General features: G+C 68.0%; 100 protein-coding genes, 3 tRNA genes and 1 CRISPR repeat array (1 of these 104 running past the window's edge). Of the genes, 53 read left to right on the forward strand and 50 right to left on the reverse strand.

The genetic code is table 11. The features are described 5' to 3' along the window. Positions 1-20, forward strand: partial view of a type I-F CRISPR-associated protein Csy3 gene (csy3, locus tag V7Z98_RS07035; RefSeq protein WP_334157471.1) — the 3' end only. The gene continues 1,024 nt to the left of window position 1, outside the view; 20 of the gene's 1,044 nt are visible here — the last part of the coding sequence; the start codon falls outside the window, past its left edge; its stop codon occupies positions 18-20. A gap of 10 nt (positions 21-30) precedes the next feature. After that, the gene (gene cas6f / locus V7Z98_RS07040; protein WP_334157472.1) at positions 31-594 is read left to right on the forward strand and encodes a type I-F CRISPR-associated endoribonuclease Cas6/Csy4; all 564 of its coding nucleotides are present in this window, start codon (positions 31-33) and stop codon (positions 592-594) included. Between the two features lie 131 nt (positions 595-725). After that, positions 726-7,476: direct repeats of the CRISPR family, unit length 28 nt; unit sequence CTTCACTGCCGTATAGGCAGCTCAGAAA. Positions 7,477-7,494: 18 nt separating this feature from the next. Here cas6f and V7Z98_RS07045 read toward each other — a convergent pair. Both V7Z98_RS07045 and V7Z98_RS07050 read right to left on the reverse strand, forming a co-directional pair. Beyond that, positions 7,495-9,447 carry a sensor histidine kinase gene (locus V7Z98_RS07045; protein ID WP_334157473.1) on the reverse strand — a complete coding sequence of 651 codons (1,953 nt, stop codon included), beginning with the start codon at positions 9,445-9,447 and terminating at the stop codon, positions 7,495-7,497. Next, positions 9,447-10,175, reverse strand: coding sequence for a response regulator transcription factor (locus V7Z98_RS07050; RefSeq protein ID WP_334157474.1), 729 nt, complete (start codon positions 10,173-10,175; stop codon positions 9,447-9,449). Before V7Z98_RS07050 ends, V7Z98_RS07045 begins: the two co-directional genes overlap by 1 nt. Before the next feature lie 245 nt (positions 10,176-10,420). Between V7Z98_RS07050 and V7Z98_RS07055 the strand changes: the two genes are divergently transcribed. The 20 genes from V7Z98_RS07055 to V7Z98_RS07150 all read left to right on the forward strand — a co-directional run bounded on the left by V7Z98_RS07055 (position 10,421) and on the right by V7Z98_RS07150 (position 32,955). Then, positions 10,421-12,106, forward strand: a complete 1,686-nt coding sequence (locus tag V7Z98_RS07055; RefSeq protein WP_334157475.1) for an inverse autotransporter beta domain-containing protein — start codon at positions 10,421-10,423, stop codon at positions 12,104-12,106. A 492-nt stretch (positions 12,107-12,598) separates the two neighbouring features. Continuing rightward, the gene (locus tag V7Z98_RS07060) at positions 12,599-13,225 is read left to right on the forward strand and encodes a response regulator transcription factor (protein WP_334157476.1); all 627 of its coding nucleotides are present in this window, start codon (positions 12,599-12,601) and stop codon (positions 13,223-13,225) included. Between the two features lie 162 nt (positions 13,226-13,387). Next, entirely contained in the window at positions 13,388-13,756 is a 369-nt protein-coding gene (locus V7Z98_RS07065; protein WP_334157477.1) for a hypothetical protein, read from the forward strand. A gap of 71 nt (positions 13,757-13,827) precedes the next feature. After that, positions 13,828-14,115 (forward strand): hypothetical protein, encoded by a 288-nt coding sequence (locus V7Z98_RS07070; protein ID WP_334157478.1) that lies wholly within the window; start codon positions 13,828-13,830, stop codon positions 14,113-14,115. 210 nt (positions 14,116-14,325) lie between these two features. Next, positions 14,326-16,584 carry a molybdopterin guanine dinucleotide-containing S/N-oxide reductase gene (locus V7Z98_RS07075; protein WP_334157479.1) on the forward strand — a complete coding sequence of 753 codons (2,259 nt, stop codon included), beginning with the start codon at positions 14,326-14,328 and terminating at the stop codon, positions 16,582-16,584. Positions 16,585-16,839: 255 nt separating this feature from the next. Beyond that, positions 16,840-17,337 (forward strand): tripartite tricarboxylate transporter TctB family protein, encoded by a 498-nt coding sequence (locus tag V7Z98_RS07080; RefSeq protein ID WP_334157480.1) that lies wholly within the window; start codon positions 16,840-16,842, stop codon positions 17,335-17,337. Between the two features lie 9 nt (positions 17,338-17,346). Continuing rightward, positions 17,347-18,849 carry a tripartite tricarboxylate transporter permease gene (locus V7Z98_RS07085; RefSeq protein ID WP_334157481.1) on the forward strand — a complete coding sequence of 501 codons (1,503 nt, stop codon included), beginning with the start codon at positions 17,347-17,349 and terminating at the stop codon, positions 18,847-18,849. Between the two features lie 73 nt (positions 18,850-18,922). Further along, positions 18,923-20,314 carry a phenylacetate--CoA ligase family protein gene (locus tag V7Z98_RS07090; protein ID WP_334157482.1) on the forward strand — a complete coding sequence of 464 codons (1,392 nt, stop codon included), beginning with the start codon at positions 18,923-18,925 and terminating at the stop codon, positions 20,312-20,314. Between the two features lie 123 nt (positions 20,315-20,437). Beyond that, positions 20,438-21,442, forward strand: coding sequence for a Bug family tripartite tricarboxylate transporter substrate binding protein (locus V7Z98_RS07095; RefSeq protein ID WP_334157483.1), 1,005 nt, complete (start codon positions 20,438-20,440; stop codon positions 21,440-21,442). Positions 21,443-21,444: 2 nt separating this feature from the next. Next, positions 21,445-22,422, forward strand: coding sequence for a glycine/sarcosine/betaine reductase selenoprotein B family protein (locus V7Z98_RS07100; protein ID WP_334157484.1), 978 nt, complete (start codon positions 21,445-21,447; stop codon positions 22,420-22,422). A 59-nt stretch (positions 22,423-22,481) separates the two neighbouring features. Next, a complete protein-coding gene (locus V7Z98_RS07105; protein WP_334157485.1) occupies positions 22,482-23,231 on the forward strand; it encodes an enoyl-CoA hydratase/isomerase family protein in 750 nt (249 codons plus the stop codon). A 59-nt stretch (positions 23,232-23,290) separates the two neighbouring features. Then, on the forward strand, positions 23,291-24,307 hold the full coding sequence (locus tag V7Z98_RS07110) for a Bug family tripartite tricarboxylate transporter substrate binding protein (RefSeq protein ID WP_334157486.1): 1,017 nt from the start codon (positions 23,291-23,293) through the stop codon (positions 24,305-24,307). A gap of 14 nt (positions 24,308-24,321) precedes the next feature. Then, a complete protein-coding gene (locus tag V7Z98_RS07115; RefSeq protein WP_293263757.1) occupies positions 24,322-24,792 on the forward strand; it encodes an HAD family hydrolase in 471 nt (156 codons plus the stop codon). A 23-nt stretch (positions 24,793-24,815) separates the two neighbouring features. Beyond that, positions 24,816-25,583 (forward strand): class II aldolase/adducin family protein, encoded by a 768-nt coding sequence (locus V7Z98_RS07120; protein WP_334157487.1) that lies wholly within the window; start codon positions 24,816-24,818, stop codon positions 25,581-25,583. Continuing rightward, positions 25,573-26,667, forward strand: a complete 1,095-nt coding sequence (locus V7Z98_RS07125; protein ID WP_334157488.1) for a 2-dehydropantoate 2-reductase — start codon at positions 25,573-25,575, stop codon at positions 26,665-26,667. The genes V7Z98_RS07120 and V7Z98_RS07125 overlap by 11 nt, the downstream gene beginning before the upstream one ends. Before the next feature lie 61 nt (positions 26,668-26,728). After that, on the forward strand, positions 26,729-27,334 hold the full coding sequence (locus V7Z98_RS07130) for a cysteine dioxygenase (RefSeq protein ID WP_334157489.1): 606 nt from the start codon (positions 26,729-26,731) through the stop codon (positions 27,332-27,334). Between the two features lie 7 nt (positions 27,335-27,341). Beyond that, positions 27,342-28,955 carry a rhodanese-like domain-containing protein gene (locus V7Z98_RS07135; protein ID WP_334157490.1) on the forward strand — a complete coding sequence of 538 codons (1,614 nt, stop codon included), beginning with the start codon at positions 27,342-27,344 and terminating at the stop codon, positions 28,953-28,955. 558 nt (positions 28,956-29,513) lie between these two features. Then, the gene (locus V7Z98_RS07140) at positions 29,514-31,211 is read left to right on the forward strand and encodes a cytochrome D1 domain-containing protein (protein ID WP_293263762.1); all 1,698 of its coding nucleotides are present in this window, start codon (positions 29,514-29,516) and stop codon (positions 31,209-31,211) included. A 147-nt stretch (positions 31,212-31,358) separates the two neighbouring features. Beyond that, the gene (locus V7Z98_RS07145) at positions 31,359-31,982 is read left to right on the forward strand and encodes a NapC/NirT family cytochrome c (RefSeq protein ID WP_293263763.1); all 624 of its coding nucleotides are present in this window, start codon (positions 31,359-31,361) and stop codon (positions 31,980-31,982) included. A gap of 88 nt (positions 31,983-32,070) precedes the next feature. After that, positions 32,071-32,955, forward strand: a complete 885-nt coding sequence (locus V7Z98_RS07150; RefSeq protein WP_334157491.1) for an ethylbenzene dehydrogenase-related protein — start codon at positions 32,071-32,073, stop codon at positions 32,953-32,955. Positions 32,956-33,059: 104 nt separating this feature from the next. Here V7Z98_RS07150 and V7Z98_RS07155 read toward each other — a convergent pair whose 3' ends face one another. Together V7Z98_RS07155 and cobA are read right to left on the reverse strand one after the other, a co-directional pair. Beyond that, positions 33,060-34,463: an esterase-like activity of phytase family protein gene (locus tag V7Z98_RS07155; protein ID WP_334157492.1), complete on the reverse strand. Its 1,404-nt coding sequence runs from the start codon at positions 34,461-34,463 to the stop codon at positions 33,060-33,062. Positions 34,464-34,719: 256 nt separating this feature from the next. Beyond that, a complete protein-coding gene (gene cobA / locus V7Z98_RS07160) occupies positions 34,720-35,595 on the reverse strand; it encodes a uroporphyrinogen-III C-methyltransferase (RefSeq protein ID WP_334157493.1) in 876 nt (291 codons plus the stop codon). 257 nt (positions 35,596-35,852) lie between these two features. Here cobA and V7Z98_RS07165 point away from each other — a divergent pair, with 257 nt between their 5' ends. Then, complete coding sequence (locus tag V7Z98_RS07165; protein WP_334157494.1) at positions 35,853-36,215, forward strand: c-type cytochrome; 363 nt, start codon at positions 35,853-35,855, stop codon at positions 36,213-36,215. Positions 36,216-36,331: 116 nt separating this feature from the next. Further along, positions 36,332-36,727 (forward strand): hypothetical protein, encoded by a 396-nt coding sequence (locus tag V7Z98_RS07170; RefSeq protein ID WP_293263768.1) that lies wholly within the window; start codon positions 36,332-36,334, stop codon positions 36,725-36,727. A gap of 141 nt (positions 36,728-36,868) precedes the next feature. Here V7Z98_RS07170 and V7Z98_RS07175 read toward each other — a convergent pair whose 3' ends face one another. Genes V7Z98_RS07175 through V7Z98_RS07185 form a run of 3 tightly spaced genes read right to left on the reverse strand, consistent with a single transcriptional unit; the run spans position 36,869 to position 38,524 of the window. Then, positions 36,869-37,330, reverse strand: a complete 462-nt coding sequence (locus V7Z98_RS07175; RefSeq protein ID WP_334157495.1) for a copper chaperone PCu(A)C — start codon at positions 37,328-37,330, stop codon at positions 36,869-36,871. A 40-nt stretch (positions 37,331-37,370) separates the two neighbouring features. Further along, positions 37,371-38,003, reverse strand: coding sequence for an SCO family protein (locus tag V7Z98_RS07180; protein WP_334157496.1), 633 nt, complete (start codon positions 38,001-38,003; stop codon positions 37,371-37,373). Between the two features lie 5 nt (positions 38,004-38,008). After that, positions 38,009-38,524, reverse strand: coding sequence for a hypothetical protein (locus tag V7Z98_RS07185; RefSeq protein WP_334157497.1), 516 nt, complete (start codon positions 38,522-38,524; stop codon positions 38,009-38,011). 262 nt (positions 38,525-38,786) lie between these two features. Between V7Z98_RS07185 and V7Z98_RS07190 the strand changes: the two genes are divergently transcribed. From V7Z98_RS07190 to V7Z98_RS07230, 9 genes are all read left to right on the forward strand, one after another. Further along, entirely contained in the window at positions 38,787-39,389 is a 603-nt protein-coding gene (locus V7Z98_RS07190) for a TlpA family protein disulfide reductase (protein WP_334157498.1), read from the forward strand. A 227-nt stretch (positions 39,390-39,616) separates the two neighbouring features. Continuing rightward, positions 39,617-40,855 carry a cytochrome D1 domain-containing protein gene (locus V7Z98_RS07195; protein ID WP_334157499.1) on the forward strand — a complete coding sequence of 413 codons (1,239 nt, stop codon included), beginning with the start codon at positions 39,617-39,619 and terminating at the stop codon, positions 40,853-40,855. Positions 40,856-40,921: 66 nt separating this feature from the next. Then, on the forward strand, positions 40,922-41,944 hold the full coding sequence (gene ahbB / locus V7Z98_RS07200) for a siroheme decarboxylase subunit beta (RefSeq protein ID WP_442951823.1): 1,023 nt from the start codon (positions 40,922-40,924) through the stop codon (positions 41,942-41,944). After that, positions 41,937-42,479, forward strand: coding sequence for an Lrp/AsnC family transcriptional regulator (locus tag V7Z98_RS07205; protein WP_334157501.1), 543 nt, complete (start codon positions 41,937-41,939; stop codon positions 42,477-42,479). The genes ahbB (V7Z98_RS07200) and V7Z98_RS07205 overlap by 8 nt, the downstream gene beginning before the upstream one ends. After that, entirely contained in the window at positions 42,476-43,012 is a 537-nt protein-coding gene (gene ahbB, locus V7Z98_RS07210) for a siroheme decarboxylase subunit beta (protein WP_442951820.1), read from the forward strand. Before V7Z98_RS07205 ends, ahbB (V7Z98_RS07210) begins: the two co-directional genes overlap by 4 nt. Before the next feature lie 100 nt (positions 43,013-43,112). Further along, a complete protein-coding gene (locus V7Z98_RS07215) occupies positions 43,113-43,844 on the forward strand; it encodes an HD domain-containing protein (RefSeq protein WP_334157503.1) in 732 nt (243 codons plus the stop codon). A gap of 176 nt (positions 43,845-44,020) precedes the next feature. Next, on the forward strand, positions 44,021-45,253 hold the full coding sequence (gene nirJ, locus V7Z98_RS07220; RefSeq protein WP_334157504.1) for a heme d1 biosynthesis radical SAM protein NirJ: 1,233 nt from the start codon (positions 44,021-44,023) through the stop codon (positions 45,251-45,253). 116 nt (positions 45,254-45,369) lie between these two features. Continuing rightward, positions 45,370-46,878 carry a cytochrome D1 domain-containing protein gene (locus V7Z98_RS07225; protein WP_334157505.1) on the forward strand — a complete coding sequence of 503 codons (1,509 nt, stop codon included), beginning with the start codon at positions 45,370-45,372 and terminating at the stop codon, positions 46,876-46,878. A 66-nt stretch (positions 46,879-46,944) separates the two neighbouring features. Beyond that, complete coding sequence (locus V7Z98_RS07230; protein ID WP_334157506.1) at positions 46,945-48,033, forward strand: linear amide C-N hydrolase; 1,089 nt, start codon at positions 46,945-46,947, stop codon at positions 48,031-48,033. A 98-nt stretch (positions 48,034-48,131) separates the two neighbouring features. On the opposite strand, the gene V7Z98_RS07235 is transcribed toward V7Z98_RS07230, so the two are convergent. From V7Z98_RS07235 to V7Z98_RS07245, 3 genes are all read right to left on the reverse strand, one after another. Continuing rightward, on the reverse strand, positions 48,132-48,401 hold the full coding sequence (locus V7Z98_RS07235) for a pentapeptide MXKDX repeat protein (RefSeq protein ID WP_293263779.1): 270 nt from the start codon (positions 48,399-48,401) through the stop codon (positions 48,132-48,134). A gap of 67 nt (positions 48,402-48,468) precedes the next feature. After that, positions 48,469-49,248: a molybdopterin-dependent oxidoreductase gene (locus V7Z98_RS07240; protein WP_293263780.1), complete on the reverse strand. Its 780-nt coding sequence runs from the start codon at positions 49,246-49,248 to the stop codon at positions 48,469-48,471. Between the two features lie 14 nt (positions 49,249-49,262). Continuing rightward, entirely contained in the window at positions 49,263-49,877 is a 615-nt protein-coding gene (locus V7Z98_RS07245) for a cytochrome b/b6 domain-containing protein (protein WP_334157507.1), read from the reverse strand. Positions 49,878-50,105: 228 nt separating this feature from the next. Here V7Z98_RS07245 and V7Z98_RS07250 point away from each other — a divergent pair, with 228 nt between their 5' ends. Beyond that, positions 50,106-51,407 (forward strand): Glu/Leu/Phe/Val family dehydrogenase, encoded by a 1,302-nt coding sequence (locus tag V7Z98_RS07250; protein WP_293263782.1) that lies wholly within the window; start codon positions 50,106-50,108, stop codon positions 51,405-51,407. A gap of 68 nt (positions 51,408-51,475) precedes the next feature. Here V7Z98_RS07250 and V7Z98_RS07255 read toward each other — a convergent pair whose 3' ends face one another. Next, on the reverse strand, positions 51,476-52,234 hold the full coding sequence (locus V7Z98_RS07255) for a type 1 glutamine amidotransferase (protein ID WP_334157508.1): 759 nt from the start codon (positions 52,232-52,234) through the stop codon (positions 51,476-51,478). On the opposite strand from V7Z98_RS07255, the gene V7Z98_RS07260 reads away from it, so the two are divergent. The 8 genes from V7Z98_RS07260 to V7Z98_RS07295 all read left to right on the forward strand — a co-directional run bounded on the left by V7Z98_RS07260 (position 52,233) and on the right by V7Z98_RS07295 (position 60,586). Continuing rightward, positions 52,233-52,949, forward strand: coding sequence for a retropepsin-like aspartic protease family protein (locus V7Z98_RS07260; protein ID WP_334157509.1), 717 nt, complete (start codon positions 52,233-52,235; stop codon positions 52,947-52,949). The genes V7Z98_RS07255 and V7Z98_RS07260 overlap by 2 nt on opposite strands. A gap of 108 nt (positions 52,950-53,057) precedes the next feature. After that, a complete protein-coding gene (locus V7Z98_RS07265) occupies positions 53,058-53,315 on the forward strand; it encodes a hypothetical protein (RefSeq protein WP_293263785.1) in 258 nt (85 codons plus the stop codon). Further along, positions 53,312-53,965, forward strand: a complete 654-nt coding sequence (locus V7Z98_RS07270) for a CoA pyrophosphatase (protein WP_334157510.1) — start codon at positions 53,312-53,314, stop codon at positions 53,963-53,965. The genes V7Z98_RS07265 and V7Z98_RS07270 overlap by 4 nt, the downstream gene beginning before the upstream one ends. A 163-nt stretch (positions 53,966-54,128) precedes the next feature. Continuing rightward, the gene (locus V7Z98_RS07275; RefSeq protein WP_334157511.1) at positions 54,129-55,118 is read left to right on the forward strand and encodes a CobD/CbiB family protein; all 990 of its coding nucleotides are present in this window, start codon (positions 54,129-54,131) and stop codon (positions 55,116-55,118) included. Positions 55,119-55,177: 59 nt separating this feature from the next. Continuing rightward, positions 55,178-56,356, forward strand: a complete 1,179-nt coding sequence (locus tag V7Z98_RS07280) for an acetyl-CoA C-acyltransferase family protein (protein ID WP_293263787.1) — start codon at positions 55,178-55,180, stop codon at positions 56,354-56,356. A gap of 201 nt (positions 56,357-56,557) precedes the next feature. Next, positions 56,558-56,821 carry a DUF2249 domain-containing protein gene (locus tag V7Z98_RS07285; protein ID WP_293263788.1) on the forward strand — a complete coding sequence of 88 codons (264 nt, stop codon included), beginning with the start codon at positions 56,558-56,560 and terminating at the stop codon, positions 56,819-56,821. Between the two features lie 204 nt (positions 56,822-57,025). Further along, positions 57,026-58,648, forward strand: coding sequence for a methyl-accepting chemotaxis protein (locus V7Z98_RS07290; protein ID WP_293263789.1), 1,623 nt, complete (start codon positions 57,026-57,028; stop codon positions 58,646-58,648). Positions 58,649-59,143: 495 nt separating this feature from the next. Beyond that, complete coding sequence (locus V7Z98_RS07295) at positions 59,144-60,586, forward strand: DegQ family serine endoprotease (RefSeq protein WP_293263790.1); 1,443 nt, start codon at positions 59,144-59,146, stop codon at positions 60,584-60,586. A gap of 271 nt (positions 60,587-60,857) precedes the next feature. On the opposite strand, the gene V7Z98_RS07300 is transcribed toward V7Z98_RS07295, so the two are convergent. Then, positions 60,858-61,028 (reverse strand): hypothetical protein, encoded by a 171-nt coding sequence (locus V7Z98_RS07300; RefSeq protein WP_293263791.1) that lies wholly within the window; start codon positions 61,026-61,028, stop codon positions 60,858-60,860. Positions 61,029-61,270: 242 nt separating this feature from the next. Here V7Z98_RS07300 and V7Z98_RS07305 point away from each other — a divergent pair, with 242 nt between their 5' ends. The 3 genes from V7Z98_RS07305 (at position 61,271) to rlmF (ending at position 65,463) form a co-directional block, all read left to right on the forward strand. Next, positions 61,271-61,663 (forward strand): hypothetical protein, encoded by a 393-nt coding sequence (locus V7Z98_RS07305; RefSeq protein WP_334157512.1) that lies wholly within the window; start codon positions 61,271-61,273, stop codon positions 61,661-61,663. 767 nt (positions 61,664-62,430) lie between these two features. Next, positions 62,431-63,498, forward strand: a complete 1,068-nt coding sequence (locus tag V7Z98_RS07310; protein ID WP_334157513.1) for an FUSC family protein — start codon at positions 62,431-62,433, stop codon at positions 63,496-63,498. Between the two features lie 705 nt (positions 63,499-64,203). Next, a complete protein-coding gene (gene rlmF, locus V7Z98_RS07315) occupies positions 64,204-65,463 on the forward strand; it encodes a 23S rRNA (adenine(1618)-N(6))-methyltransferase RlmF (protein WP_334157514.1) in 1,260 nt (419 codons plus the stop codon). 208 nt (positions 65,464-65,671) lie between these two features. On the opposite strand, the gene V7Z98_RS07320 is transcribed toward rlmF, so the two are convergent. Beyond that, positions 65,672-66,208 (reverse strand): hypothetical protein, encoded by a 537-nt coding sequence (locus V7Z98_RS07320; protein ID WP_334157515.1) that lies wholly within the window; start codon positions 66,206-66,208, stop codon positions 65,672-65,674. Positions 66,209-66,805: 597 nt separating this feature from the next. After that, positions 66,806-67,720, reverse strand: coding sequence for a LysR family transcriptional regulator (locus tag V7Z98_RS07325; RefSeq protein WP_334157516.1), 915 nt, complete (start codon positions 67,718-67,720; stop codon positions 66,806-66,808). A gap of 245 nt (positions 67,721-67,965) precedes the next feature. Between V7Z98_RS07325 and V7Z98_RS07330 the strand changes: the two genes are divergently transcribed. Continuing rightward, a complete protein-coding gene (locus tag V7Z98_RS07330) occupies positions 67,966-69,135 on the forward strand; it encodes a mandelate racemase/muconate lactonizing enzyme family protein (protein ID WP_334157517.1) in 1,170 nt (389 codons plus the stop codon). 170 nt (positions 69,136-69,305) lie between these two features. Here V7Z98_RS07330 and V7Z98_RS07335 read toward each other — a convergent pair whose 3' ends face one another. Next, positions 69,306-70,535, reverse strand: a complete 1,230-nt coding sequence (locus V7Z98_RS07335; RefSeq protein WP_334157518.1) for an alpha/beta hydrolase family protein — start codon at positions 70,533-70,535, stop codon at positions 69,306-69,308. Between the two features lie 15 nt (positions 70,536-70,550). After that, positions 70,551-71,081: a hypothetical protein gene (locus V7Z98_RS07340; protein WP_334157519.1), complete on the reverse strand. Its 531-nt coding sequence runs from the start codon at positions 71,079-71,081 to the stop codon at positions 70,551-70,553. 175 nt (positions 71,082-71,256) lie between these two features. Between V7Z98_RS07340 and V7Z98_RS07345 the strand changes: the two genes are divergently transcribed. Together V7Z98_RS07345 and V7Z98_RS07350 are read left to right on the forward strand one after the other, a co-directional pair. Then, on the forward strand, positions 71,257-71,832 hold the full coding sequence (locus V7Z98_RS07345) for a DUF4337 domain-containing protein (protein ID WP_293263805.1): 576 nt from the start codon (positions 71,257-71,259) through the stop codon (positions 71,830-71,832). Next, the gene (locus V7Z98_RS07350; RefSeq protein WP_334157520.1) at positions 71,807-73,009 is read left to right on the forward strand and encodes a Ppx/GppA phosphatase family protein; all 1,203 of its coding nucleotides are present in this window, start codon (positions 71,807-71,809) and stop codon (positions 73,007-73,009) included. Before V7Z98_RS07345 ends, V7Z98_RS07350 begins: the two co-directional genes overlap by 26 nt. Before the next feature lie 166 nt (positions 73,010-73,175). Here V7Z98_RS07350 and V7Z98_RS07355 read toward each other — a convergent pair whose 3' ends face one another. From V7Z98_RS07355 to V7Z98_RS07380, 6 genes are all read right to left on the reverse strand, one after another. Next, positions 73,176-74,501 carry a methyl-accepting chemotaxis protein gene (locus V7Z98_RS07355; RefSeq protein WP_334157521.1) on the reverse strand — a complete coding sequence of 442 codons (1,326 nt, stop codon included), beginning with the start codon at positions 74,499-74,501 and terminating at the stop codon, positions 73,176-73,178. 389 nt (positions 74,502-74,890) lie between these two features. Further along, positions 74,891-77,371, reverse strand: a complete 2,481-nt coding sequence (locus tag V7Z98_RS07360; protein ID WP_334157522.1) for a mechanosensitive ion channel domain-containing protein — start codon at positions 77,369-77,371, stop codon at positions 74,891-74,893. A gap of 88 nt (positions 77,372-77,459) precedes the next feature. Beyond that, positions 77,460-78,416: a ribosome small subunit-dependent GTPase A gene (gene rsgA / locus V7Z98_RS07365; RefSeq protein ID WP_334157523.1), complete on the reverse strand. Its 957-nt coding sequence runs from the start codon at positions 78,414-78,416 to the stop codon at positions 77,460-77,462. Between the two features lie 93 nt (positions 78,417-78,509). Then, the gene (locus V7Z98_RS07370; RefSeq protein WP_334157524.1) at positions 78,510-78,893 is read right to left on the reverse strand and encodes a 4a-hydroxytetrahydrobiopterin dehydratase; all 384 of its coding nucleotides are present in this window, start codon (positions 78,891-78,893) and stop codon (positions 78,510-78,512) included. A gap of 34 nt (positions 78,894-78,927) precedes the next feature. Then, positions 78,928-79,272: a cytochrome c gene (locus V7Z98_RS07375; protein WP_334157525.1), complete on the reverse strand. Its 345-nt coding sequence runs from the start codon at positions 79,270-79,272 to the stop codon at positions 78,928-78,930. A gap of 44 nt (positions 79,273-79,316) precedes the next feature. Continuing rightward, entirely contained in the window at positions 79,317-80,570 is a 1,254-nt protein-coding gene (locus tag V7Z98_RS07380; protein WP_334157526.1) for a M48 family metallopeptidase, read from the reverse strand. 89 nt (positions 80,571-80,659) lie between these two features. On the opposite strand from V7Z98_RS07380, the gene orn reads away from it, so the two are divergent. Continuing rightward, the gene (gene orn / locus V7Z98_RS07385) at positions 80,660-81,202 is read left to right on the forward strand and encodes an oligoribonuclease (RefSeq protein ID WP_334157527.1); all 543 of its coding nucleotides are present in this window, start codon (positions 80,660-80,662) and stop codon (positions 81,200-81,202) included. Between the two features lie 164 nt (positions 81,203-81,366). Here the strand turns inward: orn and V7Z98_RS07390 are convergent, their stop codons facing one another. The 24 genes from V7Z98_RS07390 to V7Z98_RS07505 form a co-directional block, all read right to left on the reverse strand. Beyond that, positions 81,367-83,037 carry an ArnT family glycosyltransferase gene (locus tag V7Z98_RS07390; RefSeq protein ID WP_334157528.1) on the reverse strand — a complete coding sequence of 557 codons (1,671 nt, stop codon included), beginning with the start codon at positions 83,035-83,037 and terminating at the stop codon, positions 81,367-81,369. A gap of 256 nt (positions 83,038-83,293) precedes the next feature. Further along, a complete protein-coding gene (gene rpmE, locus V7Z98_RS07395; protein WP_293263815.1) occupies positions 83,294-83,509 on the reverse strand; it encodes a 50S ribosomal protein L31 in 216 nt (71 codons plus the stop codon). A 110-nt stretch (positions 83,510-83,619) separates the two neighbouring features. Next, complete coding sequence (gene rho / locus V7Z98_RS07400) at positions 83,620-84,876, reverse strand: transcription termination factor Rho (RefSeq protein ID WP_293263816.1); 1,257 nt, start codon at positions 84,874-84,876, stop codon at positions 83,620-83,622. A gap of 442 nt (positions 84,877-85,318) precedes the next feature. Further along, complete coding sequence (gene trxA / locus V7Z98_RS07405; protein ID WP_293263817.1) at positions 85,319-85,645, reverse strand: thioredoxin TrxA; 327 nt, start codon at positions 85,643-85,645, stop codon at positions 85,319-85,321. Positions 85,646-85,849: 204 nt separating this feature from the next. Continuing rightward, positions 85,850-87,166, reverse strand: coding sequence for a cation:proton antiporter (locus tag V7Z98_RS07410; protein WP_334157529.1), 1,317 nt, complete (start codon positions 87,164-87,166; stop codon positions 85,850-85,852). A gap of 13 nt (positions 87,167-87,179) precedes the next feature. Further along, entirely contained in the window at positions 87,180-87,899 is a 720-nt protein-coding gene (gene fabG / locus V7Z98_RS07415; RefSeq protein WP_334157530.1) for a 3-oxoacyl-ACP reductase FabG, read from the reverse strand. A gap of 13 nt (positions 87,900-87,912) precedes the next feature. After that, the gene (locus tag V7Z98_RS07420) at positions 87,913-88,362 is read right to left on the reverse strand and encodes a 3-hydroxylacyl-ACP dehydratase (protein WP_293263820.1); all 450 of its coding nucleotides are present in this window, start codon (positions 88,360-88,362) and stop codon (positions 87,913-87,915) included. After that, the gene (locus tag V7Z98_RS07425; protein WP_293263821.1) at positions 88,356-89,195 is read right to left on the reverse strand and encodes a beta-ketoacyl synthase chain length factor; all 840 of its coding nucleotides are present in this window, start codon (positions 89,193-89,195) and stop codon (positions 88,356-88,358) included. The genes V7Z98_RS07420 and V7Z98_RS07425 overlap by 7 nt, the downstream gene beginning before the upstream one ends. Next, positions 89,192-90,391 carry a beta-ketoacyl-[acyl-carrier-protein] synthase family protein gene (locus tag V7Z98_RS07430; protein WP_334157531.1) on the reverse strand — a complete coding sequence of 400 codons (1,200 nt, stop codon included), beginning with the start codon at positions 90,389-90,391 and terminating at the stop codon, positions 89,192-89,194. Before V7Z98_RS07430 ends, V7Z98_RS07425 begins: the two co-directional genes overlap by 4 nt. 117 nt (positions 90,392-90,508) lie before the next feature. Beyond that, positions 90,509-91,237, reverse strand: coding sequence for a class I SAM-dependent methyltransferase (locus V7Z98_RS07435; RefSeq protein WP_293263823.1), 729 nt, complete (start codon positions 91,235-91,237; stop codon positions 90,509-90,511). A gap of 8 nt (positions 91,238-91,245) precedes the next feature. Then, positions 91,246-92,133 (reverse strand): polysaccharide deacetylase family protein, encoded by an 888-nt coding sequence (locus tag V7Z98_RS07440; RefSeq protein ID WP_334157532.1) that lies wholly within the window; start codon positions 92,131-92,133, stop codon positions 91,246-91,248. A 12-nt stretch (positions 92,134-92,145) separates the two neighbouring features. Beyond that, entirely contained in the window at positions 92,146-92,874 is a 729-nt protein-coding gene (locus V7Z98_RS07445; protein WP_334157533.1) for a hypothetical protein, read from the reverse strand. Positions 92,875-92,877: 3 nt separating this feature from the next. Continuing rightward, positions 92,878-95,286, reverse strand: coding sequence for an MMPL family transporter (locus V7Z98_RS07450; RefSeq protein ID WP_334157534.1), 2,409 nt, complete (start codon positions 95,284-95,286; stop codon positions 92,878-92,880). Beyond that, complete coding sequence (locus V7Z98_RS07455) at positions 95,283-95,891, reverse strand: LolA-related protein (RefSeq protein WP_293263827.1); 609 nt, start codon at positions 95,889-95,891, stop codon at positions 95,283-95,285. Before V7Z98_RS07455 ends, V7Z98_RS07450 begins: the two co-directional genes overlap by 4 nt. A gap of 51 nt (positions 95,892-95,942) precedes the next feature. Then, on the reverse strand, positions 95,943-96,878 hold the full coding sequence (locus tag V7Z98_RS07460) for an LpxL/LpxP family acyltransferase (RefSeq protein WP_334157535.1): 936 nt from the start codon (positions 96,876-96,878) through the stop codon (positions 95,943-95,945). An 8-nt stretch (positions 96,879-96,886) separates the two neighbouring features. Beyond that, positions 96,887-97,222, reverse strand: coding sequence for a hypothetical protein (locus tag V7Z98_RS07465; RefSeq protein WP_334157536.1), 336 nt, complete (start codon positions 97,220-97,222; stop codon positions 96,887-96,889). Then, the gene (locus tag V7Z98_RS07470; protein WP_334157537.1) at positions 97,219-98,628 is read right to left on the reverse strand and encodes an AMP-binding protein; all 1,410 of its coding nucleotides are present in this window, start codon (positions 98,626-98,628) and stop codon (positions 97,219-97,221) included. The genes V7Z98_RS07465 and V7Z98_RS07470 overlap by 4 nt, the downstream gene beginning before the upstream one ends. Before the next feature lie 22 nt (positions 98,629-98,650). After that, positions 98,651-99,370: a hypothetical protein gene (locus V7Z98_RS07475; RefSeq protein ID WP_334157538.1), complete on the reverse strand. Its 720-nt coding sequence runs from the start codon at positions 99,368-99,370 to the stop codon at positions 98,651-98,653. Beyond that, the gene (locus V7Z98_RS07480; RefSeq protein ID WP_334157539.1) at positions 99,370-99,651 is read right to left on the reverse strand and encodes a phosphopantetheine-binding protein; all 282 of its coding nucleotides are present in this window, start codon (positions 99,649-99,651) and stop codon (positions 99,370-99,372) included. Before V7Z98_RS07480 ends, V7Z98_RS07475 begins: the two co-directional genes overlap by 1 nt. 121 nt (positions 99,652-99,772) lie before the next feature. Beyond that, positions 99,773-101,023 (reverse strand): beta-ketoacyl-[acyl-carrier-protein] synthase family protein, encoded by a 1,251-nt coding sequence (locus tag V7Z98_RS07485; RefSeq protein WP_293263833.1) that lies wholly within the window; start codon positions 101,021-101,023, stop codon positions 99,773-99,775. Between the two features lie 3 nt (positions 101,024-101,026). Continuing rightward, positions 101,027-101,275, reverse strand: coding sequence for an acyl carrier protein (locus V7Z98_RS07490; RefSeq protein WP_293263834.1), 249 nt, complete (start codon positions 101,273-101,275; stop codon positions 101,027-101,029). Positions 101,276-101,492: 217 nt separating this feature from the next. Beyond that, positions 101,493-101,569, reverse strand: a tRNA-Arg gene (locus V7Z98_RS07495). A gap of 77 nt (positions 101,570-101,646) precedes the next feature. Then, positions 101,647-101,740 (reverse strand) — tRNA-Ser (locus V7Z98_RS07500). A gap of 94 nt (positions 101,741-101,834) precedes the next feature. Further along, on the reverse strand, positions 101,835-103,067 hold the full coding sequence (locus tag V7Z98_RS07505; RefSeq protein ID WP_334157540.1) for an aspartate kinase: 1,233 nt from the start codon (positions 103,065-103,067) through the stop codon (positions 101,835-101,837). 288 nt (positions 103,068-103,355) lie between these two features. Here V7Z98_RS07505 and V7Z98_RS07510 point away from each other — a divergent pair, with 288 nt between their 5' ends. Continuing rightward, positions 103,356-103,661, forward strand: a complete 306-nt coding sequence (locus V7Z98_RS07510; RefSeq protein WP_293263836.1) for a helix-turn-helix domain-containing protein — start codon at positions 103,356-103,358, stop codon at positions 103,659-103,661. 48 nt (positions 103,662-103,709) lie between these two features. Here the strand turns inward: V7Z98_RS07510 and V7Z98_RS07515 are convergent, their stop codons facing one another. Next, complete coding sequence (locus V7Z98_RS07515; RefSeq protein WP_334157541.1) at positions 103,710-104,555, reverse strand: radical SAM protein; 846 nt, start codon at positions 104,553-104,555, stop codon at positions 103,710-103,712. 122 nt (positions 104,556-104,677) lie between these two features. On the opposite strand from V7Z98_RS07515, the gene queD reads away from it, so the two are divergent. After that, positions 104,678-105,124 (forward strand): 6-carboxytetrahydropterin synthase QueD, encoded by a 447-nt coding sequence (gene queD / locus V7Z98_RS07520; RefSeq protein ID WP_293263838.1) that lies wholly within the window; start codon positions 104,678-104,680, stop codon positions 105,122-105,124. A gap of 131 nt (positions 105,125-105,255) precedes the next feature. Here queD and V7Z98_RS07525 read toward each other — a convergent pair. After that, positions 105,256-105,343, reverse strand: a tRNA-Ser gene (locus V7Z98_RS07525). A 233-nt stretch (positions 105,344-105,576) separates the two neighbouring features. Here V7Z98_RS07525 and V7Z98_RS07530 point away from each other — a divergent pair. Next, positions 105,577-106,206 (forward strand): Bax inhibitor-1 family protein, encoded by a 630-nt coding sequence (locus V7Z98_RS07530; RefSeq protein WP_293263839.1) that lies wholly within the window; start codon positions 105,577-105,579, stop codon positions 106,204-106,206. 93 nt (positions 106,207-106,299) lie between these two features. Here V7Z98_RS07530 and rlmD read toward each other — a convergent pair whose 3' ends face one another. After that, entirely contained in the window at positions 106,300-107,700 is a 1,401-nt protein-coding gene (rlmD, locus tag V7Z98_RS07535; RefSeq protein WP_334157542.1) for a 23S rRNA (uracil(1939)-C(5))-methyltransferase RlmD, read from the reverse strand. A 471-nt stretch (positions 107,701-108,171) separates the two neighbouring features. On the opposite strand from rlmD, the gene V7Z98_RS07540 reads away from it, so the two are divergent. Further along, entirely contained in the window at positions 108,172-108,426 is a 255-nt protein-coding gene (locus V7Z98_RS07540; RefSeq protein ID WP_293263841.1) for a hypothetical protein, read from the forward strand. A 190-nt stretch (positions 108,427-108,616) separates the two neighbouring features. Here the strand turns inward: V7Z98_RS07540 and V7Z98_RS07545 are convergent, their stop codons facing one another. After that, positions 108,617-111,508, reverse strand: coding sequence for a bifunctional diguanylate cyclase/phosphodiesterase (locus V7Z98_RS07545; protein ID WP_334157543.1), 2,892 nt, complete (start codon positions 111,506-111,508; stop codon positions 108,617-108,619). Between the last annotated feature and the right edge of the window lie 106 nt (positions 111,509-111,614).

The following is a 111,614-nucleotide window of genomic DNA, read 5'->3' on the forward strand; positions in this document are numbered from 1 at the left end:
GCGACAGCGACAAGGAATGAGGCCCGCGCCATGGACGCCTATGTCGACCTCCGTCTTTTGCCCGACCCGGAATTCCCCCAGCCGTTGCTGATGAACGCCCTGTTCGCCAAGTTCCACCGCGGTTTGGTGGCCCATGGCGAAGGGCGCATCGGCATCAGTTTCCCCGAGGTGGATGCCCGGCGCCCCAGCCTGGGGGCCTGCCTGCGGCTGCATGGCGGCGCCGGCGAGCTGTCGGCCTTCCTGGGCAGCGGCTGGCTGGCCGGCATGGCCGACCACCTGGCGGTGGGGCAGGTTGCCCCGGTTCCTCCGGGGGCCGGGCACTGCCTCGTCCGCCGGGTCCAGGCCAAAAGCAGCCCGGAGCGCCTGCGGCGGCGGCTGATGCGGCGCAAGGGCATCGGCGAGGCCGAAGCCGCCGAGGCGATCCCCGATGCCAGCGCCAGGCGGCTCGACCTGCCTTACCTGACGCTACGCAGCGCCAGCACCGGCCAGCAGTTCCGCCTGTTTATCGAGCACCTGCCCGCCCAGGCCGGCGCCAGCCCGGGCGCCTTCAGCGCCTACGGCCTCAGCCCGACCGCCACACTGCCCTGGTTCTAACCCTTTTTCTCGCCCCTTTTCCATCTCCTTGTTTTTAAAGGAAGTGGAGAAGGGGCGTTATTTTTGGGTCAAGCCAGGGGAAAATGTTGGAGTTCCTTGCCAGGCAAGGGGCTGGGGTAATGTTGTGGCTACTTCACTGCCGTATAGGCAGCTCAGAAATGATGGACGCCAACACCCAATTCATCGTTGATCTTCACTGCCGTATAGGCAGCTCAGAAAGGGTGTTGAGCCAGGCCCCCAGTTCGTCAAGGCTTCACTGCCGTATAGGCAGCTCAGAAAATCGGCGTCAACAGCCATGCCGGCAGCCATGCCTTCACTGCCGTATAGGCAGCTCAGAAATGCGTATTCCCTTCATTGGTCCTATGATCGCCCTTCACTGCCGTATAGGCAGCTCAGAAATTGCCGAGCACTATGGCCTGCCGGGTTTCACGCTTCACTGCCGTATAGGCAGCTCAGAAAAGCCAGCGGTGGCTTCAATACGGCTACCAGCTCTTCACTGCCGTATAGGCAGCTCAGAAACTGGCGGCGCTTGGTCAGGCCGGGAGTGCGCACTTCACTGCCGTATAGGCAGCTCAGAAAACAAACGAGGATCAGCACAACGTTGTAGACGGCTTCACTGCCGTATAGGCAGCTCAGAAATGGGCACGCCCAGGCAGACACGGGCAGAAAAACTTCACTGCCGTATAGGCAGCTCAGAAATGAGAATGCGGTTTATCTAGCTCCCAAGGAAACTTCACTGCCGTATAGGCAGCTCAGAAATGGACAAGCTGCTGAACTTCGGCATGCAGACGCTTCACTGCCGTATAGGCAGCTCAGAAAGGCGTCAAAAAGTACGTCGGCAACATCGACGGCTTCACTGCCGTATAGGCAGCTCAGAAAAACAAAACGCCCTCATCAACCCATGACGGCAGCTTCACTGCCGTATAGGCAGCTCAGAAAAGGTGATCCTTAACGTGATGGAGTTCCTGCAACTTCACTGCCGTATAGGCAGCTCAGAAAACGAAGAAATCCTTCCTCGCTGAAATGGCCGACTTCACTGCCGTATAGGCAGCTCAGAAAGGCTACGGCCAGCATGCCGGCACGGTGATCTCCTTCACTGCCGTATAGGCAGCTCAGAAAACGGCCATGTCCTCGATGCGATCCTCGATCGTCTTCACTGCCGTATAGGCAGCTCAGAAAACTGGCCCGCGGCGGCTCCGGTGAGCTGCTGGCTTCACTGCCGTATAGGCAGCTCAGAAATACCGCGGCAACATCACCGACCCGGCCTTCCTCTTCACTGCCGTATAGGCAGCTCAGAAATCAAAGCGTTACCGCCCTTGTCCGCCGGGTTACTTCACTGCCGTATAGGCAGCTCAGAAATCAGCGAGCATCGACTCGGCCTCGGCGCGTTCCTTCACTGCCGTATAGGCAGCTCAGAAAGTGAAGAAGGCCACGACAAGGTGGAGCAGCCACTTCACTGCCGTATAGGCAGCTCAGAAAAGAGCCAGTGTAGTCGCGGGAGCTGCCGAAGCCTTCACTGCCGTATAGGCAGCTCAGAAAAGGGATTGCAGGGCGGCCAGCTCCAGGGTGGTCTTCACTGCCGTATAGGCAGCTCAGAAAAACTTCTTCAGCTAATCCGGCTGGGGCAACGGCTTCACTGCCGTATAGGCAGCTCAGAAATTTTGCGGGCTGGCGTGATTTAGTCGGGGCCGCTTCACTGCCGTATAGGCAGCTCAGAAAGCTGATTTCTATGTTGGAGGAGAGCTCCCGGCCTTCACTGCCGTATAGGCAGCTCAGAAAGTCAGGGGTGCTGGTGATCGTGGTTTGAGCCGCTTCACTGCCGTATAGGCAGCTCAGAAAGACTACAACCGCGAGGCCACTCAGGCCAAGATCTTCACTGCCGTATAGGCAGCTCAGAAAACCATCATCGCCGGCATCATCGCCATGGGGCTCTTCACTGCCGTATAGGCAGCTCAGAAAAGCGTACCCGGCTGGTGGAAGTCACTCCCCTCCTTCACTGCCGTATAGGCAGCTCAGAAAGCCCGCCAGCCGGCGATCATGCCCAGTTCGTGCTTCACTGCCGTATAGGCAGCTCAGAAAATAAAAAAACCGCCCATCCGGGCGGTTCTTCGCCTTCACTGCCGTATAGGCAGCTCAGAAAAGGTGGCCCCGTCGATCTTCGCGGATGCCCCGCTTCACTGCCGTATAGGCAGCTCAGAAAAACCGGATCTTCGCTGGCCGCGTTTCGGCAGACTTCACTGCCGTATAGGCAGCTCAGAAAAGCGGGAAAAGCGCTGCTGCCCAAGAGAGCGTCTTCACTGCCGTATAGGCAGCTCAGAAATGTACCGGCGCCCCGGAGTGCATTCCGCCATACTTCACTGCCGTATAGGCAGCTCAGAAATCTGCATCTGTAGGGGAAATAACAACCACGGACTTCACTGCCGTATAGGCAGCTCAGAAACGCTACAACCTGGGCAGCCTGCTCAACGGCATCTTCACTGCCGTATAGGCAGCTCAGAAAGACGATGTTGCCGGCGGCGTCCGCCGTTACGGCTTCACTGCCGTATAGGCAGCTCAGAAAAAAGCCGCCTGGGCCTGGACAGCGGCATCCCGCTTCACTGCCGTATAGGCAGCTCAGAAATATGTGAGTTCCGCCCTGGAGTACGGCGACAACTTCACTGCCGTATAGGCAGCTCAGAAAATCACGTCGCCGCCGACGCTGTTGATCTCGACCTTCACTGCCGTATAGGCAGCTCAGAAACCGAATAGGAGAAACCGAAAATGGCTCAAGCTCTTCACTGCCGTATAGGCAGCTCAGAAAATCGTGCTGAACATGGACCCGGCACAGCTCATCTTCACTGCCGTATAGGCAGCTCAGAAAGAAGAGCCCGATTGATAGCAGGATGGCAGCTACTTCACTGCCGTATAGGCAGCTCAGAAAGCCGGGATCGGTTGGTATTGTGCTGGCCGTGCCTTCACTGCCGTATAGGCAGCTCAGAAAAATCCCCGCCATCATGGCCGTGGCATGGGGGCCTTCACTGCCGTATAGGCAGCTCAGAAAATGATCCACCAGGTGAGCACCCTGGCCTTCGGCTTCACTGCCGTATAGGCAGCTCAGAAAATCAACAACATCCGCGACACCATTGGTTGGCTCTTCACTGCCGTATAGGCAGCTCAGAAAATGGACCGCGTGATTTCCCTTTTCAAAGCCGCTTCACTGCCGTATAGGCAGCTCAGAAAACATGGTGAGCACCGGGGCGGAAAATACTCACCTTCACTGCCGTATAGGCAGCTCAGAAAAGTGCTGGAGGCGGGGAGGGAGGTCGCTCCAGCTTCACTGCCGTATAGGCAGCTCAGAAACTCGGAGAACCCACCATGGACCGCGTGATTTCCTTCACTGCCGTATAGGCAGCTCAGAAATTCTTGCGCGAGAAAAACGCCCTCTACCTGGGCTTCACTGCCGTATAGGCAGCTCAGAAAACCGTGAAACCACAGAGGAGTCGTAACCATGACTTCACTGCCGTATAGGCAGCTCAGAAACTGATCCTGGTAGCGAACCAGCGGACTGGATACCTTCACTGCCGTATAGGCAGCTCAGAAATCTGTGTGTTGCGTTGTTGATGTACAAATAGTCTTCACTGCCGTATAGGCAGCTCAGAAAGCGGCGGTACGTGGTGATCGTCGGTTCCGGAACTTCACTGCCGTATAGGCAGCTCAGAAATTCCAGTTCCTGACCTGATCCAGTCCTTCACGCTTCACTGCCGTATAGGCAGCTCAGAAAGACAGGACGGCCGTGCGCTGGGCCACGTCCCGCTTCACTGCCGTATAGGCAGCTCAGAAAAGCCGCAGCGCATCGCCGTCGTCGTCCAAAGGCTTCACTGCCGTATAGGCAGCTCAGAAACTGAATAGGGTAAAGCGGGATAATGCGTAACCCTTCACTGCCGTATAGGCAGCTCAGAAAACGCCGTCGCGCCAGAGCGTGGCCCAGTGCTGCTTCACTGCCGTATAGGCAGCTCAGAAAATGACCAAGATCAAGACCGCCAAGCTGATCGGCTTCACTGCCGTATAGGCAGCTCAGAAAAAGACCTACGACGCGAGCGGCGCCATTGCGCCCTTCACTGCCGTATAGGCAGCTCAGAAACGGGACTGCGGGCTGGTGCGGATCGAGTGCAACTTCACTGCCGTATAGGCAGCTCAGAAAAGGGGGATCAGCACGGCGCCCGCCGCGATTTCCTTCACTGCCGTATAGGCAGCTCAGAAATGTGGGAATCCGTTCCCTCCGGGGAAGGTGACCTTCACTGCCGTATAGGCAGCTCAGAAATTAGGGGATGCAGCACTCAGAATCTTGTGCGTCTTCACTGCCGTATAGGCAGCTCAGAAAAACAACAACACGGCCACGTACTCCGGCACGCTCTTCACTGCCGTATAGGCAGCTCAGAAAGCGCAAACTGTCGTGTCAATGCCCGCTCTCACCTTCACTGCCGTATAGGCAGCTCAGAAAGAAAAGAACCGCCGCCGGGCCATCCTGGCCCTCTTCACTGCCGTATAGGCAGCTCAGAAATTGGTTGAGGCGTTTTTGCCGTTGGTGACCTCCTTCACTGCCGTATAGGCAGCTCAGAAATTGAAGCGGGCGGCGCGGCAGGTGAAGTCCGACTTCACTGCCGTATAGGCAGCTCAGAAAGGCAGCATCATCTGCATGAGAAGTTCCAACGCCTTCACTGCCGTATAGGCAGCTCAGAAAACGGTCAATCAGCTGGTGGGGGAAAACCGGGGCTTCACTGCCGTATAGGCAGCTCAGAAAAGCTGCTCGTGAATCCAGGTAATTGTTCCGCCCTTCACTGCCGTATAGGCAGCTCAGAAAAGCACCCCGTCCCTGGGCGTGGCCCAAGCCATCTTCACTGCCGTATAGGCAGCTCAGAAAATGCGCCCGGGGCTGGCGAAGAAGCTAGTGGCCTTCACTGCCGTATAGGCAGCTCAGAAAAGGAACACCCCGCGGGCCGCGTAGGCGATCTTCTTCACTGCCGTATAGGCAGCTCAGAAAAGTCGGAGGCTTACTGGACTGGCGAAACTTTCCTTCACTGCCGTATAGGCAGCTCAGAAATCCCTGGGCATCGCCAACATCACCGCCGAGGTCTTCACTGTCGTATAGGCAGCTCAGAAATGGAGCACCTGACCATGACCAAGATCAAGACCCTTCACTGCCGTATAGGCAGCTCAGAAATATCCCGGCATGATCTGGCCGGATACGACGGCCTTCACTGCCGTATAGGCAGCTCAGAAAGCTTCAAGGGTCGATCCATCGAAGTCGTAACCCTTCACTGCCGTATAGGCAGCTCAGAAATGGCACGGGGCCCTGGCCACCAGGCGCGACTTCTTCACTGCCGTATAGGCAGCTCAGAAATGGTGAACGGCACCATGGCGAGCGCGGCCTACCTTCACTGCCGTATAGGCAGCTCAGAAAAACATGGCGAAGTGGGGCGCCAAGAAGCTGGCCTTCACTGCCGTATAGGCAGCTCAGAAAAGGAGCGCATCCAGATGCATTCGTTCGACGACCTTCACTGCCGTATAGGCAGCTCAGAAAGGTCCCCCTCGATGGCATCGAGCGCCGAACGGCTTCACTGCCGTATAGGCAGCTCAGAAACCGAGTCAACGCCGAACATCGTCACCGTCATGTCTTCACTGCCGTATAGGCAGCTCAGAAATGGCGCAGCACGGCCAGGACGAACGGGTCGAACTTCACTGCCGTATAGGCAGCTCAGAAAAGGCGCGGCGGCCTTTGTAGAAGCGCCAGGCCCTTCACTGCCGTATAGGCAGCTCAGAAAAAGGTCCGCGCCGCTATCGCCAAGGCCACCGGCTTCACTGCCGTATAGGCAGCTCAGAAAATTGGTCGATATAAAGGGTATTTTTGCCTTTCCTTCACTGCCGTATAGGCAGCTCAGAAAGGCACCAGGTCGAGCATGGCCAGAGCGCCCTGCTTCACTGCCGTATAGGCAGCTCAGAAAAAGAGAGCGCAAGCGACATCGGTCCGATTCCGCTTCACTGCCGTATAGGCAGCTCAGAAACGATGCGCATCCGGCTGACCCTGGACGACAATCTTCACTGCCGTATAGGCAGCTCAGAAAACATGGTGAGCACCGGGACGGAAAATACTCACCTTCACTGCCGTATAGGCAGCTCAGAAAACTCGCGTCACCGGTATCGCGGCGAGCATCGCCTTCACTGCCGTATAGGCAGCTCAGAAAACGCCCTCCTGCTGCCGGGGCCGCACGTAGTCGCTTCACTGCCGTATAGGCAGCTCAGAAAAGGCTGCAGGGGGTGCCGAGTGCCTTGGTAGTCTTCACTGCCGTATAGGCAGCTCAGAAAGCCTCTTCCTTCATGCGCTCGGCCCCTGTAGTCTTCACTGCCGTATAGGCAGCTCAGAAAGCACGTAACGGCCGTCACCTTTGCTTCCAAATCTTCACTGCCGTATAGGCAGCTCAGAAATCATACGGGAAGCTTCGCGCTGACACGCAGGCCTTCACTGCCGTATAGGCAGCTCAGAAATGGGTGGAATCGCCGGCAGTCGGGAAGGTCAGCTTCACTGCCGTATAGGCAGCTCAGAAAGCCTTGCCGTAGCCGCATGGGGAAATCAGGCGCTTCACTGCCGTATAGGCAGCTCAGAAATTTTCGTCCTTCTCCGTGACCAGCGCCGAGGCCTTCACTGCCGTATAGGCAGCTCAGAAAACACAAACCAGTGTGCAGGCAGAACCTACACCCTTCACTGCCGTATAGGCAGCTCAGAAATGCCGATCATCAATGACGGCAACGCCATCCGCCTTCACTGCCGTATAGGCAGCTCAGAAATGTGAGCCACCAGACCATCTATGCCGTCCACGCTTCACTGCCGTACAGGCAGCTAATAAACCGAAAAAAATAAACAGCTCAATGCACTACATCGCATAGCCGCTCTTGCGGAGCTGTCGCAGTGTGTAGTTTTGCCGTACCACGAAGCCCGATCTCCACCACCATCCCCCCGCCATCCCCGGCGCTGGCCTGCAAGTTGCCGCCATGGGCTTCGACGATGCGTCTGGCGAAGTAGTAGCCCAAGCCGCTGCCTTTCTTGCCCAGCGACGAGTCGGCGCGGTAGTAGGGGGTTCCCAGCATCGCCAGATCCTCGTTGTTCAGGGATGGGCCCCGGTCGGCGATCCTGATGCGCAGTTCTCCGGCGCTTACTGTTGCCGCGATTTCCACGGCGGTGTCGGGTGGCGAATAGCGCAGGGCGTTGTCCATCAGATTGCCCACGGCCATGCCCAGCAGGGTGGGGTCGAGGCTGAACGCTGCGTCGGAGGGTTCGACCGTCAGCACGACCCGCTTGCCGGCATCCTCGCCCAGCATGCGCACCGCCTCTTCGAGCAGGGGGCGGATGGGGCAATGCGTGCGGGAGAGGGCCAAGCCGCCGTGGTCGAGGGCTTCCGTCAGCAGAAAGTTGTCCACCAGCCCGGAAAGGGTGGCGACGTTGCCGCGTATCTGCGCCAGGCGCCGGCTTTCTTCGGCCGCCAGTTCCGGCGTCTTGATCCCGATCATCTGGGCAGAGCGGTCGATGGCGGCGAGGGGGTTGCGGAATTCGTGGGAGAGCATGGCGACGAAGCGCCGCTGTTCCTCGGTCCGTTGCGTGGCGAGGGTGGCCTCCTGCTCGGCCATGGCCTTGTCGCGCTGCACCTGGCGCAGGCGCAGCGCCAGGCCGCAACTCATCACCAGCACATGAACCAGGGGGGCCATCTGGTAGAGGGCCACCACGTTCTGGGGCAGCATCCCCAGGTTGGCGGCGGTGTTCACCCCGGTGCCCAGCGCCGGAATGATGAAGGCGACGAAATACACCATCAGTTCGACCCGGCGGGTGCGCCACCAGGCGATCAGCACCAGGGCCATGCCGATGAAGAAATTGAGGCTGTTCAGGTAATTCGCCAGCTTCACGACCACCAGCAGCGCCGAGGTCACCAGAAAGGGCATCAGCGCGAAGGGCAGCAGGGCGAGGTTGAGGAAGATGGTGAACCGATACAGGCGGTGGATGCGCGGATAGGCCTGTTTCAGCTCCAGCAGCCGGCTCCACATGAGCACGATGGCGATCGCCCCGCCCAGCCAGCCGATGCGCGGGAACACATCGACGAGCCATGGCGCATCGATGGCGAACAGCACCGGCAGGTAGCCGGTGACGCCCAGGTTGAACAGCACCTGGGAGGCGATATAGCCGGCATAGGCGGCCATGACGACGTCGCGCAGCCACGCGCCGAGTATCGAATAGAGCAGCACTGCGATCAGCAGGATGCCGAAGTACAACCCGCCGTGAAAATTGCTGCGGGTTTCGTTGGCGACGAAAACGCCGGGCTGCCAGAGTTCGGCGGTGACGTTGATGGCGTTGTGCGTGCGCACGCGGAAATAGACGTCGGTGTGCCCGGAGGCGTCGACGGGCACGGCGAACAGGCGGGTCTGGTACGGGCGATCCCCGTAAGGCCGGTGATAGCCGAGGGCGTACTGTGCAAAGCCTCCCTCCGGTTTTTCCACCCAGATGTCCACTTCCTCCAGCTCGGGAATGCCGATGGTCAGCACCCAGCGTGTGGGCGCGGCCGAGGCCTGGTTGCTGAGTTCGAAACGGAACCAGTGGGCGGCCGTGTCGTAGCCCAGACTGCGGAATTCGGGGAGGAGGGTGAAGCGCTGTTGGCGAACCGCCTCGAAGGACAGGGCGTTGGCGGCATCGGCAAAATGCTCCAGCCGGCCTTCCAGGGAGGCATACCGCGTATCCGCCGTTAGCACCAGGGGGGCGGCCTGGCTTGCCCCGGCCATCACGATCAGCACGATCAGCACGATCAGCACGATGGCCGCAAGCAGGCGCCGCATCACGCGCTGACCTCGCAGTCGCCGATGAAGGTGTAGCCCTGGCCGTAACTCGGACGCACGGGAAATTCGATGCCGCAGGCCTGCTGGACCTTGCGCCGCAGCCGGCTCGCGGCATTGTCTAGGTTGCGCAGGTTCGAGAGGGTGTCCTGCTTGCCCAGGGCGGCCAGCAGCCTCTCCCGTTCCACCACCTCGCCGGGCCGGTCGAACAGGGTGGTAAGAAAGATGCGCTCGGTGTGGGTCAAGGGAACGATGAGGCCGTTGGGGGTTTCCAGGGACCACTGCCGTTCGCGCAGATGCCAGCGGTTCGCCTCGTCAGCCTGCCCGGCGGCTGGCTGCGCTGTACCTGCCATGTTCAGCCGGCGCAGCACGCTGAGGCAGGTGGCCTCTATCACCTCCAGGGGGCTGCGCTTCGAGAGATAGGCGTCCGCCCCCGCCCACAACCCGGTCACCTGGTCGGCGGCGGCGTCCAGGGCCGTCAGTATCACGATGCCGGCGGCGTCCTGGGCGCGCACGCGGCGCACCACTTCCAGGCCGCTGGCGCCGGGCAGGGCGATATCCAGCAACAGCAGGTCGAAATGCACCAAGGGCCAAACCTGAAAGAAGTCCTCGGCGCTCCCGAAGCCGCGGGCAGTCATGCCGCGCAATTGCAGAAACTCCACCAGATCGGCGCACAACCCGGGGTCGTCCTCGACCACGGCGACGAGGGAAGGGGGAGGGGACGGCTTCATCTGAACCGGCATAAAAGAATGGAGAACCGGCCAAGTTTAGCGGCCTGCCGCGATATGGCCAGATTTTGACAGCATCTGACAGAAATCAATTGGAATGTTGGCCCGGACAGCCCGTAACATCTCGTGGTTTTGGTCAAACGCCTCCAATACATGGAAACGCCGTGCAACGCATACAACCGTCATCAATTGGATAGGGTGGCCGCCGGGGCCTGCTGACCCCTCCGGACGATAAGGAAGATAACGCTATGTCATTGCTCTGCCGCGCCATTTTCGATTCCACCGCCCGTCCTGCCGTGAGCCTGTGCCTGGCGGCCTTTGCCATGGCCGCCACCGCCCAGGACGGCGCCGCCCAGTGGCTGCCTCACCTGGACTTCGAGGGCAAGCTCGGCAACAAGCGCAATATCGGCGAGGCGGACTTCTTCCTGCCCATCGCACAGGACGCCCGCACCCTCTACTTCGCCAACGTGCGCACCCGTTTCGACAGCGAGAGCGGCCGTGAAGGCAACCTCGGCCTGGGCGTGCGGCACATGCTGGAGAACGGCTGGAACCTGGGGACTTACGGCTACTTCGACCGGCGCCGTTCCTCGGACACCGGCTACTACTACAACCAGACGACCCTGGGCGTCGAAGCCCTGGGCCGGGACGTCGACCTGCGTGCCAATGCCTACGTGCCGGTCGGCACCCGGACCCACGATCTGGGCAGCACCAGCACGGCAGCGCTGTCCGGCAGCACGGTCCAGGTGACGACCACCAACCGGGAAGAGCGCTCCTTGCAGGGCTTCGACGCCGAAGCCGGCTGGCGCTTGCCGATCTTCGATTCGGAAGCGCGCCGCCAATTGCGCGTTTATGCCGGCGGCTACCATTTCAGCATGGCCGGCATTACCGTCGAAGGCCCCCGGGCCCGGGCCGAGCTGGCCTTCGAGGACCTGGGCTGGTTCGGGCGCGGCACGGCACTCTTTGTCGGTGCCGAGGCCCAGCACGACCATGCCCGGGGCAGCCAGCAGTTCTTCTCCGTCCGCCTGCGCATTCCCCTGGGCAAGGCCGACGAGGCGCGCAGCCCGCTCTCGGCCCAGGCGCGGCGCATGGTGGCGCCGGTGGTGCGCGACGTCGATGTGGTGACCCAGCGTCGCGTCTCGACCCAAATGGAGTCGGTGGATGCCGCAACGGCCAGCAACGCCGTCACCCTGGATGGCAAGGCGGTGACGCTGGTGAACAGCGCCACCACCACCGGCGCCAACCTGCAGAACGCCCTCGATGCAGCGGGCAACAATTCCACCGTGGTGCTGGCCGGCAGGTTCGACACCACCGCCCCCCTCACGCTCAAGCCCGGCCAGAGCCTCATCGGCCTCGGCAACCTGACGGTGACGACGCCTTCGGGCCATAGCGTCACCCTGGCCGCACCAGGGGCCACCCTGGCCTCGACCCTCTCGCCGCCCAACCTCGGTTCCCAGGCATCGGTGACCATGGCCAGCGGCAGCACCTTGCGCGGCATGACCATCAACGCCGCCAATACCGCCGCCAACGGTGCCAACACATGGGTCTACGGGATCGATGCGAACGGCGTCAGCGGTGTGGTGATTGCCGGCAACACGGTGACGGCCACCAGCCCCGTCGCCTCGGCCATCGCCCTGCGGCTGAACAACACCACCAACGCCACCGTCACGGGCAATAGCCTGACCGCTATCAACACCAATGTCGGGGGCGGCTCTGGCATTGCGTTGCAACTGCTGACCAACTCGACGGCACTGGTGAGCGGCAATACCTTGTCCGGCCAGGGGGTCGGTGCCTCGATTGCCCTCCACATCAGCAGCTCGACGCCCCTGCCGGGTTCCACGGGCAACACCGTTCTGGCGGGCTCGTGCAGCAGCAGCGGTAGCGGCGGGACGATCGGCTATGTGGATGCCGGCGGGGTGGCCCACAGCTGCCCCTGATGGGGGTGGCAGGGCACGACGGGGACAGCTGGTTCAGCGCGGTCGCCGTTCATACCCATCCTGCCTGGAAAGCCAATAGGGACGCCATTGCCGGCCCATTGCGGGCTCGTTGCCAGCCCATTTCGGGCCGGCATTCTCATCGTCATTGGTGTTGCCAGTCAGGTGACTTAGAGCCTTCCCTCCGGCCGCTACAGTCCGGGCCAAGTCATCAACGTTGATGCTATCGGGGTCGGCCGCACTCAAGCGGCCGGAGCGTCCCCCTGGCGCGCCCCCAGTCCCCACCGCTCTCATTTCCCCAGGCGCCCTGCCTGCCCGGGCGCGCGGTCGACACCGCCACAGGTACGGCGCAGCTCAATGCAGTAGGAAACGTTCCGGTCCAGCCTCCGCTGCCGGGATAGGGGCTGGCCCTCCCGCCCCGCCACGCCAGCCGTTTCGCCCCCCGCGCCGACCCGCCCTGCCTCTACGGTTTTTCATCACCAAGAGAGAGCAGGCATGGCTACGTTGATCCTCACGAATTCCCATCTTCTCGCCCGCCACCCCCTGGCGCTCTGGCTGGAGGTCCGCCCTGTCGGGGTGGCCCTGGCGGCCGTCGCCGGTGCTGAGGAGGCCCGCACCCAGCTCCAGGCCCATCGGCCCGAGGTGGTGGTCGTCACCGGCCACCCGCCCGACGGAGAGGTGTGTGCCGCCGTGGCCGCTGCCGCGGCCGCGGAGTCTGCTACCCGGGTGGTGTATGTGGCCGCCGATGAGCATCCGCCCGGGGAGGCCGCCCGCCGGCCTCCCGGCATCGCGGCGATCCTGACGGGAACGAACGATTTCGAGTCCGTCCTGGCGACCCTGCTGCTGGTCCTGGGGGGCGGCCTGTTCAATTTCCCATCGCAACCTTCTCCCTCTGCGCTCCCGGCCCCGCAAGCGGCCGACCCTGGACTCTCTCGCCGGGAGCACGAAGTGCTGCAAGGCATCGCCGCCGGCCGGACCACCAAGGCCATGGCCCGGGCCATGGCACTGAGCCCCAAGACCGTGGAGACCTACCGCAACCGCCTGATGCAGAAACTGGGCCTGGGCTGCACCGCCGACCTCATCCGCTTCGCCGTGCGCAGCGGCCTGGATCGGACGGAGTGAGCCGGGCGGGCTGAAGGCCCCGCCTGCCGTGGCCTGTGGGTCGATTCCCGACAGCTGTGCCGGGAATCGACCGGACAGATGGAAGGGGCGCGCCTCCCTAATATTGGCAATGCCATTTGTATATGGCGAAACCATCCAACTTTCCGCACAAGGAGCACCACCATGCCCGATCAAGACCTGCCCGTGCAAAGCGCTTCCGGCGAGGGCCTCCTCGACTTCGGCGTCAAGGCCATCACCGAACAGGCCGCCAAGCTGATCGAGAACCTGCAATTCCTCTACCGCCCCGCCCAGGGCTACGTCACCTGGCTCAACGACACGGACGAGACCGTGTCCGTCCAGACCTTCGACCAGGACGATGCCGTGCGCTGGGTGCGCTACGAGGAACGCAAGATCGCTCCCCACCAGGCGGTGCAGCTCACCGCCCGCGGCGAACGCATCCACGTCCTCGTCCAGAACAATGGCTGCACCTACGACTGCACCAAGGGGACGGCCTACCTGTTCGACGGCAACAACGTCCACGCCAAGAAATAACCCGCTTCGCCGCCGGCCGGGCTGTGGCGACGGCGGGCGGCTCCAGCCATCACCAAGTGAAAGGAAGGCAAATGTCGTCTGACAATTTCATCGACGGGAATCCCTCCAATCCCATCGAAGTGAGGGAGGGCCACGGGGTTTACCTCGTGCGCCAGGGCGGTGACCGGATCGATACGACCGTGGTCATTGCGAAGGTCAACACTCAAAACAACACCCGGTACGACCAGAAACGTTTCACCCTCAAGGCGGGGAAAAATGTCCTCGATACCGGAATCCGCGGGCCTGTCGTGATTTCTGCCCAGCGGGAAACGGGCTCCGACCTGGTGACGGTGACCACCAAGGTCCCGGAAATGGGTTAAGCCGGGGGCGGTAACGCCATGGTTCGGCAAGACCTTTCCGGCAGCCGTCGGAAAGGTCTTGTTTTTTCGGGGTGGGCGCGCTTGCCGTCGTGGCCCCGCGCCCCCCGCCTTCGCCGCATATCCTTAGCAGAATCCCTGCATTGCCGGCGGCGGTTCCCTTGCCTATAGTCGGCCGCCCGGGCCTTGCCGCCCTGCTTTCGATAATCTGCCGTGCCGCGTCAGCAACGCTTTCCCCAGCTCGCCCATTGGGGCGCCTTCACCGCCGTCGTCGAGGATGGCGTCCTGGTTCGCTGCGAGCCCTTCACCCACGATCCGAACCCGTCGCCCCTGCTCGATTCGATTGCACCCATGGTCTATTCGGAGCGGCGCATTCGGCGTCCGGCTATCCGCCGCTCCTGGCTGGCGGCCCGGGAAAAGAGCGACCGCAGCCTGCGCGGTCGGGAGGATTTCGTCGAGGTGGGTTGGGACGAAGCCCTGGACCTGGTGGCCAGCGAGATTCGCCGGGTGCGCGAGACCCACGGCCCGGCCGGGCTGTTCGCCGGCTCCTACGGCTGGTCGTCGGCGGGGCGGCTGCACCATGCCCGTTCCCTGATCCGCCGCTTCTACTTTGCCGGCGGCGGGGCGGTGGACCAGGTGGGCAACTACAGCTGGGGCTCGGCCCAGTTCCTCCTGCCCCACGTCATCGGCACTTACAGCCCCCTCACCGGACGGGTCACCGCCTGGCCGAGCATCATCGACCACACCAAGGTGTTCGTCGCCTTCGGCGGGCTGGCGGTGAAGAATGCCCAGGTGTCCTCCGGCGGAGCCGCCGAGCATTCCCTGGAACCCTGGCTGCGCAAGCTGGCGGCCAGTGGCGCCCGGGTGATCAACATCAGCCCGACCCGGGACGATTGCCCGGCCTTTCTCGGCGCCGAGTGGATTCCCATCCGCCCCAACACCGACGTGGCCCTGATGCTGGCCCTGGCCTACGAGGTGAAGCGGCGCGGGGCGGCGGACAACGATTTCCTCGCCCGCCACTGCGTCGGCTACCCGCAACTGGCGGCCTACCTGGATGGCGCCGGGGATGGCGTTGTCAAGACCCCGGCCTGGGCGGCGGCCATCACCGGCATTCCGGCCGAGCGCATCGCCCGGCTGGCCAGCCAGTTGTGCGGGGCGCGCAGCTACCTGACCTGCGCCTACTCGGTGCAGCGCGCCCACCGGGGCGAGCAGCCCTACTGGATGGTCATCGCCCTGGCCGCCATGCTCGGCCAGATCGGCCTGCCCGGCGGCGGTTTCGGCTTCGGCCACGGTTCCATGAACGGGGTGGGCAATCCGCGCGCGTTCACCCCGGGGCCGGAAATGCCCCTGGGCACCAACCCGGCCGGGCTGGCGATCCCGGTGGCGCGCATCAGCGACATGCTGCTCAATCCGGGGGCGGCCTACGACTTCTCCGGCCGCCGCGCCACCTACCCGGACGTACGCCTGGTGCACTGGGCCGGGGGCAACCCGTTCCACCACCACCAGCAGTTGAACCGTCTGCGCCAGGCCTGGCAGAAGCCCGAGACGGTGATCGTGCACGACATCTGGTGGACCGCCACGGCGCGCCATGCCGACATCGTGCTGCCGGCCACCACCGCCCTGGAACGCAACGACATCGGCGGCTCGTCCCGGGATCGCTACGTGCTGGCCATGCACCGGGCCATCGTGCCGCGCCACCAGGCCCGGGACGACTACGCCATCTTCGCCGATCTGGCCGAGCGCCTCGGCTACCGGGATGCCTACACCGAGAGGCGTGACGAGGCAGCCTGGATTCGCCTGCTTTACGAGCGCTGCGGCGAGGCCCAGCGGCGGGGCGGGGTGCCCGTGGACTGGCCGGATTTTGCCACCTTCTGGCAGCGGGGCTTCGTCGAGCTGCCGGCGCCCCGGGAGGATTTCGTCTTCCTCGCCGAGTTCCGCGCCGACCCGGCGGCCCATCCCCTGGCTACCCCGAGCGGGCGCATCGAGCTCTATAGCGAAACCATCGCCGGCCATGGCGGCGCCGACATCGGCCCGCACCCGGCCTGGGTGCCGCCGGTGGAATGGCTCGGGGCGGCGGGGCCGGACCATCCCCTGCACCTGGTCACCGTCCAGCCCGCCGACCGGCTGCATAGCCAGCTCGACCCGGCGCCCCTGGCCCAGGCAGGCAAGGTGGCCGGGCGGGAAGCAGTGTCCCTGCACCCCACCGATGCGGCGGACCGGGGCCTGCGCGACGGCGACGTGGTGCGGGTGTTCAACGCCCGGGGCGCCTGCCTGGCGGGGCTGCGCGTCTCCGACGGCATCGCCCCGGGCGTGGCGGTGATGGCTACCGGCGCCTGGTTCGACCCGGACCCGGAGGAGGGCGGGCCGGAGCGCTCCGGCAACCCCAACGTGCTTACCCTGGACATCGGCACCTCGACCCTGACCCAGGGCGCCAACGCCATGAGCTGCCTGGTGGAGGTGGCAGCGGCATGAGGTAATCGGAAAATGTTTATTGATTTGCTCGAAAGGCGCCCATTGTGGCGCCTTTTTGTTTCTTGAAATTCAAAGGATTGGCGGCTTATTCGATTTGTTGAAAAGAAAATAAATTTCTTTTATGAGGGGTTTTGTTCGTTTATCAGAAAAGCTGCTAGAAAAATAAAGATTGCTTCTTTGTGCCGGCATGGTCGCCCCTGTTAATTTCCTGGTGTCGCGGACGATTGTCCGTCTTGAACCAGACAGGGATTTGCCATGCATCTGCACATTTTGCGCCGCCGGGACTTCATCGCCGGCAGCCTGTTCATCGCCTTCGGGGTGGTCGCCGCCGGTGGTGCCCTGCGCTACCCCCTGGGCACTGCCATGCGCATGGGCCCGGGGTATTTCCCCCTGCTTCTGGGCGGACTGTTGGCCCTGCTCGGCCTGGCCATTGCCCTGGCCGCCCTGCGCGTGGTGCCGGACGGCGAAGGGGCCGACGACGGCCGGGTCGAAAGCATTTCGTTCAAGCCGGTGCTGCTCGTGGCCATCGGCGTGCTGCTCTTCGCCCTCACGGTGAACGCCCTGGGCCTGGTGCTGGCCACCGTGGCCCTGGTGGTGGTGAGCGGCATCGCCCACCACGAGACCCGCTGGCGCGAGGTGGCGGTCCTGGCCGCCGGCCTGGCGGCCTTTGCCGTGGGGGTATTTTTCTACGGCCTGGGGCTGCCCTTCGAAGTGCTGCCGGTGGCGGTGCTGCCCGCCGGCCTGCTGGCCTGAGGCGCGGCGATGGACCTGCTTGCCAACCTGGGCTTGGGCTTCGACGCGGCCTTCACCGTCGCCAACCTGGGCTATTGCTTCGTCGGCGTCACCCTGGGCACCCTGATCGGCGTGCTGCCCGGCCTGGGGCCGGTGGCCACCATCGCCATGCTGCTGCCCATCACCTACGGGCTCCAGCCCCTGTCGGCGCTGATCATGCTCGCCGGCATCTACTACGGCGCCCAGTACGGCGGTTCCACCTCGGCGATCCTGGTGAACCTGCCTGGCGAATCCTCCTCGGTGGTGACCTGCCTGGACGGTTACGCCATGGCCCGTAAGGGCCGGGCCGGCGCCGCCCTGGGGGTGGCCGCCCTGGGCTCGTTCTTCGCCGGCACCGTGGCCACCGTGGCCATCGCCGTGCTGGCGGCGCCCCTGTCGGCCCTGGCCCTCAAGTTCGGCCCGGCGGAATACTTTTCCCTGATGGTGTTGGGGCTGGTGGCGGCCATCGTGCTGGCCAACGGCTCCCTCATCAAGGCCATCGCCATGACCGTGCTCGGCCTGCTGCTGGGCCTGGTGGGCACTGACGTCAATTCCGGCGCCGAGCGCTTCTCCTTCGGCATTCCCGAGCTGTCCGATGGCTTCGGCTTCGTCGTGGTTTCCATGGGCCTGTTCGGCATCGCCGAGATCATCGCCAACCTGGAAAAGGGCGAGAAGCGCGACATCTTCGCCACCACCGTGGGCGGCGTCTGGCCGAGCCGGGAGGACTTCCGCGCCACCTGGAAGCCGGTGCTGCGCGGCACCTTTCTCGGCTCCCTGCTCGGCGTGCTGCCCGGGGGCGGCGCCATCCTTAGCTCGTTTGCCGCCTACACCCTGGAAAAGAAGCTGGCCCGCGACCCGTCCCGCTTCGGCCAGGGCGCCATCGAAGGGGTGGCGGCGCCGGAATCGGCCAACAACGCCGGCGCCCAGACCTCGTTCATCCCCCTGCTCACCCTGGGCATCCCGCCCAACGCGGTGATGGCGCTGATGGTGGGCGCCATGATGATCCACGGCATCGTCCCCGGCCCCCAGGTGATGACCGAGCGGCCCGAGCTGTTCTGGGGCCTGATCGCCAGCATGTGGATCGGCAACGGTCTGCTGGTGCTGCTCAACCTGCCCCTGATCGGCCTGTGGGTGCGCCTGCTCAAGGTGCCGTACCGGCTGCTCTACCCGGCCATCCTGCTGTTCTGCTGCGTCGGCGTGTACAGCGTCAACGGCAGCGCCCTGGAAGTGGCCTTCACCGTGGCCTTCGGCCTACTGGGCTACCTGTTCATCAAGCTGCGCTGCGAGCCGGCGCCCCTGCTGCTCGGCTTCGTCCTCGGCCCCCTGATGGAAGAGAACCTGCGCCGCGCCCTGCTGCTCGCCCGGGGTGACGCCACCGTGTTCTTCACCCGGCCCTTGAGCCTGGGCCTGCTGCTCGCCACCGCCGCCCTGGTGGTGATCCTGGTGCTGCCCAACGTGCGCCGCACCCGGGATGTGGCCTTCCAGGAGGACTGAGCCGCCGTTTGCGCTCAGCTCCGTTTCCTGCCGATTCAACAACTTTTACCGCCCGATTTTCAACGAGATTCCCATGAGCACCACCCACCACCTCAGCCCCAACTACCTCGGCATCGCCACCCGCGACCCCGGCGAATACTTGGCTGAACTGGACAAAATCCGCTGGCAGAAGCTGCAACGCCAGATCCGCTACGTGTGGAGCAACGAGGACTACTTCCGCCAGCGCTTCATCGAGGCCGGCGTCACCTCGCCCGACGACATCAAGACCCTGGACGACTTCCGCCGTCTGCCCGCCTTTCTGGACAAGGTGCGCCACCGGGATTCCCAGGACGCCTCCCTGGCCCGCTACGGCCACCCCCTGGGCCTGCACCTGACCACGGCGCCGGAAAACGCCATCCACCTGGCGGCCACTTCCGGCACCACCGGCACCCCGACCTTCTACGTGTTCAGCCGCAAGGACCTGGACATCACCTACAAGGTGCTCGGCCGCATGTTCCAGTTCGCCGGCATCCGCCCCGGCGACACCACCTTCCACGCCTTCGGCCTGTCCCTGTGGCTGGCCGGCATCACCTACGTCCAGGCCCTGGAAGCCTACGGCGCCCGCCCCGTGGCGGTGGGGGCCGAGGGCGGCGTGCCGAAGATTCTGCGCTACATCGAACTGACCCGGCCCCGGGTGCTGTTCGCCACGCCGTCCATGGTCAACCAGCTGATCGAGCGGGCGCCCCAGGAACTGGGCAAGCCGGTGGGGGCCCTGGGCATCGAGATCATCTATTGCTCGGGCGAGCCCGGTGCCGGCCTGCCGGCCTTCCGCCAGCGGGTGCGCGAGCACTTCGGCGCCCAGGTGTTCGACGCCACCGGCGGGGCCTGGCACAACGGCACCATCTCCTGCGCCAGCGAGCACTACCACGGCATGCACTACCTGGCCGACGACTACTGCTTCCGTTACGACCTGGTGGACCCGGCGACCAAGCAGCCCATCGAGATCAAGGACGGCGCCGTGGGCGAGGCCATCCACACCGCCCTGGAATACGAGGCGGCCCCCTCGTTCCGCAACGCTACCGGCGACATCCTGCGTCTGCACGTGGGCGAGTGCCCGGGCTGCGGCCACTTCGGCGTGCGCATGGAGATCATCGGCCGGGCCGACGACATGCTCGCCATCAAGGGGGTCAAGGTCTATCCCGCCGCCATCCAGAACGTGGTCGGCCAGTTCCAGCCCAAGGTTTCCGGCGAGCTGCGCATCCGCCTCGACGCGCCGCCGCCCCGGGTCGAGCCGCCCCTGCAACTGGCGGTGGAAGCCGGCCCGGACACCCCCCAGGCCGAATGGCCGGCCCTGGCCAAGTCCATCGAGCAGCGCATCCGCGAACTGCTCACCTTCCGCCCGGTGGTGACCGTGCTGCCCTTCGGCAGCCTGCCCCGCTCGGGGCAGAAGACCAAGCTGATCGAGGTGGTACCCCAGGCCGCCTGAGTCCGGAATCTGTGCGCATAGGGCAGGGGAGGGCGGAAGCCTTCTCCCTCTCTACCCCAGCCACCAATGCGCCACGGCCCGTTCCTCGAATCCCGCATCCCGAATTTCCGCGAGAAACCCACCATGTCCAAATCCCGCTTCGCCACGGCCCTGAAAGCCCTGGCGGCCGTTGTTCCCGTCCTGGCCGCCGCCACCGGCCTGGCCCTATCCCCCGCCGCCCAGGCCGACGCCTGGCCGGCCAAGCCGATCAAGCTGGTGGTGCCCTATCCGCCGGGGGGCGCCGCCGACGCGGTGGCCCGCCTCTACGCCGACAAGCTCTCCGAGCGGCTCAAGCAGCCGGTGGTGGTGGACAACAAGCCCGGCGCCGGCACCGCCATCGCCGCCGAGTTCGTGGCCAAGGCCCCGGCCGACGGCTACACCCTGTCCCTGGTGCCCACCGGCCAGCTCACCGTGCTGCCGCACCTGAGTAAGACCCTGCGCTTCGACCCCTTCGCCAGCTTCGCCCCGGTGTCCCTGCTCGCCTCCACCGCCGTGGTGATCGCCGCCAACGGCACGGTGCCGGTACACAGCGTCAAGGAGGTGGTGGCCCTGGCCAGGGCCAAGCCCGGCCAGGTGAGCTACTCTTCGAGCGGCAGCGGCACCATCATCCACCTGGCCGGTGAGAACTTCCGCCTGGCCACCGGCGCCGACCTGCTGCACGTGCCGTTCAAGGGCAGCGCCCCGGCGGTGGCGGCCCTGCTCTCCGGCGACGTGAATCTTTCCTTCGACACCCTCACCGTGCTGGCGCCCCAGATCAAGGCCGGCAAGGTCAAGGGCATCGCCATCGCCAGCCGTGAGCGTTCGCCCCTGCTGCCCAACGTGCCCACCGTGGCCGAGGCCGGCTATCCGGACTTCGAGGTGGTGTCCTGGTTCGGCCTGGCCGCCCCCGCTGCCACGCCCAAGGAGATCGTCGCCCGCCTCAACGCCGAGGTGGTGGCCATCGCCCGCCAGCCCGGCGTGAAGGAAAGCCTGGCGGCCCAGGGGCTGGAACCGTGGACCACCACCCCGGAGCAGTTCGCCCAGCGCATCAAGGCCGACTACGCCAAGTACGGCCAAGTGGTGAAGGCCTCCGGCGCCACCTTCGACTGACCATGGCGAGTGCACTCCACCCCGCCGCCGCGGTCGGGACCATCTCGGCCGCCGAGGCAGATTTCGCCCCCGAGTTCGACCGGCCCGTGCCCTACCTGGAGCGCACCCGGGACTACTACCTGGCCCTGGGCTACGCCAACCCCTATGTCTGGGCTCACTACGGCGAGGTGCCGTTCCAGCCCCTGGTCAAGCCCCTGGCCGAAAGCCGCCTGACCCTCATCACCACGGCGGCGCCCTACCAGCCGGACAAGGGGCCCCAGGGGCCGGGGGCGCCCTACAACGCGGCGGCCAAGTTCTACCGGGTCTATTCCGGCGATACGGCCAGGGACCACGACCTGCGCATCGCCCACGTCGCCATCGACCGCACCCACACCAGCATGGCCGACAGCGGCACCTGGTTTCCCCTGCCGGCCCTGCGCCGGTTGGCGGAACAGGGCCGCATCGGCCCCCTGGCGGCGCGCTTCCACGGGGCGCCGACCAACCGCAGCCAGCGCCACACCCTGGCGGTGGATGCCCCGGAAATCCTGGCCCGCTGCCGGGAGGATGGGGTGGATGCGGCCCTGCTGGTGCCCAACTGCCCGGTCTGCCACCAGACCCTGAGCCTGGTGGCCCGCCATCTGGAGGCCCACGGCATCGCCACGGTGGTGCTCGGCTGCGCCAAGGACATCGTCGAGCACTGCGGCGTGCCGCGCCTGTTGTTCAGCGACTTTCCCCTGGGCAACGGGGCTGGCCGGCCCGGCGATCCGCAGTCCCAGGACTACACCCTGGAGCTGGCCCTGCAACTGCTGGAGCGGGCACCGGCGCCGCGCACCACGGTCCAGTCGCCCCTGGCCTGGAGCGACGACCCGGCCTGGAAGCTCGACTACAGCAACCCCGCCCGGCTCGACCCCACCGACATTCCCCGCCTGCGTGCCGAGTCCGACCGGGCCAAGGCTATTGCCGAGGCCCTGCGCCGCGCGCAGCTGGGCACGGCGGACTGATCCGCCCCGCAGCCCATCGCTTCATCGAACCCCGACACCGCACCACGAAAGAACGTCCCATGTCCTCCGTTTCCTCCCTCGTCACCTACGAATCCCGCGACGGCATCGCCGAGATCACCATCAACCGCGCCGAGAAATACAACATCCTCACCCACGAGGTGGTGGCCGGCCTGAACGCCGCTTGGCATCGCTTCAACGCCAGCGACGACAAGGTCGCCATCCTGGCCGGGGCCGGCGACAAGGCCTTCACCGCCGGCGCCGACCTGAAGGACATCCCCCACGATTTCTGGCGTGCCGTGCCCGGTGTCGGTGTGGCGGTGGAAAAGCCGGTCATCGCCGCCACCGCCGGGCTGGTGGTGGGGGGCGGCCTGGTCCTGGTCCAGTTCGCCGACCTGGCGGTGGCCGCCGAGAACACGGTGCTCTCCTACCCGGAAGCCAAGGTCGGCTACAGCGGCGGCCTGATCAGCTCCCTGGCCGCCCGCATCCCCCACAAGGTGGCCATGGAGCTGCTGCTGGTGGGCGGCTCCATCGACGCCAAGCGGGCCTACGAGGTGGGCCTGGTGAACCGGGTGGTGCCCAACGGCGAGCACCTGGCCGCCGCCCGGGAGCTGGCCGCCCAGATCGCCGCCAACGCCCCCTTGGTGCTGACCATGCTCAAGCGCTTCGTCGGCCAGGTGATTCCCAAGGGCACCTCGGAGGCCGCCGCCATCGGCCGCGCCCAGGTGGAGGCGGTCAACACCGCCGCCGACTACCACGAGGGCATCGCCGCCTTCTTCGCCAAGCGCCCGCCGGAATTTACCGGCAACTGAGCGCCGGCCGGCCCGCCCCTTCACCTCTTCGCCCCTTTTTCGTCTTCCGGAGACACCCCATGCCTTCTTCCGCTTTCGGCAACCGCCTCGCCGCCCGCCTGGTCCGGGCCTTCGCCGTCGCCGGCCTGATCGCCGCGCCCTTCCTGCCCGGCGCCCTGGGCAGCGCCCAGGCCGACGCCTGGCCGAGCAAGCCGATCCGCCTGATCGTGCCCTTCCCGCCCGGGGGCGCCGCCGACGCGGTGGGCCGCCTCTACGCCGAGAAGCTATCGGAAGCCTTCAAGCAGCCGGTGGTGGTGGACAACAAGCCGGGCGCCGGCACCGCCATTGCCGCCGAGGCCGCCGCCAAGGCCGCGCCGGACGGCTACACCCTGTCCCTGGCCCCGGCCGGCCAGCTCACCGTGCTGCCCCACCTGAACAAGAAGCTGCCCTACGACCCGGTCAAGGATTTCGCCCCGGTGTCCCTGCTCGCCTCGGTGCCCTACGTGATCGGCGCCAGTGCCAGCCTGCCGGCGGCCAACGTCAAGGAACTGGTGGTCCGGGCCAAGGCCCAGCCGGGCAAGATCACCTACTCGTCCTGCGGCAACGGCACCATCTGCCACCTGGCCGGCGAGCTGTTCAAGAGCCAGACCGGCACCGACCTGCTGCACGTGCCCTACAAGGGCAGCGCCCCGGCGGTGACCGCCCTACTCGGCGGCGAGGTGGACCTGGCCTTCGACACCCTGACCGTGCTGGCGCCCCAGGTGAAGGCCGGCAAGATCAAGGCCCTGGCCATCTCCAGCCGCGAACGTTCCCCCCTGCTGCCCAACGTGCCCACCGCCATCGAGCAGGGCCTGGGCCACTACGAGGCCGCCTCCTGGTTCGGCCTGGTGGTGCCGGCGGCCACCCCCAAGGACGTGGTCAAGCGCCTCAACGCCGAGCTGGTGCGCATCGCCAGGCTGCCCGAGGTGCAGGAGAAGCTGGCCGCCCAGGGCCTGGACACCCTGTCCTCCTCGCCGGAGAAGTTCGCCGAGCTGATCCGCGAGGACTACAGCAAGTGGGGCAAGGTGGTGCAGGCCTCCGGCGCCAAGCTCGACTGAGACGGCCCGCTGCGATGATCGCCATCGACATCCCCGGCTTCGGCCCCCTGGCCCTGGAGCACCTGGTCCTCGACTACAACGGCACCCTGGCGGTGGATGGCCGCCTGCTGCCCGGCGTGGCCGAGGCCCTGGCCGCCCTGGCGGCGGACCTGTCCATCCACGTCATCACCGCCGACACCTTCGGCCTGGCTCGGGAGCAGTTGGCCGGGCTGCCGCTGCAATTGCACATTGCCCCGGTCGAAGGCCAGGCCGAGACCAAGCTGGCCTTCATCGTCGGCCTGGGCGCCGACAAGGTGGCGGCCATCGGCAATGGCCGCAACGACCGGCGCATGGTCGAGGCCGCAGCCCTGGGCATCGGCCTGGTCCAGCGCGAGGGCGGGGCGGTCGCCACCCTGGCCAAGGCCGACCTGGTGTGCACCTCGATCCTCGACGCCCTGGACCTGCTGCGCCATCCCAAGCGCCTCACTGCAACGCTTCGTTCCTGATCGTTCCCGATCGTTTCTTATTCATGACCGCATCCCTCATCCCGTCCGCTCCGGACGCCCACCAGGCTGCCCGCGTCGACCTGGCCGCCGCCTGCCGCCTGGTGGCCCTGCTCGGCTGGACCGACCTGCTCGCCACCCACCTGTCGATCCGCGTGCCGGGCCGTCACGACCGCTACCTGATCAATCCCCTGGGTCTGCTGTTCGAGGAGGTGACCGCCTCGTCGATCCTGGAGGTTGACCTGGACGGCCGCGTGGTGGGCGGCGCCGGGGACCTCAACCCGGCCGGCGTGGTCATCCACGGCGCCATCCACGGCAACGTCGCCGAGGCCGAGGCAGTGGTGCACCTGCACACCCGGGAAGGGGTGGCGGTGTCCTGCCAGGAGGCCGGCCTGCTGCCCCTCACCCAGATGGGGCTGATGGTCTACGGCCAAGTGGCCTACCACGACTTCCACGGCGTGGTGCTCGACGAGGCCGAGCGGGCCACCCTGCTCGCCAATATGGGTGACCGGTCCCTGCTCATCCTGCGCAACCACGGCACCCTGGCCGTGGGGCGCACCATGGCCGAAGCCTTCTCGCGCATCTGGCGGCTGGAGCGGGCCTGCCGCTTCCAGCTCGCCGCCCAGTCCGCCGGGGTCCCCCTGCGCCAGCCGCCGCCCGAGGTGGTGGCGCGCACCGTGGAACAGGCCCGGGCGATCTACGGTCGTACAGCTGAGTTCTTCCCCAGCGGCAGGCGGGAATGGGCCGCCTTGCTGCGCCGTCTCGACCGGGAGTTGCCAGGCTATGCCGACTGATCCGAAATCCCTCCGTGCCGCGCACGTTGCCCACCCTGTCAGCGCCGCATCCAACGGGCGGCTGCGCTTTGCCGTCATCGGCGGCGGCGCCGTGGGCCTGTACATGGCGGCCCGGCTGGGCCTGTCCGGCCAGGAAGTCATTCTGGCGGTGCGCCCCGGCCGCCCCCTGGCTGCCGTGGCGGTGGACGAAGAGGGCGAGCACGCCCTGGCCCCCGAGGTGGCGGTGCGCTCGGTGAGCGAACCGCCGGCCCCGGACGAGGCGGCGGACGTGCTGATCGCCGCCCTCAAGGCCCACCAACTGTCCGACGCCCTGCCCGACCTGCTGCCCTGGATCGGTCCCCGCACCCAACTGCTGCTGCCCCAGAACGGCATCCCCTGGTGGTATTTCCAGGGCGAGGCCGGCCCCCACAACGGCCGCGCCGTCCAGGCTGCCGACCCGGGGGGGAATCTGGCGGCAGCCCTGCCCGTGGCGCGGGTGATCGGCTGCGTGGTGCACAAGTCCATGGAGCGCCTGGCCGGGCATCAGGTGCGGGCGGTGCGCGCCGCCGGCGACCGTTTCGTCCTTGGCCGTCCCGGGGGCTTTGCCGGCGGGGTTCCGGACCCGGAGTTGCTGGCGGTGGCCGAAGCCTTCTCCGCCGCCGGCCTGCCGCCGGAAGTGACCGACCGGCTGCGCGACGCGGTGTGGGACAAGCTGCTCGGCAACGCCGTGCTCAATCCCCTGAGCGCCCTGACCCGGGCCGACATGGCCTCCCTGTGCGGTTACCCGCCGACCCAGGCGCTGATCCTGGCGGCCATGACCGAGGTGCGCAACGTGGCCCGGGCCTACGGCGCCGGCCATGGCCCCGGGGCCGACCCGGCGGCCCGCCTGGCGCGCAGCGCCGCGGTGGGCGCCCGGGGCGTGGTGCGCACCTCCATGCTTCAGGACCTGCTCGCCGGCCGTCCCCTGGAGGTGGCACCCCTGGTCGGCGCGGTGGTGGAACTGGCCGGCCTGGCCGGCGTGCCGGTGCCCCACCTGGAAACCCTCAATGCCGCCGCCGGCCTGCTTTCCCTCCGCCTCCAGGCGGAGCGGGAGGCCCAGGACTGACCTCGTTTCCCCTTATCCCTCTTCGTCCCCATTTCCCTTCCTGCCTTTGTCCGAGAACGCCATGAGCCAGTCCAACCAAGCCAGCCAAACCAACCAACCCAATCAAAAACTGCTCACCTTCGTGCGGGGCCTGTCGGCCCTGCTCCACGCCAATCCAGCCGAGCCGCGCATCCTGGAAGAGGGCGGCCAGCTGCTCGCCCGCCTGGTGGCTCAGGACGACTGGTTGCCCGAAGCCTTTGCCGCGCCCCATCCCACCTACTACCAGCAGTACCTGCTCTACGCCGACCCCTTCGACCGCTTCTCGGTGGTCAGCTTCGTCTGGGGGCCGGGGCAGAAGACCCCGGTGCACGACCACACCGTGTGGGGCCTGGTGGGCGGCTTGCGCGGCCGGGAACGGGCCACCGACTACGTGCGCCAGGCCGACGGCTCTTTCGTCGTGAGCGGTTCCAGCGTGCTGCTGCCTGGCCAAGTGACCGCCGTGTCGCCCCGCATAGGCGACGTGCACGAGGTGGCCAACGACCTGACCGACCAGGCGTCGATCAGCATCCACGTCTATGGCGGCAACATCGGCCGCATCGACCGCCACGTCTTCGACCCGGCCACTGGGGCGGCCAAGTCCTTCGTCTCCGGGTACGCCAGCGCCCTCGTCCCCAATCTGTGGAGTTGATGCGCCGATGAGTATTCAGCCTGCCCTGCCCGTGCGCACCTACGCTGTGGTGCGCGCCGCCCTGCTGGAAAAGCGCGAGATCGCGCTCCTCGACGTGCGCGAGGAAGATCCCCACGCCCAGGCCCACCCCTTGTTCGCCGCCAACCTGCCGTTGGCGCGCATCGAGCTGGATGCCTACGCCAAGCTGCCCCGGCGCGACGTGGCCATCGCCGTGCTCGACGACGACGGCGCGCCGGGCGGCCCGGCCGACACCGCCGCCCGGCGCCTGATCGCCCTGGGCTATTCGAACGTGGCCCTGTTCGCCGACGGGCTGGCTGGCTGGGTGGCCGCCGGCGGCGAGGTGTTCCGCGACGTGAACGTGCCGAGCAAGGCCTTCGGCGAGCTGGTGGAGGCCGAGCGCCACACGCCGTCCCTGGCCGCCGAGGAGGTCCAGGCCCTGATTGACGCCGGAGCCGACGTGGTGATCGTGGACGCCCGCCGCTTCGACGAGTACCAGACCATGAGTATCCCCACCGCCACCAGCGTGCCCGGGGCCGAGCTGGTGCTGCGGGTGCCTACCCTGGCGCCCCGGCCCGAGACCCGGGTGATCGTCAATTGCGCCGGCCGCACCCGCAGCATCATCGGCACCCAGTCCCTGGTGAATGCCGGCATCCCCAACCCGGTGGCGGCCCTGCGCAACGGCACCATCGGCTGGACCCTGGCCGGCCAGACCCTGGACAAGGGCCAGGGTCGGCGCTTCCCCGCCGTGTCCGGCGCCGCCCGGGACGAGGGGGCCACCCGGGCCCGCCGGGTGGCCGACCGGGCCGGGGTGGCCCGCGCTTCTCCGGCCGACCTGGAACGCTGGCGCGGCGAGACCGGCCGCACCACCTACCTGTTCGACGTGCGTACTCCGGAGGAATACGCTGCCGGCCACTTGCCGGGCTTCCGTTCCACTCCGGGTGGCCAACTGGTGCAGGAGACCGAGATGGTGGCCCCGGTGCGCGGCGCCCGCCTGGTGCTGGTGGACGACGACGGCGCCCGGGCCAACATGAGCGCTTCCTGGCTGGCCCAGATGGGCTGGGAGGTGGCGGTGCTCGACGGCGTGCCGCCGGCCGCCTTCAGCGAACGCGGCCCGTGGCAGGCGCCCCTGCCGGCCCTGCCCGAGGTTGCCGCAGTGACGCCGGCGGCCCTGGCCGACTGGCTCGCCACCCCGGCCAGGGCGGTGGTGGTGGATGTGTCCCCCGGCATCGCCTACCGCCGCGCCCACGTGCCGGGGGCCTGGTTCGCGTTGCGTTCCGATCTGGCCGCCGCCGTGGCCAGGCTGCCGGCCGCCGCCCGCTACGTGGTGGCCGGCGACGGCACCCTGGACGACGGCCTGGCCCGCCTGGCGGCGGCGGAGCTGGCGGCCCTGGTGGAGGGCGAGGTGGCCGTGCTGGCCGGCGGCACCCCGGCCTGGGCCGCCGCCGGCAATCCCACCGTCGGCGGCGAGGAGCATCTGGCTTCGGAACCCATCGACCGTTACCGGCGCCCCTACGAGGGCACCGACAACCCCCGGGAGGCGATGCAGGGCTACCTGGATTGGGAATTCGGCCTGGTGGCCCAGCTCGGCCGCGACGGAACCCACGGTTTCAGGGTGATTTAGGTCCTTGCCGCCCACCCCGCCGATGAGGGCCGTCGGCGGGGAAAAATCGGCGCCTGAATAGGGCTTCTGACCGTTATCTGACGTGCTGCAAAAAACACCCCGGACGCCCCAAGGCGCCGGGGTGTCGTCGTTTTCCGAAGGCCGTTTTTGCGCACCGTTTTGGCGGCCGGCGGCGGGCCGGATTTATTACGACGGCGTTACCCGTGCTGGCGATAAGGCTTTGTCCCGTTAGGGGATTTTTAAGTTTTGTCAAAGTTGCCCCGCTGGTGGCAAGGGTACCTTCCTTCCCGCGGTGGATATGAATCCGGCAAGGCCTGCTCCCAGGTAATAGGGGTCGGGAGCTCTTGAGCCGGTCGTTCCGAAGGGGAGGTTCGGAGCCGTCGCCACATCGGGTTGTTGATCGGTTGGCGCAGCAGTTCGCTCACGGGCGAGGCTGTGCGTGGCAGCGACACCTGGGTATGCCGTGGTCCTTCACGGCAGCCCACTCTCCGCGGGGCCGGTCCCGTGCGCCTTGGCGCCGGTCAGGTTCGTGTCCCCCTTTTCAGGAGAGTGAGAACCATGACCAAGAAGACCATTAGCAAGCGCCACTGGGTAATCGGGGGGGCATTCGCCCTGGCGGCCCTGCCGTTCGCCGTGGGCAATGCCCTTGCCCAGGCATCCGGCTCCGCCGGGCCGGAACTGACTGCGGCCGAGAAGGAACAGGCCAAGAAGATTTACTTCGAGCGCTGCGCCGGCTGCCACGGCGTGCTGCGCAAGGGCGCCACGGGCAAGAACCTTGAGCCGCACTGGACCAAGAAGCTGCCCGACGGCTCCAATCAGGAAGGGGGCACCACCAAGCTCGGCACCGGCCGTCTGGAGAAGATCATCTCCTACGGCACCGAGGGCGGCATGGTGAACTTCGACGACATCCTGTCCAAGGATGAGATCAACCTGATGGCCCGCTACATCCAGACCACTCCGGACGTGCCGCCGGAGTTCTCCATGAAGGACATGGAGGCGACCTGGAAGCTGATTGTTCCGGTGGACCAGCGGCCCAAGAAGCAGATGAACAAGCTGAATCTGCAGAAGGTCATGTCGGTCACCCTGCGCGACACCGGCGAGGTGGCGCTGATCGACGGCGACACCAAGGAAATCAGCAGCATCGTCAAGACCGGCTATGCGGTGCACATCTCCCGTGTTTCCGCCTCCGGCCGTTACGTGTATGTGATCGGCCGCGACGGTCGTCTGTCCCTGATCGACCTGTGGATGGAGAAGCCGGCAGTGGTGGCCGAGGTCAAGGTGGCCTACGACGCCCGTTCGGTGGATACCTCCAAGTTCAAGGGCTTCGAGGACAAGTACGCCATCGCCGGCGGCTACTGGCCGCCCCAGTACGCCATCATGGACGGCGCCACCCTCAAGCCGATCAAGATCGTCAGCACCCGCGGCATGACCGTGGACGGCGAGTACCACCCGGAACCCCGCGTGGCTTCCATCGTCGCCTCCATGACCAAGCCCGAGTGGGTGGTGAACATCAAGGAGACCGGCCAGATCAAGCTGGTGGATTACTCCGACATCAACAACCTCAAGGAAACCACCATCGAGTCCGCCAAGTTCCTGCACGACGGCGGCTGGGATGCGTCCAAGCGCTACTTCCTGGTGGCCGCCAACGCCTCCAACAAGGTGGCGGTGGTCGATACCAAGGAAGGCAAGCTGGCGGCCCTGGTGCCCACGGCCAAGATTCCCCACCCGGGTCGCGGCGCCAACTTCGTCCATCCCCAGTTCGGTCCGGTGTGGGCCACCGGCCACCTGGGCGCCGACGTGATCTCCCTGATCGGCACCGACCCGGCCAAGCACAAGGCCAACGCCTGGAAGGTGGTGCAGGAGGTCAAGAACACCGGCTCCGGCAACCTGTTCGTCAAGACCCATCCCAAGTCCAAGCACCTGTGGGCCGACGCGCCGCAGAACCCGGAACGGGAAGTGGCCGAGTCGGTGGCGGTGTGGAACATCAGCGACCTGTCCAAGCCGACCAAGATCCTCAACGTGGCCAAGGACTCCGGCCTGCCGGAAACCAAGGCCATCCGCCGCGCCGTGCATCCCGAGTACAGCGCCGACGGCACCGAGGTGTGGATCTCCCTGTGGGGCGGCAAGGCCGACCAGTCGGCCATCGTGGTGTATGACGACAAGACCCTGACCGTGAAGAAGGTGATCACCGATCCGAAGATGATCACCCCCACCGGCAAGTTCAACATCCTCAACACCCAGCACGACGTGTACTAAGCGCCGCGCGCATCGGCCTCCCGGGTGCCCGTCGCGGCCCGGGAGGCCGTGCGGTGCCGTACCGGACCGGCGGCGGGTTCGCCCGCCGCCCTCTCCAGAATTCCGCCCGGCCGGGCGCAGAACCCGGCGGGCTCAGGTGGGATCGCCATGCCCGAACACACTCCCGATCAATCCCCGGCCCCCCGGGAGGGCCTGTTCCGCCGCCTTTGCGGCTGCCTTTGCAAACCCAGCGCCAAGTATTCGGTGCTCGCCCTGCTTTCCGTCGGCGTCGTCTCCGGCATCATCCTCTGGGGCGGCTTCAACACCGCCATGGAGGCGACCAACAAGCTGGAGTTCTGCATCTCGTGCCACGAGATGAAGGACAACGTCTACCAGGAATACAAGCAGACCATCCACTACACCAACCGCACCGGCGTTCGCGCTACCTGCCCGGACTGCCACGTGCCCAAGGAGTGGACCTACAAGGTGCTGCGCAAGATCCAGGCCTCCAAAGAGGTCTACGGCAAGCTGGTGGGCACCATCGACACCAAGGAAAAGTTCGAGGCCAAGCGCCTGGAGCTGGCCCGCCACGAGTGGGAACGCATGAAGAAGAGCGATTCCCGCGAATGCCGCAATTGCCACAGCTTCCAGGGCATGAACGCCGATTCCCAGAAGCAGCGCGCGCGCAAGCAGCACGAGCTGGCCCAGCAGGACGGCGGCACCTGCATCGACTGCCACAAGGGCATTGCCCACCACAAACCCAAGGACATGACCGACGAGGACGACGAGTAAGCATCGTCCGCCAGCCCCGGGCGTCCAGGATGCCCGGGGACCGTCCGCCACCCCGACCCCGACACGTTTTCGCCACAGGAGAATCCCCATGACCACCGCTCTGGCCCATTTCAGCAAGCTCACCCTGGCCGCCGCCCTCGGCCTGGCCTTTGCCGCCGGCAACGCCAACGCCGCCGCTCCCGACTGGAGCAAGGTGCCGGCCAAGAAAATCACCGTCTTCTACCCCGGCGCCTCGCCCCTCGAATGGATCATGAAGGGCAGCGAGCACGGTGGCGCCAAGGGCATCAAGAAGGGCGAGCAGTGCATCGGCTGCCACGAGGAGGAAGTGGCCGACATCGGCAAGAAGATCGCCTCCGGCGCCCGCAACGAGCCCCGCCCGATCAAGGGCAAGGCCGGCTCGATCCCGGTCCAGGTGCAGGCCGCCCACGACGGCGCCAACCTCTACCTGCGCTTTACCTGGAAGCAGCCCGCCGGCGGCGGCGAGAAGATGGACAAGGACAACCCGGTCAAGCTGGCCTTCATGCTCGAAGACCACAAGGTGGACCTGGCCGACCAGGGCGGCTGCTGGGCTACCTGCCACGGCGATGCGCGCACCATGCCCGACGCTAAGGACGAGAAGAAGACCAAGTACGTCAAGGATGGCAGCCTGGCTTCCGGCAAGTTCTACGACCTGATCCAGTGGACCTCGAAAGGCAAGAGCCACGACGGTTACGTGGCCGACAAGCGGGTCATGGAAGGCGGCAAGGGCCTGGTCGAGGCCAAGGGCGAGCAGAAGGGCGACACCTGGACGGTGACCTTCACCCGCAAGCTGGCCCCGGGCGGCGAGGGCGACGTGACCCTGGTGCCGGGCAAGGCCTACAACTTCGGTTTCGCCATCCACGACGACTACACCGTGGGGCGTTTCCACCAGGTGAGCTTCGGCTACATCCTGGGCCTCGACACCAAGGGCGACATCGTCGCCGCCAAGCAGTAAGCCGCGCTACCGCATCCTCTGCGGCTGTTGCACCCGGCCCCGTGGAATCCCGCGCCAGTCGCGGGGTTCCACGGGGTTTGTCTTATGCGCCGGGCCAGGCCGGATCAGCGGGCCTGGAGCAGCTCGGGCACCCGCAGCAGGATGAACTCGTTGTCATCGTTCCTGCCCAGCTGGCGGCCGGCGGAGTAGGGCAGGTTGTTGTCGTTGGCGACGACGATGCGCTCGCCGTCCACCACGTCCACATCCTCGACGGTGACGAAGGCAAAGGCGAACTTGCCGTCCTTGCCACCCACCCGGGCCACGCCCTGCGGGTCCTGGATGGCCATCAGGTCGATGTAGCCGATCTTCCGGACGAAGCCGTTGGCGTCGGCGTCCTTCAGGCTCACCTTGTAGATGCGCTTGAAGCGGGCCGGCACGTTCTGGCAATCGACCCGGGGCTGGCCGTCGCAGCCGGTTTCCGGCAGGCCCTCGCCGTTGTCGCGCTCGATGATCAGGCCGGTGTCGGCATCGATCATGTTGAAGTCGCCGATGTTGTTGCCGTTCTGCTCCAGGGCGTACTTCCATGACCGGCCGGTCCAGGCGCGGCGGGCCACGTCGAATTCGAGGATGCGCAGGTAATCCTTGCCATTGGCGCTCTCCCACTTCTTCTCGGCCTCGTTCCACAGGGGGCCTTCGAACAGGGGGTAGAGAAAGCGCCCGTCCTTGGACGCGGCCATGCCCTCGAAGCCCCGGGAGCGGCGCACCGGGGTGGAAAAGGCGCCGGGGGTGGCCGGGGTGGTCACCGCGTAGTGGTCCGGGGAGCGCACCGCCTTGCCGTCCACCTCGGTCTCGAACACGCCCAGCACCTTGCCCTGGCGGTCGGCCTGGATCAGGTAGGGCCCCAGTTCGTCGCCGAACCAGACGTGGTCGCCGACGAACTGCATCGACTCCAGGTCGAAATCGGCCCCGGTCAGGTAGCGGGACTTGGTGCCCTCGTTGACGATCAGGAACGGCACCTTCTTGTCCGGGTCGCGCAGGAACACGGTGTTGAGGCGCTTGACCCCGCCGTGCTTCCAGTCCGGCTTGACGTGGTGGAACATCAGCATGGCGTCGGCCGAGTTGTTGCGGGCGCCGTAACCGTTGTCGGTGAGCACCCAGTAGCTGCCGTCCTTCATCGCCTTGATGCCGGAAAAACCCTGCACCGGCTGGCCGTCGAAGGGCAGGCTGATGCCGGTGGGGCGCGGCGCCTCCTTGGCCGACAGGTAGGAGGTGCCGGCGATGCTGCCCAGCCTGTCCTCGCGGCGGCCGTCCGGGCGGGTGTACTTGCCCGAGGTGCGCAGGCTCTCCGGTGCGTCCTTGGGCGGGGCGACGAAGCTGCGGGCTGGCAGGATGGCGTGGCCTTCGAGCACCGCCGGGTAGGCCGGGGCGGTCTCGGCCGCGGCCGGCAGGGCGACGGCCAGGGGCAGGGCGGCCATCAGGGCTACGGTAAGGGGGGAGCGGGCGGGGCGGCGGGCAGTGGAGCGGGCCATGGGTTCTCCGGTGGGAGTGGAAAACCGGCAAGGCTATAAACGCCCCATGACGCTCCCATGGCCGCAGGATGACGTTTGTCTGTCAGCGGGCCGTCCGGTACCGGCATCCCGGTCCGACGATGGCCGGAAAGCCGCGCCAGTCGGGCTTCTTCACGATGCCTGGGCGGAGAATGGCTACAGACGCCGCATCCCGAGGGCACATGCTGAAACGCCGCGACTGGCGCGGCGTTTCAGATGGTGGGGCACAGCGGAGCGGTCAGGCGCTCTGGGCGATCCGGGGCGCCGGGACGTGGCCGGCGGCTCCGTCCGCTGCGTCCGCCGCGTCCGCAGTGTCCGCAGTGTCCGCAGCGTCGGGGGCGAACCAGGCGCAGCACTGGCGCAGGTCCACCACGCCGCCCACCACCAGCAGGGCCGGCGGCTTGACTCGGTCGAGGCGGATGCGCTCGGGCAGGGTTGCCAGGGTGGCGGCCACCACCCGCTGGCGCACCGTGGTGCCGTTCTCAATGGCGGCGGCCGGGGTGTCGGCGGGCAGACCGTGGGCGATCAGCTGGCGGCAGATTTCCTTGGCTGCCGCCACGCCCATGTAGAACACCACGGTCTGGCGCGGCCGGGCCAGGGCCGTCCAGTCCAGGTCCACCGTGTTGTCCTTGAGGTGGCCGGTGGCGAATACCAGGGTCTGGGCGTGGTCCCGGTGGGTGAGGGGAAAGCCCCCGTAGGCGGCGCAGCCGGCGGCGGCGGTGATGCCGGGCACCACCTCGAAGGGGATGCCGTGGCGGGCCAGCACCTGGATCTCCTCGCCGCCCCGGCCGAAGATGAACGGGTCGCCGCCTTTCAGCCGCACCACCCGCAGCCCTTCCTGGGCCAGCTTCACCAGCAGGTGGTTGATGTCGTCCTGGGGCAGGGAATGGTTGGCCGATTCCTTGCCGACGAACACCCGGCGCACGTTGGCCGGCGCCAGGTCGAGGATGGATTCGCCGATCAGGTGGTCGTAGACCAGGGCGTCGGCCCCGCCGATCAGGCGGGCGGCGCGCAGGGTGAGCAGCTCCGGATCGCCGGGACCGGCCCCGACGAGATACACCGTACCGGGCTCGATGCCGCGGCGGGCCATGGGATCATTGGGCAGGAGCTTCATTCGCTGAATTCTCGGTGGCACGTTGGAACGTGGGTGGGGTGGCAGGGTACAACATTTCGCGCTCGCCGGCCCGACGGCTGCGACGCAGGCGTCATGACCGGAGTTTGCCCGGATCGCCCCGTCCCTCCTTGATTCCGGTCAAGGAGGCCCTGCGCCGCCACGATCAGAGTAGGGTTATCTCCCGCGGTCCCCTGTTCCGCTTTCGATCGTCGTCCGCCGCCTTCGTTCTGCCGGTCTTTTTCGTTCCCCTGCCTGCCATGATCCCGTTCCGTTTCCGTACCCTTTTCCCCACCCTGGCCTGCGCCGCGCTCCTGGCCGCCCCGGGGGCCGCCCGCGCCGATGCCGACACGGCTTCGCCGTCGCCGGCGCGCCGCGCCGAGATCGTGCGCATGGTGCGCCAGGACTGCGGCTCCTGCCACGGTATGACCTTCAAGGGCGGCCTGGGCCCGGCCCTGACGCCGGAGGCCCTGGCCGGAAAACCCGAGGAATCTTTGGCCGCCACTGTGTTCTATGGACGTAAGGGGACGCCGATGCCGCCCTGGAGCAGCATGTTGAGCGAGGCGGAGGCGACCTGGGTGGTGCAGCAGCTGATGCGGGGGTTCCCCGATCCGGGACGCTAGTTTTTGAGTTTCGGCGTGCGGCCGAGGGTGGCGTGTTTGCGCCGTTCCCACGGCCCGGAGTCCAGAGCCCGGCACCGGCTGCCTGCACGGGAGCCATCTCCGCCTGGAGCACGCCCATGAACAACCTCGAAGACATCCGCCGCGCCGTCGAGCGCCGTTTCGACTGCCGCTGCCGCATCACCGCCACCCCCATCCGCTCCTACCCGGGACGGGCCCTGCTCTCGGTGGTGTTCGACACGGTGATCCTGCCCCGCACCTGGGAAGGCTTCCTGCACATGGCCGACGAACTGTCCCGGGCCATCGCCGACTATCTGCGCGACGAACTGGGCCTGGCCGAGGGCGTCGAGATCGACGTGGACCACGCTGCCCGCTTCGCCCACCTGTCGCTCCTGCCGGTGGGCATGGGCGAGGTGGTGCCGGTGCCGGACGCCCCCGAGTACTTCGAGCGCACCCACCAGCTGGCCCAGTTCCACCGGCTGCGCCACACCGGCTGGCGTCCGCGCCAGCTCTGATCCGCCCGTTACGATCCGCGCCCAAGGCAGTGCACGGCGTGCCTTCGCCGTTTCCTTCACCTGCGGGCCGGGGGGCGGTCTCCCAATGCAAACGCCCCGCGCAAGGCGGGGCGTTTGCATTGGTGCGGGGCAGGGGCCGGCTCAGTGCTTCATGTTGCCGTGGTCCATGGCGGCCGGAGCGGGGCGCTGCACCGGGGCCTCCACCTTGAGGGCGGTGCCGTCGTCGAACTTGAGGGTCAGGGGCACCTGGTCGCCTTCCTTCAGCGGCTGCTTCAGGCCGATCAGCATGATGTGGTAGCTGCCCGGCTTGAGCACGGCCTCGCCGCCGGCCTTGACGTCGATTTCCTTGACCGGACGCATCTTCATCACGCCGTTGTCGTTGATGTGGTTGTGCAGTTCCACGGTGTCGGCCACCGGGCTTTCGGCGGCCACCAGCTTGCGGTCGGCGCTGCCGGCGTTCTTGATGGTGAGGAAGGCGCCGGTGACCTTCTGGGTCGGCGGCACGGCGCGCACCGTGGGGTTGCTCACCGACAGGTCGGCGGCGAAGGCGGGGGCGGCCAGGGCGGTCAGGCCGGAGGCGAGCAGGGCGAACAGCAGACGCATGGGACGATCCTTTCGTTTATGGAAAAGGGCAGGGCTGGATTCAGGACGCGGCGAGCAGCCGGCGCAGGGCGGCGGCCACTTCCGCCGGCGGCGTGCCGTGGGGTAGTTGGCCGGCCAGGCTGCCGTCCGGCCCGATCAGGTAGAGCACCGAGGTGTGGTCCACGCTGTAGCCAGTATCGCCTACGGCAGGCGTTTGCGCCGCGTAATAGACGCCGTAGCGGCGGGCCACGTCGGCGATGGCTTCCGGGCTGCCGGTCAGGCCGAGCAGCTTGGGGTGGAAGAAGCGGCTGTAATTCTTGAGCTGCTCCGGGGTGTCCCGAGCCGGGTCCACCGAGATGAAGAAGGGCTGGACCCGGGCCAGTTCCGCCGCCGACAGGGAGCCCAGGGCGGCGCCCAGGGTGGCCAGGGAGGTGGGGCAGACGTCGGGGCAGAAGGTGTAGCCGAAGTACACCACCCCCACCTGGCCGCGGAAGTCGGCCAGGCGCACCGGACCGTCGGCGGACTGGAGGGCGAAGGACACGTCCCGGCCGGCGCTGCCCGGCAGGGTGCCCCGGTCGGGGCGGCCCGGCTGCCAGGCGACGAGGGCGGCGGTCACCGCCACCAGCAGCACCAGGGTGGCGATCAGCACCCGGCGGGCGGCCGGGTCGCGGGGCGGCGTGGCGGGGGCGTTCATGGCGATCAGTGGCCGGCGGGGCTGCCGCCGGTGGCGAAGCGGAAGGGCACGGCCACGGTGCGGCCGCCCAGGATCAGGTTGGCGGTGGCCCGCCAGGTCATGGGGCCGGTGACGCACACCGGAATGGTGGCCGGCCCGCGGAACACGGCGACGCCCCCGGGTTCCGCCAGGGCGGCGGCGAGGGGGGCCGGGTTGTAGCCCATCTCCATCTCGGCGCCGGTGAACACCACGGTCACCGCTTCCACCGCCACGCCCTGCACGGTGGCGGTGAGCTGCATCGGCTGGCCCGGCTGGAGGTCGCCGCCGGCGTCGGCCCGGGCTTCCAGGGCCAGGGAGCCGCCGCCGGGCAGCTCGGCCCGGCACACGACGCGGCCCAGGGCGCAGTCCAGGTCGGCCAGGGCCACGTCCGGCTGCTTGAGCAGCAGGGGGGCGAAGCGCCAGGCGGCCACGCCCAGGGCGACCACGGCGGCGAAGATCACCAGGTCGATTAATCCGGACGTGCGGGGAAGCAGGCGGGGCATGAGAAAAGGCAGGGTGTGGGATAAACGGGCCGGGCAGAGTGTACGGGCGGGGCGGAAAGGTGTCATCCGCAAATGCCGCGATTTCCCCCGGATACGCTGCGGCCGATTGTCGCACCGCCCCGGCGCGGGGCGGTTTGCCCGGGATCAAAAACGGGGAGCGTTTTCTGGGGGGGGCCGCAGGCGGGTAGAGAGCGCCTTCGTGGCCGGCGGCCGCAGCAGGTATGCTTGGCGGTCACGCCACTGTGTTGCGGAGTCCGCGCCCATGCTTGTCCTGCCCCCGATCATCCGTTCCTGCGCCGCCTGCCGGCCGGAATCCACCGAATCCGTTTTCGACGCCCCGTCGGCCCGCCGCCGCCGGCTGCTCGCCGCCTTGCCGGCCCTGGCGGGGGCGCCCCTGCTGGCCCTGGGCGGCACCGCTCCGGCCGGGGCGGCCGAGCTGGAAAAGGGCGCCCTGGACGAACTGTTCCGCACCCCGGTCGTCGGCCTCGACGGCAAGCCCGCCGCCCTGGCGGCCTACCGGGGCAAGCGCCTGCTGGTGAACTTCTGGGCCACCTGGTGCGCCCCCTGCCGCCGCGAGATGCCCGAGCTGGCCGCCCTGGCCCGGGAACGCAAGGACCTGACGGTGCTCGGCATGGCGGTGGAGGAAGACCCCAAGGCGGTCGGCGCCTTCCTCAAGTCCATGGGCGTCGGCTACGCCAACGTGCTGATCACCCCCATGGCCGGCCTGGCCCTGATGCGCCGCCTGGGCAACACCGTGGGCGGGCTGCCGTACACCGTCGTCGTCGAGGCCAACGGCAATCCGCTCATGGCCAAGGTCGGCGCGGTGACCCGGGCCGAGGTGGAAGGCAAGCTGCCCCGGGGCTAGACGTCTGGAATGGCGTCCGGCGTCCCGGTAACATCGCCAAAGTCCGCGCCTGGCGCGGGGTTTGACCGGTATCAAGCCCATCGGCCGATCCCTTTGCGCCGATCCCGGGCTTTGCCGACAATGGCCCGATCATGCAATCGCGCCAGCCCTTTGGGGCGGCCAGTACCGATGAGGAAGGCAACATGACGGGGAACATGACCGGGCGTGGCCCGCACCACATCCTTGCGATGACCCGCGGCGTTGCCGCGACGACCTGGGGCCGCGCCTGGCGCGCTGCGCTGCTCGCCCTGGCCAGCGCCGGCCTGGCTGCCTGCGCCACGCCGGGCGGTTCCGGCACGGCATCGGCCCTGCGCGGTACCGGCGACCTGGGGCTGGTGGTGGAGCGGGCCTCGGGCCAACTGACCCTGGTGGACACCACCGCCCGGGCGCCCTACGCCCAGGTGGCCGGCCTGGGGGACCTGTCCCACGCCTCCGCCGTCTATTCCCGGGACGGGCGCTACGCCTACATCTTCGGCCGCGACGGCGGCCTGACCAAGGTGGACCTGCTCACCGCCGGCATCGCCAAGCGCGTCATCCAGGGCGGCAACTCCATCGGTGGCGCCGTCTCCCAGGACGGCACCCTGGTGGCGGCGGCCAACTACGAGCCGGGCGGGGTCAAGGTGTTCGACGCCAAGACCCTGGAACTGGTGGCCGACCTGCCCGCCGAATACACCGCCGCCGACGGCAGCAAGAAGTTTTCCCGGGTGGTGGGCATCGCCGACCTGCCCGGGCGGCGCTTCATCTATTCGTTGTTCGACGCCGACGCCATCTGGATCGCCGATCTGTCCGACGTGAAGGCGCCCAAGGTGACCAAGATCGGCAAGATCGGCCACCAGCCCTACGACGCCCTGATCACCCCGGACGGCCGCTACTACCTGGCCGGCCTGTTCGGCGAGGACGGCATCGCCAAGCTCGACCTGTGGCAGCCGGAAAAGGGCGTGGAGCGGGTGCTGGCCCACTACGGCCGGGGCGAGGAAAAGCTGCCGGTGTTCAAGATGCCCCACCTGCGCGGCTGGGCCGTGGCCGGCAACCGGGCCTACCTGCCGGCCATCGGCCGCCACGAGGTGCTGGTGGTGGACCTCTCCACCTGGAAGGAAGTGGGCCGTATTCCGGTGGCCGGCCAGCCGGTGTTCGTCATGGCCCGGCCCGACGGGCGCCAGGTATGGGTGAACTTCGCCGTGCCCGACTACAGCCGGGTCCAGGTGATCGACACCCTGACCAACACCATCGTCAAGACCCTGGAGCCGGGCAAGGCCGTGCTGCACCTGGAATTCACCCCCCGGGGCGAGCAGGTGTGGATCTCGGCCCGGGACGACGACAAGGTGGTGGTCTACGACACTGCCACCTTCGCCCCGGTGGCCACCCTGGCGGCCAAGTCGCCCTCCGGCATCTTCTTCACCAGCCGGGCCAACCGGCTGGGCTTCTGAGGCGGTGGCGTGAGCGGCTCGTCGTTCCTGGCCGTGCAGGCGGCGCCGCAAAGCGCCACGGAGGCTTTGGCGCCTCCGGAGGCCGGCGGCCAACCCGCCGCACCGGCTCCCGGCTCCCTGGCCTTCCGCCTGCTCAACGACTTCCAGCGCGACTTTCCCCTTTGCTCGGCCCCCTACGCCGAGCTGGCCAGCCGCCTGGGCGTGGCCGAGGGCGAGGTGCTGCGCGCCCTGGAGGCCCTGAAGCGCGAGGGCAAGATTTCCCGGGTCGGCGCCGTGTTCGCCCCCAAGCGCATCGGCGCCTCGACCCTGGCCGCCGTGGCGGTGCCGCCGGAACGGCTGGTGGCGGTGGCGCAGATCGTCAACCGCTTTCCCGAGGTGAACCACAACTACGAGCGGGAGCACCGCTACAACCTGTGGTTCGTCGCCACTGCCGGTTCCGAAGGCCGCCTGGCTTCGGCCCTGGCCGCCATCGAAGCGGCCATCGGCCTGCCGGTGCTGCGCCTGCCGCTCCTGGCCGAATACCACATCGACCTGGGCTTCGGCCTGGGGGCCGCGGACCCTTCCGCTCCGGCCGCGGAGCGGGTCCCGGCGGTGCAGGCCTTCGTCTCGCCGCGCACCCTGGACGAGGGCGAACGCCGCCTGGTGATGACCTTGCAGGAAGGGCTGCCCCTCTTCATCCGCCCCTTCGCCCTGCTCGCCGAGCGCATCGGCGTGGACGAGCCGGCGGTGATCGCCCGCATCCGCGCCTGGGTGGAGGAAGGCATCATCAAGCGCTTCGGCGTGGTGGTGCGCCACCACGAGCTGGGCTACACCGCCAATGCCATGCTGGTCCACGACCTGCCCGACGCGGCCGCCGACGCCCTGGGCGAGCGCCTCGCCCGGGAACCGGCGGTGACCCTGTGCTACCGCCGCCCCCGGGTGCTGCCGGACTGGCCCTACAACCTGTTCTGCATGATCCACGGCCAGGACCGGGCCGCGGTGGAAGCCACCATCGCCGACCTGCGCGGCCGCCTCGGCCTGGAAGGCTACGCCCACGCCGTGCTGTTCTCGCGCACCCGCTACAAGCAGACCGGAGCCCGCTATGCCTGATCCCGTGCCCCCTTCGCCCGTGGTTTCCGCCGCCCCCGCCGCCGCCCCGGAAACCTCCCGGCGCGGCGCGTTCACGCCGATCCCCCTGGACGACCTGGACCGGGCCATCCTGGCCCGCCTGCAAGGCGACTTCCCCTTGAGCGAGGCGCCCTTCGCCGACGCCGCCGCCGCCCTGGGCTGCGCCGAGGCCACCCTGATCGCCCGCATCGAGCGCCTGCTGGAGGCCCGGGTGCTGACCCGCTTCGGCCCCCTGTTCCAGGTCGAGCGCATGGGCGGCGCCTTCGTCCTGGCCGCCCTGGCGGTGCCGGAGGAGCGCTACGAGGCGGTGGCCGAGGCGGTCAACGCCCTGCCCGAGGTGGCCCACAACTACCGCCGCGAGCACGCCCTCAACATGTGGTTCGTCCTCGCCACCGAGACCCCGGACGGCATCCCCCGGGCCATCGCCGCCATCGAGGCGGCCACCGGCTTGCCGGTGTTCGCCTTTCCCAAGGAAGAGGAATTCTTCGTCGAGATGAAGCTGGAGGCCCGGGTATGAGCGAGACCACACGTGTTGCCCCGGCCGGGGACGCAGCCGCTCCCGTGCTGGACCCTGTCTTGGACCCGGTCGACCGCCGCCTGGTGCTGGCCACCCAGGCCGGCCTGCCCCTGGTGCCGCGCCCCTACGACGCCGTGGGCGAGCCCCTGGGCCTGTCCGGCGCCGAGGTGCGGGCACGCCTGACCCGGCTGCTGGAAAACGGAGTGATCCGCCGCATCGGCGTGGTGCCCAACCACTACGCCATCGGCTGGACCGCCAACGGCATGAGCGTGTGGGACGTGGACGACGCCCGGGTGGCCGAGCTGGGGCCGCTGATCGGCAGCCTGGATTTCGTCACCCACTGCTACCGCCGCCCGCGCCGCCCGCCCCTGTGGCCCTACAACCTGTTCGCCATGGTGCACGGCGCCTCCCGGGACGAGGTGCGTGCCAAAGTGGCCCGGATTCAGGCGTTGCTCGGCGACGCCTGCCGCGGCCACGACGTGCTGTTTTCCACCCGCATCCTCAAGAAGGCCGGGCTGCGCCTGGCCGAGTGAAGCGGACGGCTGCCTGCGGGCGGCCGCCGCTGCCGCAGTTCCCCGGCCGGCAATCACGATCCGGCCGGTACCCACAATAACGACGATCTCTCCCCCCGACATGACGATTCCCGACGCTTCCGCCACGGCCGATCCCGCTTCCGTTCCGGCCGCCGATGTTCTCGACCCTGCCGCTCTGGCCGCCTGGGAGGCCCGCTGTGCCGCCTTCGCCCGGTCTTGCGCCCCGGCCGATGCCGCCCACGATGACGAGCATCTGCGTCGGGTGGTGACCAATGCCCGGCGCTTGGCGCAGGAAGAGGGGGCCCGCCTGGAGGTGGTGCTGCCGGCGGCCTGGCTGCACGACTGCGTGGCGGTGGCCAAGGATTCGCCGGACCGGCCCCGGGCCTCGCGCCTGGCCGCCGAAAAGGCCGTGGCCTGGCTGGCCGAAGCGGGCTACCCGGCCGGCTGGCTGCCGGCCATCGGCCAGGCCATCGCCGCCCACAGCTTTTCCGCCGGCATTCCCCCCGAGTCGATCGAGGCCCGGGTGGTCCAGGACGCGGACCGGCTCGACGCCCTGGGGGCGGTGGGCATCGCCCGCTGCCTGGTGGTGGGCGGCCAGCTCGGTCGGCCCCTGTACTGTCCTGCGGAACCCTTGCCTCAGCCCGGCGGCCGTCCGGTGGACGACCTGGCCTACACCCTGGACCATTTTCCGGCCAAGCTGTTCACCCTGGCCGCCACCATGCAGACCGCCGCCGGCCGGACTGAGGCCGAGCGGCGTACCGCCTTCATGCGCGGCTGGGTCGAGCAACTGCTGGCCGAGATTCCGCCGGCGGATACGCCCTCGGCGGGCTGATCGCCCCGATGTACGGCCCGGCCGGGGCGCTGTTCTGACCGAAATCAACGCCGGGCGCGGCGTGCGGCGGTGTAATGCGCTCACGAGGCGCTCCGCCACAGCGGGCCTTACGCCCGCCGCCCGGCTGACCTATTCTTTGCGCTGCCTGCCATGCGCCGCATAACCCGGAGGGCTCCATGTTTCGCATCACCCAATACCTGCAGGAACTGGTCGCTCCCACCCCGGTGGGGCCGCGCCGCCCGCCCCCCGGGCCGGTGGTGATCTGGAACTTGATCCGCCGCTGCAACCTCACCTGCAAGCACTGCTATTCGATCTCCGCCGACAAGGATTTTCCCGGCGAGCTGTCCACCGCCCAGGTGTTTTCGGTGATGGACGACCTGAAGGGCTTCCGCGTACCGGTGCTGATCCTCTCCGGCGGCGAGCCCCTGCTGCGCCACGACATCTGGGAGATCGCCGCCCGGGCTAAGGCCATGGGCTTCTACGTCGGCCTGTCGTCCAACGGCACCCTGATCGACGAGTCCAACATCGACCGCATCGCCGAGCTGGACTTCAACTACGTGGGAGTCTCCCTGGACGGCATCCGCGAAACCCACGACCGCTTCCGCCGCATGGACGGCGCCTTCGAGAAATCGTTACACGGCGTGCGCCTGTGCCGCGACCGGGGGCTCAAGGTCGGGGTGCGCTACACCATGACCCAGGACAACGCCCACGACCTGCCCGGGCTGCTCGACCTGGTGGAGGAGGAGGGCATCGACCGCTTCTACTTCAGCCACCTCAACTACGCCGGCCGGGGTAACCGCAACCGCAAGACCGACGCCCACCACCAGAGCACCCGGGCGGCCATGGACATGCTGTTCGAGCGCTGCTGGGCCGGGGTGGAAAAGGGCGAGGCCAAGGAATTCACCACCGGCAACAACGACGCCGACGGGGTGTATTTCCTCCACTGGGTAGCCCGCCGCTTTCCCGACAAGGCCGAGCACATCCGGGCCAAACTGACCCAGTGGGGCGGCAACTCCAGCGGCGTGAACGTGGCCAACATCGACAACCTGGGCAACGTGCATCCGGACACCATGTGGTGGCATCACACCCTGGGCAACGTCAAGGAGCGGCCGTTCTCCGAGATCTGGACCGATCTGTCCGACCCGCTCCTGGCCGGCCTCAAGCAGCACCCCCGGGCGGTCACCGGACGCTGCGGCGCCTGCGCCCACCTGGCCATCTGCAACGGCAACACCCGGGTGCGCGCCCAGCAGCTGACCGGCGATCCGTGGAGCGAGGACCCGGGCTGCTACCTGGCCGACGATGAGATCGGTCTGCCGCCGGGCTGGCAGTCTGCCCGGGGCGATGCCGCGAACGCCGCGCCGGATAAGGCGCTCCGGGATGCCATCCCGCTCACCCCCGTCAATTCTTGAGGTTAGCGATGCCTCCTCTGAAACCCGCGTCCCTATTGGTTCTCCTGGCAGGGCTTTGCGCAGCGCCCTTCGCCGCCGCCCAGGCACAAGATGCCGTCACCACCGCTTCGCCCCGTATGGCAGCGGCTGCGGCCAGCGACCCCGCAGCCCTGTTCGCCACCCACTGCGCCAGCTGCCACGGCGCCAGCCGCACCGGCGGCACCGGTCCGGCCCTGTTGCCGGAAAGCCTGGAGCGGCTGAAGAAGGCCGAGGCGCTCAAGGTCATCGGCCAGGGCCGCCCGGCCACCCAGATGCTGCCCTTCGCCGACCGGCTTTCGGCCGACCAGATCAAGGCCCTGGCGGACTGGATCTACACCCCGGTGGTGCCGGCGCCGACCTGGAGCGAGGCCGACATGGCCGCCTCGCGCTGGCTGCTGCCGGACGCCGACAAGCTGCCGGCCAAGCCGGTGTTTGCCGCCGACCCGATGAACCTCTTTCTGGTGGTGGAGACCGGCGACCACCACGTCTCGGTGCTCGACGGCGACAAGCTGGAGCCGATCCACCGCTTCCAGAGCCGCTACGCTTTGCACGGCGGGCCGAAGTTCACCAAGGACGGGCGCTACGTATTCTTTGCCAGCCGCGACGGCTGGGTGACCAAGTACGACTTGTGGAACCTCAAGACCGTGGGCGAGATCCGCGCCGGGCTCAACACCCGCAACGTGGCCGTGTCCGCCGACGGCGAGTGGGTGATGGTGGCCAACTACCTGCCCCGCACCCTGGTGCTGCTGTCGGCCAAGGACTTGTCGGTGCGGCGCATCTACCCGGTCACCGACGCCACCGGCAAGCAGAGCAGCCGGGTGTCCGCCGTGTATACCGCCGCGCCGCGCCATAGCTTCGTGGTGGCCTTGAAGGATGTGCCCGAAGCCTGGGAGATCCGCTACGACAAGAACGCCCCGGAAGTGTGGGAAGGGCTGGTGCACGACTACCGCATGCGCGAGGGCAACCCCCTGCCGGGCCAGTTCACCCCGCGCCGCATCAAGCTCGACCAGGTGCTCGACGACTTCTTCTTCACCCAGGACTACGTGAACCTGCTCGGCGCCTCCCGGGAGGCCACCAAGGGCCAGGTGGTGAACCTGGACGTGCGGCGCAAGATCGCCGACCTGGACCTCTCCGGCATGCCCCACCTGGGCTCGGGCATCACCTTCGACTGGCAGGGCAAGCGGGTGATGGCCTCGCCCAACCTGAGCTCGGGCAAGGTCACGGTGATCGACACCGACACCTGGAAGACCGTGGCCACCATCCCCACCCTGGGCCCCGGCTTCTTCCTGCGCAGCCACGAGAAGTCGCCCTACGCCTGGGTCGATTCGATGATGAGCCCGGAGGGCCGCGACACCTTGCAGGTGATCGACAAGCGCACCCTGGAAGTGGTGGCCAAGCTGCGCCCCGAGCCGGGCAAGACTCTGGCCCACGTGGAGTTCGACCGCTACGGCAAGTACGTGCTGGCCAGCCTGTGGGAGCAGGACGGCGCCCTGATCGTGTTCGATGCGGCCACCCTCAAGGAGGTGAAGCGCATTCCGATGAAAAAGCCCGTGGGCAAGTACAACGTCTATAACAAGACTACCCTGTCGGAAGGCACCAGCCACTGACGGGCACCGCCCCTGCTCCGGTGGCCGATGCGCTGCCGGGGCAGGGGCGCCAACCCGAGGGAAACCATGACCGTCAAACGCCGTTCGTCGTCTTTCTCGCCGTCCTCCCTCTCCTCGATCTGCGCCGCCCTGCTCGTGTCGTCGGGCCTGCTCGCGGCCTCCCTGGCGGAGGCCTGCACCCGCTTCATCTACCGCGGCGCCGACGATCAGGTGATCACCGCCCGCTCCATGGACTGGAAGAGCGACGTGGCGACCAACCTGTGGGTCTTTCCGCGGGGCATGAAGCGGTCCGGGGAGGCGGGGCCGAGCTCGATTCGCTGGACGTCGAAATACGGTAGCGTGATCGCCTCGGGCTACGATATTTCCACCACCGACGGCATGAACGAGGCGGGGCTGGTGGCCAACGTGCTGTGGCTGGTCGAATCCTCCTACCCGACGTTCGACGGCAAGCGCTCCGGCCTGTCCCTGGCCGCCTGGGCCCAATATGCGCTCGACAATTTCGCCACGGTGCAGGAGGCGGTCGATATCCTGACGAAAGAGCCGTTCACGATCGTCACCAGCCAGGTGCCGGGCGAAGACCGGCTCGCCACCCTGCACCTGTCCCTTTCCGACGCCAGCGGCGACAGCGCCATCGTCGAATACATCGATGGCAAGCAGGTCATCCACCACAGCCGCGACTACCAGGTGATGACCAATTCGCCGACCTTCGAGCAGCAGCTGGCGCTGAACCAGTACTGGCGGCAGATCGGCGGCACCGTCATGCTGCCCGGCACGAACCGGGCCGCCGACCGTTTTGCCCGGGCCTCCTTCTACGTGAATGCGATCCCCAAGACCCCGGACCCGGTCCAGACCATCGCCAGCGCCTTCAGCGTGATACGCAACGTCTCGGTGCCGTTCGGCATCACCACGCCGGACCAGCCCAACATCTCCTCGACGCGCTGGCGCACCGTCGCCGACCACAAGCGCAAGCTGTATTTCTTCGAGTCGGTGCTGACGCCGAACGTCTTCTGGGTCGACCTGGCCCGGCTGGATTTTTCCGCAAAGAGCGGCAAGGTGATGAAGCTCGACCTGGGCCCCAACCAGACCCACGTCTACGCCGGCATGGCCAACGCCCAGTTCAAGGAGGCCGCGCCCTTCCGCTTCCTGGGGATTTGACGCCGGCCCGGCCGGTGGCGCCCTTGCGCGGCCGGTGCGGTCCAATGAAAACGCCCCGACGCTGGATGACCCGGCGGCGGGGCGTTTCGCTTGGGGGGCTACTTCTTCATCTCGTCCTTGCCCATGTCCCCTTTGCCCATATCGCCCTTCTCCCCTTTTTCCATGGCGCCCTTTTCCATGGTGTGCTTCTTGGCCGCCTTGTGGGGCTTCTTGGCCATGCTGTCCTTGGCCATGTCGTCCTTCTTCATTTCGTCCTTGGCCATTCCGTCTTTGCTCATGGCGTCCTTTTTCATGGTGTCCTGGGCGTGGGCCTGGAAACCGACCATGAGGAAACAGGAGGCAAGCAGGGTGGCAAGCAGTTTAGACATGTCAGTACTCCTAGTGGGTTGAAACGAACGAGCGGCCGGATGCCGCGATTTCAGGGCAGCCGATCGCTCAGCTGCCGCCGAACCAGTTGTAGCCCTGGTCTTCCCAGTACCCGCCGGGGTAGGTGTTGGTGACCGTCAGGGCGACGATGTGCTTGGGGTTTTTGTAGCCGAGCTTGGTGGGCATGCGCAGCTTCATCGGGTAGCCGTACTCCGGCGGCAGGGTCTTGCCGTCGTAGGTGAAGGTGAGCAGGGTCTGGGGATGCAGGGCCGTGGCCATGTCGATGCTGGTGTAGTAGTCGTCGGCGCACTCGAACCCCACGTACTTGGCGCTAAGGTCGGCGCCGATGCGCTTGAGGAAGGTGGCGAAGGGCACCCCGCCCCACTTGCCGATGGCGCTCCAGCCCTCGACGCAGATGTGCCGCGTCACCTGGTCGGCCTGGGGCAGGGCGTACAGCTCGGGCAGGGACCAGGCATGCTTGTCCGTCACCAGCCCGCCCACTTCGAGGCGGTAGTCGTCGCCATCCACCTCGGGCACCTCGTCGCGGCCGTAGAAGGCGTTGAAGGGGAAGGGCCGGGTCATCATCGACTCCGGGTAGGTGGGGGCCAGCCGGTTGGGGTCGAACAGCCAGGCCTGGACCCGGTCGTTGAAGCGCGAGACGTGCACCAGCAGGCGCTCGGCCGAGTCCTCGTCCACCACCGAGCAGCCGGTCAGGAGCGACAGCCCGCCCAGGGTCAGGCCGCGCTTGAGGAAGAGGCGCCGGGCCGGGGCCGGCAGTTCGGCCAGGGCGTCCTTGAGCAGGGCGTCCCGGTCCCGGGGGGAAAGCAAGGAAGGGCGGCGCAATCTCATGGTCGTCTCCCGGATCAGCGGCCGCGGATCATGGCGCGCAGGGTGCGCGGCACCAGGGCCACCATGACCACGTGCACCGCGAAGAAGGCCACCAGACCGGCCATGGCGAAGAAATGCACTACCCGGGCGTTGTCGAAGCCGCCCATCAGTTCCCGCAACAGGGGGAACTGGACCGACTTCCACACCACCAGCCCGGACAGGACGATCAGCACCGTGTCGGCGATCACGAACAGGTAGGCGAGCTTCTGCACCGCGTTGTAACGGCGCAGGTCGTCGTGAGCCAGGTGGCCGCGCAGGGCGGCGCCCAGGTCGTGGAGCAGATCCCGGGGGCGTAGGGGGAAGAACTTGTGCCACAGCCGGCCGGTGGCCAGGTTGAGCGCCAGGTAGACCAGCCCATTGAACGCCAGCACCCACATGGCGGCGAAGTGCCAGAGCAGGGCGCCCCCCAGCCAGCCCCCCAGGGTGATGCCGTGGGGAAAGGCGAAATGGAAGATCGGCGAGGCGTCGTAGATGCGCCAGCCGCTCAGCACCAGCACGATCACGGCCAGGGCGTTGATCCAGTGGGTGAGGCGCAGCCAGCCGGGGTGGATCGGTTCCCGGGCCGGGTCGTGCATTGTCGTCGTTGCCATGGCCTTCATCCCGTGCCGCCGTGCGGCGCGTAATCCCCACCCGCAGGAGCGGGCGGTTGTATTGACGGAGACAGCGAAAGGGCCGGCCGGTTCGCTGTTCCGCCGGTTTCCTGTCCCTTGGTCGGGGAACCGGCCGATTCCTTACACGATCCCGCGCCGGTGCCGGCCTGGGGACGAACCCCGCCCGGCGCCGGCTGTCTCATCGGCAAACAACGACGAGGAGCCGCCATGACCGCCAGCCTCAAGCCCTACCTTGATACCCTGCCTTCCTACCTGTCCGCCGATACCCTCGGCCCCTGGGCGACCTACCTGGCCCAGGTGGAAAAGGTGGTGCCGATGCTGGAAGAGTCGCTCCAGCCCCACGTCGAGACCTTGCGCCGGCCCAAGCGCATCCTGATCGTGGACGTGCCGATCCGCCGTGACGACGGCAGCTATGCCCACTACGAGGGCTACCGGGTGCAGCACAACACCTCCCGGGGGCCGGGCAAGGGAGGCATCCGCTACCACCAGGACGTGACCCTCTCGGAAGTGATGGCCCTGTCGGCCTGGATGACCATCAAGAACGCGGTGGTGAACGTGCCCTTCGGCGGCGCCAAGGGCGGGGTGCGGGTCGAGCCCGGTACCCTGTCCCGGGGCGAGCTGGAGCGCCTGACGCGGCGCTACACCTCGGAGGTGAACATCCTGCTCGGGCCGGACAAGGACATTCCGGCGCCGGACGTGGGGACCAACGAGCAGGTGATGGCCTGGATGATGGACACCTATTCCATGGACCAGGGCGCCACCATCACCGGGGTAGTCACCGGCAAGCCCATTTCCCTGGGGGGCAGCCTGGGGCGCCACGACGCCACCGGCCGGGGTGTGTTCGTGGTGGCGCGGGAGGCAGCGCGGCGCATCGGCCTGGAAATGAAGGGCGCCCGGGTGGCGATCCAGGGCTTCGGCAACGTGGGCGACGCGGCGGCCCGCGTCTTCCACAACGCCGGGGCCAAGATCGTCGCCGTGCAGGACGTCTCCGGCTCGGTCTACAGCGGCGCCGGCCTGGACCCCCAGGCCCTCCAGACCCACCGCCGCGCCAGCGGCGGGCTGGCGGGCTTTCCCGGGGCCGAGTCGATCGACGATGAGCGGTTCTGGGACGTGGACTGCGACATCCTGGTGCCTGCCGCCCTGGAAGCCCAGATCACCCCGGCCCGGGCCAAGCGCATCACGGCGCGGATGGTGGTGGAAGGGGCCAACGGCCCGACCCTGCCGGAGGCCGACGAGGTGTTCAAGGAGCGCAACGTGCTGGTCTGCCCCGACGTGGTGGCCAACGCCGGCGGAGTGACGGTGAGCTACTTCGAGTGGGTCCAGGACATCTACAGCTTCTTTTGGAGCGAGGCCGAGATCGACGAGCGCCTCGACCGGATCATGGCCGATGCCTTCGCCGCGGTATGGGAGGTGGCCGACTCCAAGGGCATCGCCCTGCGCACCGCCGCCTACGCGGTGGGCGCCACCCGGGTGCTGCGCGCCCGGGCGATGCGCGGCCTGTACCCGTGATCTGATGCCCCGGTTGCCCCGGTTGCCCCGGTTGCCCCGGGCGCCGGGGCAGTGGGGCCGGGGGGGCTTCAGTCCCGGGCCAGGCCCTTGATCCACTCGCCGTAGAGCCGGTCGGCCAGGGCGCGCATGGCCGGCAGGTGGCGCGGCGTGTCCTCGCTCATCCGCTCCGGGGTCTGCACCGACGGGGGCAGGGGATCGAGCCCGGCCACCTCGCCGGGCCAGGCCAGGCTCCACTCGGCGATCATCTCCGGGGTCATCTCCACGTGGCACTGCATGCCCAGATGGGGCCCGAGGGCGAACATCTGGTTGGCGCAGGCCGGGCTTGCCGCCAGGCGCTCGGCCCCCGGCGGCAGGGTGAAGGTTTCGCCGTGCCAGTGGAACACCGGGGCGGCGGCGATGCCGCCCAGCCAGTGCCGGGCCGCCGGGCCGGCAGACGCCTCGATCGGCCCCCAGCCGATCTCCTTGACCGGATTGGCCCCCACCGTGCCACCCAGGGCCTTGGCCATCAACTGGCTGCCCAGGCAGTGGCCGATCACCGGTACCCCGGCGGCGGCTGCCTGGCGGATCAGGGCGCAGGCGTCGTCGATCCACGGCAGCGGGTCGTTCACGCTCATCGGCCCGCCCATGAAGCACAGCCCGGAATAGGGAAAGCGAGAGGGAGCTGACGCGGCGCTGCCGGATTCCCCCAATTCTCCGGAAACCCGCGGCACCGGGTCGTTTCGGTCGATGGCGATCAGGGTCCAGGGGATGCGGTGGGCGTCGAGGAATGTGGCAAAATAGCCCGGACCTTCCGAGGGGAAATGACGAAAAATGGCAACGGGACGCATGGCACGGGTTTCCATGATGGATAGACGGGGCGAGGGCTCCGATTCTAGCCGTCCCGTTCGTCATTCGTCCCGGCCCGCCGGGCCTGGTTCCCTGGTCCTGCTGCTGCTTGGTTCCCTGCTCGCCGGCCCGGTCGGGGCGGTGGACGTGGGGGTGGCCGGTATCTTTCCCGGCAAGGCCATCCTGGTGATCAACAACGGCGCCCCGCGCACCGTTCCGGTGGGCGGCAAGACGCCGGAGGGCATCAAGGTGCTGGGGGTGGACGGCGAACGGGCCACCCTGGAGGTGGACGGCAAGCGCCGGGTGGTGCGCATCGGCCAGCAGACGTCCATGAGCGGCGACAGCGGCGGCACCTCCGTGACCCTCAACGCCGACCTGCGCGGCCACTTCATCGGCGGCGGGGCAATCAACGGCGTCGCCACCCGCTTCATGGTGGATACTGGCGCCACCAACGTGGTGATTGGCGCCCAGGAGGCCCGCCGCCTGGGGCTGGAAGCCCGCAACGGCGAGGCTGGCTATTCCCAGACCGCCAACGGCACGGTGCGCACCTCCCGGATCAAGATCGATTCCCTGCGCATCGGCGAGGTGACGGTGCATAACGTGGACGCCGAGGTGACCTCCTCCGACATGCCCTTCGTCCTGCTCGGCATGAGCGCGCTCAACCGCTTCGAGATGCAGCGGGACGGCGACCGGATGACCCTGAAGAAACGCTTTTGAGCGGCACCGTCCGCCACTCACTTACACTCGATCCGCCGGGCGCGCAGCGCGTGCCCCACCGACAACAACGCAACGACGAGCGGCCCCGGCCGCCGCAAGGAGACATACATGCCCCACCGCGATGCTGAAATCGCCCTGCTGCGACAGGAACTCGAAATGCTCATGGGCGAGCGCCGTCAGCTTCTCCAGGTGGCCGGCGCCGCGGCGGTCCTGATCGCCGGCCTCGACAGCAAGCGCCTGCCGGTGAAGGCCATTGAGGCCGCCGATATGGTGGCCACCACCATCAACGGCCTGCCCGACGAAACCCTCAAGGACGCCCTGGATTCGGTCAACGCCGAGATCGAGGAGCCGGAGGCTCTGCAGTGACCTTGCCCGCCGGGCCGCTTTCCGCCGCATCCGCTGCCTCTAGCGCCCTGCTCATCCCCTCCGCCGACGAACTGCGCCACGCCCTCCAGCCCCTGCCGCGCCAGGGCGAAATCCGCGAACCCGGGGTGGACCCGGCCGGGCTGCGGCCCGCGGCGGTACTCTTTCCCATCGTGCGCCACGACGCCGGGCCGTCGGTCCTGCTTACCCAGCGCACCCCCCACCTGTCGGCCCATGCCGGCCAGATCAGCTTTCCCGGCGGCCAGGTGGAGCCGGAGGACCCTACGCTCCTGGACACCGCCTTGCGCGAGACCGAGGAAGAGATCGGCCTGCCGCGCAGTGCCGTCGAGGTGCTCGGCTACCTGCCCGAATACTTCACCGTCACCGGGTTCCGCATCACCCCGGTGGTGGGCCTGCTCACTCCGCCCTTCGACCTGGTTCCGGACGCCCGGGAGGTGGACGAGGTGTTCGAGGTGCCCCTGGCCTTTTTGCTCGACCCTGCCAACCGCCAGCGCCACGCCCGGGAGTGGCAGGGGCGGCAGCGCTACTACTACGCGCTGCCTTACGGCGAGCGCTATATCTGGGGAGCCACGGCCGGCATGATCGTGGCCCTGGCCGACGCCCTGGCCGCCCTGCGCGGCGAAGGGCGCTGATCTTCCGTCCAGGGCCGGAATCCGCGCCGGGCGCCGCTTTCCGACGGGGCGGCGGGCGTGTTGTGTTATCTTGAGGGGTGATTCTCATCACCCGCCCTGAATTTTTCCAAGAAGGCCGAGCCCCCTCTGGCATGTCCCGGGGCGGCCGGTCCAGCAGACAACGATGAGCCTGTTTTCCCTGATTGCCGCCCTGCTGATCGAGCAGGTGCGCCCCCTCGCCGACCGGCGGCTGATTCTGGCCCCCCTCGACCGCTTCGCCGATTTCCTGGAAGGCCATCTCAACGCCGGGGAATACCGCCACGGCCTGTTCGCCTGGGCGATTCTGGCCGTGCTGCTGGCCGGCGGCTCCTGGCTGGTGTTCTTCCTGCTCTGCAAGGTGTCGCCCCTGCTCGGCTGGGCCTGGAACGTGGCAGTGCTGTACCTGACCATGGGGTTCCGCCAGTTCAGCCACTACGTCACCGACATCCAGCTGGCCTTGCGCTTGGGCGACCTGCCCCGGGCACGGGAATTGCTGACCGCCTGGCGCGGCCGCAGCGCCGAATCCTTCTCGTCCGACGAGATCGCCCGGGTGACCATTGAAGAAGGGCTGGCCGCTGCCTACCGCCACGTTTTCGCCGTGGTTTTCTGGTTCGTGCTGCTGCCCGGCCCCATGGGCGCCGTGCTGTACCGGCTGGCGGCCCACCTGGCGGACCGCTGGGGCCGCCGTGCCGATCTCGCCGCAGGGTCTCGACTTGGGGAGTCGTCTCCGGGTGTGGACGGCAGCGTGGCGGTGGCGACGCTCGAATTCGGCCGCTTCGGCGAATTTGCGCAACAATCGTTTGCCATCATCGACTGGCTGCCGGCCCGGGTGACGGCCTTCATCTTTGCCATCGTCGGCAATTTCGAGGACGCCGCCTACTGCTGGCGCACCCAGGCTGCGGCCTGGGGCCAAGGCCAGTTGGGCATCGTCCTGGCGGCCGGCGCCGGCGCCCTGGGCATCCGCCTGGGCCAGCCCCTGACGGAAGGGGGCGAGCTCATCGACCGGGCCGAGCTGGGTGTGGGCGACGACGCCGACGTGGATTCGCTGCAAAGCGCGGTGGGCCTGGTCTGGCGGGCCCTGGTGCTGTGGTTGTTCTTGTTGCTGCTGCTGGGGCTGGCCAGCTGGGTCGGCTAGGCGCCGGAGGTTAGGCGCGGGCAGCGGTTTTCCCAAAGGTTTTACTAGGAGGGAGTTTCATGAGCAAAGAAGTTGTTGTCCTGAGCGCTGTCCGTTCCGCCATCGGTGGCTTCGGCGGTTCCCTGAGCACCCTTGAGCCCGCCGAACTGGGCGGCCTGGTGATGAAGGAAGCCGTGGCCCGTTCCGGCGTGGATCCGCAGCAGATCAACTACGTCACCGTCGGCAACTGCGTTCCCACCGACTCCCGCTACGCCTACGTGCCCCGCGTGGCCTCCATCCAGGCCGGCCTGTCCATGGATTCCGTGGCCATGCAGGTCAACCGCCTGTGCTCCTCCGGCCTCCAGGCCATCGTCTCCACCGCCCAGAACATCCTGCTCGGCGACTGTGAGTACGGCATCGGCGGCGGCGTCGAAGTCATGTCCCGTGGCGGCTACATGATGCCCGCCCTGCGCTCCGGCGCCCGCATGGGCGACACCAAGGCCATCGACATGATGGTGGCGGTGCTCACCGATCCCTTCGGCGTGGGCCACATGGGCATCACCGCCGAGAATCTGGCGACCAAGTGGAACATCAGCCGCGAAGAGCAGGACGCTCTCGCCCTGGAATCCCAGACCCGCGCCGCCAAGGCCATCGCCGAGGGCCGCTTCAAGTCCCAGATCGTCCCCATCACCCTGCAAAGCCGCAAGGGCGACGTGGTGTTCGACACCGACGAGCATCCCCGGGCCACCACCATGGAGTCCCTGGCCAAGATGAAGCCGGCCTTCAAGAAGGACGGCTCCGTCACCGCCGGCAATGCCTCCGGCATCAACGACGGTGCGGCCTTCTTCGTCCTGGCCGAGGCCGCCGCGGCCGCCAAGTCCGGCTACAAGCCCATGGCCCGCCTGGTTTCCTACGCTGTGGCCGGCGTGCCCAACGACGTGATGGGCGAAGGCCCGATCCCGGCGACCAAGCTGGCGCTGAAGAAGGCCGGCCTGTCCCTGGACCAGATGGACGTGATCGAGTCCAACGAAGCCTTCGCCGCCCAGGCCATCGCCGTCTCCAAGGGCCTGGGCCTCGACCCGGTCAAGACCAACCCCAACGGCGGCGCCATCGCCCTGGGTCACCCGGTGGGCTGCTCCGGCGCCTTTATCGCCACCAAGGCCCTGTACGAGTTGCAGCGCGTGGGCGGCAAGTACGCCCTGGTGACCATGTGCATCGGCGGCGGCCAGGGCATCGCGGCGATTTTCGAGCGTCTCTGATCCCGCGCGGCCTCCCGGCCCTTGGCTGGGAGCGCTTTGCGGCCGAACGGCATACCCTTCGGGGTATGCCGTTTTTGTTTGCGCCCCGGCTGTCCAAGGCAGGGGAGGGGCGGGACGGTCGGCGAATTGATGGGAATCAAGGCGCCGGAGGGAGTACCCGACAAAAATTGTCGGGAATTCAACCCCCAGCCGAGGAATCCCATGGCCCACGATTGTTCCATCCCCGTCATCCAGGACGGCATCTACGGTTTCGACGCCCGGGGCGTCGCCAAGCGCTTCCGCCACGCCGCCATCTTCGGTGCCCTGGACGCCCTCCAGCCCGGCGAGACCATGCGTTTCTGCAACGACCACGATCCCCTGCCGCTGCTGGCCCAGATCAACCAGTTCTTCGGCGACCGGGTGGCGATCCAGTACGTTCAACGCGAACCCGGCGAAATCGTCATCGACTTCCGGGTCCAAGGCTGATCCCGCCTTACCGTCTTACCCCCCTTTGGCCCCCGATTCGTTCGGGGGTTTTTCTTTTTAATCGCACCGTAGTGGTGCATTGGTAAGGTTCTGATTTCTGGCCCGTTTATTGCAACGTGTGCCGGTAGTTCGGCTGTGATTTGTCATTCAGAATAAGTAAACATTTGGCATAATGTGTAATACGGTTTCAGGGAGTGTCGGCATATGAAAAAGAATTTTCCGGTCACGGGGGCGGAAACCCCGTTTCCGGCGGGCAAGTACATCGTTTCCAAGACCGATCTGAAGGGGATCACCACCTACGCCAACGACGCCTTCGTCGAGCTGTCCGGCTTTACCCGGGAGGAGCTGATCGGCCACAGCCACAACGTGGTGCGCCACCCGGACATGCCGCCCCAGGCCTTCCAGAACCTGTGGGACACCCTCAAGGTGGGACGCCCCTGGCGCGGCATCGTCAAGAACCGCTGCAAGAGCGGCGACCACTACTGGGTGGACGCCCTGGTGGTGCCGGTACGTCAGGACAACCAGACCATCGGCTACATGTCGGTGCGCACTGCCCCGTCCCGGGAGCAGATCGCCGCCGCCGAGGCGCTGTACACCCGCCTGAATGAAACCGGGGGAAGCCTGCCCAAGCCCCGCTCCCGTGCTCGCTTCGGCCTGAGCGCGCGCTTGGGGCTGGCCACCGCCGGGGTGATGGGGGCGATGGTGCTGTCCGGCGTATTGAGTTGGTTTGGCCAGGACCTGGGCCTGGACGCCGGCCTGGAGCGCTACCTGATCCAGGGGCTGACCCTGGGGGGGCTGCTTGCTGGCGGCGCCATGGCCTGGGTGCACCGGGACATCTTCGCCGCCTTCCGCCGGGTCGAATCCAGCCTGGACCGCATTGCCCAGGGCGACCTGTCCGAGCTGATCCGCCACACCCGCCGCGACGAGGTGGGTACCCTGCTCGACGGTCTGCTCACCACCCAGTCCCACCTCAAGGTGATGCTCGCTGAGATTGCCGAGATGGCCGACCAGGTGGGCGGCAACGCCGACCTGCTGGCCGCCGACATGGACCGGGTGGCCCAGCAGTCGTCGGCCCAGTCCGAGGCGGCCGGGCGCATTGCCGCGGCCATCGAGGAAATGAGCGTGACGGTGCAGGAAGTGGCGGGGGACGCCGCCCGCACCGCCGACGCGGCAGCCTCCACCCGGGACCGCATGGGCGAGGTCAGCAGCCGCATGCGCGAGGGGCGCAATGCTTCCACGGCGGTGGTCGAGGCGGTGGGGGATGCCAACCAGACCCTGGCGGTGCTCGGCCAGTCCCTGGCCCAGATCGGCCGCATCACTCAGGCCATCCAGGAAGTGGCCGACCAGACCAACCTGATCGCCCTCAACGCCGCCATCGAGGCGGCCCGGGCCGGCGAGGCTGGCCGCGGCTTCGCCGTGGTGGCCGACGAAGTGCGCAAGCTGGCCGAGCGCACCCGCAAGGAAACCCAGCAGATCACCGAGACCGTGGTCAGCATCCACAACCTCTCGCAGGAGGCCACCGGCCGCATCCAGGCCGCCGAAAGCCTGATCGGCCGCCACGATAGCGAGTTCGCCGGACTGGAGGAGGGCGTGACGGCGGTGGTGGGTGAATCCCGCCAGGTGGACGGCATGGCCACCCACATCGCCTCGGCCACGGTGCAGCAATCCCAGGCCAGCCAGGACATCAGCAGCAGCGTGGCCGACATCGCCAGCCGCCTGGAAGACGGCGCCCGCACCGTGGAAAGCGTGGGCCTGAGCGTCTCCCACCTGCGCAACACGGCCGGGGAACTGCGCCGCCTGATCGGTTACTTCCGCTACGCCGGCTGACGGCGGCCCGGCGGCCCGGCGGCCCGTCGCCGCTGTCGCGGTTGTCATCATTCTCCCCGGTGTTCTGCCCGGGGATGCCGAAACGGCCGGGGCTTGCCCCGGCCGTTGGCTTTTCATCGGCTATAGATGGCTTCCCTCGCTTGCCCGGAGCCGTGCCGGGCCATTGCCGGGCCGGACGATCAAGCCCGCTACCCGCCAAGTGGGGACTTCCAGGCGCGCCCCGATCTCGACGGGGTCGGATATCCGCCCCAGCCTTTCCCAACCCAACAGCGTGGGGCGGAGGGGTTTGCGCTTCGTCCTCTGCCGGGGCAGGAAAAACAAAACGATACAAATCGCTGCATAACTGCAACTACCCGGTGCAGAAATCCAACTGGCAAACGCGCCGTTCTTGGCAACTATGCAAGGTATCCCGTTGCGCCCGCGGTCCCATCGCCCCGAGCGGACGGCCCGCTGCCTCCCGGCAGCCCATGCCCAAGCATTTCTAGGAGACCAAGAATGACCGCAAAAGCGCTCAAGATGTCGGTGATCGCCCTGTCCCTGGCGGCGGCGGTGGGCGGTGCCTATTCCTTCGGCCACGTTTCGGCCATCAGCCGCGCCGACGCCGCAGTGACGGCCCCCGCCCCGGCTGCCGCCAACCCCATGGCCCTGCCCGACATGGGCAGCATCGTCGAGCGCAACGGCCCGGCGGTGGTCAACATCAGCGTCACCGGCACCCGCAAGGTGGCCGACGCCGGTCTGCCCCAGCTCGATCCGGACGATCCGTTCTACGAATTCTTCCGCCACTTCCGCGGGCCGCAAGGCCAGGGCTCGACCCCGGTACGGGGCCTCGGATCGGGCTTCATCATTTCCTCCGACGGCACCATCCTGACCAACGCCCACGTGGTGGACGGCGCCGACGAGGTGACGGTGAAGCTCACCGACAAGCGCGAGTTCAAGGCCAAAGTGCGGGGCATCGACAAGACCAGCGACGTGGCCGTGCTCAAGATCGACGCCAAGGGCCTGCCCACGGTGAAGATCGGCAGTTCCGCCGCCGCCCGGGTGGGCGAATGGGTGCTGGCCATCGGCTCCCCCTTCGGCTTCGAGAACAGCGCCAGCGCCGGCATCGTTTCGGCCAAGTCCCGCAACCTGCCCGACGGCAGCTACGTGCCCTTCATCCAGACCGACGTGGCGGTGAACCCGGGCAACTCCGGCGGCCCCTTGTTCAACATGGCCGGTGAGGTGATCGGCATCAACTCCCAGATTTACTCCCGCAGCGGTGGCTACCAGGGCCTTTCCTTCGCCATTCCCATCGAGGTGGCAATGAACGTGGAGCAGCAGATCGTCACCAACGGCCAGGTCCAGCGCGGCCGCATGGGGGTGACCATCCAGGAGGTGAACCAGTCCCTGGCCGATTCCTTCGGCCTCAAGAAGCCCGCCGGCGCCCTGGTCAGTTCGGTGGAAAAGGGCAGTCCCGCCGCCAAGGCCGGCCTGGAGCCCGGCGACGTGGTGCTGGCGATCAACGGCAAGGAGCTGGTCAATTCCGGCGACCTGGCGGCCACCGTGGCCGGCATGCGGCCCGGCGAAGTGGCCAAGCTGCAAGTGTGGCGCCACGGTTCGTCCCAGGAAGTGGCGGTCAAGGTCGGCTCCGCCAGCGAGCCCAAGGTGGCCGCCCAGGACAACCCGGACGGCCCCAAGGGGCGCCTCGGCGTCGCCGTCCGCCCCCTGACCCCGGACGAGCAGCGCCAGGCCGAGGTGAGCGGCGGCGTGGTGGTGCAGAACGTCGCCGGCGCGGCGGCCAAGGCCGGCATCCAGCCCGGGGACATCATCCTCTCGGTCAATGGCGAACGGGTGTCCAGCCCCGAGCAGTTGCGCGCCCTGCTGGCCAAGGCGGGCAAGCGCGTGGCCGTGCTGGTGGAGCGGGGCGACGCCCGCATCTTCGTGCCTGTGGAGTTGGGCTGAGACTGGCCTGAGGACCTGACCAACGACGGGGCCGACCCGGCATCGGGCCGGCTCTGGATAGGTCGCACTAGGTCGCACAGGACGGCGCCAATTGGCGCCGTCCTTGTTTCATGGCCCGGTGCGGTGCGTTGCCATGGCTTGGCCGGCCGAGCATCCGTGAATCTCGGACAGGGGAAGCCAGGGCGCCCTGGACAGAAAAATTGCCGGCATCGTGTGGATGCCGGCATTGATAGGCCATCCGGGCACCTGGCCGCAGGTATGGGTCTGCCTGTCAGCGATGGACGCCGGACACCCGGGCCTTGCGCCGCCAATAGGCGGGCCGTTGCAGCGCCATCACGTCGATGTGCTGGGTGGAGTAAATCTGCCGGGCCAGGGCCCAGCGCTGGCGTTCTTCCTGGGATACGCCGGCGATCTGCTCGAACCACTTCTGGATGAATTTCATGGCAAGTGACTCCTGGAAAGAAGGGTAAGACCGGGAGGGTTGCAGCCTGTCAGTGCGTCAATCATAGCCGACTACTGTATGGATGTACAGTAGTCGGCTATGGAGAGCCGTGCCCCGCGCCAGTACTGGGTTTCCGGCCCGCCCCTTCCGCCCCTTCCGCCGTTTCCCGCCATGCCGGCCGGGGTGGTAGGGTGGCGGCCTGCGTTTGCCGTCCGCCTTTTTTCCCCAGCCCCCTTCTTCCCATGGCCATCGACTCTTCCGTTTCGCCCCTGCCCGATGCCAATTCCCGCGGCGTGCGCGCCGCCCTCGTGTTCGCACTCACCGCCGAGCGATTGGCGGCTTACTACGAGCACGGCCAGTGGCTTACCGAGGCCCAGGGGGCGACCCTGGCCGCCGAGTGGCTGGGCCGCACCAAGCGCAGCCTGCCCCTGGCCGAGCGCCGCCACCTGTCTGCCCTGAGCGACGTGCTGGCCCGCCAGGTGGCCGGCGCCCTCTCCCGGGAGGCGGGGCTGTACACCGTCCACGCCATGCAGGACGCCCTGGACCCGAACCACACCTCGGATACGGCCCAGGCTCTGATGGCCGAGTGCGAACGCCTGCTCGACGCCGTAGAGGAGGGCGCCAGCACTCCATGAGGGCGCCGGGCTCCGGCATCGGCGTGGTGCCGCATCTTGTTCGGCATTGCGCGGTGGATGCCTGGAACTCCGCTACTGGCGCGGGTTTTCGGGAGGCTAAGGGCGGTGTCGCGATTGGCTCTGCGGCGCTCGCTATCTTCAATCTGGGGTCGTAAGCGCTGTTTCGCCGTTCCGGTACGGCGGCCGCATTGCCCCCTGCAAAACCCCGCGCCAGTGCTTGCGTTGCGGCCAGGGGGCGTGAAGAGCCGCGTCGTTGCTTGTTTTTCAGGCAGTGCGTCATATCCTTGAGCCGCCAGGTGGTTTTTAGGCTTATCCACAGGCTTGCCCACGGAAAGCGGGGATAAGCGATGGACCGACCGGCGTGCCGGGGGAGGGCGGGATATCCCAGCCCGTGAGCAGGGCTCAGGCTGTCGCGGTGGACGTGAAGAGGGATTGGGCAGTCCCGAGCGCCGTGCGCTGTTCTCCGACGCCCGGTGGTTCCACTTACGCCATTAACGGGCACCGTTTCCGCCGCCATACGGGCTTTCCACCATCCCCGGGGACCGCCGGCGCCTCCGGCCCGGGGCGTATACTTTCCCTTCCCCGGCGCGGCCGTTACAGCGCGCCGGGCCGTCATCGCCACACCGGGAGTCGCCATGGGCCAGGGCACGGGGCCGCAATCACCACATTCGCCGCAATCGCAAGCGCAATTTCAAGTTCAAGCGCAACGCGAGCCGCAAGGGGAATCCGACGCATCCTCCGCGGGCGCCGGACGCCCCGGGCGGGGCTTGCTCGCCCTGCTGCGGGAGGAATGGCGCCAGCTGGTGACCATCAACCCCAGCGACCGGCCCTGGCAGATGCCCTTTGCCGCCGCCCTGGCCTCGGGCCTGCCGCTCTTGGTGGGGGCCTGGTTCGGCCACATGGACTATGGCCTGATCTCGTCCCTGGGCGGGCTGGTGTTCCTCTACACCCCCAACACGCCCCTCTACCACCGCATGGTGTCCCTGATGGCCTGCGCTTTCGGGCTGGCGGCCAGCTACGCCCTGGGGCTGATCAGCCACTTCGTGCCGGCCCTGATGATGGTGGCCCTGACCTTCATCACCATCCTGGTGTCCATGGTCTGCCGCTTCTACCGGGTGAGCATGCCGGGTGGCCTGTTCTTCGTCATGGTCGCCGCCATCGGCGCCTATTCGCCCACCACCGTGGAGCAGGTGCCGCTGCGGGTCGGGCTGATCTTCATGGGGGCGCTGCTGGCCTGCCTGGTGGCCCTGTTCTACAGCCTCTACGTGCTGCGCCGCCAGGCGCCCCAGCCGGTGGCGCCCCTGCCGCCGGCCAGCTTCGATTTCGTCGTCTTCGATTCGGTGGTGATCGGCCTGTTCGTCGGCCTTTCCCTGGTCCTCGCCCAGGCCCTGCACCTGGAGCGGGCCTACTGGGTGCCGGTGAGCTGCCTGGTGGTGATCCAGGGCATGTCCCTGCGCGCCGTGTGGACCAAGCAGTTGCACCGCCTGCTCGGCACCGCCATCGGCCTGCTGGTGGCTTGGGGCATCCTGGCGCTGCCTTTGGGCAACTGGAGCATCGCCCTGGTGATGATGCTGCTCACCTTCGTGGTCGAAACCGCCGTGGTGCGCCACTACGTCTTCGCCGCCATCTTCATCACCCCCATGACCATCCTGCTGGCCGAGGCCGCCACCTTCGGCCAGGGTCCGCCGGGGGCGATGATCCAGGCCCGCTTCCTCGACACCGTGCTGGGCTGCGTCGTCGGCCTGGTCGGCGGCGCCTGCCTGCACAGCCCGCGCTTCCGCGATGTGCTGGGCCGCCAGTTGCGCCGTTTGACGCCGCGCCGGCTGCTGCCGTGAGGACGGCGGGCGGAGTGGATGAGAGGGGCGAGAGGGACGGAGCGTAGGCCAGCCGGGCGGTGGGTGGATTGTGGGCTGCGTAGGCTGATTGGGCTGATCGGGCTGATTGCCGCGGCCCCGGGCACCGCGCCCCGGCGATATCGCCCCGGCCGGCACCATGCCGGCAAGGCGCCGAACGGCCGGCTTGCGGTGCGGGCTGCGCCCCCCGGTGCCGTCGGATGAAAATGCCATCGCCCCAAACCCCAATATTGGCGCGGGGTTTGGCGATGCCATGCTGGAACGCCGCGCCAATACTCGATTTCAGAGGCAATGCCGTGAAGAACCGCGCCCCTGCTCGTTTTTGAGGCAGCGTGGCATGTCATTGACCCGGAAGGCGGTTTTTCGGCTTATCCACAGCCTTACCCACGAAAAGCGGGGAAAACCTCGTGGGCCGAGCAAGGGGCGCGGGCGATGCCCGGGAAGCACGGTGCCGGCATGTCCGCCACCGTTTTCTACACCCGGGGGCGCTCCATCCTGGTTCTCCCCGATCCCCGCCCCGGGAGGCTTGCAGCCACCGTTGTCCGGTTGCCTGGCATCCGGCCATGCCGGCGAATGCCCTGGCCCCTGGCGGCGGTGGCTGCCGGTGCTAGGGGCCAGTTACCCCCGACCCTTGCTCGCTCGTTTATCCTGTTCCACCCTTTTGCCTTCCGACCCCGAGCCACCCCCATGCGCGCCACCCCTCGCGCCGCCGCGCCCCGATCCGCCCACGCCGCCAAATCGGCCAAGCCCACCAATGCCGCCGCGCCCGCCAAGGCAGCCGCCCTGCACCCGCGCAACCGCCACACCGGCCGCTACGACTTCGCCGCCCTGATCGCCGCCAGCCCCGAGCTGGCGCCCTTTGTCGGCCCCAACCCCTACGGCGACCTGTCCATCGACTTCGCCGACCCGGCGGCGGTCAAGGCCCTCAACCGGGCGCTGCTGCTCGTCCAGTACGGCGTGCGCGATTGGGACATCCCCGCCGGCTACCTGTGCCCGCCCATCCCCGGCCGGGCCGACTACATCCACTGCCTGGCGGACCTGCTGGTGGGGGAGGGGAGCGGGCGCAATGGCGGCCAGAGCGGCGGCGGTCGGGCCGGCCCAGGGCGCGGCGAGGGGAATGGTGTGCGGGGCGAAGGGCGGGGCGTACAACAAGGGGGCGCAAACCCGGGTCTAGACACGGGGCAGGGCGCCCTTGAATTGGCCCAGGCCGGACGCGGCCCCATCCCCACCGGCCCGGCGGTGCGGGTGCTCGACATCGGCGTCGGCGCCAACTGCGTCTATCCCCTGATCGGCTATGCCGAATACGGCTGGCGCTTCGTCGGTGCTGACGTGGACCGGGGCGCCCTGGCCAACGCCCAGGCCATCCTGGACGCCAACCCGGACTTCAAGGCCGCTATTGAGCTGCGCCGCCAACCCGCGCCGGAGTCCATCTTCCGCAACATCATCCGCCCCGGCGAACGCTTCGACCTGACCCTGTGCAATCCGCCCTTCCACGCCTCTCCCGACGACGCCCGGGCCGGCACCGAGCGCAAATGGCGCAACCTGGGCCGGGAGGCCGCCCCCGGCAAGGGGCCGGGGCAGGGCCGGGACGGCGGCGGATATGGCGATAAGCACGGGCGCGGAGACGACCCCCGCCGCGGCGCCCCGGCCCGGCTGGCCCGGGAACACCAGAACCTGGCCGCCACCCGCCACGCCCCCGCCCTCAACTTCGGCGGCCGCGCCGCTGAACTGTGGTGCCCCGGTGGGGAACTCGGCTTCATCACCCGCATGACCGCCGAGAGCGCGGCCTTCGCCAGCCAATGCCGCTGGTTCACCACCCTGGTGTCAAAAGCCGACAACCTCCCCGCCATCCAGCGCGCCCTGGCGAGAGCAGGCGCCCGCCGTACCGTCGTGATCCCCATGGCCCAGGGGCAGAAGCAGAGCCGGCTGGTGGGGTGGGGGTTTTAGGGGTATGGCCGTGAGCGACCAAGTGTGGGCTGAGCCGATTAGGGCAAGTAGACGTTTAGCGCCTAGATTAAGCTGCACCGCGAAGCGGCATCGATGAACGTTCAGTTGGTGGCTTAGGACAAGTCGCTCGCCGCATGGTGGGCAATACTGTGGCACATGTTCCGGAGTCGTTTTCTACGCGGCATCATATCTAGACGCCCAATGCCCCCTAGCCCGCAGGGTTAGAGTGCTCTCGGAGATACGGAGACCGAAATCGCTCGACAAACAAACCACGGGCATGGGCTGCCGTAATGGCCTTAGGGCACTTAGTCGGAAGCCGAATGTACATGTAGTAATCGTAGCCAAAGTGGACATAGGCCTGCCCGGGAGCGACCAACATGCCCCAAACAATTTCACGCAGTGCAATGCGTGCGAACTCAACGCACTGGGAAGCACTGAGCAATGCCTGAGGTTGAATGAATTGCGGAAGGGTATGACGAGCGTTGTGCTCAAGCCCGCGTAGTTGAAGTGTTTCAATCCTAGCTTCGCGGAGAAATTCCTCAATCGAGAGCAGATATGCGTTCTCTACAGTGAGATATTGCGATTCGGATAGTAGTGCGCCGTTATAGATGCGACCGATATCGGAATAGGAAGTCCAATCGTCTCTCAGAAATGCGCCATTGGCGTCCCGAAACGAAGGATCGTACTTTGTGACGCGATACTGACTGCGCATGGTGAGGCGCTCTACCACAGAGTTAATGGACACGAGTGGAGCGTTCTGGGACTGAAGGGAGTGGGGTTGAGCGCTGGGTTAGTGCAGTGCATTAGTGGCTGCAAGGTAAATGAACCAAGTCAACCCCGACAACATGCCTGCGTAGGCGAGCCAGGTCAATGATGCGAGTATGCGAGATGTGCCAGCAGTCGATGTAATGACACGGCCAGACAACACAAACCAAAGAAAACGGAACTGGATTTTCCAGTGCGAGGGGTCATGGGAAAAAAGTTGCAGGACGCGCGGCTGCCCAAGCTCTGCAAAAAGCGCACCGTAATGCAAACGCAAACTGCGCAAGAGCAGAGGTATTGCAATGCTGGCCAATGCCGAGGCAGCTAAGAAGAGCCACATGATTGGTGGAAGTGATGCCTCAGTGCCCTAACGTGAAGTAGACGGCATATAAGCTGCTGAAGTAGCGCCTAAACTGGAATTCAACGCAGGATAGTGCGTTGTTATGCCTAAGAAATTTTTATGTATTCCGGATTATACGTCAGTCATGTGCGGCACTTATGCCCGGAGGGGCACAATACCAAAGCCTGCTTTGGAAACGCGCTCTCGGCCAACCGCAGACAGTCAATAATCTCCCCACCCCTACCCCTCAAAATGCCCCACCAGCAAATCAATGAACGCTCGCACTTTGGCCGACAGGTGCAGCCGTTCCGGGTACACCGCGTGCAGGTCGGCGGGGGGGAGGGCGTAGTCAGGGAGGAGTACTTCCAGGCGGCCGGCGGCGATCAGGGGGGCGGCGTCCCATTCGGAGCGGACCACCAGGCCCAGGCCTTGCAGGGCCCAGTTTTGCACCACGTCGCCGTCGTTGCTCGATAGGGCGCCGCGCACCTTCACCGTTTCCATCTCCTTGCCCTTGGTAAAGCGCCACACGCCGTAGGCGTCGTCGTTCTGGCGGTGGATGATGCATTGGTGTTTCGTCAGGTCGGCCGGAGTTTCCGGGCGGCCGTGGCGGGCCAGGTAGGCGGGGGCGGCGAGCAGGCGGCGGCGGTTGGCCATGATGCGCCGGGCGGTGAGGCGGGTGTCGGGCAGCTCGCCGAAGCGAATCCCTAAGTCGAAGGCTTCTTCCACCAGGTCCAGGGGGCGGTGGGTGAGCTGGAGCTGGACGTCCACTTCCGGGTAGCGGCGCGCGTAGTCGGCCACCAGGGGGGCGATGTGGGTGCGGCCGAAGCCCAGGGTGGCGTTGATGCGCAGCAGGCCCCGGGGCACGGCTCGGGCGCCGGCGAGTTGTTCTTCCATTTCGCGGATTTCGCCGAGCAGCCGGGTGGCGCCGGCCAGGTAGGACTCGCCTTCGTGGGTCAGGCTGATGCGCCGGGTGGTGCGGTTGACCAGGCGCACGCCGAGGCGGTTTTCGAGCTGGGCGAGGCGCTTGCTTACCGCCGAGGGGGTGACGTTGAGTTCCCGGGCGGCGGCGGAAAGGTTGCCCTGCTTGGCCACCAGGATGAAGAAGGCCAGATCGGAAGGGGAGGAACTGGCAGGGGCGGTGTCGGTGGGGCTCATCTTGGAATTCAACTCACGAATGGTGTGATTTCGCGGTTGATTATAGAGCGGCAGGAACTTTGTATCCTTCGTCCTGTTGCATGCCTGGGGAAAGCCGCAACGCGCCGCAGCACTGCGCGGCACCGCCACCGGGCATGGCGGAGAAGGGCCGGCAGCGTGCCAAGGGGGTATTACCCAGCGCGGCACGCAAGCACGGCCCCCCGCCACCCACCCCAACCCCACCAGAGAACCGCGAAGGAACCGCCATGCGCATCGTCGATATCCGGGAAGCCACCCTCCCGATCAAGTCTTCCATCCGCAACGCCTACATCGATTTTTCCAAGATGACCCTGTCCCTGGTGGCGGTGGTCACCGACGTGATCCGCGACGGCAAGCCGGTGGTGGGCTACGGCTTCAACTCCAACGGCCGCTACGGCCAGGGTGCCCTGATCCGCGAGCGCTTCCGTCCCCGCCTGCTGGAGGCTGCTCCCGAATCCCTGCAGGACGACACCGGCGCCAACCTGGACCCACACAAGGTGTGGGCCTGCATGATGACCAACGAGAAGCCCGGCGGCCACGGCGAGCGCTCGGTGGCGGTGGGCACCATCGATATGGCGATCTGGGACGCGGTGGCCAAGATCGAGGGCAAGCCCCTGTTCCAGCTGCTGGCCGAGCGCTACGGCAGCGGCACCCCCAACCGCAAAGTGTTCGTCTATGCCGCCGGCGGCTACTACTGGCCCGGCCAGGACCTGGAAGCCCTCAAGCGTGAGATGCAGGGCTACGTGGACCGGGGCTACACCGTGGTCAAGAAGAAGATCGGCGGCGACACCCTGGCCAACGACCTGAAGCGCATCGAGGCCATCCTCTCCATCCTGCCCAGCGGCCACAAGCTGGCGGTGGACGCCAACGGCCGCTTCGACCTCAAGACCGCCGTCGAGTACGCCAAGGCCCTCTCCCAGTACGACCTGTTCTGGTACGAGGAGGCCGGCGATCCCCTGGACTACGCCCTCCAGGCCGAGCTGGCCAACCACTATGCGGGCCCCATGGCCACCGGCGAGAACCTGTTCTCGATGCAGGACGCCCGCAACCTGATCCGCTACGGCGGCATGCGTCCGGACCGGGACTGGCTGCAATTCGACTGCGCCCTGTCCTACGGCCTGGTGGAGTACCTGCGCACCCTGCAAATGCTCCAGGACAACGGCTGGAGCCCGTCCCGCTGCATTCCCCACGGCGGCCACCAGATGTCCCTGGCGATTGCCGCGGGCCTGGGCCTGGGCGGCAACGAATCCTACCCGGACCTGTTCCAGCCCTTCGGCGGCTTCCCCGATGGGGTCAAGGTCGAGGGCGGCTACGTCACCCTGCCGGAACTGCCGGGCATCGGCTTCGAAGGCAAGGCCGACCTGTACGCCGAGATGAAGCAGCTGGGCGAAGCCTGACCGCTTCGGCCCCGCTCAGGCAAGCTGCCTGAAAGCCACTACTGGCGCGGACTTTCACGGTGCCCCCGTGGAACGCCGCGCCAGTAAAGGCGCAAAAAGGCCCATGGCCGGAAACGCCCGCTGGATGCGGGGCTCAGGGTTCCGGCCATGGGCCTTCGGTTTTTCGGGGCTTACTTGTGGCGCAGTTCGGCGATGTCCTTGACCCAGCGGGCTGCATCCTTTTCCAGCCATTCCCGGGCGATGGAATCGTCCTTCACGTAGGCGTCGAGGAAGGCGGTGGTGAGGCCCTGGATGGCGGCCACGTCCACCGCCTGGTTGGTGGCGGACATGCCGGCCTGAGCACCGGAGCGGCCGCCGGCACGGCTGCCGGAATCGCCCTGTCCGCCGCCCTTTCGGCGGCTACGCCCGCTGCTGGAGCTGCCGCCTTGGGAGTGGCCGTCGTCGCCGACCTCCGGGGCCGCCGCCGGTTCGCTGGGCCGGCGTTCGCCCTGGGCACCGGCGTCCTGGCGTCCCGGGCCGCCGGCGAAGCCGCTGTGGGGCAGATCCGCCAGGGTGAGCAGGTACTTGCCCCCGGCGGGCATGTATTCGTAGGGTGCGCGGCGCAGCGAGGCGGTGTTGACCAGGCCGGTGGCGTCGCCGTCGTTGTTGCCGGTGACCGACAGCACCGGGCCCTTGATACGGGTGTAGCGCTGGCTGAGGGCCACGCCGGAGAAATCGGCGTAGGGGCTCAAGGCCACCACCGCCGCCACCTGGACGGGCAGGGCAGGGGGCGTGGCGACGCCGCGCACCTCCTCGCCGGCGACGGCCATGGCGGTGTAGGCCCCCAGGTCGTAGCCGGCGACGGCCACCCGGGTCAGGTCGATCCGCGCCAGGGGGGCGTCATCCGGTCCTGGGCGGCCCTGGCGGCGCGCCAGGTCGGCCAGGGCCAGGCCCAAGGTGTCGAGGCGGGCACCCATGGCCTGGGCCGAGTAGCGGGCGTGGGCCAGGCTGAGAAAATCCCCGGCCCGGGCGCTGGGGGAAGACCAGGCGCCGGCGTCCTCGCCCAGGGGCTGGAGGGTGAGCACGGCGTAGCCGCTGCGCGCCCAGGCATCGCTCCAGGCGGCGCCGGCCCGGCGGCCTTCGCCCATGGCGGGCAGGTACACCACCAGGGGAAAGGTGCCCTGGCCCTGGGGCAGGGCCAGGGTGGCATCGAGGGGCCGGCCGGCGTTGAGGGTGAGGTCGGTGGTGCGGGCCTCGTAACGCTGGTCGGGCTGGTAGCCCCGGCCGGCGAACTGCTTGACCCGGGTTTCGTCCGGTTTGGCCGGCCCGCGCCCGGCGCAGCCCGACAGCAGCGCCATGGCCAGGGTCAGGGCGGTGAGGCCGAGTCGCTGCGGTAGGGAAAGGCGCGGGGTCACGGTCATGACGCAGCCGGAGGCTTACTTGGTGGCCGGGGCCGGGGCGGCAGCGGGAGCCGTGGCGGCGGGGGCAGCCGGGGCGTTGGCACGGCGCTGTTCGCGCAGACAGGCGCGCTTGTCGTCGCCCTGCTTGTCCTTGCACGCCGCCATGGCCGCCTGGTGGCGCTGGGCGCGGGCCTGGGCCCGTTCGGTGCACTTGGCCGGGTCGGCGGACTTGGCGCACATGGCGTCGCGCATGCAGCTGCGGTGTTCGGCGCCCTGCTTGCCCTCACAGCTCTTCTTGGCCTCGTCCATCCGGGCGCGCATGGCCTGGCGCTTTTCCTCGCACTGGGCCGGGTCCTTGGCCTTGCTGCAATCGAAATGATGGTGGTGGCCGCCGTGGCGGGGCTTGGCGGTATCGGCACCGGGCTGGCCGGCCGGGGCAGCGGTGCCCTGGGGAGCGGCCTGGGGCGTTTGGGTGGCAGGGGTATCGGCGGCGCTGGCCAGACCGGCGCCGCACAGCAGGGCGGCGGTCAGCAAGGTGGTGGCCAGGGGGCGGACGAGACGGTTCATGGCGGTGCTCCTCGTGATGGGTGGTGCAATGAATGCTAGGTGATTTCCGCGCTTCCCCGGCGTTAGCAATTGTTTCGGAATATTTCCGTGGAATCCCCCCTCGGGGCAGGGCCTCCGGACGTTAAAATCCGAGCCTTTCCAACCCCAACCCTGTTTTGCATCAAGGAGCTTTTGCATGTCCGGTCACGGTTTCCACGTCCACGGTCCCCACGACCACGAAGTCGAGCACGCCGCCCAGCATGGCGGCGACGGCTTCACGGCCCGCCTGGCGGTGCTGACCGCGATTCTGTCCACCATCGGCGCCATCTTCGGCTACATGGGCGGCCATTCCCAGAACGCAGCGCTGCTCTACAAGAACGAGGCGGCGATCCAGAAGACGGCGGCCTCGAACCAGTGGAACTACTACCAGGCCAAGAGCAACAAGCAGAACCTGGCCGAGCTGTCGGTGACCCTGACCAGCGGCGAGGCCCAGGAGAAGTTCAAGCAGGCGGTGGAGCGCTACAAGAAGGAAAAGGAAGAGATCAAGGCCGACGCCGAGAAGCTCGAAGCCGCCGCCAAGGAGGCCGACCACCAGAGTGAGCTGGAAATGCACGTTCACGAGCGCTGGGCCCTGGCCACCACCCTGTTGCAGATCGCCATCGCCCTGGCGGCCATCACCCTGCTGACCCGCAAGCGCTGGATGCTGGGGAGCGTGTTCAGCGCTGCCGGCCTGGGCGTCGTGGCCGGTGTCCTGGCCTACCTGCACCTCTGACCGGGCCGGCCCGATGATGCCCGCCGTGCCGCGCCGCCTGGTCCTGGGGGCGGCGTTCTGCCTGGGGCTGCTGGCGGCCCCGGCCTGGGCCGACGCCCCGCCGGCAGACGGCTGCCGGGTGGCCTTCGACGTGGGCTCCTCGGGCATTCGCGCCGGCGCCACGGGCAGCGCCGCCGTGCCCCGGGCGGACATCGACTACCTGGCCCCGCTGATGGCCGGCCGCAGCCTGGACGACACCGTGCCGGCCACCGTGGCGGCCCTTTTCGCCACCTCCGGCCTGCCCGCCCAGGCCGGCTTCGACCCCGGCTGCCGGCGCGTCGCCGGCGGCTTTTCCGCCTGGCGCCTGGCCCTGTCCCGGGACCCGGCCGCCCTGGCGGCCACCCTGGCGACGATCCGCGCCAAGAGCGGCGTGCCGCTCCTGGTCATCCCCCAGACCGTCGAGGGGGCCTACGGCTACTTCGCCGCCCGGCAGGCGCTGGGCGAGGCGCTGACCACCAGCCACGTGCTCGACATCGGCGGCGGCAGCCTGCAAATCGCCGGAGCCCACACCTCCTTCGGCGACAACTTGGGCCAGAAGGTCTGGCACCGCCAGCTCTGCCAGGTGATCCGCCGCAGCTCCGATGCTCCCTGCGTCCTGCAACCCCTGGCCCCGGAACAGCTCGCCGCCGTACGCAACTGGCTGGGCGAGAAACTGCGCCCCGCCGCCCAGGCCCTGGGCGGTTCGGTGACCCTGACGGCCATCAGCCGTCCCGTCACCCGGGGCGTGCTGCCCGCGCTGGAGCGGCTGCAAGGGGCCGCAGGGAAAAAGGATGAGGCGGCGGCAGGTTCCACACTCGGCACGCTGTCGCTCGCCAGCCTGAGCGCCGCCATCGACCGGCTCGCCGGCCTGACCTTGGCCGAAACCGCCGACCGGGTCGGCAGCCAGCCCCGCTACGCCGCCTACCTGCTGTCGGACATGCTGCTGGTGGAAGGCTTGCTGCGCGCCACCGGCAGCACCGTGCTGAAGGTGGCCGAACTGGACCTGACCAACCTGCCCGGCCTGTTGGCCGATGACCGGGCCTACGCCTGGGGGGAGCGCTACGGCTGCTACCTGGAGCGGCTGGGCCGCCAGGGCCTGGCCGCCTATGCCAGCGATCCGGCCACCTGCCCGGCCGAGGCGCCGCCACCACGGCCCTGACCCCTTGGACGCGGCCCGGCAAGCGGGCCGCTGTCTTGCCCTGGCGCCGTTCGGGCGCTCAGGGCCAGGGCAAGGGATCGGCATGGCGCCGGCCCCGTCGGGGGCCGGATTGGGCTTTTCGGCCCCTTCCCGAATAACGGGCATGGGGCCGGAGGATTGCGCCGGATCAGGTGCGGCGCACGGTCTCGGAGAGCTTTTCCACCACTTCGACCACGTTGCGGGCGCCCTGGCGGATCTGGTTGATGGCGGTGCCCGCCTCGTTGGCGTGTGCCACGCCGGCCTCCACCTCGCTCAGGCTGGCGGCCATGCCGTCGATCACGGCGTGGCTTTCCTGCTGGATGGTGCTGATCATGGTCGAAATTTCGGTCGTGGATCGGGCGGTCCGTTCAGCCAGCTTGCGCACCTCGTCGGCCACCACGGCGAAGCCGCGGCCGGCCTCGCCGGCCCGGGCCGCCTCAATGGCGGCGTTCAAGGCCAGCAGGTTGGTCTGGTCGGCGATTTCCTTGATGGTGTTGACGATCGAGGTGATCTGGCTGGTTTGCGCCCCCAGGCTTTCCACCTGGCGCGACGATTCCCCCACCTGACTGGCCAGGCCGCGCATCTTGTCGATGGCCTGGAGAATGATGCGCTCGCCGTCGGCCGAGAGCTGTTCGGTTTCCCGGGACACCTCGTAGGCCGTGCGCACGCCGCGCTGCCCGGCCCGATGGCGCAGCACCCGCTCGGTAATGTCGGTGGCGACCTTGATCACCCGGTAGATCTTGCCCGAATCGTCCTGGATCGGGTTGTAGGTGGCTTCGAGCCAGATGCTCTGGCCGTTTTTGTGCACCCGCTCGCATTCCCCGGCAAAGAACTCGCCCCGGGCAAGCTGGTGCCACATGTCCTGGTAGGCCGGGCTATCGACAAATTCCGGCGTACAGAACATGCGGTGGTGCCGGCCCCGGATTTCCTCCAGGCGATAGCCCAGGGTGGCGAGGAAATTGTCGTTGGCCCCCTGGATGATGCCGTCCACGTCGAACTCGATCACCGCCATGGAGCGGTCCAGGGCGCTCACCAGATTGCGGGTGTGGGTCGCCTCGACGATGCGCGCGGTGATGTCGTTGGCGATCTTGACGATGCGGCTGATCGCGCCGCCGGCATCCCGCACGGGGAAGTAGGTGGCTTCGAGCCAGACCGCGCTGCCGTCCTTGCGCTGGCGCTCGAATTTGCCGCTGAAGGCCTCGCCGCGACGCAGCTGCTCCCAGAAACGGCCGTATTCGGCCGACCCGGCCAGTTCCGCCGTGCAGAAGATGCGGTGGTGCTGGCCGACGATTTCGTCCCGCCGGTAGCCCATCACCAAGCAGAAGTTGTCATTGGCTTCCAGGATGGTGCCGTCGGGGGAAAATTCGATCATCGCCACGGTGCGGTGCAGCGCATCGACCAGGCTCTGCAGGGGGAGCCGTGCGGCTTCGCTGGCAGCGAGCTGCTGCTTGAGGGCGGAAGTGAAACCGAACATGGGGGCTGTCTTTCGTCTGGATGCGGGGCCGAAAATTGCGCGCCGGGCATCCGAAGGGGCTGCTCGATGCGCGGGCGAGGCCTATTTTACTGCTGCATTGCGGTTGTTGCGTATTTGTCTTAGATAAAACTAAATTTTTACCGAAATTCTACCGAAAAAATAATTTTGTCTAGGACGAACAGGTGGGTTGCCGGTAGGGATTTGTCGCGGTCTGGTAACCGTGCACGACCGCGTCCCGCCTGGCGGGGTGGCAGCGAACATGACGCCGGCAGGCGCAACCCTGCCGGCAGGGCAACGGGAATGCGCCTTGGCCGGCTTGGGGCGACGGCGCTTTTCTGCATTGGCCGCGCCCGGCGCTGCCGTGAAACATCGGGGAGCGCCGGGCGAGGTCAGGCGCGGGGGGGCGTGGGCTTCTCCGGCGCGGCCGGGGAGGAAGGTGCGGTGCCGGCCATCGGCGCGGTGGCCGTGTCGGCGCCATTCTCCTGGACGGTTGGGGCCGCCTGGATATGCACCACCCGCTGCGGGAAGGGGATGCCGATGCCGGCGTCGGCGAAGGCCCGCTCGATCATGAAGCGCAGGTCGCTGCCGATCTGGCGGCCGTCGGCGCCTTGAGCGTAGTCGATCCAGTATTCCAGGTTGAACATCAGGGCGTCGGCGCCGAAGTCTTCGAGCAGCACCCGGGGCGCCGGTTCCTTGAGCACCTGGCCGTGGCGGGCGGCCACGCCGAGCAGCACCTCGGACACCTGCCGGGCCGAGGCGCCGTAATCGACGCCCACCTTGATGGAACGGCGCACCCGGGCGTTGCTGTAGGTCCAGTTGATGACGTTGCTTTCCAGGAAGCTGGAATTGGGGATGAGAATCTCGATGCCGTCGCCGTTGCGCACGATGGACGAGCGGATGCTGATGTTGGTGACGGTGCCGACCACGTTGCCCACTTCCACCAGGTCGCCGACCCGCAGGGGACGCTCGATCAGCAGCATGATGCCGCTCATCAGGTTCTTGAGCAGGTTCTGGGCGCCGAAGCCGAAGCCGATGGCCAACGCGCCGCCGAGGAAGGCGAATACGGTGAGGGGAATCTTCACCAGGTCGAGCGAAATGACGAACAGCACGGCGAGCAGGATGAAGTGGCCCCAGCGGCTGAGAATCTTGGCCAGGGCGGGCTGCACCCCGAAGCGCTCCACCGCCAGCCGGCGCAGGCGCCGCACCAGCCAGGCGCTGACCACGTAGCCGAGCACCAGCAGCAGCACCGCGCCGATGCTCTTGCCGACGGTGACGCTGCGGGTGGCCTTGATCTGGCGGCCGTCCACCTCCAGGGTGTCCTCGGCGGTGAACAGCTCGAAGTTCCACAGCAGACGGGCGTAGTTGCCCAGGGTGGTGGCCCAGCCCCGGGTGCGGTCGGCCAGGGACAGCTCGCCCCGGCTGGCGTCGAACTCCTGCTGCCACTGGCGCAGGGTGCGTTGCAGGTTGCTGACCACCTGGAGGGCTTCCCGGTAGATGTCGGCCCGGGCCTGGTAGGCGCGTTGGAATTCGCGCAGGCTGGCCTCTTCCCCGGGCACGGCGGTGGCGCGCAGGCGGCGCTGGTAGTCGTTGGCCTGGCCGATGGCCAGGTCGATCTCGCCGTTCAGGTAGCGAATCCAGGAATCGATGCGCTCCAATACCTGGGTGAAGCTCTGGGAGGTCTCCCGCAGCTTGGCCGCGTCCCGGCCGTTCATCAGCATCCAACGGTACTGCCAGGCCTGGCGCTCCTGGCTGCGGATGCTGATCATGCTTTGCAGGGTGTCGTAGGCCAGGTGGGCGTTGTCGAGCTGGATGCGGCGCAGGGAGGCGGTCTGGGCCAGGGCCGCCAGCGTGGCGTTATGGGCCTGGGCGGCGGCACCGCCGGGGGGCGCCGGGCGTTCCCGGGCACGTAGCAGGGCCTTTTCGGCGTCGTCCAGGGCGCGCTGGGCGTTGGCGTTGCGCTGGCGCTGGCGGGCCAGTTCCGCCTCCTGGACGGCGTGCTCCTTGTCCAGTTCGGCCAGCACCGTGTCCAGATCGGCCTGGGAAAAGACCACCTTGCCGCGCATGGCGTCCAACTGCTTGGCGGTGAAGGCGGCCTGGGACCGGTACTGGCTGACCTCGGCGCTGGCCAGGCGCATCGCCGCGTCCGCCTCGGCGGCATCCTGGGCAGCCAGTTTGCTGCGCAGCTCGGCCAGGGCGTGCTGGAGCTGGCGGGCCGGGTCCGGCGGTGCGCCCTTGACCGTGGCGGCCTGCTTTTCGTCGAGCTGGCGCAGCTGCACCTGGGCGGCCTTGTATTTTTCGGCGGCGGCGGCCTGTTCGTCGCGCAGCAGGGTCTGGCGCACCTCGGCGGCCCGGGCCTGGGCCTGGGCGTTGTCGCGGCTGTCGCGCAACTGGTCGGCGAGCAGGGCCGAATAGGGGGGCGGCGTGTCGAAGCCCTTCCAGTTCTTGGACTGGGTTTCCTGGTCGGCGGTCTGCCCTTGCACCCGGCGCAGTTTCTGCAAGGTGTCGCGCTGCCGTTCCAGGCTGCGAGCCAGCTGGGCGATCAGGTACTGGTGTTCCAGGCGTTCCTCGGCGTTGGCCTGGAGAGCCCCTGCCGGAGGCTGGTTCCGTGCCTGGTGGGCTTGGGCGAGGGCCTTTTCCACGGCCGCCAGTTCGTCGTCGTCCGGCGGCGCCTCCGCTTTGGTTTCCGCCTTGGCGGCGGCCGGGGCCTTGCCCTTGAGCAGGGGGGGCACCAGGGCGCCCTGGGCGGCGGCATCCCGGGGTTGGGCGAGGAAGGCGGCGCCAGCCAGGATCAAGCCGAGGGCGAGGGCAAGACGCGGGCGGCCGTTAACGGGGGCTGGGCGGGGGGCCAGGCGGCGGGGCGGGGTCGGCATGGGCACCTCGGAATGGTGGGCCAAAGCGGTGGGCCAAAGCGGTAGGCCGGAGCGACGGAGTGCGGAAAGGTGGGGCGGCGCCTGCCCGTTACGCCTCGGCCCCGGCCAGCAGTTGGCGGAAGGTGGCGAAGCGGCGCGGGTCAAGCTGGCCGGCGGCCAGGGCGGCCTGGAGGACGCAGCCGGGCTCCTGGTCGTGGCGGCAGTCGCGGAAGCGGCATTGGCCGAGCAGGGGGCGGAATTCGGGGAAGGCGTATTCCAGGGCGCCCTTGCCCAGGTGGTGCAGGCCGAAGTCCTGGAGGCCCGGGGAATCGATCAGGGCGCCGCCCTCCGGGTCGTCCGGCAGGGGGTAGAGGCGGGCGTGGGTGGTGGTGTGCTTGCCCGAGTCCAGGGCCTCGGAAATCTCCCGGGTGGCGGCCTGGGCCTCGGGTACCAGGGCGTTGGTGAGGGTGCTCTTGCCCATGCCGGACTGGCCCACCAGCACCGTCACCTGGCCGGCCAGGCGGGCGCGCAGCTCGTCCAGCCCGGCTCCTTCCAGGGCGGACAGCTCGATCACCGGGTAGCCGAGGGCGGCCAGGGGCGCCAGCCGGGCCCGGGCGTCGGCCAGGCGGTCGGCCAGGTCGCACTTGTTGAGCACGATCAGGGCGCGGATTTCCTGGTCCTCGGCGGCCACCAGGCAGCGGGTCACCAGGTCGTCGTAGAACGAGGGCTCGGTGGCCACCACGATGGCGATCTGGGTGACGTTGGCGGCGATCAGCTTCTGGCGGAATTCGTTGCTGCGGTAGAGCAGGGAATCCCGGGGCGCCACGGCTTCGATCACCCCCTGGTCCGGGGCGCTGCGCTCCACCAGCACCCGGTCGCCGCAGGCGATCTCGCTCTTCTTGCCCCGGGGGAAGCAGAGCAGGGGCTGGCCGTCGTCGTCGAGGCGGACCTGGTACTGGCGGCCGAAGGCGGCCACCACGGTGCCGGGCAGCAGGGCCGCGGCGTTCTTGCCGGAAGCGGGGGAGCGGTTGCGGGAGTTGGGAGCGTTGCGGGCAGGACCGGCCATGAAGTGAGCGGGGCGGGAAGAAGAATGGAGATGGAAAAGTGGAATGTGGAATGCGCGCGCCGGCGGCGCAGGCCGGGCGCGGCGCCCGCCAGTTTACCCGGCGGCGGCGAGCAGGCGGGCCACCTTGGCGGCGGCGCGGAAGTCGTTGATCGACAGGCCGCCCACGTCGTGGGTGGAAAAGCGCACGGTCAGCCGGCCCCAGCCCACGGTCAGGTCCGGGTGATGGTTCTGGGCTTCGGCCAGGGCGCCGATGTGGTTGGCGGCGGAGAGGGCGGCGGCGAAGTCGGGAAAGCGCAGGCTGGCGACGATGGCGCCGTCCTCCAGGCGCCAGCCGGGCAGGAGTTGCAGCAGGCTGGCGACGCTGGCCGGGTCGAGACGGTGGGCCGGGCCGCGCAGGGGGGCGCAGGGCGTGTCCACCAGTTCGGCCAGGCTGGGCAGGGCGGGACGGCCGGCGGGCGAAAGACTGAGACTGCTCATGGCGGGCTCCAGAGGTATGGCCGCGGAGGCGGGGTCAGCGCGGGAAGTGGTAGTAGGTGTCGTTCAGGTAACGGGCCACGTCGGCCTCGTCGTCCGGGAACCAGCCCAGGTGGTTGCGCGAGACGCACAGGGCGACCCGTTGCAGCAGTTCGGTGCGGTCCGAGATCATCCGCCCGGGCTGGGTGTAGATGGCGCCGGCGTCGCCGCCGTACATGCGCTTGTGGCAGCTCGTGCAGGCGGCGTCGTGGAGCTGCTTGCCGTGCTTGGGATCGGCATGGTCGATGGGATCGGCCAGGGCCGGTGCCTGGAAGGCCGCGCCAGATAAGGCTCCCAGCAGGACTACCGTGGAAAGCCGCGTGGTTGTTCGCTTTGCAGTCATGGTGCCTGGAACTCCTTATCTGGCGCGGGGTTCGGATGAGTGGCCTAGCCGCCTTGCAGGTGCGCCACGCGCAGGGCAGCGGGGGGATGGGAATCGTAGAAGAGCGAGTGCAACGGGTCCGGGGTCAGGGTCGCGGCGTTGTCCTCGTAGAGCTTGACCAGGGCCCGCACCAGATCGGCGGCAGAGGCGTGCTCGGCGGCGTAGTCGTCGGCCTCGTACTCGTGGCGGCGCGACAGCAGGCTGGAGAGTGGGGTGAACGGAAAGGTGAACACCGGCACCGCCAGGAAGAACAGGGTCAGGGCCAGGGCCGTGTTGGCGACGGGCACCCCGAGGCCGTCGAAGAACCAGGGGGCCTCGATCAACTGGCCGAGCAGCCACAGGAAGCCCAGGGACAGGGCGAAGGTCAGGCCGATGCGTTTGGCGATATGACGGCGCTTGAAGTGGCCCAACTCGTGGGCCAGCACGGCCTCGATCTCGGCCGGGGAGAGGCGCTCGATCAGGGTGTCGAAGAAGACGATGCGCTTGTTGCGGCCAAAGCCGGTGAAGTAGGCGTTGCCGTGGGCGCTGCGCTTGGAGCCGTCCATGACGAACAGGCCCGAGGCAGCAAAGCCGCAGCGCGCCAGCAGGGCCTCGATGCGGCCCTTCAACTCGCCGTCCTGGAGCGGGGCGAACTTGTTGAACAGGGGGGCGATCCAGGTCGGGTAGACGAACAGCAGCAACAGGTTGAAGCCGCACCAGAAGGCCCATACCCACAGCCACCACAACTCGCCCATGCGGCCCATCAGCCACAGCACGGCGGCCAGCACCGGGGCGCCGATGAGCAGGCCGAGCAGGGCGCCCTTGAGGGCGTCGGCCACGTACAGGCCCAGGGTCATGCGGTTGAAGCCGAAGCGTTCCTCGATGACGAACTGGCGGTACAGGCCCAGGGGGATTTCCACCACGCCGGAGACGGCCATCACCGACAGGATCAGGGCCAGGCCGTACAGGATCGGGCTGGTTTCGGAACCGATCGCTCCCTGCCAGAAGCCGTGCAGCGCGGCGATGCCGCCGCCCAGGGTGAGGGCCAGCAGCACGGCGGTTTCCACCGCCAGGCCGAGCAGGCCGAAGCGGGTGCGCACGGCGGTGTAGTCGGCGGCCTTCTGGTGGGCGGCCAGGGTCACCCGGTCGGCGAAGCGCTCGGGCACGGCGCCCCGGTGAGCGGCCACGGAACGGATCTGGCGCAGAGCCAGCCAGACGCGCACGGCCAGGGACAGGCCGAGCAGGGCGAGAAAGAGGGCGGTGAAGGCGGAGGCGGTCACGGGGGGAATGGAAGACGGAGAAGACGGGGAGGAAGGGCGGGAGCGCCTGTTGCTGTGACACAATGGCGCTTTTTGGAGTTCGAAGGATTATGGCACAGGACCCCAACCACCTCGTCTGGCTGGACATGGAGATGACCGGCCTGGAGCCGGACCGGGACCGCATTCTCGAACTGGCCATGGTAGTAACCACTTCCGACCTGGAAGTGGTGGCCCAGTCGCCGGTGTGGGCGGTGCACCAGCCCGAGGCCGTGCTGGCCGGCATGGACGACTGGAACCAGAAGACCCATGGCGAATCGGGCCTGATCGCCCGGATCAAGGCTTCGACCACCGACGAGGCTGCTGTCGAGGCCCAGGCGCTGGCCTTCATGCAGCAGTACGTGGACAAGCGGGTGACGCCGATGTGCGGCAACTCCATCGGCCAGGACCGGCGCTTCATGGCCCGCTACATGCCGACCCTGGAAGCCTGGTTCCACTACCGCAACCTGGACGTGTCCACCGTCAAGGAACTGTGCCGGCGCTGGCGCCCCGAAGTGTTCGCCGGACTGAAGAAGAAGGGCGCCCACACGGCCCTCTCCGACATCCTGGAGTCCATCGACGAGTTGCGCTACTACCGGACCAATTTCTTCAAGTAAGACGTTGGGGCTGGCGTAGCGACACCACGACGCCTATAGCGCGGTCAAGCGAGGCATTCAGGCCGCACTTGGATCGAGCAAAAGCAAAACGCCCGGCGGGGTTTCCCGGCCGGGCGTTTTCATTGCTGTCTGCGGTTAGTTAGGCAAGGAGCGGTCGGCCGTGGTCAGTCGCGCCGGAACAGGCGCAGACGTTCGCTGCGCTCGCCCGGGCGGTGGCCTTCCCAGACCCGTTCCCAGCCGGGCTGGCTGCGTTCTTCGCCGGGGGCGGTCTGGATCAGCAGCCAGTCGCAGCTTTCCCGGCCGCGCCGCTCGCTCTTCACCGTCCAGCCTGTCTCGTAGCGCACCAGGGCCTTGAGCGTGGGCGGCAGGCGCACCGAGACGCAGGCCGGGGCAGCGTCCGCAGGCATGGCCTGGCGCATGGCGGCAAAGGTGCCATCGTAGCCCCGACCGTATTCGAGCCAGGGCAGCCACAGGGCCACCAGCAGCACCCACACCAGGGTCAGGCCGGCCAGCCAATGGGTCGGGCCGCGGAACAGGGAACGCTCGGCGGTGGTGCGTATCTGGGAGGCCCGGTACAGCAACCAGCCCCACATCGCCGTTACCGCCAGGGCCAGCGCCAAGCCGGACCATGAGACTTCGGCGGTGAATCCGGGGGTGAGGCGGTGCAGGGTGCGCACCAGGGGTTCGGGCCACTGGACCACCATGGCGGTCCAGCCGAGCCAGATGTAGGCGGCGGCCAGGGTGAAGGTGATCACCGCGAACCAGGAATAGGCCGCCGCAGCCCCCTTGCGCAGCCGGGTGGCCTCCAGGGCGGCCAGGGCAGTGAGGGGGACGTAGAAAATCAGGGCGTCAGGGGCCTGGGTGGCGGCCCAGGCATGGACCAGCAGGTTGCCGACGAGCAGCACCAGGGGCAAGGCAACGACCGGACTGGCCAGGGCATGGCGGCGGCGCCACAGGGTCCAGCCCGCCAGGGGCAAGGGCACCCAGGCGAACCAGGCGAGCAGGGCCAACAGGTCGAGCAGATGGCGCGGGCCGCCGCCGTCGTTGAGGCTGGCCAGATCGGCGGCCTGCCAGGCAGAAAAACGGTTCGGCGCGTATTCGGCCAGGGGGGCGAGCCACAGGGCGGCCAGGCCCGCGCCCAGGGCCAGGGCTGTGAGCAGGGCGGCCAGGGCGGGCAGGCGGGAAGTCTTGGGGGCCGGCTGGGTTTCGGCGAGCCAGGCCGGTACGTGGGGGCGCGGCGGGGGAAAAAGGGGAGCGGCAGCCAGCAGCAGGGCCACCGGCAGGGTGCCTTGCAGGCCGCCGGCCAGGTAGGCGCCGCCCAAGGCCAGGCCACCCGGGGCGAGGCCGCGCCAAGGTTTGTCGATGAGCAGGGCGGCGGCCCATAGGCCCAGGGCCTGGGCAGCCATCACCGCCAGTTGCGGCTGGGCCTCGTGACCATGCACCACCAGGCCGATGCCGCCCAGCAGCAGATAAGGCGTGACCCGCTCCGCCTCCTTGTCCCGGGTGCGCCGGGCCAGCATGGCGAGGCAGGCCAGGGTGAGGCCGAGCCAAAGCAGGTTGGTCAGGCGTACGCCGTTGTGGAAAGCGGTGAACGGCGCGAGCAGGCTGCCCGCCAGGGCGGCGACCCAGTGGTAGAGAGGGGCTTCGTTGAAGGCCGTGTCGGCCAGCCGGGGGGCGTACCAGGGCGCGCCCTGGGTGAATTCCCAGGCGACACCCAGGTGGATGGCGTCCTCGCCCTTCCAGGGGGCGGGGCCCACCAGGCCGGTGACGAGGAACAGGGCTGCCAGGAGCAGCAGGGCGGGCCAGGGCAGGGGCAGGTAGGGGCGTTGCGGCATCCTGGGAACGGTGAGTCCGGAAGGGAAGGGATTTTACGGGTTCGCAGCCGCCCGGCGGAAAAAATGACGGCGGGAAACGGAGGCGCCGGCGCTGGCGGACCGGGGCGCCGGACAGTCCAGTGGGCGATGGTGCGGGGTCGGCCTGATCCGTGCAGGCATGGGCCGAAGCTGTGGCAACGACGCCAGGGCAACAAAAAAGGCAGCCCGCGGGCTGCCTTTTTGCGATCGGGCCGGGCGAACGCCGGCGATCTCGCCCTTAGGCGGAGCGGCGCAGGCCACCGAACTTCTGGTTGAACTTCTCGACGCGGCCAGCGGTGTCCACGATCTTCTGCTTGCCGGTGTAGAACGGGTGGCAGGAGGAGCAGACTTCCACGTGCAGGGGCTTGCTCATGGTGGACTTGGTGGTGAAAGTGTTGCCGCAGGAGCAGGTCACTTGCACGTCGTTGTATTCGGGGTGGATACCGGCTTTCATTTTGAATCCTTTCATGCGTGGTCGGCGGTTTTGGCCGGCCAATGAAAAACGAAGATTATGGCGGAACGACCGGGAAAAAACAAGCAAATTCAGGGCTTGCGGATCGATGGTCAGCGCCGCATGGCGTCGAAGAACTCGTCGTTATTCTTGGTCTGCTTGATCTTGCCGAGCAGGAAGTCCATGGCTTCCAGGTCGTCCATGTTGTAGAGGACCTTGCGCAGGATCCACACCTTTTGCAGCACGTCCTGCTTGAGCAGCAGTTCTTCGCGGCGGGTGCCGGAGCGGTTGAGGTTGATGGCCGGGTAGATGCGCTTTTCGGCCATGCGCCGGTCCAGGTGCACTTCCATGTTGCCGGTGCCCTTGAATTCTTCGTAGATCACCTCGTCCATGCGCGAGCCGGTGTCGATCAGGGCGGTGGCGATGATGGTCAGGGAGCCGCCTTCCTCGATGTTGCGGGCGGCGCCGAAGAAGCGCTTGGGCTTTTGCAGGGCGTTGGCGTCCACGCCGCCGGTGAGCACCTTGCCGGAGGTCGGCACCACGGTGTTGTAGGCCCGGGCCAGGCGGGTGATGGAATCGAGCAGGATGACCACGTCTTTCTTATGCTCGACCAGGCGCTTGGCCTTCTCGATCACCATCTCGGCGACCTGGACGTGGCGGGTGGCCGGCTCGTCGAAGGTGGAGGCCACCACCTCGCCGCGTACGGTACGCTGCATCTCGGTCACTTCCTCGGGACGCTCGTCGATGAGCAGCACGATCAGTTGCACGTCCGGATGGTTGGCGGTGATGGCGTGGGCGATGTTTTGCAGCATCACCGTCTTGCCCGACTTGGGCGGCGCCACCAGCAGGCCGCGCTGGCCCTTGCCGATGGGGGCGATCATGTCGATCACCCGGCTGGTGATGTTCTCGTCGGAGCGGTTTTCCCGCTCCAGCCGCAGCATCTTGTTGGGATGGAGCGGGGTCAGGTTCTCGAAGAGGATTTTGCTCTTGCAGACCGCCGGGTCCTCGCCGTTGATCTTGTCCACCTTGACCAGGGCGAAGTAGCGCTCGCCGTCCTTGGGGGTGCGGATCTCGCCCTCGATGGAGTCGCCCGAGTGCAGGTTGAAGCGGCGGATCTGGGACGGGGAGACGTAGATGTCGTCGGTGCCGGCCAGGTAGGAGATGTCCGGGGAGCGCAGGAAGCCGAAGCCGTCGGGCAGGACTTCCAGACAGCCGTCGCCGAAGATGCTCTCGCCCTTCTTGGCCTGGTGGCGCAGCAGGGCAAAGATCAGTTCCTGTTTGCGCAGCCGGTTGGCGCCTTCGATGCCGTAGCCGGCGGCCATTTCGAGGAGCTGGCTCACATGGAGCGCTTTGAGTTCGGAGAGGTGCATAAGGTTGGAAAGGGAGCGGGAAGGGCCGGCGGACGGTCGATCGGGCGGAGCGCTGGCAGGCGGGGCGGACCGTTGGGCGGTCGCGGCCTGGGATCAGGCGTGGGTGACGGACGCAGGATTGCCGGAGGGGCCAGAAAGGTTAGAGGCAGCCAGAATCGGGCGGAATCGTAACGGAACCGGTGGGGCGCGGAGCGCCGGAAAAGATCGGAGGTGGGGAAAAGCCGAAAATTTCAGGAGGATTGAGGCAGGCCGGGGTGGCCGGCGGTGCTTCGGCAGCGCCACGAGAGCGGCTGCTGGGGCCCGGGTCGCGGTGCCGCGCTGGTGGCGGTGCGACGGCGCGGTTGGCGCGGACTACTTTGGGGCGAATTGCTTTTCGGTCTTCTGGACAGTCCGGCGGGCAAGAATCACTGCCGGACTGTCATTGCGTTGCAGCGTAGCGGCTTTACAGGGTGCTGTCAATGAACGCGGTGAGTTGCGACTTGGACAGGGCGCCGACCTTGGTGGCTTCGACGTTGCCGTTCTTGAAGATCATCAGGGTGGGGATGCCGCGGATGCCGTACTTGGCGGGGGTGGCCTGATTCTCGTCGATGTTGACCTTGGCCACTTTCAGCTTGCCGGCATATTCCTTGGCGACTTCGTCGAGGATCGGGGCGATCATCTTGCAGGGGCCGCACCATTCGGCCCAGTAGTCCACCAGCACAGGCTGCTGGGACTGGAGCACTTCGGCGTCGAAGGAATCGTCGGAGACGTAGTGGATGTGTTCGCTCATGAAACGTTTGCCTCGGGAGGGGGAAGAGAGGCGACCGGATGGAAAAGTGGAGCGGAGCAGGGCTCCGGGGGGCCGCCAGAATGCTGAATCAACGAAAACGGATGCTAGCGAAAAAGAAAAGGGAGGGGAAGGGGAAAACCGGCTATGGCGCCGATAGGCGTTCTCCGGTGTTGTTCCCGAGTCCCGGGCACGTATGCCGCCGAGTCAGGCCCGGGCCGGCTTTCCGGGCACCGCCAGGCCGATCCGGGGCAGCCACAGGCGCAGCCCCGGGGTGGTGACCACGGTGCTGACAATGGCCATCAACACCAGCATGGTGAAGGTCTGCTGGGAGATCACCCCCAGGTCGTAGCCGACGTTGATGACGATTAACTCCATCAGGGCCCGGGTGTTCATCATGATGCCGAGCACGCTGGCCTCGTGGTGGTTGAGGCCGCAGGAGCGGGCTGCCAGGTAGGAGCCGCCGAACTTGCCGACGGTGGCCAAGGCGATGATCAGGGCGCACCAGCCCCAGGCGGCCAGGCTGTCCAGGCCGCCGACGTTGGTACGCAGCCCGGTATAGGTGAAGAAGATGGGCAGGAAGAAGACGGTGACGAAGTGGCCGATGCGTTCCTTCCAGGCCGCCACCAGGCCGTGCTCGTCATGCAGGATCACGCCCATCATGAAACCGCCGAAAATGGCGAAGATGCCGAGCTGGAAGGTGGTCATGCCGGCGATGAAGATCGCCGCGATGACGATGCCGAGCAGGTTGTTGTTGAGGCGGAAGCCCTGGCTCTCCTGGCGCTGGGTCCAGCGGATCACCGCCTTCAGCGCCGGGCGCACGGCGAACCAGCTGGCGGCGAAGAACAGCGCCACCAGCAGCACCTTGAGGGCGAAGTCCGGGCCGCTGAAATCGGCCACCGTGAGGGTGGTGACCAGGGCCAGCAGCAGCCAGCCGACCACGTCGTTGATGGCGGCGGCGGCAATGGCGATGACGCCCAGGGGCGTGCGGGTCAGGTCGAACTCGATCATGATCCGGCCCAGGATGGGTAGGGCGGTGATCGAAAAGGCGGTGCCGATGAATAGCGCCGAGGCCAGGGCGTTGGCCCCGGGGTTGAGGATCGGCGCGGCCACGTAACCGAAGCCGGCGCCCAGGGCGAAGGGCAGCAGCAGTCCGGCGGCGGCCACCCGGGTGACGGCGGTGCGGTTGCGCTTTTCGGTGAGATGGCCGAAGTCGAACTCCAGGCCGATCTGGAACATCAAGAGCAGCAGGCCGATCTGGGACAGGATCTGCATTGGCTCCGGCGCCGACGAGCGGAACACATAGGCGAACAGATCCGGGGCCAGCCAACCGAACAGGGACGGGCCGAGCAGGATGCCGACGATGATCTCGCCCACGGCCGCCGACTGGCCGAAGCGCAGCGCCAGGGCGCCGCCCAGCCGGCCGGCCAGGACGATCACCGCCAACTGGATCAGGGTGAAGAAGAGCAGCAGTTCCGTCTTGTGGACCGCTACCTGGTGCACCGCGCCGGCTGCTGCGCTCATGTCAGCGCTCCTTTCAGAGCATTCCGCCGTTGATGGAAACGATCTGGCCGCTGATGTAAGCGGCTTGGTCGGAGCAGAGGAAACCCACCAGGTCGGCCACTTCCTCGGGCCGGCCCTCGCGCTTCATCGGCACCATGCGGGCCACCGTCTCGGCGTCGAAGGCGGCCTCGCTCATCTCGGTGGCGATGATGCCCGGCGCCACGGCGTTGACCGTGATGCCCCGGCTGGCCACTTCCAGGGCCAGGGATTTGGTGGCCGAGTGCAGCGCACCCTTGGCTGCCGAATAGTTCACCTGGCCCCGGTTGCCGCTCAGGGCGGCCACCGACGAAATGTTGACGATGCGTCCCCAGCGGGTGCGGATCATCGGCATCAGCACCGCCTGGGTGACGTGGAAGAAACCGTTCAGCGAGACGTCGATGACGTCGTGCCACTGGGCTTCGGACAGGCCGGGAAAGGGCGCGTCGGCGTGGATGCCGGCGTTGTTCACCAGCACCTGGATGGGGGCCTCGTCGCACAGGGCCTCCAGGGCCGCCCGGGTGGCGGCGCCGTCGGTGACGTCGAACACCAGCACGCCGGCGCTGCCGCCGGCCGCCGCGATCTCGCCGGCCAGAGCGTCGGCACGATCCCGATTGCGGTTGGCGTGGATGACCACGTGGTAGCCGTCCCGGGCGAGGCGGCGGCAGATGGCGGCGCCGATGCCGCCGCTGCCGCCGGTGACGAGGGCTCGTTTCATGGCTGTTTTCCGATCAAGAAGTCAGGGCGCCGCTGTCGAGCACCACGGCGGCCCGGCCGCTGGCCACCGCGGTGGCGCCGGCGGCAACGGTGAAGGCGTAGAGCACGTTGTTGCCGTCGCCGGAGATGCGCTCGGCGCGAATCTCCAGGTCGCCGGTCAGATCGTCCAGGCGGGCCACGTCGAGGGTCACGCTGCGTACGCTGGTCAGGTAGCCGGCCCGGGGGCGCTCGGCTCGGTCGCCCGCCCCGGCCAGCAGAGCGCCGTGTACGGCCATTGCCTGGGCGGCGTATTCGATGGCGTTGGCTGCCCCCAGGCGCCCGTCGGCGCGCAGCGGGTTGGCCGGGTCCCGGTGGCTGGTGGCGGTAGCGCGGATCGACTCCCCGTCCCAGGCATCGACCCGGGCGAGTAGGCACATGGCGCCCTGGTGGGGGATGCGCGCGGCGATCTCGTCCCGGGTCAGCATGGCGTGCCGCCGACGTAGGGTTCCACGGTCACCGCCAGCTGGACGGGGGCCAGGTACTCGATCACCGCCCGGCCGGCCTGGCCCCGGGCCAGGAGTTCCAGGAGGGGCAGGCTGCGGGCGGCGGGAATGCCGGTGCGGAGCGCTTCCAGCTCGGGCTGGGCCATGGCCTGGGCGGCCTCGCCGGTCAGGGCGACGCCGATGCGGGCCAGGGTGCGGGGGCCGGGCGCCGGGGCGAGCACCAGGGCCACGCCGAAGCAGCCGGCGATCGGCCGGGCGCCTTGCAGGGGCTCGGGGTAGGGGGCGTCGTAGGCGATCAGGGTGTTCGGCGTGCCGTCCGCCGCCACGTGGGCCAGGGATTCGAGCAGGCCGGCGGCGAAGCTGCCGTCTAAGGCGCAGAGCACGTCGGAGGTGGCCATGGCGCCGGTGGCGATGCCCCAGTAGCCGGCCGGGGCGTTGTGCACCGAGTTGTGGAAGCGGGTCGGCGACACGGTGCGGTCGTCGGAGGCCAGCACCTCGCACAGGGCGTGGCAGTTGTCGCCGTCGCCGCTGGAGGCGGCGAACACGGTGGCCATCCGGGCCGGGTCCTGGCCGGCGGCGGCCAGGGCTTCGAGGCCGATGGCCAGGGCCAGCTTGACGCTCTTGCCGGTGCGGCGCCGCTCCGCCGGGGGCAGGCCCTCCGGGGCGGGCAGGACGGCGGGGGCCGGGGCGTAGGCTGCGGCACCGGCCAAAACGGCCTGGGCGCCGGGCCAGTCGGCCAGGCCCGGGCCGAGCAGGCCGATGCCGTCCAGGTAGGCGGTGAGGGTGACGGGCATGGCGGTTTCTCGGGTGCTCATCGGGCGTCTCCCCGGGCGAAGACCAGGCTGCAGTTGGTGCCGCCGAAGCCGAAGGAATTGGATAGCACCCGGGCCACCGGCGCGTTGCGGTTGGCCAGCAGGTAGTCGATGGGGATGGCCGGGTCCGGCGTGGCGGTGTTCACGCCCCCGGGCATCAGGCCGTGGGTCAGGGCCAGGGCGGCGATCACCGCTTCCAGGGCGCCGGCGGCCCCCAGGGTATGGCCGGTGTGACCCTTGGTCGAGCTGGCCGGCACCCGGTCGCCGAACAGGGCGGCCACGGCCTTGCCCTCGGCGGCGTCGTTGCTCGGCGTGGCGGTGCCGTGCAGGTTGATGTAGTCGATGTCGCCGGCCGCCAGCCCGGAGGTGGCCAGGGCCTGTTCCATGGCCAGGCGGGCGCCCAGGCCCTCCGGATGGGGGGACGACATGTGGTAGGCGTCGCTCGATTCGCCGATGCCCGCCAACAGCACGTCGTTGCCGGCGGGGGCGGCCGGCACCCGTTCGAGCAGGGCGAAGGCGGCGGCTTCGCCGATGGAGATGCCGTCCCGGTCGGCGTCGAAGGGACGGGCCGGCCGGGGCGAGAGCAATTCCAGGGAGTTGAAGCCGTACAGGGTGGTGAGGCAGAGGGAATCGACGCCACCGACGATGGCCGCATCGATCAGCCCGGCCTCGATCATGCGTCGGGCCGAGGCGAACACCTTGGCGCTCGACGAACAGGCCGAGGACACTGCCACCGCCGGGCCGGCCAGGTCGAACCAGGCGCGCACGAAGCCGGCCACCGAGTAGGTGTTGTGGGTGGTGCGGTAGATGAAGTCGGCGGGCAGGGCGCCGCTGGCAGGGTAGCGGCGGCGGTAGGCCTGCTCGGTCTGCAGGATGCCGGCGGTGCTGGTGCCGAGGAACACCCCGATCCGCTCCCGGCCGTGGCGGGCGATGGCCGCGTGTACTGCCTCGGCGAAGCCGTCCTGCCGGAATCCCAACTGGGCCAGGCGGTTGTTGCGGCAGTCCCACGCGGCTAGATGGCCGGGCAGGCGCTCGTCGTCCACCCCGGCCACCTCGCCGATGGCGGTGGGCAGGTCGATGGTCTCGAAGGCGCAGGGCACCAGGCCGCCGCGCCCGGCGCGCAGGGCGTCCAGGGTGGCGTCCAGGCCGGCGCCCAGGCAACTGGTGGCGGTGTAGCGGGAAAGGAGCAGGGGAGTCACGGACGTCGTGGCCTAAGGGGGCTATGGGGGCGGAGGGTAGGGGGCGGCGGCAGGTAGTGTCGGCGCAAACCGGCGGATTTTAACAAAGATGGATAACCGGCCGGCTGCCGTCCCGGTTCAGGGGCGGCGGGCGGACAGCAGCACGTTGGCGAACGGGGTGCCCTGGCTCATGGGGCGGACATCGACGGCGAAGCCCAGGTTTTCCAGGGCGGCGACCCAGGCCCGCAAGGGGCGGCAGTAGAGCCGCGACAGACGATGGCCGCGCACGAAGGTGACGAGAAGATCCACCGCGTTCGTCACCGCGAAGCGCCAGCCCGCCTCGGCATCCCCCACCCGCAGCAGCAAGGCGCCGCCGGGGGCGAGGCAATCCCGCACCCGGCGCAGTACCACGTCCTGGGCGGCGTAATCGACGTAATGCAGCACGTCCAGGATGACCACCGCGTCGCTGTCCGGAAACGCGGTGACGCAAATGTCCCCCTGGAGCACTGTGGCCGGCACCGGATGGTCGTGCAGGGCAGCGAGGGCCCGGGTGACGTCGGTGGGCATCAGTTCGACCCCGGTGTAGGCGGTGAGAACGGGGGGCGGCGCCCAGCCGGTGGGCCAGTCGCCGCTGTCGTGGCACTGCCGGGCGCTGTGCAGCCAATGGCAGAGCAGGCTCTGGCCGCTGCCCAGGTCGAGCAAGCGCAGACCGCTGGCAGGGCGGGGCAGCAGGCCGTCGCGCAGCAGGGCGGCAAAGGCCGGGTCTCCGCCGAGCTTGCCCCGGGCAAAGTGCCAGGCGAAGGCGCCGGCGGCGCGGAAGGCGTGGGTGGCCTGGTCGATCAGGCGGGTGGTAAATGCGTCGCGCATGGCGGCGTTCAGGCGAAGGAAGAAGAAAGAGGGGCGGCGGGCCGTTGTGCCGGAATGGCTGCATCCAGGGTCACCGGGGTCAGGCCCTGGGCAGCAAGGGCGTCGAGCAGGCGGGGCAATACCGCCAGCACCACCGGTTCCCCGTCCGGTCCGGGGGCGGCGTTGCCGTCGTGGAGCAGCAGGATGTCGCCGGCGGCCAGATTGCGGGTCAGGCGGGCGAGCACGGTGGCGGCGTCGCCGCAGCGGGTGTCAAAGCCGCGCCGGGTCCAGGTCGCCAGTTCCAGGCCGCAGCGGGCCAGCACCGGTTCGAGGAAGGGATTGCGCAGGCCGGCCGGTGCGCGGAAGAAGCGGGGTGAGCTGCCCGCCAGGGCGGCCAGGGTGGCCTGGGCGGCGCCGACTTCCCGGGCGAGGCCCCGGGGCCCCAGGGTGGAAAAGCGCAGGGGGTGGCCCTGGCTGTGGTTTTCCACCCGATGGCCCCGGATGGCGATGGCGCGCACCAGGTCGGGATGGGCCGCAGCCCGGTCGCCGATGCAGAAGAAGGTGGCCCGGGCGCCGTGGCGGTCGAGCAGGTCCAGGATGCGGGGGGTGACGGCCGGGTCGGGGCCGTCGTCGATGGTCAGCGCCACTTCGCCCCGGGCGGCGGCGGCGGCCGGCAGGCGCCGGTGGTTGGGCCCCAGCAAGGTACTGCGCGGCCACAGGCCGGTGGCGCAGAGAATGGCGTGGTCGAGGACGAACAGGGCCAGCCCCCACCCCCAGAAGGTCCAGCCCAGGCCGAGGAAGGGGGTGAGCAGCAGGGCCAGGCCCAGGGCAGCGTGCAGCGCCAGGCTCAACAGGACCAGGGGCGTGGGGCGCCAGGGGCGCGGTACGGGGGCAGACGGCAAGGGCGTGGTGGACATGCCGGGAGCCTGTCAGGCGGCGGCGCCGAGGGCGGGGCGGGTGGCCAGGCCCAGGGCATCCCGGTCGAGCAGACCCTGCCACAGGGTCCGCCAGGTGGGCCAGTCGTGGCCGCCGGCCACGGCGAGCACCCGTTCGGCGGGCAGGGCGTCGGCCATCAGGCGGTGGCCGGCTGAAAAGCGGTCGTCCCGTCCGTAGCCGAGGTGGAGCGGCAGGGCGGTGCGGTGGCCGCCCGGGTTGCCATAGCCCTTCAGCCAGGCCCAGACCTGGAATTCCACATCGTCCTCGCCCAGGGCCGGCGGCGTCCAGCCGGCCACGCCGCCTACGGCGGCGATGGCGCCGGTGATGGCTCGGTTGCCCAGGTAGGGCGCCAGGGCCAGCACCCCGTCCGGGGCGGCTTCGGCTGCGTTTTCGTGGCGGGCGGCGTAGGCCAGGCTGGCCAGGCCACCCAGGGAAATGCCCACCAGCCAGATATGCCGGTAGCCGCGCTGGCGGGTGGGGTGCATCAGGTCGTCGCGCAATTGCTTGAACACGGCGCCGTCGCTGTACAGGCTGACCGGGGCGTCGGCCAGGGCCAGGTCCAGGGGGAGGCGCCGTTCTTCCACCGCCGCGGCGAAGCCTTCCCGCAGGAAATCCTCCGGGGTGCCGTAGGCGCCGGGCAGCAGGATGGCCAGGGTGTCGGCCCCGGGGGGCAGGGGCGCCGGGGATGGCGCATGGCCGGGGCTGACGTAGAGGGCGTCCACGGTTCAGTCGGCCTTGCGCTGGGCGAGGATGGCCGAAAAGACCAGGGCCAGCACCACGCCGGGGCCCACCGTGGCGCCGACGGCCTTGAGGATGGGCACGCTGGACAGCCCCAGGACGCCGAAGCCGGCCACGGTGGTGACGTTGGCCAGCACGATGGAGGCCAGGGTGCGCGGCGCCAGGGTGCCCTGGTTGAAGAACAGGGCGTAGTTGGAACCCACCGCCACGATCAGCAGCAGGCCGATCAGGTGCAGGATGGTGAGCTGCTGGCCGGCCAGCAGCAGGCCGGCGGCGACGATGGCCACGGCCGCCGCCAGGGGCAGCAGCACCTGGATAACGCGGCGGGCCGAACGTAGGGTGGCGGCAAGCAGCACGACGATCACCCCGACCCCGGCCAGGGAAAGCAGGATGGCTTCGTGCAGGTAGTTGGCGTAGAGGCCCTGCATCTCGTTCTTCATGTCCACCAGCAGGGGGGCGGCCTGGCCCGCCGGCAGCGGCACCTCGGCCAGGGCGGCGCGGATGCGGGGCACGTCCACGTTGCCGGTCTGGTCGCCGGCGCGGGGCGCCTTGAGGGGCAGCAGGACGGTGACCTGGGGGGGCTGGCCATCCGCCTCGGCGTGGCGGACCAGCATGGAATCCACCGCCAGGGCCAGGGACGAGCCTTCCAGGTCGGCCCGGGTCAGGGGGGGCTGGCTGCGGGCGGCAGCCACGTCGGCGATGAAGGGGGCGAGCCGCTCGGCGCGCAGCGGCTGGTCGGCAAGGGCGGTAGCGAGGCGGCGGCGCAGTTCGTCGCTCTCGGGCAGGCTGGCCAGGCGGTGGTTCTGGGTGGCGCGGCTGGGCAGGAAGCGGGCCGGGCTCTCGAAACCGGCCAGCACGCCGGCATCCACCAGCCCGTTGAGCCGGTCGCCGACGCCCTCGGCCAGGCGCAGGGCGCTCTCCTCGTCCCGGGCGGACACCACCACCAGGTAGCGCACGTCCGGGGCGCCCAGGTCGGCGCGCAGTTCGCCATCGAGCCGCTGGTCGGCCTCGGCTACCGGCGAAAGAACGCCCAACTCCCGGTTCCAGATATGGTCGTGGTGCTGGCCGACCACCACCAGGGCGGCCACGGCCACGGCCAGCAGGGGCCAGCGCAGCGCCGGCGCCCGGCTTACCAGGCCGCCCAGGCGCAGCCCCAGGGGGGTAACGTCGCGGACGCGGAAGTTGCGCGGCAGCAGGTGGGGCAGCACGTAGCGGGTGATCAGGGCGGCGGCCAGCAGGCCGGCGATGGAGTAGAGCCCGAGCTGGGCCAGGCCGGGGAAGCCGGAGAAGAGCAGGGCGGCGAAGCCGCTGGCAGAGGTCAGCACTCCCAGGCGGATGGTGGGCCAGAAGGATTTCACCCAGCCCGCGTCGGCCCCGGCGCCGGGCTCGCGTTTTTCCGACTGGACGAACAAGTAGATGGCGTAGTCCACCGCCTCGCCGATCAGGGTGGTGCCAAAGCCCAGGGTGATGCCGTGCACCAGGCCGAAGCCCAGGCTCACCGCCGCCACACCGGCCAGGGCGGCGGAGGCCACCGGCAGCAGGCCCAGCACCAGGGCCGGCACCGAGCGGTAGATGACCAGCAGCAGGGTGGCGATGATGGCGGTGCTGATCAGGGACAGGCGGGCCACTTCGTCCTTGATGGTGGCCCGGGACGACACCGAGAACACGCCGGGGCCGGTCATCACCAGCCGGGTTTCCCGGGCGGCGGGGCGGTCCGCCGCCACCTTGTCCTGGGCGGCGGCGAAGGCGCTGTGCAGGGCGGCGATGGCCTGTTCCTGGGCGTCGGTGTCGGAGCCGGCGGCCCGGGTCTGCACCACCAGCAGGGCCCGCCTGCCGTCCCGGGAGGCCCATACCCCGCCCTTGTCGGCGGGGCGCTGGCCGGAATCGAGTTCCGAGAGCAGGGCGACGATCTCGCCGGTGGGGTCCCGGGGCAGCAGGCTCTTCAGCAGCAGCCCGGCGGGGGAGGCGAGCAGGTCGATGCTCTCGGCGATGGCGTCATGCAGGCCGGCGGCGGTGAAACGTTCCGGGGTGACCGCCGGGGAAAGGGCGTAGCGGTGGGCGAAGAGCAATTCCCGGTCCCGTTCCAGGCTCACCGATTCGCCGTTGGCCACCGCCGAGAATTGCTTGTCCTGGCGTAGGGCGGCGCCCAGGGCCCGGGACAGGGCGGCCCGGGTGGGCACGTCGGCGCCTTCGACGCCCAGCAGGATCATGCGCGAGACTACGCCGTCCTTGAGCTGATCCACCAGCACCTGCTGCTCGGCGGAGGGCGTCTTGGGCAGGAAGGCGGTCAGGTCGGCGGTGAAATGGCTGCGCGCGATCACCGCCAGACAGGCGGCGACGAAGGCCAGCCACAGGGTGAGGGCGGCCAGCCGGGGGCGGAAGCCGGCGCGGCTCATGATCCGGGTGCCCGTTCGATGGACATCACCGAGCGGTCCCCGTCGGCCTGGAGGATTTCGATGCTGCGCACGTCGCCCCGGACGCCGGCGATGCTGATGCGCGACACCAGGGCGGCCATCTTCGGGTCGTTGGGCAGCAGGTAGAGGGTCCAGCGTTCCGGCGTGCCTTCCAGGCGCAGGCCGTAGACCCGCTCCAGGGCCTTGCGGTCCCCGGCCAGGGTGCCGCGGATGCTTTCGACGAAGGCGGCCACTTCCGGATAGTCCTGTAGGGCCAGTTGGTGTTTCTGCTTGCCCCGCTCGATGGTCAGCAGCCCGCCTTCGAGCACCAGGGACTCGGGGCGGGGCTTGAGGGTGCGCTTTTCCAGCCGGTCCGGGGCGACGTAGAGCAGTTCGCCGGAAGATTCCACCGGCTTGTCCAGCACCGCTAGGTATTTCTTTTCGACGAACAGGGCCCGGTTGCCCCGGTTCTGGGCCAGGGTCTGCATCAGCTGGCCGAGGTCGAAGGCGGCCAGGGCGGTGCCGGCCGGCAGGGCCAGGCACAGGGTGAGCAGGGCCCGGGAGGCCAGGCGGGCGGGCAGGGGGAGCCGGGAGAAGTGAAGGAGCATCGCAGGGCTCGTCGTATCGTCGTGGGGCGGGAGGGGGCTAAGGGCCAGGGGCTAAGGGATGGCCGGCGTGTCGCGGGGCTGCCAGAAATCGAAGAAGTTGAACCAGTTGTAGGGCGCGCGCCGGCACTGGGCTTCCAGGCAGGCGGAGTAGCGGGCCAGGGCGGCGCGCACGGCCGCGTCCCGGCCGCCGGCGGGAGTGTCGCTGAAATCGGCGATCAATTCGAAGTGGATATGGTAGCGGTTGCCGCCGGTGTGCAGGCCGGCCATGAAGACCACCGGGCGGCGCAGCATGGCCGCCATGCGGAAGGGGCCGAGGGGGAAGGCGGCGGTGCCGCCGAGAAAGGGCAGTTCGACGCAGGCCCCCGCGTCCAAGGAGCGGTCGGCCAGGATGCCGACGACCATGCCCGCATCCAGCCCCTCGCGCACCTTGAGCATGGAATCGAGCCGGCCCAGGGGGATCAGGTTGTGCTGCACCCGGGGATTGATCGCCGAGAGCATGGCGTTGATCTTGCGGGCGTTGTCCTCGTACATGAGGGTGGCAAAGTCCAGGCGCGGGTAGCGTCGGCCCAGGGCACGCACCGCTTCGAAGCTGCCCAGGTGGCCGCCCATGAGGAAGGCGCCGCGGCCGTGGGCGCCGATGTCCTGGATGATGTGTTCGCCGACGATCTCCAGGTCGAACAGGTCGAAGCGATCGTTGATCAGGTAGACCCGGTCGTGGATGGTGGTGGCGAAGGTGTGGAAGTGGCGGTACAGGTCGCCCAGCCGCGGCGGACGGTCGAGCACCCGGGCCAGGTAGTTCCGCGAGGCGCGCCGGGCGGCGGGGGAGAAAGCCAGGAAATAGGCGGCGATCAGGTGCAGCACCAGCCGGGCGGCGGGGCGGCCCAGGCGCAGGGAAATCCAGGTCATGACCCGCAGCCAGAACATGCTGCTGCGTTCCGGCCGGGTGGCCCATTCGGCCCGGGGCGGCGGGGCTGGGGGAAGGGGCATCGGCGCGCTCATGCGTCCGGAGCGACGAGCCAGGTGAGGGCGGCGCTGGCCACCCGGGTGCCGTCGGCGGCGCTCAGTTCCAGACGCACCGTGCCGCCGGCGGCGAGGCTGCCGCTCCAGGACAGGACGAGCTCGGCGTCGCCGCTGCCGGTGGGCAGGCGCACCGGGGCGAGGAACTTGGCCGAGCCGAGCTGAATACCCGCCTCGTCCAGACTGCCCCGGCGGGCCAGGGCACGGATGGCCAGGTCGAGCAGGACTACCCCGGGGACGATCGGATTGCCGGGAAAGTGCCCGGCCAGGGCCGGATGGTCCGGGGCGATGCGCAGCGACAGCGTGGTCGTCATGCGTCGCTCCCGGGGCGCCGGGCGGTTTCCGCCTGGGCCTGGAGGGCGCGCAGGGCGTCCCGGGGCAGCTTGCCGGTGGCGTTGCGCGGCAGGGCGGCCACGAACACCAGGGGGCGGGGCAGGAAGACCGGGTCCACCCGTTCGCGCAGGGCCTGGAGGACGGCGGCGGCGGTGAGCCCCGGGGCGACGACGAAGGCGGTGAGGCGGGTGACCCCGTCCGCGGCCTCCTCGTCGGGCATCAGGAAGGCGCCGTCTGTCACGCCGGGCACGGCGGTGAGCTGGTGGTTGAGGTAGGCCAGGGAGGTGCGCTTGCCGGCGATGTTGATCAGGTCGGCGCTGCGTCCGAGCAGGATGAAGTTCTCGCCGTCCTGCAGATCCAGGATGTCGCCCAGGGGCACCGGCTGGTCCAGGTGCAGGCCGGTGGCGAAGAAGCGGGAGGGTTCCTCCGGGTCGTCGCCGGCCTCGGCGCGGATGGACACGCCGGGGAAGGTCTTCCAGGCCGCGCCGGCGGTGGTGCGCCGGGTGGCGATCTGGCCGGTCTCGGTGCTGCCGTAGATTTCCATGAGGGGGGCGCCGAAGCGTTCCTCGGCTTCCCGGGCCAGTTGCTGGGAGAGGGGCGCGGTGGCCGACAGCAGCAGGTCGGCGGGGGGCACGCTGTCGGCTTCGGCCAGCAGGGAGCGTAGGTGGAAGGGGGTGGTGACCAGCATCCGGGGCCGGGGCACGGCAGCGAGGGCGGCGGCGATGTCGGCCGGATAGAAGGGCCGGCCGCCGTGGAGGGCGCCGCCGGATTGCAGCACCAGCAGCACGGTAGATTCGAAGCCGTACATGTGCTGCGGCGGGACGGTGCCGACGATGGCGGGGGGCTGGCCGCCAAAGGCGCCGGCCAAGTGGCGGGCCTCGGCCCGGGCATTGCGCACCAGGTTGCCCCAGTGCTTGGCGTGGGGCACCGGGGCGCCGGTGGAGCCGGAGGTGAACACGTAGGCAACGCAGCGCCCGTCGGGGATGCGGGGCACCGGCACGTCGGGAAGATTGCCTGTTTCGCCTGCCTCGGCCGAGGCTTCCGGATAGTGGCAGGTCGGTAGGTCGATGGCGCTGTCGGCCTGGTCGGTGAGGCAGAACACGTCCGGGGCGAAATCGCGCATGCGCCGCACCGTTTCCGGCGTGTGGGTGGATGGCAGCAGGCTGATCCGGTCGCTGACGATGGCCGCCGCCAGGGTTACGGTGAAGCGGTAGCGGTCGGCGCAGGTGTTGAGGACGTAGCCGCCCGCGGGCATCGCGGCGGCCACCCGGGCCACGTCGGCAAGGAATTCCCGGACCGGAACGGCGCGCAGGATGCCCGGGGCGGTTTCCCGGTAAGCGATGGTGGCAGCGGGGGAGACGTGGGCGACGAGAGGCGAGGAATCCATGACGACCGGGCGGGCGGTGGCCCTAGGAGCGGGGTTGGGGCGGCGCAGCCGGTGCTGCCCCCTCGCGGGAGGAGCGCAGGTAGGCGCGCACGCCGTCGAGGATGCTGCCTTCGTAGCGCATCCAGGGCATCTTGATCAGGCGCACGGCGTATTCGGCCACGAACATGGCGGCCACCAGGGGAAAGGCCAGCAGGTTGGCGAACACGGACCAGGTTTCCCGGGGGGCGAAGCCGAAGAGGAGCAGGGAGATGGCGGCGACGGTGGCGAAGAAGGTGGTCCACGCCACGGTCACCTGGCGGCTGTAGCGCAGCATCTGCGCCGACAGGGGGCCGTGAACCATGATGGCGAAGGTGGTGCACAGGGGCGTGCGGCCCGGCAGCAGGGTGCGGCCGAAGAAGACGCCGAGCAGTACGTTGCTGACCACGTGGTCGGCCAGGTAGACCCAGCTGAAGTGGGCTTCGAGCAGCGCGCGCTGCCAGGCCAGCAATCCCAGGACGGCGGCCAGGGCCGCCAGCCAGAGAGTGCGCCTGGGGGATCGCCAGGCCACGGCCAGGGCGATCAGGGTGGCCGGGGCCACGGCCACCAGGGCGCCGACCAGGGTGAGGGGCACTGGCTGGCCTTGAGCGGAAACGGCCGCGGCCTGGTGGGCAGTGGTGTAGTGCGCCAGGAGCGGGTAGCTCGCGGCCAGGCCCGCCAGGAGCACCCAGCGGCCGGTCCGGAGCAGGCGCGCCAGCAGGGGCATCACTTGGTGCGGTTGGCGGCGATATGCCGGGTCAGGCTTTCCAGGGAGCGGAAGATGCGCACGTTGTCTTCGTTGTCGGCGCGCAGCTGGAAGCCGTAACGCTTGGACACCACCAGGGCGACTTCGAGGATGTCGATGGAGTCCAGGCCCAGGCCTTCGCCGTAGAGGGAGTCGGCGGGGGCGATGTCGGCGGGGGCGACGTCGAGGTTGAGGGCGGAGACGATCAGTTCGGCGACTTCCTGCTGGAGGGCCGGATCGATGGGAGTGGCGTTTTCAGACATGACCGTGATTACCTGAGGTGTGTGGACGTGCTGTTTTTATGGGGTTTCCGCCCGGCCTGGGGCCGGGCGGGTGAGCGGTAGGCAGATTTTACCGTGGCGCGCCGGCCCCGGGCGGCCCGGCTTAAGCAGTGCGGCGGAAGGCCAGCACCGCGTTGGTGCCGCCGAAGGCGAACGAGTTCGACAGCGCCGCTTCGGCCGTGGGTGCCGCGCCTTGGGCGGCCGTGACGTGGCGCACCCCGGCGCAGTCGGGGTCGATCTCGTCCAGGAAGGCGGTGGGCGGGACGACGTTGCGGGCCAGGGCCAGGGTGGTGACTAGGGCTTCCACTGCGCCGGTGGCGCCCATCAGGTGGCCGTGCATCGACTTGGTGGCGCTCACCGGCAGATCTGGTGCCAGGGGGCCGAAGACCTCGCGCAGGGCGGCGATCTCGGTGGGGTCCCCTTCCCGGGTGGCGGTGCCGTGGGCATTGACGTAGCCCACCTGCTCCGGTGTCAGGCCTCCATCCGCCAGGGCGGCGCGGATGGCCCGGACCTGTCCTTCGGCTTCCGGCTTGACCAGGTGGCTGTGGTCGCTGGTGGTGCCGTAGCCGACCATTTCGGCGTAGATGCGGGCGCCCCGGGCCTGGGCCAGGTCCCAGTCTTCGAGGACCAGGGCGGCGGCGCCTTCCCCCAGCACCAGGCCGGCCCGGTCGCCGCTGAAGGGGCGGCAGGCCCGGTAGGCGGTGGTTTCGTCGCCGGGGGCGACCACGCGCAGGGCTTCCCAGGCGCGCACCACGCCGTAGCCCAGGGGGCAGTCGGAGCCGCCGGTGACCATCAGGTCGGCTTCGCCGCGGCGGATGCGGTGGAAGGCTTCGCCGATGGCCACCGCCGCCGAGGCGCAGGCGATGGTGTAGGTGTGGCAGGGGCCGGGCAGCTTGAGCTGGATCGAGATGTGAGAGGCGGCGGCGTTGTTCATGCCGAGCACCACCGACAGGGGCGATACCCGCTCCCGGCCGAGCATGTAGAGGTCCCGGTAGCCCTGCTCGAAGGTCAGGGTGCCGCCCAGGGCCGTGCCCCAAGCCACCCCGGCGTTGCGGTGGGGCAGGGCGGCAGCGCTCTTTTCGGGAAAGCCGGCGTTCTGCCAGGCGGCGAAGGCGGCAGTGGCCCCCAGCTGGGAGCAGCGGTCCATGGTGTGGGCCAGGCCGCGGCCCAGTTCGGCGCCGCCGTCGAAGCCGGCGCAGTGCACGGCCGGCAGGGCGAAGGGGCGGGGGATGTCGGTGCTGTAGAGGCGGATGGCGGATTCGCCCCGGGCAAGCCGGGCGAAGTAGTCATCCAGGTCGGTGCCGAAAGGGGAGACGATGCCCAGTCCGGTGACGGCGACGCGGCGCTGGCCCATCGGTCAGGCGCCCGCTGCGGGCTCGGCGGTGGCGTACTTGTCGAAGATCTCGACCAACTCGCCCACAGTCTTGGGGTTCGGCGTGTCGGTGGGGAGCTTGATGCCGTGGTGGTCTTCGAAGTCGAACATGAGGTCGAGCAGCATCAGGGAATCCACCCCGATTTCCTGCAGCACGGCGTCGGCTGTGATCTGCTCCAGCGGCGTGCCGGCCTTGTCGTGGATGAAGTCGCGGATGAGGTTGAGCGTGTCCATGAGAATCCCCTGTGAGTTTTGAGGGGATTTTAGCGAATCGCCCGACGTCTGTCGCCGAAACGGGGGATTCTTATGGGATATTTTTCCGCGCTCGGCCGAAAGGGCCTGGGGTGTCGGGGTACCGACTGGTGAAAACATGGTGTTTTCGTGCGAATGGCGAAGAATTGCCACAAAAGAAAAAAGCCAGATGTCGAAACATCTGGCTTTTTGGTATTGCTGGCGCGCCCGGAGCGATTCGAACGCCCGACCCCTTGGTTCGTAGCCAAGTACTCTATCCAACTGAGCTACGGGCGCGCACTTGAGAAAACGAATTATATGTGCCGTTTTCGACTTTGCCAAGCGTTTTCTGAAGTTTTCATCAAAAAATCGTTTGGCGGAGACGGAGGGATTCGAACCCTCGATACGAGTTTTAGCCCGTATGCTCCCTTAGCAGGGGAGTGCCTTCGACCTCTCGGCCACGTCTCCAAGACAGGAGCGGGAAGCTCTTGCCTTTTGCGAGGGGCGGATAATAGCGTCTTACCCGCTCCCGGTCAAATCAACTGCGATTGCTGCTGCGGCCTTACGCGTTCTGGTCCAGGCCGAAGGTGCGGTGCAGGATGCGCACGGCCAGTTCCAGGTACTTTTCGTCGACCACGACGGAAATCTTGATCTCGGAGGTGGAAATCATCTGGATGTTGATGCCTTCCTCGGCCAGGGTGCGGAACATCTGGGAGGCCACGCCCGGGTGGGAGCGCATGCCCACGCCCACGGCGGAGACCTTGCAGATCTTGTTGTCGCCGACGATTTCACGGGCGTTGATGTGGGACTTGACGCCTTCGAGGACGGCCTTGGCCTTCTCGAATTCGCTGCGATTGACCGTGAACGAGAAGTCGGTGGTGCCGTCGCGGCCCACGTTCTGGATGATCATGTCCACATCGATGTTGGCGTCGGCGATGGGGCCCAGGATCTGGTAGGCGATGCCCGGACGGTCGGGGACGCCGAGAACAGTGAGCTTGGCCTCGTCGCGGTTGAAGGCGATGCCGGAGATGATCGGTTGTTCCATATTGCGGTCTTCCTCAACGGTGATCAGCGTGCCCTCGCTTTGCCCCACTTCCTCGAAGCTGGACAGCACGCGCAGTTTGACTTTGTACTTGCCGGCGAACTCGACGGAGCGGATCTGCAGGACCTTGGAGCCCAAGGAGGCCATCTCGAGCATCTCCTCGAAGGTGATGCGGTCGAGCTTGCGGGCTTCCGGGACGATGCGCGGGTCGGTGGTGTACACGCCGTCGACGTCGGTGTAGATCTGGCATTCGTCGGCGCGCAGGGCGGCGGCCAGTGCCACGGCGGTGGTGTCGGAGCCGCCGCGGCCCAGGGTGGTGATGTTGCCGTGCTCGTCCATGCCCTGGAAGCCGGCGACGACCACGACGCGGCCCAGGTTCAGGTCGCGGCGCATGTTCTCTTCGTCGATGGCGAGGATGCGCGCCTTGGTGTGGGTGCTGTCGGTGAGGATGCGCACCTGGCCGCCGGTGTAGCTGCGGGCGGGGATACCTTCGGCTTCGAGGGCCATGGACAGCAGGCCGATGGTCACTTGCTCGCCGGTGGAGATCACCACGTCCATTTCCCGCGGGGCGGGGGAGCCGGTAATTTCCTTGGTCAGGCCGATCAGGCGGTTGGTCTCGCCGCTCATGGCGGAAACCACGATCACCAGGTCGTGCCCCATGGCCCTAAACTTGGCCACCCGTTTGGCCACGTTCCTGATGCGTTCCGTCGTGCCTACAGACGTGCCGCCATATTTCTGAACTATCAGCGCCATCGACTATCCAATAGGTATGTGAAAAACCCGGGATTGTAACCCATTGCGCCCCCGGGTTGGCAGATGGTGGCCCACATACCCCTGTTAGGTGTAAGGACTTGGTTTCGATGAAACCCACGCAGGTTGCGGATACTACGTATTAATGCTACTTGCAAATTTATGAAATCGGGTTATACTTCGTCTATAACTTAAGTCATATGCCTGTTCAGGATAGGACAAGCGGAGCAGGGGGTAGAAGTGCAGCCACAAGCTGCGGACTTGAGCACCGTGTTTAGAGAGGCTTTCATCATGAGCAACGTCAAGGCGATCGAGAACCTCGATCCTCGTGAGATCCGGCGCAAGCTGGGTCTGAATCAACAGCAGTTTTGGTCCAAGATCGGCGTCACCCAGAGTGGCGGTTCCCGGTACGAGAGCGGGCGCAACATGCCCAAACCCGTCAAGGAGTTGCTGCGCCTGGTCCATGTCGAGCAGGTCGATATCCAGCGCGTCAAGCGCGAGGACGTCGAAGTGATCGAGTACCTGCGCTGTTTCGAACCGGACCTGTATAAAAATCTGAAAAAAGCGGCCAAGGCAAAACTCAAAAAGGCCGCCTAAGCTAGTTCCCCAAAATAAGACACCGTTCCCGCGTCGCGGGACGAGGGCTCAAGGACTGACAGTCACCTTGAGCCCTTTTTCTTTTAGGCGCCCCGCCAGGGCGTCGAGGCTGGCGGCGGGCAGGCGTTGCAGGTGGTCGCCGCCAGGTTGCATCACTTGGCGGGCAATGCCGTAGAGGTGGATGCCCTGGATGCGGTCGGCGACGCCGGCGGCGAAATCCACGTAGGCCTGCAGTTCGCTTTCTTCAGGCGGTCGGCCGTCCCGGCCGAACACGCAGGTCTGGAGCCAGGTGGGGGCCAGGTCGCAGCAGCGCAACAGGTTGATGCGCTGGTGTTCCGGGCTGAGATTGACGCCGTTTACGGCGGCGATGCCGGCGGCAGTGGCCCGATCCACCTTGAACCAGACCTCGCCGCCGTAGGAGCCGATGCGGGCGACGCCGCGTCGGGCGCTCTCGCGGTGCATCAGGCTGCCGTTGGTGATCAGCCGGATAGGCAGATTGGCGCCCCCTTCACCGCGGATGCCCAGGTCGTCGAGCACGGCGATGACCCGTTCCACCGCCCCGGGAAATTCCGGGCTGCTGGTGGGCTCGCCGTTGCCGGAAAAGGCCACGTCGCTGAGGCGGCGGGCGTCTTCGGGCACCTCCCGGGCCATGAAGTCGCCGTGCAGCAGGCGTTCGAGAAAGCTGCGCAGTTCCCGTTCCAGCAAGGCCAGGTCCACGGGCGGCGGCCCGCCGCGGGTGAGGTTGGGGACCTGGCAATAGACGCAGGCCCAGTTGCAGGCGTTGTTGACGTTGAGGTTGATCCCCAGGGAGACGCCCCGGGCGCGCCGCGAGATCACCGGGTAGACGTAGGTGAGTCCGGCGGTGTCGCGGTCGTGGTCGGTGGGGGTGAGCATGGCGTCGGGCGAGGGAAAGAGGGTAGTGCGAGGGTAGTGCGGCAGCGGCCCCGCGGGGCCTGGGAAGCCAATGATATACTCGCTGCCCCGTAACGCCATCACCGGGTTTCCCGTTGCCGTCGATGCAGATCACCCGCCGCCTGGAGTTCGATGCCGGTCATCGCATTCCCGATCACAAGAGCCAGTGCCGCCACCTGCACGGGCACCGCTACGCCCTGGAAATCACCCTGTCCGGAGAGGTGATCGAGTTGGACGGCGACGCCGCCAACGGCATGGTGATGGATTTCGCCGAGGTGAAGTCCCTGGCCAAGGAGCACATCGTGGACCGCTGGGACCACGCCTTCCTGGCCTACGAGCAGGACGAGCCCCTGGTGAGCTTCCTGCAGGGCATGCCCGGCCACAAGACGGTGTTGCTGCCGTGCGTGCCGACGGCGGAAAATCTGGCCCGCCAAGCGTTCAAGATTCTCGACGAGGTCTACCGGGACACCTACGGCAACCACCTGCGCCTGCAGCGGGTGCGCCTCTACGAAACCCCAAACTGCTGGGCTGACGCGGTCCGTCCCGAATGATCCGGCGCGTGGCGGGTAGGTGGAACCGGCCGCCAGGCGCAGCGTGTTACCTGGTGTTACGAAGGGCGCGGCGGGTTTCGCTAAACTCCGCCCTGACCCTGCTCTGACGCGGCCGGCAGGCCGTAGGGATGTGGCGGATGGGGTGGGATTCGAACCCACGAGCCCTTGCGGGCCGCCGGTTTTCAAGACCGGTGCATTCAACCACTCTGCCACCCATCCGCGTCTCGCGGGCCAGGCCGTCGCGAGGGGGCGGATGATAGCATAAGCGCGCATTCCGGCCCCAGCCCGGCGGGTCACGAAGCGTGACAAACCGCTACATAACAATGGCAACTCGGTTGCCGCCGCATCGATCAAAATAAACGCAATTTCTCTCTGGAGGTAGCGCCATGCAACCGCAGTTTCAAATGACCACCGGCAGTGCTTCTCAGGAACGTTCTGTCCAGCAAAACCGTGTGCTGCGGAACACCTACCTGCTGCTCGCCCTGTCCATGATCCCCACCGCCATCGGCGCTCTGGTCGGCATCAAGATGGGCTTTTCCTTCTTCGCTGGCAGCCCGATGGTGAGCTTCCTGCTCTTCCTCGGCATCGCCTTCGGCTTCATGTGGGGCATCGAGAAGACCAAACACAGCAGCATGGGCGTGGCCCTGCTGCTCGGCTTCACCTTCTTCATGGGGCTGATGCTGTCGCGCATCCTGTCCTTCGCCCTGGGTTTTTCCAACGGCGGTTCCCTAATCTTCATGGCGGCGGCCGGCACCGCGGGTGCCTTCTTCGCCATGTCGTTCCTGGCCACGGTGATCAAGACCGATCTGTCCTACCTGGGCAAGTTCCTGTTCATCGGCGTGATCGTGCTGCTGGTGGCGTCCCTGGCCAACATCTTCTTCCAGATCCCGGCGCTGGCCCTGACCATCTCCGCCGCGGCTGTGATGCTCTTCTCCGCCTATCTGCTTTACGACATCAAGCGCATCATCGACGGCGGCGAGGACAACTACATCACCGCCACTCTGGCGGTGTACCTGGACATCTACAACATCTTCGTCAATCTGCTGAACCTGCTGATGGCCTTCGCCGGCGAGCGCGACTGACGCGCCTGTCCGCACCGGATGCACCAATGAAAGAAGGCGTCCCTCGGGGCGCCTTCTTCGTTATTGGCCTTCGCCGGTCGAGCGAGGGGAGGGTTATTCTCGCTCGAACAATGCGATGGACTCCACGTGGGCGGTGTGGGGGAACATGTTGGCGATGCCTGCGCCGCGCAGGGTGTAGCCCTTCTGATGGACCAGAATCGCGGCGTCCCGGGCCAGGGTGGCCGGGTTGCACGAGACGTAGACGATGCGCTTGGGGCCGTCCGGGCCCAGGGATTTCACCAGTTCCAGGGCGCCTTCCCGGGGTGGGTCGATCAGCATCTTGTCGAAATGCCCCCAGCCGGCCACGATCTCCGGCGTGCACAGGAACAGGTTGGCCACGCCGTAATCCACCTGGCTGGCCAGGCCGTTGGCCTGGGCGTTCTCGAAGGCGCGCTTGACCAGGGCTTCGCTGCCTTCCACGCCAAATACCTTGGCGCCGGAGCGGGCGATCGGCAGGGTGAAGTTGCCCAGGCCGCAGAACATGTCGGCAATCCGCTCGCCCGGCTGAGGGTCGAGCAGGCGCAGGGCCTTGCGCACCAGCACCCGGTTGATCGGGTAGTTCACCTGGGTGAATTCGGTGGGCGAGAAATTCATCTCGATGGCGAATTCAGGCAGGGTATAGGTGAGCGGCGGCGCATCCAGGGGATAGAAACGGGTCACCGTGTCCGGTCCCTTGGGCTGCAGGTAAAAGACGACGCCGTGGCTGTCGGCGAAGCGGCGCAGCAGCTCCTCGTCGGCGCCGTTGAGCGGTTCCAGCACGCGCAGCACCAGGGCCAGGCAGCGCTCGCCCACGGCCACTTCCACCTGGGGCATGCGGTCGCTGATCGACAGGGCGCCGATCAGTTCGCGCAGCGGCAGCAGCAGGTCGGAAACGCGCTTGGGCAGCACGTGGCACTCGCGCATGTCGGCGATGTAGCTGCTCTTCTTCTCGTGGAAGCCCACCAGCATGCCGCCCTTCTTGGGCACCAGGCGGGCGCTCAGGCGGGCCCGGTGGCGGTAGCCCCAGGGGCTGCCCTGGAGCGGCGAATAAATTTCTTCCGGCTTGACGTTGCCGATGTGGGCCATGTTGTCTTCGAGCACCCGCTGCTTGGCCGCCACCTGGGCGCTCGGGTCCGCGTGCTGCAGGGCGCAGCCGCCGCATACGCCGAAATGGGGGCAGCGCGGCACGACCCGGGACGAGGCCGCCTTGATGATGCGGGTCGCCTGGGCGATCTCGAAGGTCGGCTTCTTGCGGTAGCTGGAATATTCGACCACTTCGCCGGGCAGGGCGCCGTCGATGAAGATGGTCTTGCCGTCCACGTGGGCGACGCCCTTGCCTTCATGGTCGAGGGATTCCACCTGGGCGATGCGCGGGGCACGGGCGGGCTTGGCCTGGGCCGCCGGGGTCGGCGTTGCAGGCGCTTCGGGCGCGGCCTCCAGGGCCGGGGTGGCGAGGTCGGGGGAAGGTTGGGACATCGAGGGTAGCCCCCTGAAAAAACGCGAGATTTTAGCGCCCGCCGGGCAATTTTCAATGCCCGGCGAAATGTCGGGGAGTGGCGGTGGCTTGCTGGGCCATCGCCCTGGGGCATTTGCCTCTTGCGGGACGATCCGTGAATCGGTCGTGGCAATCAGGTTGCGGGCCTCCTGGGGAGTGGCGTTTCGACGCCTGACGGTCGGTTCAGTCATCCCTTTTCCGCGGGTTTTCATATGGGGAATCCTTTATGGAGTTATTGAATGCTGATACCAGGCTGACAATTTCTCCGGGGCGGGCTGCTGGCCGGGGTTGGCGGGCTTTTTGCCGGCAATGCGAGGGGAATGAACTTGAATGGTTAGCACCCCTACCTTTTTCAAAAATGGTGCTACAATTAGAGGCTGGTCGATCCCCCCCGGTCGGCCTCTGAATATTTCGGATCTGTACCTTTTCTCCTCCATAAAGGGAATTAACAAATGAAACAGTCTCTCCTGGTTGCTGCTCTCGTTGCTCTGGCCGTCTCCGCTTGCGGCAAGAAGGAAGAACCCGCTCCGGCCCCGGCCCCCGCTCCCGCCGCTGAAGCTCCCGCCGCTGCTCCGGCTGCCCCCGCCGCTGACGCCGCCAAGCCCGCCGAAGGCGCTGCCGCCGACGCCGCCAAGCCCGCCGAAGGCGCTGCTCCGGCTGCTGACGCTGCCAAGCCCGCTGAAGCTGCCCCCGCCGACAAGAAGTAATCTCGGCTTAAGCAGTGAAAAAAACCGGCCCATCGGGCCGGTTTTTTTTCGTCCCTACATCGGGCCAGGCGTGGGGATGGGGTGGGGTTGGAGTGGTGACAAGGAGGTAGGGGGGCAGGGGCGCTTGCAGGGAATCACGACTCCACCCTTGCCTCGCTGAGGCGGGCAGGAGAGGGAGCCGGATTCCGGTTCAGGCCTTGACCGGGGCGGCGATGAACGCGGCTTCGAAGTCCTCGGCCGGCAGGGGGCGGGCGAACAGGTAGCCCTGGACCACCTGGCAGCCCTGGGCCCGCAGGTGGTCGCGCTGGGCCTCGTTCTCCACGCCCTCGGCCACGGTGGCCAGGCCCAGGTGGCCGGCCATGCCGAGAATGGCCGCCACGATGGCCGCGTCGTCCTGGTCGTCGGGCAGGGCCAGGACGAAGGAGCGGTCCACCTTGAGCACGTCGAGGGGAAAGCGCTTCAGGTAGGCCAGGCTCGAATAGCCGGTGCCGAAATCGTCCAGGGCCAGGCGTACGCCCATGGCCTTGAGTTCGTCCAGGGTGTCGATCACCGGTTGGATGCCGCCCATCAGCACGCTCTCGGTCACTTCCAGTTCGAGCAGGGCGGGGGGCAGGCCCGACAGCTCCAGGGCGTGCCGCACCTCGGCTGCCAGGTCGCCGTGGTGGAACTGGCGGGCCGAGATGTTCACCGCCACCGTGACCGGCGGGCACCCCGGCCGCTGCCAGCCGGCGGCACGGCGGCAGGCGTCGAGCAGCACCCAGCGGCCGATGGTCAGGATCTGGCCCGTATCCTCGGCAATGGGGATGAAACGGTCTGGCGCGACCATGCCCAGTTCCGGATGCCGCCAGCGCAGCAGGGCCTCGGCGCCGCGCAACTGCCCGGTGCCCAGGTCGAACTGGCCCTGGTAGTACAGCGTCAGCTCCTGCCGTTCCAGGGCGCGGCGCAGGGCCTGCTCCAGGGCCAGGCGTTCCCGGGCCTGGGCATTCATTTCCTCCCGGTAGAACTGCATCCGGTTGCGCCCCGTTTCCTTGGCATGGTTGACCGCTGCGTCGGCGTTGCGCAGCAGGGTGTCGAAATCGTTGCCGTCCCCGGGGAACAGGGTGACGCCGACGCTGCAGTTGATGGCCAGGACGTGGCCATCCACCACCAGGGGCGGAGTGAAGGCATCCATCAGTGACCGGGCGGCCGACGCCGCGGCGGAAGCGTCGCTGGCCCCGGGGAGGATCACCGCGAATTCGTCGCCGCCCAGGCGGCTGACGGTGGCGCCTTCGCCGGCCGTTTCCACCAGGCGTTCGCCGACGATGTGCAGCACCCGGTTGCCGACCCCGTGGCCGAGGGAATCGTTGATCGTCTTGAAGCGGTCCACGTCCAGGATGCACAGGGCCAGGCCGTGCTCGCTGCGCCGGGCGTCCAGGATTGCCTCGTTGCAGCGCTCTTCCAGCAGCAGGCGGTTGGGCAGGCCGGTGACCGCGTCGTATTCGGACAGGTAGCGCACCCGGGCCTCGGCCGCCTTGCGTTCCGACACGTCGGAGAAGGCGGCCACCCGGTGGGTGACCTGGCCGGCGTCGTCGAACAGGGTGGAGATGTGCAGCCACTCCGGATACAGGCTGCCGTCCTTGCGCCGGTTCCAGATCTCGCCGCTCCAGGTGCCGCTTTCCCGCAACGCTTGCCACATCTGCCGGTAGAACTCGCCGTCGTGGTAGCCGGATGAGAGCAGGCGCGGATTGTGGCCCAGCACCTCGCTGGGGGTGTAGCCGGTGATCTGGGTGAAGGCGGCGTTCACCGCCACGATGGTGTTGCCGGCGTCGGTGACCACCACCGCCTGGTTGCCGCTCTCGAACACCCGGGCCGCCAGACGCAGGTCCCGGGTCTGGGCCTCCAGGGTCTCGGCCTGGTCCTGGCCGTCCTGGCGCGAGCGCCGCAACAGGGTTTCCAGCCAGCGGGCGTAGAACACGGCGAAGAGCATGGCCACCGAGACGGTGACCAGCAGCGCCAGGATGATGGCGCTGCCTTGCTTGGCCAGTTCCCCTTCCAGTGCTTGGCGTTGCCGGATTTCCTCGACGTCGATGGCGCCCTGGTCCGTGCCGGTCACCAGGGACCAGCCCCAGGCGTCGGGCGGCGTCACGTAGGCAAAGCGCGGGGCGAGGGGCGGCGGCGGGCCGTCCTCCGTGGCCGTCGCGCCGGGCTTGACCCAGTCGTGGCGGACGAAACCGCCGCCCCGGGTGGCCATCTCATGCAGCCGTTCCAGGGCCGCGCGCAGTTCGGGAGCAGGCAGGTCCCGGGGGGCCAGGCCCTCCAGTGCCGGCTGGGCGGAGGCCAGCAGCAGCCGGCCGCTGCGGTTCAGCACCAGCAGTTCGCCGCTGCGCGCGGCGGCGCTGCCATTCAGGCGGGCCAGGGCTTCGCGCTGCATGTCCTGTTCCGCCGCGTCGACAAAGTCGCCGGCCCCGATCAGCCAGCCGTAGGGCGCGAAGCGCCGCACGTAGGAGAGTTTGTCGCGTAGCGCGGCTCCGCCCGGAGCGTGCCAGCGGTAGGTGACGTAGCCCGCGCCCTCCGGGTTGTCCACGGCCTGGCGCAGGGCGGCCAGCAGGGATTGGCCGGCATCGTCGCGCAGATCGGCCAGGGACGTGCCTTCGCGCTCCGGCTGATCGGGGGCGAGGATGCTGCGGCCGTCCTCGCCGCTGATGAAGAAATAGCCCCGGCCGTCGAAGAAGCGTAGTGGCCGCAGGGCCTCGGCCACCAGCCGGCGGGTGACGGGGCCCTGGATGCGGCCGGATTTTTCGTACAGCCCGGCGACGATGGCCGTGCCGTCGTCCACCTGGCGGCGCAGTTGCCCGCGCAACCGGGCGTCGGCCTGGCTGCGGGTCTGCTCCAGGTCGTTGCCCAGCGTTTCCGCCTGGGTCTTGAGCTGGTCCTGGTAGCGGGCCTGGATGGTCTCGTGTAGCTGGGCGGTGTTGTCGCGGAAGGTGCGGGCGTACTGCCAGGTGAAATAGCCGCCCAGGCCGATGCACAGGGTCAGGACGACGACCAGCATGCCCGCCAGTTGCAGGTGCTTCAGATTGCGCGAAACGAAGGAGCCGGACATGAGTCGTGAGCCGGCGCCGGGAGATTCCCGACGTCGGGTGGAACGGGCGCACCGGCGGGGCCGGGGCTGCCCAGGGGAAAACGGCGCTGCTTCCGGCGGCGGACGG

The sequence above is a fragment of the Oryzomicrobium sp. genome (assembly GCF_036820405.1).
GTDB lineage: Bacteria > Pseudomonadota > Gammaproteobacteria > Burkholderiales > Rhodocyclaceae > Oryzomicrobium.

What these genes read in the sequence shown, in the direction of transcription:
- cas6f (WP_334157472.1), top strand. Translation starts at nt 31, where the DNA reads ATGGACGCCTATGTCGACCTCCGTCTTTTGCCCGACCCGGAATTCCCC.
- V7Z98_RS07045 (WP_334157473.1), bottom strand. Translation starts at nt 9,447, where the DNA reads ATGCGGCGCCTGCTTGCGGCCATCGTGCTGATCGTGCTGATCGTGCTG.
- V7Z98_RS07050 (WP_334157474.1), bottom strand. Translation starts at nt 10,175, where the DNA reads ATGAAGCCGTCCCCTCCCCCTTCCCTCGTCGCCGTGGTCGAGGACGAC.
- V7Z98_RS07055 (WP_334157475.1), top strand. Translation starts at nt 10,421, where the DNA reads ATGTCATTGCTCTGCCGCGCCATTTTCGATTCCACCGCCCGTCCTGCC.
- V7Z98_RS07060 (WP_334157476.1), top strand. Translation starts at nt 12,599, where the DNA reads ATGGCTACGTTGATCCTCACGAATTCCCATCTTCTCGCCCGCCACCCC.
- V7Z98_RS07065 (WP_334157477.1), top strand. Translation starts at nt 13,388, where the DNA reads ATGCCCGATCAAGACCTGCCCGTGCAAAGCGCTTCCGGCGAGGGCCTC.
- V7Z98_RS07070 (WP_334157478.1), top strand. Translation starts at nt 13,828, where the DNA reads ATGTCGTCTGACAATTTCATCGACGGGAATCCCTCCAATCCCATCGAA.
- V7Z98_RS07080 (WP_334157480.1), top strand. Translation starts at nt 16,840, where the DNA reads ATGCATCTGCACATTTTGCGCCGCCGGGACTTCATCGCCGGCAGCCTG.
- V7Z98_RS07085 (WP_334157481.1), top strand. Translation starts at nt 17,347, where the DNA reads ATGGACCTGCTTGCCAACCTGGGCTTGGGCTTCGACGCGGCCTTCACC.
- V7Z98_RS07090 (WP_334157482.1), top strand. Translation starts at nt 18,923, where the DNA reads ATGAGCACCACCCACCACCTCAGCCCCAACTACCTCGGCATCGCCACC.
- V7Z98_RS07095 (WP_334157483.1), top strand. Translation starts at nt 20,438, where the DNA reads ATGTCCAAATCCCGCTTCGCCACGGCCCTGAAAGCCCTGGCGGCCGTT.
- V7Z98_RS07100 (WP_334157484.1), top strand. Translation starts at nt 21,445, where the DNA reads ATGGCGAGTGCACTCCACCCCGCCGCCGCGGTCGGGACCATCTCGGCC.
- V7Z98_RS07105 (WP_334157485.1), top strand. Translation starts at nt 22,482, where the DNA reads ATGTCCTCCGTTTCCTCCCTCGTCACCTACGAATCCCGCGACGGCATC.
- V7Z98_RS07110 (WP_334157486.1), top strand. Translation starts at nt 23,291, where the DNA reads ATGCCTTCTTCCGCTTTCGGCAACCGCCTCGCCGCCCGCCTGGTCCGG.
- V7Z98_RS07115 (WP_293263757.1), top strand. Translation starts at nt 24,322, where the DNA reads ATGATCGCCATCGACATCCCCGGCTTCGGCCCCCTGGCCCTGGAGCAC.
- V7Z98_RS07120 (WP_334157487.1), top strand. Translation starts at nt 24,816, where the DNA reads ATGACCGCATCCCTCATCCCGTCCGCTCCGGACGCCCACCAGGCTGCC.
- V7Z98_RS07125 (WP_334157488.1), top strand. Translation starts at nt 25,573, where the DNA reads ATGCCGACTGATCCGAAATCCCTCCGTGCCGCGCACGTTGCCCACCCT.
- V7Z98_RS07130 (WP_334157489.1), top strand. Translation starts at nt 26,729, where the DNA reads ATGAGCCAGTCCAACCAAGCCAGCCAAACCAACCAACCCAATCAAAAA.
- V7Z98_RS07135 (WP_334157490.1), top strand. Translation starts at nt 27,342, where the DNA reads ATGAGTATTCAGCCTGCCCTGCCCGTGCGCACCTACGCTGTGGTGCGC.
- V7Z98_RS07140 (WP_293263762.1), top strand. Translation starts at nt 29,514, where the DNA reads ATGACCAAGAAGACCATTAGCAAGCGCCACTGGGTAATCGGGGGGGCA.
- V7Z98_RS07145 (WP_293263763.1), top strand. Translation starts at nt 31,359, where the DNA reads ATGCCCGAACACACTCCCGATCAATCCCCGGCCCCCCGGGAGGGCCTG.
- V7Z98_RS07150 (WP_334157491.1), top strand. Translation starts at nt 32,071, where the DNA reads ATGACCACCGCTCTGGCCCATTTCAGCAAGCTCACCCTGGCCGCCGCC.
- V7Z98_RS07155 (WP_334157492.1), bottom strand. Translation starts at nt 34,463, where the DNA reads ATGGCCCGCTCCACTGCCCGCCGCCCCGCCCGCTCCCCCCTTACCGTA.
- cobA (WP_334157493.1), bottom strand. Translation starts at nt 35,595, where the DNA reads ATGAAGCTCCTGCCCAATGATCCCATGGCCCGCCGCGGCATCGAGCCC.
- V7Z98_RS07165 (WP_334157494.1), top strand. Translation starts at nt 35,853, where the DNA reads ATGATCCCGTTCCGTTTCCGTACCCTTTTCCCCACCCTGGCCTGCGCC.
- V7Z98_RS07170 (WP_293263768.1), top strand. Translation starts at nt 36,332, where the DNA reads ATGAACAACCTCGAAGACATCCGCCGCGCCGTCGAGCGCCGTTTCGAC.
- V7Z98_RS07175 (WP_334157495.1), bottom strand. Translation starts at nt 37,330, where the DNA reads ATGCGTCTGCTGTTCGCCCTGCTCGCCTCCGGCCTGACCGCCCTGGCC.
- V7Z98_RS07180 (WP_334157496.1), bottom strand. Translation starts at nt 38,003, where the DNA reads ATGAACGCCCCCGCCACGCCGCCCCGCGACCCGGCCGCCCGCCGGGTG.
- V7Z98_RS07185 (WP_334157497.1), bottom strand. Translation starts at nt 38,524, where the DNA reads ATGCCCCGCCTGCTTCCCCGCACGTCCGGATTAATCGACCTGGTGATC.
- V7Z98_RS07190 (WP_334157498.1), top strand. Translation starts at nt 38,787, where the DNA reads ATGCTTGTCCTGCCCCCGATCATCCGTTCCTGCGCCGCCTGCCGGCCG.
- V7Z98_RS07195 (WP_334157499.1), top strand. Translation starts at nt 39,617, where the DNA reads ATGACCCGCGGCGTTGCCGCGACGACCTGGGGCCGCGCCTGGCGCGCT.
- V7Z98_RS07205 (WP_334157501.1), top strand. Translation starts at nt 41,937, where the DNA reads ATGCCTGATCCCGTGCCCCCTTCGCCCGTGGTTTCCGCCGCCCCCGCC.
- ahbB (WP_442951820.1), top strand. Translation starts at nt 42,476, where the DNA reads ATGAGCGAGACCACACGTGTTGCCCCGGCCGGGGACGCAGCCGCTCCC.
- V7Z98_RS07215 (WP_334157503.1), top strand. Translation starts at nt 43,113, where the DNA reads ATGACGATTCCCGACGCTTCCGCCACGGCCGATCCCGCTTCCGTTCCG.
- nirJ (WP_334157504.1), top strand. Translation starts at nt 44,021, where the DNA reads ATGTTTCGCATCACCCAATACCTGCAGGAACTGGTCGCTCCCACCCCG.
- V7Z98_RS07225 (WP_334157505.1), top strand. Translation starts at nt 45,370, where the DNA reads ATGGCAGCGGCTGCGGCCAGCGACCCCGCAGCCCTGTTCGCCACCCAC.
- V7Z98_RS07230 (WP_334157506.1), top strand. Translation starts at nt 46,945, where the DNA reads ATGACCGTCAAACGCCGTTCGTCGTCTTTCTCGCCGTCCTCCCTCTCC.
- V7Z98_RS07235 (WP_293263779.1), bottom strand. Translation starts at nt 48,401, where the DNA reads ATGTCTAAACTGCTTGCCACCCTGCTTGCCTCCTGTTTCCTCATGGTC.
- V7Z98_RS07240 (WP_293263780.1), bottom strand. Translation starts at nt 49,248, where the DNA reads ATGAGATTGCGCCGCCCTTCCTTGCTTTCCCCCCGGGACCGGGACGCC.
- V7Z98_RS07245 (WP_334157507.1), bottom strand. Translation starts at nt 49,877, where the DNA reads ATGGCAACGACGACAATGCACGACCCGGCCCGGGAACCGATCCACCCC.
- V7Z98_RS07250 (WP_293263782.1), top strand. Translation starts at nt 50,106, where the DNA reads ATGACCGCCAGCCTCAAGCCCTACCTTGATACCCTGCCTTCCTACCTG.
- V7Z98_RS07260 (WP_334157509.1), top strand. Translation starts at nt 52,233, where the DNA reads ATGGCACGGGTTTCCATGATGGATAGACGGGGCGAGGGCTCCGATTCT.
- V7Z98_RS07255 (WP_334157508.1), bottom strand. Translation starts at nt 52,234, where the DNA reads ATGCGTCCCGTTGCCATTTTTCGTCATTTCCCCTCGGAAGGTCCGGGC.
- V7Z98_RS07265 (WP_293263785.1), top strand. Translation starts at nt 53,058, where the DNA reads ATGCCCCACCGCGATGCTGAAATCGCCCTGCTGCGACAGGAACTCGAA.
- V7Z98_RS07275 (WP_334157511.1), top strand. Translation starts at nt 54,129, where the DNA reads ATGAGCCTGTTTTCCCTGATTGCCGCCCTGCTGATCGAGCAGGTGCGC.
- V7Z98_RS07280 (WP_293263787.1), top strand. Translation starts at nt 55,178, where the DNA reads ATGAGCAAAGAAGTTGTTGTCCTGAGCGCTGTCCGTTCCGCCATCGGT.
- V7Z98_RS07285 (WP_293263788.1), top strand. Translation starts at nt 56,558, where the DNA reads ATGGCCCACGATTGTTCCATCCCCGTCATCCAGGACGGCATCTACGGT.
- V7Z98_RS07290 (WP_293263789.1), top strand. Translation starts at nt 57,026, where the DNA reads ATGAAAAAGAATTTTCCGGTCACGGGGGCGGAAACCCCGTTTCCGGCG.
- V7Z98_RS07295 (WP_293263790.1), top strand. Translation starts at nt 59,144, where the DNA reads ATGACCGCAAAAGCGCTCAAGATGTCGGTGATCGCCCTGTCCCTGGCG.
- V7Z98_RS07300 (WP_293263791.1), bottom strand. Translation starts at nt 61,028, where the DNA reads ATGAAATTCATCCAGAAGTGGTTCGAGCAGATCGCCGGCGTATCCCAG.
- V7Z98_RS07305 (WP_334157512.1), top strand. Translation starts at nt 61,271, where the DNA reads ATGGCCATCGACTCTTCCGTTTCGCCCCTGCCCGATGCCAATTCCCGC.
- rlmF (WP_334157514.1), top strand. Translation starts at nt 64,204, where the DNA reads ATGCGCGCCACCCCTCGCGCCGCCGCGCCCCGATCCGCCCACGCCGCC.
- V7Z98_RS07325 (WP_334157516.1), bottom strand. Translation starts at nt 67,720, where the DNA reads ATGAGCCCCACCGACACCGCCCCTGCCAGTTCCTCCCCTTCCGATCTG.
- V7Z98_RS07330 (WP_334157517.1), top strand. Translation starts at nt 67,966, where the DNA reads ATGCGCATCGTCGATATCCGGGAAGCCACCCTCCCGATCAAGTCTTCC.
- V7Z98_RS07335 (WP_334157518.1), bottom strand. Translation starts at nt 70,535, where the DNA reads ATGACCGTGACCCCGCGCCTTTCCCTACCGCAGCGACTCGGCCTCACC.
- V7Z98_RS07340 (WP_334157519.1), bottom strand. Translation starts at nt 71,081, where the DNA reads ATGAACCGTCTCGTCCGCCCCCTGGCCACCACCTTGCTGACCGCCGCC.
- V7Z98_RS07345 (WP_293263805.1), top strand. Translation starts at nt 71,257, where the DNA reads ATGTCCGGTCACGGTTTCCACGTCCACGGTCCCCACGACCACGAAGTC.
- V7Z98_RS07355 (WP_334157521.1), bottom strand. Translation starts at nt 74,501, where the DNA reads ATGTTCGGTTTCACTTCCGCCCTCAAGCAGCAGCTCGCTGCCAGCGAA.
- V7Z98_RS07360 (WP_334157522.1), bottom strand. Translation starts at nt 77,371, where the DNA reads ATGCCGACCCCGCCCCGCCGCCTGGCCCCCCGCCCAGCCCCCGTTAAC.
- rsgA (WP_334157523.1), bottom strand. Translation starts at nt 78,416, where the DNA reads ATGGCCGGTCCTGCCCGCAACGCTCCCAACTCCCGCAACCGCTCCCCC.
- V7Z98_RS07370 (WP_334157524.1), bottom strand. Translation starts at nt 78,893, where the DNA reads ATGAGCAGTCTCAGTCTTTCGCCCGCCGGCCGTCCCGCCCTGCCCAGC.
- V7Z98_RS07375 (WP_334157525.1), bottom strand. Translation starts at nt 79,272, where the DNA reads ATGACTGCAAAGCGAACAACCACGCGGCTTTCCACGGTAGTCCTGCTG.
- orn (WP_334157527.1), top strand. Translation starts at nt 80,660, where the DNA reads ATGGCACAGGACCCCAACCACCTCGTCTGGCTGGACATGGAGATGACC.
- V7Z98_RS07390 (WP_334157528.1), bottom strand. Translation starts at nt 83,037, where the DNA reads ATGCCGCAACGCCCCTACCTGCCCCTGCCCTGGCCCGCCCTGCTGCTC.
- rpmE (WP_293263815.1), bottom strand. Translation starts at nt 83,509, where the DNA reads ATGAAAGCCGGTATCCACCCCGAATACAACGACGTGCAAGTGACCTGC.
- rho (WP_293263816.1), bottom strand. Translation starts at nt 84,876, where the DNA reads ATGCACCTCTCCGAACTCAAAGCGCTCCATGTGAGCCAGCTCCTCGAA.
- trxA (WP_293263817.1), bottom strand. Translation starts at nt 85,645, where the DNA reads ATGAGCGAACACATCCACTACGTCTCCGACGATTCCTTCGACGCCGAA.
- V7Z98_RS07410 (WP_334157529.1), bottom strand. Translation starts at nt 87,166, where the DNA reads ATGAGCGCAGCAGCCGGCGCGGTGCACCAGGTAGCGGTCCACAAGACG.
- fabG (WP_334157530.1), bottom strand. Translation starts at nt 87,899, where the DNA reads ATGAAACGAGCCCTCGTCACCGGCGGCAGCGGCGGCATCGGCGCCGCC.
- V7Z98_RS07420 (WP_293263820.1), bottom strand. Translation starts at nt 88,362, where the DNA reads ATGCTGACCCGGGACGAGATCGCCGCGCGCATCCCCCACCAGGGCGCC.
- V7Z98_RS07425 (WP_293263821.1), bottom strand. Translation starts at nt 89,195, where the DNA reads ATGAGCACCCGAGAAACCGCCATGCCCGTCACCCTCACCGCCTACCTG.
- V7Z98_RS07435 (WP_293263823.1), bottom strand. Translation starts at nt 91,237, where the DNA reads ATGCGCGACGCATTTACCACCCGCCTGATCGACCAGGCCACCCACGCC.
- V7Z98_RS07440 (WP_334157532.1), bottom strand. Translation starts at nt 92,133, where the DNA reads ATGTCCACCACGCCCTTGCCGTCTGCCCCCGTACCGCGCCCCTGGCGC.
- V7Z98_RS07450 (WP_334157534.1), bottom strand. Translation starts at nt 95,286, where the DNA reads ATGAGCCGCGCCGGCTTCCGCCCCCGGCTGGCCGCCCTCACCCTGTGG.
- V7Z98_RS07455 (WP_293263827.1), bottom strand. Translation starts at nt 95,891, where the DNA reads ATGCTCCTTCACTTCTCCCGGCTCCCCCTGCCCGCCCGCCTGGCCTCC.
- V7Z98_RS07460 (WP_334157535.1), bottom strand. Translation starts at nt 96,878, where the DNA reads ATGCCCCTTCCCCCAGCCCCGCCGCCCCGGGCCGAATGGGCCACCCGG.
- V7Z98_RS07465 (WP_334157536.1), bottom strand. Translation starts at nt 97,222, where the DNA reads ATGACGACCACGCTGTCGCTGCGCATCGCCCCGGACCATCCGGCCCTG.
- V7Z98_RS07470 (WP_334157537.1), bottom strand. Translation starts at nt 98,628, where the DNA reads ATGGATTCCTCGCCTCTCGTCGCCCACGTCTCCCCCGCTGCCACCATC.
- V7Z98_RS07475 (WP_334157538.1), bottom strand. Translation starts at nt 99,370, where the DNA reads ATGCCCCTGCTGGCGCGCCTGCTCCGGACCGGCCGCTGGGTGCTCCTG.
- V7Z98_RS07480 (WP_334157539.1), bottom strand. Translation starts at nt 99,651, where the DNA reads ATGTCTGAAAACGCCACTCCCATCGATCCGGCCCTCCAGCAGGAAGTC.
- V7Z98_RS07485 (WP_293263833.1), bottom strand. Translation starts at nt 101,023, where the DNA reads ATGGGCCAGCGCCGCGTCGCCGTCACCGGACTGGGCATCGTCTCCCCT.
- V7Z98_RS07490 (WP_293263834.1), bottom strand. Translation starts at nt 101,275, where the DNA reads ATGGACACGCTCAACCTCATCCGCGACTTCATCCACGACAAGGCCGGC.
- V7Z98_RS07505 (WP_334157540.1), bottom strand. Translation starts at nt 103,067, where the DNA reads ATGGCGCTGATAGTTCAGAAATATGGCGGCACGTCTGTAGGCACGACG.
- V7Z98_RS07510 (WP_293263836.1), top strand. Translation starts at nt 103,356, where the DNA reads ATGAGCAACGTCAAGGCGATCGAGAACCTCGATCCTCGTGAGATCCGG.
- V7Z98_RS07515 (WP_334157541.1), bottom strand. Translation starts at nt 104,555, where the DNA reads ATGCTCACCCCCACCGACCACGACCGCGACACCGCCGGACTCACCTAC.
- queD (WP_293263838.1), top strand. Translation starts at nt 104,678, where the DNA reads ATGCAGATCACCCGCCGCCTGGAGTTCGATGCCGGTCATCGCATTCCC.
- rlmD (WP_334157542.1), bottom strand. Translation starts at nt 107,700, where the DNA reads ATGTCCCAACCTTCCCCCGACCTCGCCACCCCGGCCCTGGAGGCCGCG.
- V7Z98_RS07540 (WP_293263841.1), top strand. Translation starts at nt 108,172, where the DNA reads ATGAAACAGTCTCTCCTGGTTGCTGCTCTCGTTGCTCTGGCCGTCTCC.
- V7Z98_RS07545 (WP_334157543.1), bottom strand. Translation starts at nt 111,508, where the DNA reads ATGTCCGGCTCCTTCGTTTCGCGCAATCTGAAGCACCTGCAACTGGCG.